This is a genomic window from Rickettsia hoogstraalii (assembly GCF_000825685.1).
Classification (GTDB): domain Bacteria; phylum Pseudomonadota; class Alphaproteobacteria; order Rickettsiales; family Rickettsiaceae; genus Rickettsia; species Rickettsia hoogstraalii.
Window position 1 is genome coordinate 400,761 of the sequence record NZ_CCXM01000001.1, and the last position, 115,343, is coordinate 516,103.

A 115,343-nucleotide genomic window follows, 5' to 3' on the forward strand; every position below is an offset into this window, starting at 1 on the left:
CGGCGGTATAGTTCAGGAAATAGCCAATGCTTTTTATATTAAAAGATTATTTGAGACTACCAACCATATGAAATTTATTTTGGCAATAGAGGAAACTTCGTTGACAAGAAAAGATGAGTTAATAAATATAATTAAGCAATTTGCTAAAACTTTTACTAATATTGAACCTTTAAAGAAAAGCTTATCGCTTTTTATTACCAAAGCATCCGATGACACAACAGAGGGCGATATTAAAGATGCTCTTCAACAGGCTTTAGACGATAATCAGGATAATGAAGATATGCGACCTGCTTTAAATATGCTGAACCTTTTAATAGAACAAAAACAAAAGGATAAACTGGATATACATTTTTTCACAAAACCTAAATCTACTGATACTAATGTATGCGATGATGACCTTTTAAACAGAATAGAAAGTAGGACTGAGTATTTAGATTTATCTATGCACAAGGATTTGGCTAATATGCCTATTTCCGATAGGTCAAAGGAATGTGCACAAAAGTTACTCGAAGCTACTTATACCAATCTTAAGGATTTAATTAATATTTTCACTGATACTATAAAACAAGCCGATAACCCTAATAACATATTTAAAGACTATTATACTAAGGTTATACAGTCGTGGTCACAATATCCATAACATATGAAAATTCAAGTAATCCGCTTGAGTATTTTTTAAATTTTGAACAAATTAAAAAGCTTCAGGAATTATTTAATGAACAAAAATCTGCTCAAGATATTTTTTTAGAGGCACTTGGAATATTTGAAAAACATACTGTAAATGATAATCCACGTAAACAAACAATCCTCAAACAACAAATCCAAGAATATGCCTATGTGTTTAAGCAACAGATAGAATATAATAAATTCTTAAGCCAAGTATGTGACAATCAACCGTTAGATTATACCTTTATGGAGCGAGCTGTACAACAATGTAAAACAATCCTAACTAATAGTTTGGAAGAAGCTATTAAATCTATAAAAATTGAAGATAATCATCCTGATATAGCTTATTATGAGAAAGCTATAGACTATTTAGATCTTTATAAAAATGATCCTAATTGTACTAAGCAGAAAGCTAATGCATATAAAAACTTAGGGAATATATATAATGACCAAAATAATTACAAAGAAGCGATGTTAAATTATAAAAAAGCATTAGACTCAAATAATGAATTGTTTTATATTTATGAAAAATTACCTACCATCTACGAAAATTTAGGAAAACAACTATTTAATGGCAAGCAATATATAGAAGCTATACAGTGTTTTAAGGTAATACGTGATTCAATAAAAGTTAAAGAGTGTTTTGAAGAACTTATTAAGCTTAATCCAAGTGATCCTAATATAAGGTTAGCTAAAGCAGATTATCATACTTCTATTGGTGAATATAATACTGCTATAAAATGTTATAATATCGCTTTTAGCCTTAGTAAGGATACTAATTTTAAATCAAGTATTGATCTGAAAATAAATTCTCTTATAGATCAACAAATTAAGATAATGCAAGAATTTGTTAATTCAAGAAAAGAAGGAAAATTATATGATTACGATAAATGTAATGTACAAGAAATATATCAAGCTGTAGGCAAAATAAAAGAGCTGATACATAATCCACTTGTTGAACCGAATAATCTGGCTCCTATTCCTTGTAACGATAATCACGACAATGAAGTAAATATTAACGGAGATGTTACACACCATCCATAAAGGTTTAAATGGTGAAGTTATTTAATATTCGTTTTGCCCTTTAAATTTTTATGATGCGTGTGATAACAAGAAAAATATTGCTTAGCCGGTACTAATCCATTGAAAGGCTTAACAAAAGCTAGCCTAATAAAGGTTCGCATAACGTACCATGCTTAGTATTATTAAAATATGTTAAACGTGGTGTAAAGTAATTTTAAGGCTTACAGAACTGATTAGCAGTCATTTCACAAGTAAGGACGGAGGCAGCTTGCCTCCAACCTTTAAATCCCCACACTACTTATAAATTTTGTTACATTAAAAGTATTGTTTAGTTATGTTCTATGGCTTGTTGCGGTTAGCAAATCGTACATTAACCTTTCCTATTAGCAGTTCTATAATATTTTCTTTTTAATAATTAGTTTATATAGTATAATTAACATTTTAATAAATTGTAAATGTTAATTATGTATTATAAACTACTGATTAGTTTTCTTATTCTTATTGTTCTAGTTATATGCTTTCGCAATTATTTACCTAAAATATCATTTTTTAATAATAAACCTCAAACTCTTGAGAGTAATATCAATAATTACGAAAAAGAGCTTGCAAAATATGATGAAGCAATAAAATTAAATCCCAACGATGCATTAGCATATTTTGCTTGAGGTGTAATATTATATTATTTAGGAAAATATGAGCTATCACTCATTTCTTATGACAAGGCTATAGAATTAGGTCCAAAAAATTTTGCATTTTATCTTAATCAAGGAGCATCGTTTCAGGCACTTAATAAATATGAATTAGCACTTGAAGCATATAATAAAGCTATAAGACTAAATCCTAACGAAGCTAATAGCTATAATAATCAAGGTGAAGTATTTAGAGTCTTAGGAAAATATGAACAAGCAATTAAATCACTAAATAAAGCTATAGAATTAGACCATAATAATCCTAGTGCCTATTATAATAAAGGTCTTACCTTGCATCAGCTAGGAAAATATGAGCTAGCAGTTGAGACGTATAATAAAGCTATAGATCTGAATCCTAAAAGCTTTAAGGCATATTTTGCTAAAGGTTACGCCTTGACTCTATTAAATAAATATGACGAAGCACTTGAGGCATATAATAAAGCTATAGAAATAAATCCTGATTATTTTACTGCATATTTTTATAAAGGAGTTCTTTTTTATGTACTAGGCTATCAGACATTAGCTATTGAATTATTTAATAAAGTACTTGATGGAAATATCGATAATTCAAAGGATTACAATGATTATGGCGAAAAATTAATACTTTTGGAAGAGTATGAACTTGCTCTTAAAGCATTTAATAAGGAAATCGAATTAAATCCAAATGAATTTGGAGGTTATATTAACCAAGGAGCAATGTTAAAAAAGCTTGGGAAACATCAGTTAGCACTTAAAGCGTATGATAACGCAATAGAATTAAACTCTAATTATTTTGCATCTTTCTATGATAAAGGTAATCTTCTATTTGAATTAGGAGAATATAATTTAGCTTTAGAAGCATTTGCGAAAGCCATAGAATTAAATCCTACATACTCTAATATATATTTTAATTATGCAACTACATTAGAAAAATTAGATAAATTTGATTTAGCATTGAGTTCATACAATAAGGTATTAGAATTAAATCCTGATGACTTAGAAGCAAAAGAAAAAAAGCAAGAAATATTAGATATGCAAAAATCTAAATGATTTAGTCGGTTGTACTGGGGCTTATGAAAAATATTTACAATTTTTATTTGAACTATCTCATACATATTTATTTTTTCTTTATTATCTTTATAATATTTGGTATATCATTCCATGCATAACTTACTTGATTTGGTGGTTTTATATTGGTTTCTTTTAACTTCTCAAGTAGTTGAAGAGTAGATTTGTATGTATCTTCTTTAAAGTTAAACCCTAATTGCCTAGAATATTTAGAGTGCCATGAAGCTAAATATTGCCATGCAATAGCTTGTAGTTTTTCAGAAGGCTGGGTTAAAGCAAATAAAATATCTTTAAGACTATCTAGGGTACCATAATTTATAAGTATCTTCAGTGTAGCTTTTTGTAACTTAAAATTATCGTTTTTCAGTAATTCTTCTAATTCAGGTCTTAAATGACTATACCCGGATTGTAAAATAGAAATACAGGCATTTCTAACCATTGTATTACTATCTTGTAATCCTAATAAATATAAATTATTTATTTCTTCTACTTTTAAACGATTTAAAGCATACAAAACAGCAGCTCTGATTTTTGCAATCGGATGATTTATAAAAGTTTTAATTAAAGTAATATCTTCTTGCGTTGCAGTTTCAACAAACCCAACAATTACGCTTGTCTTAGCTTTATCTCCTTGCTCAAATAAGATTATTATCCCCATGTAAGCTTAAGGTAAATCTTGCATATTCTCTTATATATCTTATATTATCAAAAATTGCTGCTTCATAAAACTCTTTATATTCTAGAAAATCTTTCTTAGGAATGTTCCTTATAACGCACACGAATAGCAGAATCATTTAGTAGAATGCTTATTCTGTTTTTATAATTTTGATTATCAGGTAAATGAGCAGCAGCCCATTGCCTAATTCCAGGGGCAAAATCAGCTATAGCTTTATCAATATAAGAGTGTCATCATTAATAATTTCTTCAGTAAGCACTTTCCAACAAAAAAGGCGTACTTCATAAAATGCTTTTTGCATTATTATCAGTAGTTCTTTTCTGTTTTTAGATTTATTAATGTATTTAAAAATTTTACTTTGTACCTCTTTTAAGTTGATACGTCTGGTTTTTCCTAACCATTCAATTAAAGTATGATATTTAATTAAATCTATAACGGAAATATTAGGTAGAATCTTTGCTAATATTTTATTCGCTTTAACCCGAACTTCAGGAACCCAATCATTTAAACGAAGAAGAATATAGGGTAATATTTCATGAGTAGGAAGTTTTTCAAGGTAATTTAATGCTTCTTCGCGTATATAACCGCTATAATTAAGAGAAGCTACTCCATATAAATGAGCTGGTTCTTCCGGTGCAAAATTTGTAAAACTCTGAAGTTTTTCTTTGCTCCATAAATTATCTGGTTCGTAACCATAATAATAAGAAAAATTAGCATATAGATTAGGCCATATTTTCATTATTTCCGGCTTAATAAGAAGTTTTCTAATCACCGATGCTGCTTTTCGTGAGATTTTATGATTATCAGAAAATATATGATGGATGATATATCTTACATCATAAGGAGTACCGAATTCAGCTATTTGATCCAATGCATTAAGATGATCCTTTACCTTTATTTTTCCAAAAAATCTAATCTTCGTATTTAACGTAACTGCTTATATACTATTTTTGAATTCATAATCTAATTATTTCTTAAATGGTTTGATTGGTTTACAATAAATTTTCGCAGCATCTACAGAGACTAACTCTTTTTCTGGATAACGAAGTGCAGTAAGTTTACCTCCAAATACACATCCTGTATCAATATTTATAGTATTATTAAGCCACTGTGCTTCACAAACAGGGGTATGCCCATAAACAATCAGCGTATTTCCTTGATATTCTTGGTCCCACGGATAACGAAGCGGTAAACCAAACTCATCAATTTCACCGGTGGTTGCACCATACATACAAAATTTACTTATTCGCTCAGAACTACGCCCTAGATCTTTTTCTTTAATGCCGGCATGTGATACTGCTAATTTTTCATTATCTAATATGTAATAGCTACTTAAACTTTCTAAAAATTCAAGAACAGATGCTTTAAATTCTGCCGACTCGTTTTCTAATTGATCAAGTGTTTCCTGAAGTCCATGAGCAATAACAACATTTCGTCCCTGAAGTTTTCGTTTTAGTTTGTCATCATGGTTACCGTTAACGCAAAAGGCAATAGATGAGGAAACACTATCCATTACTAAGCGTAATACCTCCGGTGAGTTTGGACCTCGATCTACTAAGTCCCCTACGAAAATAATTCGTCTTTCTTGAGGATGAGTAATAATATATTTATTATCTTTTTTAATTCTATAACCAAGCTTTTCTAATAAGTTTTTTAACTCATCAAAACAACCATGTACATCACCAATAATATCAAATGGTCTTTTTTCTTGCTGCCTATTTATCTGCATTAATTGATGTTCAACTTCTTTAACTAACTTAATTTTATTTCTCATGATTTTTAACTTCAAAGCTTTTTGCTTTATAAAATGCTTTTTCAGCTTCTTTGGTATAACCAATTATGTTAAGAGCTAAACCTTTGTAATAATAAGCTTGTGCATAATCCGGTTTATACTTTATTGCCTTATCAAATTCTTTAATTGCTTCCTTATATTTGCCTTTATCACCAAGTAATAACCCTCTTTGAAAGTAACTACCGCTATCATAAGGATTATATTTTATAGCTAAGTTAAATTGTTTGAGTGCTTCTTCAGATTTATCTAACTGCATTAACACTAGAGCTTTGTTATAATAAGAATCAGTATTATCCGGTTTATATTTAATAGCCAGATCATACTGTTTTATTGCTTCCGCAAGATTTTCTAGCTTTTGAAAAGCAGCTGCTTTATTATGATAAGCACTTGCATAATCATTTTTATATTTAATCGCTAAATCATAACAAATTATTGCATCTTGTAATTTATCAAGCTCTGTTAATGCTAAACCTTTATAAAAATAAGCATCTGCAAACTCCGGATTGTTTTGAATTGCTAAATTGAAAGATTCTAAAGCTTCTTCTAATTTTTCCATTCTTATTAATGCTTCACCTTTTCCTGCATACCCATTGGCCACATGTTCATTAGCTTTTATTTTTGAATAGAGATTAATAGCCATATCATAGGATTCTATAGCCTCCTGATATTTTCCTAAATTAAATAGGGCATTACCTTTATTATTGTATGCTGCTGGATCTTCAGGATCATATTTAAGAAGGATATTATATGTTTCTACTGCTTCTTGATATCTTCCTATGTAACTAAAGTAAAACCCCTTTATCAAGATAAGCAATAGTATTATTTGGTTCTTTCTTAATGACCGTATTGAATTCTCTAAGTGCTTCTTTATATTTGTGGGTATGAAATAACATTAAACCTTTCTCTAAGTAATTATCTGCTTTTACATCTATACTTAATAAGCTTAAAGTTTTAAATATGATTTTTGTAATTGTTTTCCTTATATTTAACATACTGATTTTTTTGAGTAGGATTATCAATTCATTATTAATTTTCTTATATTTTAATATATTTTTAAGCAAAAATTAATAAGATTTTAGAAATTTATTTTTTAATAACTTTCTTGTCCTAGATATAAAAATTGATTAGTTGAGTTGAAACTTAATTTATACAAATCTCATGTTTTATTAGTGGCACAATAAATATGTGATAAATAAACTAATTGAAAGAAAAAAATAAGTAATATATAGTAATGGTTCATTTTTAGATTGAAAAGCAAAAAATACTATACTATCGTTGGTAGTTGTAATTAAATATATTAAAAATATGCTTTTTCAATCACTAAATTTATACTCTATCTTAGTTGCAGGTCTTACAGCTACTGTTATCGTTTTTATGCGTCAATTATCTTATTACAAACAGCAAATTATTAATAAGGATTTAAAAATGATACCTGCATATTTTGATAAAAAAATGTTATATAAAATTCTTAATAATAACTGCGATAGATATTCTGCTCTTGAAATGATTAAATCATATTTTAAGTTGAAAACTGCAAGATCGTTATCATATGAAGAACTTCAAAATGACGAGCAATTAAGCGAATTATTTGGAGATCCTTTAAACTATTTTATTGATGATTTTATATCAAAGTCTGATAAATCAGTTGCAGTAAATAAAGCGTTTAGTATACAAGATGAACATAACAATACCCATAAATTATATGCGTTTTTAGAGAAAAATAAAATATCGGACAAAACACATCAAATGCTTATATATGTTAAAGTACCTTATATAATGACCAAAGACGACGAAGAAAGCTTAAATACTTTCATACATTTGGCTAAGATAATGTAGATTTACCAAAAAATTAAGAAAGAAGAATAACTAATTTCAAGCCTGTCTATTAGAAAATTATTTTAAAAAGCACCAGTCCTTTATATTAAATCACAACTAATGATTAAAAATTGTTGACTTATTTTAAGTATCTTTATATCGTAATTTACTTAAATGATATTTAAACTCTATCATTAATTTTTAATAAACTTAAGATATTGGTAACGCATGGAAAATAAAGAAGAAGAATCAAATATATTACCTGAGTTTATAATTGATGAAGAGGAAGAAAAGCGATTAAAAGCTAAAAACTCTAAAAAAGAACTTAAGTTAATATTAATAACGTTTGCAATCATTTTAACTAACTTTTTAACATTTTGTTATTTCTTTTTTAACTACATAGAAGAAAAAGCAGCAGAATATAAACTACAGCAAGAAGCAGAAGCAAAAAAGTTAGATAAAACTGAATGATGTGTCATCCCGTGATTTATTCACGGGATCCAGTTAAAAATACTAATAATATTAGTATTTTTAGTTGTTTTACTGGATACCGTGGACAAGCCACGGTATGACACCCTGCAGATTTTCCGAGCCATGCAACAACACTCGTCAAGCGAACTAGGTGACATTGTCTAACATTTCAGCAACTCTCAAATAATCTTGAGGAGTAAGATTTTCAGCACGATAATTATCATTGATTTTCAACTGAGTTAATATTTCATGTATATTAGGTACAAGATTTTTCAGTGATGATTTGATCATTTTCCGTCGTCCTGCAAAAGCAAGTTTTGTTATTTGCTCAACTTTATTTATCAGAGCAATAGACGGCGGATTTTCTAAAGGTATTAGTTTGACTATCGCAGAATATACTTTAGGAGGTGGATAGAAAGCAGTCGGTGCTACGTCAAAGCATTTTTCCACTTTAGTAATTAACTGACATATTACCGATAACCTGCCATATGCTTTAGTTGACGGCATAGCACAAATACGTTCTACTACTTCCTTTTGTAACATTAGCGTCATATTAGTAATTAACCGTGCTTCTTTCAGCCATCTAATTACTAACTCAGTACCTATATGATACGGTAAATTAGAAATTATAGTTACTTTATAGTCAATTGATTTGGACTCGCTGACGATGTCACTCGTCGCTCTCCTATTATTTATAGGCTTCGCTTCTCGCTTCTTGTATGCGAATCCAACTGAATTGACTATATCATAGCTTAAATCAGTTAAATTTATTTTAAGAGCATCTTGTTTAATAATATTTAGATTAGGATAATATTCTTTAATCTCATTAAGAAGCAGGATACATCTCTCATCTGTTTCTATAACAGTTAAGGATTCAGGATTTTTCTGCAATATTGACCTAGTTAACCCTCCGGTGCCGGGTCCTATTTCTAGCACTCTGCTATTTTCTGCAAGGTTACTCGCACGTACAATTTTATCACATAGACTACTGTCAAAAATAAAATTTTGTCCGTGCTTTTTAAGAGGATTAATTTGATAAGATGCTGCATGTTTTGCAATTGAAGGGAGCATGGAGTAATGTTGTTCTAGCTAAAAAAGTTGCATAAATCGATTTTTATCGTCATTACGAGCGGGCATTGTTGCGTGGATCAATTTCACCTTTGTCATCCCGCGAGCTTGTAGCGGGATCCAGTTAAAAATACTAAAATTATTAGTATTTTTATTATTTTTTGGATACCGTAGTCAAGCCACGGTATGACACCAAACGGATTTTCCGATCCACGCAACAAGACCTCCTCGCAATGATGCCTACTCTGATAGCATTATTTTTATAGCTGCTTTCTTACGCATATTTTCAAACATTTTTTGTGCTTTTTGCGAAATCTTTTTATTGGTTAGGAAGTTTACTACATAATTATTTTCATCTTCATTAACATTTAAGATTTTTTTGCTGCACACTAATATTATTTCAAATTTGTTATTTACTTCAAAAACATTGCTTGCTTTATCCGAGCTTAAGTCCTTTACAATAGTTTGTTTTACGCCTTCTATCTTGCTAAGCTTATCGGTAATAATTTGCATAGTAGCAAAATTATCATAAAGCGATTTTTTAACGTCTGCACATTTTTTTAGTCGATTTTTTAAATTATTCATCTGCGTAAACGCTTTGTTGCTACTATCTTTAGATGTAAATACTTGCATTGAAATTTCTACGTCTTTTTGATCGCTAGATAAAATTGCGACATCTATTTCTTTATTACTTACTTGTACCGTTCTTGATAGACTTGATAAAATATTCATTTTAATCAACTCGGATTTAATTTGAGAAATAAAACTATCAGGATTAACCGATCTGCTTTTTAAATACTGAAGAAGAGAACCGTGAGGCATTTTATTACGATCTTCAATAGATTTAATAGCATTATCTATCTCTTCTTGCGGAATTTCTCTATCTCCGGCATATTGAAAAAGCAAAGATTCGTCAATTAAGCTCTTGATTGCTAAGTCACTTAGCTGCTTATCTTGAGCAGGCGTTAGACTTTCAACATTATTTAGTGCCATAATCATTTTTTTTCTAGCACGGAACTCATTAAGAGTAATAGGTTCATCATTTACGGATGCTACTATATTCGGCAGCGAAGCTTGTGCTACATTAAAAGCAAAAAAAACAGTAATGATTAATAATAATTTTCTCATATTTCTAGACTCACATAACGTAATAATTGGAATTAGATGTCATTCCCGCGTAGGCGGGAATCCAGGGTAAAGCAAGATAAATCGAGCTTTATTCGGTATTATGTATATCTTTTAATTACTGGATTCCCGCCTACGCGGGAATGACATATGGCACATTTGAAACTCACATATTCAAAACTTTTAAACCGATAGAAATAGTCGGCGAAGAGGTAGTCTTTTTGATTCCTCTACTTTCGTCGGCTAGATAATCGGAATAAATCTTTGCAGTAATTCTAACACAATCTTTAGCATATGTCACCCTAATAGTTCGAGTAAGTAAATTTGGAGAACGTCTAGAGAGATCAATACGTGCACCAAAGCCTATAGTCCAATTTTCCGCTAGCTGATAATTTGTGTCTCCATAAAATTGTCGTACTCTATTATTTGAAACCTTTATACTTTCTACGGAATAATATTTTTTAAGATTGGTAAGCTGAATAAAACTACCTAGAAAGTTAATCTTATCATAGTTAAAATTTCCTCCCACCTCATCTCTAATAGGTCTGAAATATCTATCTTTCCGAAAGCTATAAAACACTTCTAAATTATTAGAAAGATTACCTAGTATCTGCCCTACATTTTCCGTATCATCAGCCGGCAAATCTATACTATATCTTGTATTACGTGACTGTCCTAAAAATAATTTTAAATAATTTTCTTCTTTAGCAATACTAGTATTTAAGCCGTAACTTAATCTATTACCGAAATCATGGCAATCAATACCGCTATAACGATTTGATAAAAAGATATTTTTTTCGGATAATTCATATTTAGCAGGATCAATTATAACAAATTTTTTATCTTTCTTAGATAGTTTACGTCCCATAGTAAAAGAAACTACCGGCTCAATAAGTAAATTTATCGTTTTTGTTATATTACCTATTAACGGATAACGCCATAAAGTTTGCAATTCCGGTATATTTCTTTGAAATGATTTACTTTCTCTCGTCTTATCTAAATAAGCCCGTTTAGCAAGATAAAAATCGCCTCTATCTTTTGCTACAAAATCAAAAATTTGCCCTAAAGAAGTCAGCACATTATGCATAAAGGATAGTTGCAAAGAGGTTCTAGCGACTTGTTTCCCTATTCTTTCTTTGTACATTAACGTATTATTTTCAACAACGATATGGCTGTTGTCATTATCATTCAAATTTATCACGTTTTTTGTATTGATTTTCGGTAATACTAACGGGTCAGTATACTTACTATCATTACTACCTAAACCTTGAAAACTTAATCCTTCCGCCGAAAAATAATCAGCCTCATGAATTTTATTTAAGAATATTTTAGAAGTTAAATATGAAGCGTAGTTATTATAATAATTTTTTAAATAAGCTTTATCCGATGTACGCTCCACCCTGAAGCCGTAATCATAAACTTTATCGGTACTAATAAAATTACCGCTTGCTATATAATGATAAGAAGAAACCTTTTTATTTTTCACTACATTTCCGTCTTTTTTTAGAAAATACGGTAATTTACCGTAACTACCTTGAAAATTCATATTATCGGTATCATTCGAACGATAGCGTGTTTCTAGCTCATAAGTTTGATATTTACTAAAAATTCTTGGAGTGAGAGTAAAATCCATATTAAGTTTTGCACGTAGATATAGAGGTATACCAAACCCTTTATTTTTGACGTCAGGTACCAATAATCCGGAAGTTGCAGGGGCCGTAGGAGTTGGATGGAAAAAATACGGTAAGTAAAAAATCGGTACGCCGTATACTTCAAAAAATACGTTTTTATAAACTATCCTATGCTCTTCAGAATGAATATAAGTATCCTTAGCAGCAATTTGCCAAATAGGGTTTCTATTACAAGTAACATCGCAAGGGGTAAATTCGGCATGGTGCAGCTTAAGATTATTTTCGTCTATTCTTTCGGCAAGTTTAGCAATTAAAAGATTATTATCACCGGAAAGTAAAATGAATTCCGATATGATCCCTTTCTTAAATTCGTCTTTTAAAACTGCTTTATCACCCTCTATTATTCTGTTTTGTTTATCCTTAATTCGGATATTACCTTCTGCCCATAAAATATCATTTTTTATATCATAAAGTAAATTATCTGCCGTTAATAAATACTCATCCGTGATAATTCTTATATTACCTTTAGCATATATCAAATCCTGACTTTCGTTATACTCCACGAAGTCGGCTATCATATTACTAATTTTAATATTCTGACCATTCTTAGAAAGATCGGCAAAGCTTACCAAAGAAAATATTATGATAATAAGCAAGCATATTATTCGCAATAGCATTTATATTAATAAATATATTTTAATAGTACAAAATAATAGCAAGCTATTGTAATATATCAAATAATAAAAAATTTTGCTTGCTCTTTTGCAGTGCAAGGTTATTCTATGGAGATGATAACCGTCATTGCGAGGAGATGCGTAGCATCGACGTGGCAATCTCATGAAGTAGGATAACTCCTGAGATTGCTTCGTCAAAACTTATAGTTTCTTCTCGCAATGACGAATAGTGTGCTACTCTAAGCTCAAAAAACCAAATACTAATAAAATGCTAGACAATTTCATTGCAAATCAAGCAACCAAAGAGTTTTCAGTTAGTGAGATTTCTAATAAAATCAAAGAATTATTAGAAAATAATTTTGGCTATATTAAGGTAAAAGGAGAAATTTCAGGTTTAAAAATAGCAAGCTCAGGTCATGCTTATTTTAACTTAAAAGAAAATACCGCTATTTTAGCTTGTACTTGCTGGCGTCCTATTCTTGCTAAAATCAAATTTCCTTTAAATGACGGTATGGAAGTGGTGATTAACGGCAAGCTTTCAAGTTATGCAGGTAATTCACGCTATCAATTATCGGTAGATAATTTGCAACCTGCAGGACTTGGTGCTATGTTGCAAATTCTAAATGAACGCAAAGCTCGTTTAGAAAAAGAGGGACTATTTAATAAGAAACGTATTCCTATACCTTTTTTACCTGATAAAATAGGCGTTATCACTTCAATAACCGGTGCTGTTATTAAAGATATTATTCATCGTATTCGCGAACGTTTTCCGACTCGGATAATAATATGGCCGGTTAGCGTACAAGGCGAAAATTCCGGCAATGAAATTGCTGAAGCAATTGAAGGATTTAATAATTTAGAAGAGATAAATAAACCAAGTGTTATAATTGTTGCTAGAGGCGGCGGTTCTATAGAAGATCTTTGGTCATTTAACGATGAGATATTAGTACGTGCCGCTTATAACTCAAAAATTCCTATTATTTCCGCAGTAGGTCATGAAGTGGATTATACTTTAATAGATTTAGCAGCCGATAAAAGAGCTCCAACACCGACTGCTGCCGCAGAATTTGCTGTACCGGTACGATCTATTTTAAATAATACTCTACAATCTTATGAAAAAATATTATTGAATAATACTAGCAGGTTAATTAAATATCACGAACAAAATATAGTAAATTACGATAAAATACACAGATATCTCTCTCACTATATAAATAATAGGCAGCAATTACTGGACGAAACCGGTTTTAATTTACTAGATGCTTTACCGTGCTTTATCGAACTACAAGAAACAAAGATTAAATCTTTTTCTAAAGAAAGAGTTAACCCTGCTAAAATACTCAATTACAAAACATTAGAATTAACACATCAAACAGCTTATCTATCAAAATCGGCAAATAATACTTTGAAAAATTTTGAGTATAAATTAGAATTAAATAGTACGTTACTTGCAAGCCTTGATTATAATAACGTATTAAAACGAGGTTTTGCTATAGTTAAAGGAGAAACGGGTAATTTTTTATCTTCTAAAATTACTGCTGCAAATGAAAAAATTTTTAATATTAAATTTTCTGACGGCGAGATTAAGGTAGTTCGTAATTAAGGAACTTTGGTTTTTAACGTCATTGCGAGCAGCCGTAGGCTGCGTGGCAATCTCATGAAATAATAACAAACTCCTGAGATTGCTTCGTCAATTGCTATGCAATTTCCTCGCAATGACGGATAAACAGGTCCACGCAACAATGCCTTGTGGGAATGACAATAAAAAACATAATTCTAAAAAAATACAAATCATGAAAATTTTAAAGCTTTTTATTTTTATACTTCTCATTTCTAAAAATTTTTATGCTTTAAGCATAGGTGCAAACGAACAACAAGCAACTTTAGAATGCGAAGGGACAGCTGATAAAAAAACTTTGATAAATGCATGGTATGTAAATAAGCCTTACCAATACTTAATTGCTGCTTCAAACGGTCATACTACCGTTTCCGGTATGGATATAGAATTAATTAACGCTATTGCTGCAAAAATAGGTATCAATATTGAGTATAATCAAGATAGCTGGTATCAAGATCAATTAGATATTCAAAGCGGAAATGCCGACATGACAGCATGCGCTACTTATACTACTGAGAGAAGTAACTATGCTTATTTTTCAAAGCCTTATCGTCTTGAAGAATTATCATTATTTATTATTGAACCACTTGCCAAAAAGTTAAATTTCCAAAATGTTAATGAACTAACAGCACAAATACGTCTATTTAATCTCCAGTTAGGAATAGTGAAAGGTACTGTATACGGAGACCCTAAATTTACGGATTTTTTATATAATGAGAAAAATCAAGATATAATTAGAATATATCAAAATAATATGGAATTGATAAATGGACTAATCAAGAAAGAAATTGACGGTTTCATTAGTGATCGAATTGTCGGTGCCGTTAATATTTTAGGAAGAACAATGAACAGGAATATATTAGAAGTTCCCTTAAATATTAAAACTCCCCTACATTTAATGTTTAGCAAAAAAACCGTATCTTTAAATATAGTTGAACAATTTAATTTTGCGATAGATGATTTTCTTGCAAGTAACGAGTATAAAAAAATTATTAAGACATACATATATCATATTCTATTGCCTAAATCTATAGATTCTCGTTGGTGCCATGTTATAGGTTTACTTGGTTGCCTTGCTTTTGCTTTTTCGGGAATTATTTTGAGTAGCAGAAAAAATAGTACTTTATTCGGTACATTTTTATTTGCGGTATTACCATCTGTTAGTAGCTGTATAATGCTAGATTTAATAGTAAACCATGATACCGGACATTTAAACTTCTATTTTACTCCTTCTTATTTCTATTACATATTTGTAGTAGTTTTACTCGGTTTTACAATTATTAAATTATTTAGCTATTATAATAAACAGATTGCTGAAGATAATTATTTAGAACAATCATTAAATAATATAGTAGCAATTTGCGATTCATTCGGACAAGCAACTTTTATAATTATAGGAGTTGCAATGGTTATTATTCACAAAATTGAGCCTCTAAGTTTTTGGGGACCGTTTTTTGCTTTCATTACGGCTAATTGCGGTGCAATATTACGAGATTTTATTATGAAAGAAAGTTCAATTAAGAGGATACCAAGAGGAGTTAGTATTGAAATCATTGTATTATGGGGTATAGCTTTTAGCGTATTATTAGATATGTATGGTAGTAATCCAAATTATCATACAATAAAATATTCAATGATTATAGTAATTTCCGGAGCATTTATTACTAGTCTCTTAGTTTATCATTTTGGTTTTCTTGAGTGGCGATTCCGTAATGAAAAATTAGAAGACATAGAAAAACAAACATGAAGATAGCTACTTGGAATATTAATTCCATAAAAACAAGACTTAATTTATTGCGTAATTTTTTATCTAAAGAAAATCCGGATATTTTATTATTGCAAGAAATAAAATGCGAAACCGAAAAATTTCCTTTTGATGAATTATCCGATTTACCTTATAATTTTTATGTTCACGGGCAAAAATCATATAACGGTGTTGCTATAATTTCAAAATTTCCTGCCGATGAAATAATTAAGGATTTTCCGAATAATTACTGCAGTGATCAAGCAAGATTCTTAGAAATAAAATTATCATTACCTATAGGGTTTTGTAATATAATCTCGCTCTATGCTCCTAACGGTTCATTTGTCGGTAGCGATAAATTTGTAGCAAAGCTAGCATTTTATGATAATTTTATCAATTATCTATCAACTAAAAAATCTTTTGACGAAAAAACTATCATAGGCGGTGATTTCAATATTGCACCGTTCGACATAGACGTATATTCACCTAAGCTACTTGCTGAAACTACTTGTTTTACTGAAATTGAACAAAAAAAACTACGTACTATTCTAAATTCCGGGTTTGAGGATTTATATAGATTGATGCATCCGAGTAAACAAGAATTTTCATGGTGGGATTATAGAGCCGGATGTTTTGAACAAAATAAAGGTATGCGAATTGATATGATTCTTGGTTGTAATAATACTATTGACTATTTAGAAAATTGCTATATGGATTATAATTTAAGGACTCAAGAAAAACCTTCAGATCATATACCGGTAATTGCGAGTTTTAAGGGGTAGCATGGATCGGTTTTTTCGTCATTGCGAGAAGAATTACGCAGTAATTCGACGAAGCAATCCAGTTAAAAATTCTGATTTACAGAATTTTTTTAATTATTTTCTGGATTGCCGCGTCGCTTCGCTCCTCGCAATGACGACTTGGTGTTCATACAGACAAGACTTTTAGCTAGTAAAAAAAACATATGTCTCCAAAATTCATGAAATTTTACGAAAAATATATGACGATTGTCGGTACAATCGGCAATTTTATGTTTTATGTACAGGCTCATAAGATTTTCACCTGCAAATCTTCGGCTTCCGTTTCTATGCCCGCCTTTACTATAAGTGCTATTGCTCTTTGTAGTTGGCTTATATACGGCATATTAATCAAAAATACACCTATTATAATAGCAAATATAGTAGGTTTTATCGGAGCATTATTAGTTCTCTTAACCATAATAATATATTAATAATGACTAAGAAAATCATTACTTTAGTTGGTCGTCCGAATGTAGGCAAATCAACACTTTTCAATAGATTAAGCATACGTAAAAAAGCTATCGTTCACGATTTGCCGGGCGTCACTAGGGATAGAAAATATACAGAAGGCAAAATCGGCTCTTTTGAATTTTTGTTAATTGATACCCCAGGACTTGAAGAGAATCCTGATAGTATGGGAGAAAGGTTAATGGAACAGACTACTAAAGCAATTTTAGAGGCAGATTTAATTTGTTTTATGGTTGACGGTAGAAGCAGAATATTGCCCGATGATAAGCTACTTGGTAGCTTTGTTAGAAAATATAATAAGCCTGCTATATTGGTAGTTAATAAATGCGAGAAAGCTTTTGATTTTGATAAAGAGTACTACAAATTAGGGTTTGATAGTATGGTGGCTATCTCTGCCGAGCATGGCACAGGCTTAATTGATTTATATGACGAAATTATTGCCAAGTTACCTGAAGAAGAATCAATCGAGACAAATATAGCCGATCCAATTAAAGGATATTGTTTGCAGATAGTAGTTAGTGGCAGACCTAACGCCGGAAAATCTACTTTTATAAACGCTCTTATTAATGATGAAAGATTATTAACCGGTCCTGAAGCCGGTATTACTCGTGAATCAATTGAAATTGATTGGCAATATAAAAATAATCATATTAAATTAATCGATACTGCAGGACTCCGTAAAAAATCTACTATTACAGAGTCTTTAGAAAAATTATCGGCTTCAGATGCTATTAACTCTATTAAATTTGCTAATACCGTAATCTTAATGATTGATGCTTTAGCCCCTTTAAAACAGCAAGATTTAAATATTGCAAGCCATGTGGTAAATGAGGGGAGAAGTATAGTTATAGTAGTGAATAAATGGGATTTAGTTAAAGAATTCGAAAAAGAAGCATTTCAGGAAGAATTTTATTATCAGATAAATACTCATCTGCCTCAGGTTAAAGGTGTACCCGTTCTATTTATTTCAGCAATAAATAAACAAAATATAGAGCAGGTTTTAGATGCTTGTCTTAAAATCTATAAAATTTGGAATAAGAAAATAACTACTAGCAAATTAAATGAATGGCTTAATTTTACTACGGAAGCACATCCACTACCTCTACAAAAAGGCGGTAAAAGAGTGCGTGTAAAATATATGACTCAAACAAAAACCCGTCCCCCTACTTTCAAATTATTCTCCAATAATCCGGAAAAAATTACCGATAGCTATACTAGGTATTTAGTAAATAATATGCGTGAGGCTTTTGACATGCCCGGCATTCCTATTAGATTCACTTATGTAAAAACCAAAAATCCTTATGTATAGTTTAAAATTAAATCTTTTTAGAAATGTTCAAAGAACCTAGCACAGCAAGATCTGAATTAGATATCTTTAAGCTGTTTAATATAAGCATGAGCTAAAGTAGTTTTACCACATTGCCTTGGACCGAGAATGGCACAAATAGGAAATATTTCAAAAGAATCTTTGATATGTGTTATAAATAATAATCTCTTTCTATCATCCTTGTAATTTCATAATGACACTTTGAATTTACAATATAATTTTAATCAAATAATAGCAAGATTTTTCTGGGTCTTGTAAACTTTTGATTAATGATTATTCTATTAAAAGTACACAGGATTTAGGCTCCTCTACCGGGTTTTCCTATCTCTCTCTGTCTTTTTTCTAATACCTTACTTGTATGCAGTCCTACCGCTTGTTTATCTTTATTAAATTTACTTTTTCCTAAATTAACTATAGTTTCTGCTACTACTCCTAGAACTTTCGGGTCTGATAATAATTTTAACGCCGGCACTATAATTTTACCGTATTCATGTTTACTAAATTTATCGGCAATTTTAATTAATTCAGGTGCATGCTTACCGGCTATCTTTACTAATTTTTCACCGTCTAGTTTTAATTTTTGACCCTTAGGTGTTTTGTTTAAAAACTCATCTACAACAGGTCCTAAACTACTTGCATGTTTTGTTAATAGTTCAGGAAGGTCTTTTTCAATTATTTTATTTATTTCTGGATTATTATCTTTAATTTGTATCAAAGTACTAATCAATTCCTTGACCTCTTTTGATTTCTCTTCCTTTGGAAGTGACTTAATTAACTGGTTTTTTTGTATTATATCGGCAACTTTATCGTTATCGGAAAGAGCGAGGCTTGCAAGTTTAGTTATTGACGGCAGAACATCTTTTACAAAAGGCATAGAGGCATCTAGTGCTTTATGTATAAACTCAGGATCTATTTCCTTTTGATTCTATTCTTTCCGTTACTTTAGGATGTTTTAAAACATCTAATATACCCTGTTTATTACTATCTAAATATCGCGGTAATTCTTTTTCTAAAATAGGAGATAAATTATCAATAATTTTTTTGGCATTTTCAACTAACTCTGCTATTTGAGGCTTTTTTCCTTTTAATAACTCTTTTTTAATTTCAGTATTTAACCCTTCCATATTTAGGTTAATTTTAGTCCAACGCTGATTTTCTTTAAGCTGACTATAAGCTTTTATAGCTGAAGGAGTACTTTCAATTAATTTTTCGCTAGAATTTGCAAGTAGTGCTACTGTATTTGCAATTAATTCAGGTTTAGCGATTTTTTGTGCTTTATTATTTATTATATTTTCCGTAATCTGAACTAATTCCTTTTGATTATCAGGATTTTTTAAAAATTGTACTAAATCGTGATTTAGAAGGGGCTTTACTTTGTCTGAAGTAATAATGTCATGTATATTTTTTAATATAGCACCTTGAGATGACTCGTTTTTTTGTTTAATATTCTTATATATTTCTTGTACTTTTGGGTTTAAATCGCTTTCTAGTGCTTTAGATATTAAATCTACTCCTAGGGTAGATAATTCTCTGACAAATTTAGGACTTATTTTGTCTAATATATTTATTTTTTCTGTTTCGGAAGTTTGAAAGTTTTTTGTTATTTTGCTAAGCCTCTTATTTAAAATAGGCGTGAGAAGATATGGGATAACTTTAGATTGTAAAATAGTTTCTTTTGAGCTATTAGATATAGTTTCGGAATGTAAAACAGAAGCACATTTTTTTATAAGCGATTCTGCATCTGCTATTATCTTGCAACCGGCTTCAATAGAATCTACATTAGTGGTAGCACTTCTCGCTTTTCTGAGGTTATTAAGCTCCAGTGCAAGATCAGGTAAAACTTGAGAAGCCTCCCAGGTAAATTACAATGCACTAGGGACATTCCCGACTAGCTTGGATAACACTTTGTATTATACCTAAATTATCTTTATTAAGATCTAGATATTGTTTATTTAACTCATCATATTTTTTGTTACCTGTTTCAGCCCCAATAGCTGCCCATCCAGCTTCAACCCAAGAAAGGTTTTTATATTCTTCATCAAGCTGTTGCCTTATATTATCAATGGATTCCTGCTCTTGGCTTTTAGACATTTAAATACCTTTATATAATATAATTTAATATTATTTTACTATAATTATTTAAAGGTTTATAAAATTTTACTTTTTAATTTTTGTTAATTTTTAAAGTCATGGTTATCTTGCAATGGTTTTTTACTGTAATTCTTCATTTACTGGTAAATCAATACTAACCTCTCCACACAATGAAATAATATTCTTCGTTACCTGAAAATCTATATCCGGGTTGTTATACTTTTCATTTTTCTGAATCCGGTAGTAGTAGTAATCAGGGTCAGGACATAATTCCATTATTTTCGGTAAAGGTTTTTGCTCTATAGTACTGACATTATACTCACATTTTAAAACTTCAGCCGGGCACCCCTTCAGTATCACCATTTACCGGTAAATCCATACTAACCTCTCCACAAAATGAAACAATATTCTCCATTACCTGAGGATCTATATCCGGGTTGTTATGCTCTTTATTTTCCTGAATCCAGTCGTAGTAATAAGGGTCAGGCCATAGTTCCGTGACTTTCGGCAAAGATTCTGGCTGTATAGTACCAAACTTATACCCGCGTTTTAAAACTTCAGCCGGCATCCCCCCTGTATCACCGATACAATATATTTGCGAGTAATGCAAAATCGATTTAATATTATTATCGATATCTATATGGATTATATAATATTCACGTTGTATATCATTAAGAAATGTCGTTGCTATAAGCGATATATCAGGGTACATTTCTATATTTACTAAAGCTATATTTTCTAAGTTTTCAGGACATTGAACTATTCTATCTGAAGCCGTTAATCTTTCAAACTCTTCCTCGCCTATTTTTTCTTTTAGTCTATTTTTGTATTCTTGCTCTTTATCTGAAGGAAATACAATTTTATCGTCTTTACAATCAACCAAAAAAGGAGTTTTAATAGCATGTTTAATAAATAAATCTTTTAGTTTCATAATAATAAATTTCTTAATATATAAGGCTATAATATTAATAATTTTTTATATGTCAAACAATATCCTCTAGGCTATCTAGGTAATGCTTTACCAGTCGTAGCAACTTCGCTTCAGGACTTAAGTTTTTCACTGCCCATTTTTTAATCCAAGGTTCGGCGAGTTGCCACATATTAACATTACCGTCTAGCTGTCTGCCTATCCCTTCAACCATTATCAAAGTCTTTTGCAATAACAATAATTCCGGTTGTACTTCCATGCCGAAATCTTCAGTGATTTTAAATAAATGTGCAAGCAGCTTACCTATGGAAATATTTTTTGTGGGTGTCCCTACTATAGGCTCAGTAACTGCTCTACAACTTTGAGCGAATAAATCTAAATCGGTATTTGATGGGATGTAGCCGGCTCTTAAATGTACTTTAGCAACTAATTTATAATCACGGTTTAAAAAACCAAATAGACTTTCGGCAACGGCTAAACGATCTTTTTCTTTAAGTCTGCCCATAATACCGAAATCAAGTAAAATTATCTTACCTTGCTTATTCACTAAAATATTTCCTGCATGTAAATCAGCATGAAAAAACCCGTCTCTATAGGCTTGATTGAAAAACATTACGGCGAAATTCTGAGCTATTTTTGCAGGCTCTAATCCCAATTCTTTTAGCAGCGAAGTATCATATATAGAAGTTCCTTCTAACCACTCGGTAGTTAGTATATTTTCTGATGTTAAGTCCCAATATATTTTAGGGATTATCACATTAATATCATTTCGCATATTATCCATAAGCTCAGAAGAAGCTGCCGCTTCTAGCCTTAAATCAAGCTCAAATCTCATAGTTTCATGAAATTTATCAACTACTTTAATCGGCTTTAGCCTTTTTGCTTTAGAAAATTTTGAGATAATTTTTGCAAGAAAATATAGCAGCTTAATATCTCTGTTATATTTTTTATGAATACCCGGACGCAGAATTTTCACCGCAACATATTCACCGGTTGCGAGTTGTGCCTTATGTACTTGGGAGATTGATGCGGCTGCGACTGGATTGTCGTCGAAATGTAGGAAAGGGAGGGCGTCATTGCGAGCATTCGTAGAATGCGTGGCAATCTTTTGCTTGCTTGCTGAGATTGCTTCGTCGACATAAATGTCTCCTCGCAATGACGCTATCAATCTTCTAGCCACCCCACCATCAAACGGAGGTAGCTTATCCTGCAATAACCTTAAATAACCTGCTATCTCTGCTCCTACTAAATCGGGTCTTGTCGAAAGAGTTTGTCCGAATTTTATATAAATAGGGCCAAGATCGCTTAAACAATCTATTAAGCATTTGCCGTAATCTTCATGCGGTTTTTTAAATAATGATAACGGAGCAGAAAATAAAGCTAATATATAACCGATAAACCTGAAGTATTTAGGGCTTCTTGAATCAATTAAGATTTGTTTTTTACTGATGATACGAAAAATACGTATTAAATTAAAAAAATTACTTATCATATCTTATACGCACTGTGAATAGCAACTATTCCGCCGCTCAAATTTTTATAACCGACTTCCTCAAAACCGGCTTCTTTAATCATTATTCTAAACTTGTCTTGTGAGGGGAATAACTCGATACTTTCAACCAAATATTCATATGCCTCTTTATTACCGGTGATTGCCTGACCGATGGTAGGTATAATACTAAATGAATAAAATTTATAAAAATCTTTAAAATAACTTTCTTTTACCTTTGAAAACTCAAGGCATATAAACTTACCCATCGGTTTTAGAACTCTATAAGCTTCTTTTAAAGCTTTATTAATGTCAGGTACGTTTCTAATACCAAATGCTATAGTATAATAATCAAAACTATTATCTGAAAAAGGCAATTCTTCTGCACTTGCTACAGTAAATTTAAGGTTATGAAATAAATTAAGATCAATTGCTTTTTTCTTAGCATTCTTTAGCATCTCTTCATTTATATCGCTTAAAGTTAAAGCAATATTATTGCCTCTATCTCTTGCTTTTTTAGCAAGCTTTAAAGCGATATCACCGCTACCGCTAGCGACGTCTAATATATGAGAGTTAAGATTTGGAATTTGCCTAATAAATTCATCTTTCCATAAGCGATGTAATCCAAAGCTCATTAAGTCATTCATTAAATCATACTTATCGGCGACATTAGAAAAAACACTATTTACTAACCCTTGTTTTTTAGTGTAGTCTACTTTTTTAAAGCCAAAATTTGTTTGGTTCATAGTTTTTTATTATAAATATTAGTATCAAATGCCGGAACTTCCTGAAGTAGAAACTCTTAAAAACTCCCTGAAAGATAAGCTAATTGGGCTTATTATAGGAAATGTAGAGTTAAAAAGAGATAATTTACGTTATAAACTATCCCCGCTTTTAGCTACAGAAATCTCAAATACTAATATACTGGATGTTAGACGTCGTGCAAAATATTTAATTATAGATTTTAATAATGATTATTCTTTAATCGTTCACCTAGGCATGAGTGGTAGATTTACTCTGCAACCTTCTAACTATGAAGCTAAAAAACACGATCATGTAATTTTTGATTTGAGTAACGGTGAAAAGTTAATTTTTAACGATACTAGACGATTCGGAATGGTTTATAGCTTTAAAACTAATTTCTTAGAAAAAGAATTTTTTAATGATTTAGGAATAGAACCGCTTTCTGATTTATTAACACTGGGATATTTAAAAAGCAAATTAATTACTCGAAAAATACCGATAAAAAACTTGATTATGGATAATAAAATTATAGTTGGAGTCGGCAATATTTACGCTTCAGAAAGTCTTCATTTAGCTAGAATTCATCCGGATAAATTAGGTAACGATTTAAATGACAATGAAATAGAAAGTTTAATTAAATCAATTAGAGAGGTGCTAACTAAAGCTATAACTGCCGGCGGTACTACTCTTAAAGATTTTGTAAACGGCGATAACAAACCTGGTTATTTTACTCAGCAACTTAAGGTTTACGGTAGAGAAGGACAAAATTGTTTAAACTGCTCTAGCACTATTATCAAGACAAAACATTCAGGAAGAGCTACTTTTTATTGTAAAACCTGTCAACATAGTGAATTTACTTGACATATTTTTTAAAACTATTTATAAAGCTCTCTATTGTTTATTCAATTAATAGTTGTAAAATATATGAGAATAAAGCCGGTGATTATAGCGGGGGGTAGCGGTAAAAGACTATGGCCTTTATCATCTAAGGATAAACCGAAACAATTTAAAAAAATATTAAGTGATTTCACTTTACTACAGCAAACATTAACTAGAAATAAATTTCTAGGACAACCTACTATTATTACTTCCAAAAAATATGAATCAATAACTAAAGAACAAGCAGTAGAAATAGAATTAATTACCGAACCTTTACAAAAAAATACTGCCGTTTGTGCCATTATTACAGCATTATCTGCTAAAGCCCAAGGTTTTGATATTGTAGTGTTACTGCCTGCAGACCATTATATAGCCGATGATATAAATTATCTTAATACTATAAATAAAGCTGTGCATTATGTTCATGAATTCGGTATTTGCACTATAGGCATTCCTATAAATTTTATAAGTGCCGAGTATGGCTATATAAACACAGGATTATCAATTGCAGAAAATGTTTATCTAGTTGATCATTTCATTGAAAAACCTATATTAGAGCAAGCAAAAAAACATTTTCAAAGTAATGAATATTTTTGGAATTCAGGAATTTTTGTATACGATATTAACTTCTTCTTAAACTTAGCAATGAACCTTCAACCTGATTTATTTTGTATTGCAGAAAAAGCATTTAATACTACTATAAAAAATGAGAAAAGTTTGGCAATAGACGATGAGGCTTATAATGAAATCGAAGCAATTTCTATAGACAATGCTATAATGGAATATATTTCGGGAATGGTCATGATAAAAGCTGATTTTGTTTGGAACGATCTTGGTACTTGGCATTCCTTATTACAGGTAAAACATCAAAATATAAATGATAATTATTGCGAGGGGAACGTAGTAACAAGCAATACTACAAACTCTTTCATTAGTTCTAATAATAAATTAACTACCGTAGTAGGTCTTGACAATGTCATAATTATCGATACTATGAACGGTCTTTTGGTTGCCGATAAATCAAAAATGAATGAAATCAAAGAATTAGGTAATGAAAATGATCTAGAGAAAGCTAAAATCCTATTTACTGCTCTTTTTAACGGAAAATCTGATTCATCACCGAATTATGAAATATATGAAAAAGCCTTTCTAAATAATATTTTGTCTTCTGAAGAAATAAAATTAGAAATTATGAAAGGAAATAACGAAGCTTGTTATATTCTTGCTAAAACTTACGAAATAATTAATCGTAATCCCCAAGATGAATATAACTCTATGTTATTAATATTGATTGGAAGTAAACTCGGAAATACAGAATGTACACAGCTTGTTTATTCATATCCTACAAAATATACAAGCTTTGAGTCTACTGTTAATAATTTTATTCAGAATTATATAGGACGATCTGATATCACTTTTGATGATGCTATATTATCAGCTGCTTACCCCGATACTTTAAATACTTCAATTTTAGGAGACCCAAATTATAATAATATGTATAACCATGGTTGAACACATATTATTACATAATTTACTACTAATATTCAAGGCTATTGACATAGTATTATTGCTTATATATCCTATTTTTATGAGGCTTAAACCTCATCATTATAGTAATAGATGTTGAATTATATCCAATTTATAGGAAATATTTTATTTTTTTAAGAATATAGCGAATACCGGCAAATAGCTAACCTATTTACGGTATGAGATATGTTTTTAAAAAATTAAAAGATAATGGATAAATTAGAAGAGCTCTTCGGAAACGAGGGTTTAGGGAGGAATTTGAAGGAGACACGGAAGTGCTTGCCACCGCAGCGTACAAAAGCGTACGTGAGGATGCGAGTACCGGCTCGACGTACAAATTACCCCTAGAAGTAGAGTTTTCGAAGAAGTCTATTGAACATAATTTAACTTCTTTTACTATAAATATAGCTAATCTTATAAACTTCAAAAATCTGTAAGTTATAGGAACAACTTAGTAATAAAGAAGTTCATTTTAGTTGAGTTACAACATGAAAAATACTACAGAAAAACAAATAATAATATCTGAATTCAAAAATGATGAAGAGATAGATGAAGAAGAGAAAAGATTAAAAGCAGAAGATTCACGAAAGCAACTTAAAGCAATACTAATAATATTTGGTATTATTTTGACCAGTTTTTTAACTTTTACTTATTTCTTTTTTAATTACATAGAAGAAAAAGCGGAAGAATACAAACAACAGCAACAACAAGAAATTCAAAAAACTAATAAGAGTTGAATATTAGATTACCACACTTCTCCTTTAATTATGGTCTTGTTACATGGCTGTTATATCGTTCCAGTAAGGCATTGTTGCGTGGGATACCACCCCGTCATTACGAGCGACTGCAGACCTTGTTGCATGGATCAATTTCACCTCTGTCATACCGTGGCTTGACCACGGTATCCAGTAAGATAACTAAAAATACTAATATTATTAGTATTTTTAACTAAACCCCGTGGTCAAGCCCATAGTACCGGACAATTTCTATTCTATGTCATTCCCGCAAAAGCGGGAATCCAGTAATTTAAAGCTTTTTTGAAAGCTTTATCTTAAAAAAACAATATAATAAAAAATCTTTAAAATTAAGATTTTTTAGCCTGGATCCCCGCTTTCGGGCGTTGTTGCATGGATCGGTTTTTCTTCTGTCATCCTAGCTAACTTGATCGCGGGATCCAGGAAAAATAGACAAATAATATACGCTACAAGTTGTTTTTCTGGATACCGTGGTCAAGCCAAGGTATGACACCGAGTGTATTTTTTCGATCCATGCAACAAGGCTCCGCTTTCGCGGGGATGACATCGAGGTCTTTTCAAAAACTGTCCGGTACTATGAATAAATCACGGGATGACAGAAGAAAATACTGATCTATGCAACAAGGCTGCGACTGCAAGGAGCGTGGCAATCCAAAAAAAATAATAAAAAAAATTCTGTAAATCAGAATTTTTTTCTTCCTTGCTTTGTCAATTACTTACATAATTTTCTCGTAATGACTATTTTTATACTGTCTTAAGTTTAGATTGCTTGAAATTAGTTTTATCAAAATCATAGATAAAATCTTTGATAATAGGTACTATAAACTGTTTAAATTTACTTCCGCTAAATACACCGTAATGCCCTACCCCTTTTTGTAAATGGTATCTTTTCATTGATTCAGGTATATTTGAACAAAGTTTTAAAGCAGCTTTTGTTTGCCCTACTGCTGCAATATCATCTAATTCCCCTTCAATACCAAGTAAAGCACATTTAGTAACATGTTTTAAATCAATCGGACGCTTCTCAGAAACTAATTTACCTCTTGCTAACGAAAATTGTTGGAATACTTCATCTATAGTTTGTAAGTAAAACTCTGCCGGCATATCCATACCTGCTAAATACTCATCATAAAATTTAATAGTATGATCGGCTTTTTTATAATCAGAATTTAATAAACTTTGCCATAATTCTAAATGTGAATCTATATGACGGAATAAGTTTAAACTCATAAAGCCGGCAAGTTGGAGGAAGCCGGGATATACTTTTCTACCATGTCCGGGATAGTTTGGCGGTACCTGCATTGTAACCATTTTGCAGAACCATTCTAAACTTTTACTTTGAGCAAATTCATTAACTGCAGGTTGGCAAACTGCCATAGTGTGAACATTCGGTCCTATAAAATTGATAAACTCCATTACGTAATCAATATAATCATCCATATCAAAATGCCCTGCTTCAAGCGGCACGAAACTTGCTTCCGTCCAATCTGTAATATAAATATCGGTATACGGTAATAATTCTTGTACTGTTGACCTCAGTAAAGTAGCGTGGTGTCCTGCCATAGGTGCTACTATTAATAATTTAGGTAATTCTTTTTTAAAACCTATTTTCTGAAAATGCCTTAGTTCACAAAAAGGCTTTTTTAGTATAACTTTTTCATTAATGTTATAGGTTTTATCATCAATAATTGTTTCAATAATATTAAATTCGGGTTTTTCATATTTTCTAGTCATGCGTTCACAAAGCGTTAAATAAGCATGCATAATTCTTGCAAAACCGTTATCTTCTAGAGACTCATGTTCATATGCTTCTTTTAGAATTTTTATACCTAAATGCATTGGAGCAATTTGTGCTCTAAGCCCCTCTAACATATAATATGTATAATTAGTACTTAAATCACAGTTCATCATAATTTATCCCTAAATCTAAAAATAATTAATATAATCATTTAGTTTAACATCAAAAATTTCTTTAGTAACATTAATTTTAGGATTCACGGCTTAAATTTTTATAAATGCGTGATAATAATGGTCTATGGGACTGTTAACAAAATAGCTTTAATTGATAATTAAATAGGTTTTTTAGCGAAAATTAATAAGATTTTTGCCGGAATAGTTATTCATATTTCAAAAAAATCTTATAATTTGCAGCAAAAAAGATTTTAATTAGCTTTAAAATTATTTTGTTAACAGTCTCATAATAAATATGTTTATTTTTTCTTCTTGTTTTGCTTAGGAATTCTATTTACGTGGTCATTAATATTAAACCAAATACTATCATTTACTTTCTGTTTTTTATAGAATGTATCAATATTATTTATATAATTTTCAAAATCTTTGTTCTCTTCTGCTAATCTATTAGCCATATTCCAATCTATTTCTGGTCTTTCTCTAGCAGGAATTAATATCTTATATCTTCAGGACTTTCTATATCCACTAAAATAAAACCTATACCGTACCTAGTACACAACATTTCGAGTTCATGCCTAGTATCATTTTGTTTACTTTCAATTAAATCAGCAACAACTAAATAACCATAATGTGCCCATGAGGAATTTGATAAAGCCTGAAAAAAATATTCTCGTAAATTACTACGGTTGATTTTTGTTTTTGCTTCAAAAGACCAAAGTCGTGCTTGTTTTCCTGCATAATATTTAGCACAATCTTTAATTAGTAATCCCCATTTTTCATTAAGAACCTCCATACCTACCCAATCTGGATGTAACCACTTATTACCTTTAGCCCCTTGTTTATTTGAAGAAAAATTATGCTTAATAGGCATATTATGAATCTTCAATTTGTTTTGAAGATATAATGCAAGTGCATCACATACTTGTACTTCGGTTATTTTATCTTCTTTATTTGCATTTATTTTAGGTTCTGTGGCTTGTTCATTATTGACATAGTAATCAGGGTTTTGCGAATAATAAAACTTTAGCTTAGGTTTTAGCTCTATTCTAATATTAGGTTCTTGTCTTCGTTCAGCAGAAAGCTTACTACTGCTAATTTCCCCTGCATAAATTCCTATAATCTCCTTATCTTTTTCTTCTTGAGTCTTTGCTTTTAACAATCTCTTATTTGTACTTGCATTTGCTTTGAGTCTTGCTTCTTCAATGTGATTTTCTACAAGCCATTCAGCTATTCCATAAGAGGTAAATTTTTGATCTTCATTTTCTTTTAAAAACTAATAATAGCATTTTTGCGATCAAATCCCATATTAAATATACTAATAGTTGAAATACTATAAAATATACATGTTATTTTATAAATTTCAACTTTAAATTATCAATCTTTATGATTTTATAAAGTATTATTTATTTATACTATTAGTAAATGAAAAGTAGGTAGACGAAGTTTAATTTGGAAAAGAGCAAGGCGTCTTAAAGCTGATGACCGCAGCGTACAACTAGTACGTGAGGATTATCGGCAAAAGACTTTGTCGCCAATTTTTCAAATTAAACGAGTATGCTTTTCAAATTTGGAAAATAATGTTTTGAAGTTACGAGTAGTAACATTTGCTACTTCTTTTGAGGTGATATTTTTGAGTTCGGCGACTTTCTCGGCAACATATCTAACGAAAGCCGGTTCGTTTTGTTTGCCTCGCATAGGGGTAGGGGCTAGGTAAGGTGAGTCAGTTTCGATTAATAACCTATCAAGCGGTATATATTTAACTATTTCCTGCAAATCGGTTGCATTCTTGAAAGTTATAATCCCTGACATTGAAATATATAAACCGATATCTAGCATTTTTTCTGCTAATTTTTTTGAAGAAGTAAAGCAATGTATTAAACCTGGAAATTTACTGTTACGCATTTCTGAGGTTAAAATGTCAATAGTATCTTCGTCTGCTTCTCGTGTATGAACAATAATAGGTAGATTAGTAGCGGCTGCAGCATGTATATGTGCTACAAACGAATCTTTTTGGAGTTTTTTATCGTAAGGCTGATGATAATAATCAAGCCCCGTTTCACCGATTCCAATAATTTTCGGATGCTTGGTAAGTTCTATTATTTCTGAATCCGTAATTAGCCTGCTGCTTTCATTAACCTCACACGGATGCACACCAACGCTTGCAAAAATATTTTCATATTTTTCGGCTATTTCTAAAACAATCGAGAAATCTTCAAGCTTAGTACAGATAGTTTGCATATACTGCACATTATTTTCTAATGCTCTTTGAATGACAGAATCTAAAAGCACCGTGTCATACCGTGGCTTGACCACGGTATCCAAAAAACAACTAGTATTAATTGTTTTAATATTTTTACTGGATCCCGCTACGAGCTCGCGAGATGACAAGTCAGTAAGTAAATTAAGATGACAATGCGAATCTATTAGCATGCTATAATGCCGATGTCATTCCCGCGAAGGCGGGAATCCAATAAAAATTATATAAAAATTTAGTATATATTTTATTTAAAAAGACTGGATTCCTGCTTTCGCAGGAATGACATAAATGCCTTTTTTTGATCCATGCAACAACATTCAGTGAGAATGACATAACAAGATTCATGTAACAAAACCCTCAAATTTTGGAAATATTATAGTAGGTTCTAGAATATCGCTACCCGCTCTTAAAGCATAGTCACGTACTAAATGCTTAAATAGACGTTCTTCTTTATTTACTCCTAACTGATCAAGCATTTTATTTGCTGAACTCGGTATAAAAGGCAGAAGCATTATCGCAATATAACGCAACACCTCTAGTAAAGTGTATAACACTTCTAGCATTTTATCCGGATCGGTTTTTTTCAAATTCCAAGGTGCTTCACTATCAATATAGATATTTGCCTCTTCGGCTAAATTAATAATATTTTCAAGAATTTTATTAATCTCTGTTTTTTCCATCAATAAAATATTCTGCTCGGCAAATTTACTTGCGGTTTTTAAAATCGGTAGCTCATATATTTTATCTATAACATCTTGGGTAAGTAGCGGCACTTTGCCGTCATTATTTTTATAAACAAAAGCCGTAGTACGCTGTAATAAATTACCTATCTTGTTTGATAGCTCGCTATTAATTCGGGTAACTAAATTACTACGAGCAAAATTACCGTCCGCACCAAAAGTTACTTCACGCATCAAAAAATACCTAACTTGATCAACACCGAATTCATCAATTAACTTAATCGGATCAATGGTATTACCAAGAGATTTAGAGATTTTCTGCCCCTCATTCGTCCACCAACCATGAGCCATAATTGTTTTTGGCAATGGAATTTCGGCAGCCATTAAGAAAGCCGGCCAATAAACCGCATGAAAACGTAAGATATCTTTACCAACTACATGCAAATCAGCCGGCCAAAATTTACCGTAATTACTTTGTGCGTCGGGATAACCGAGTGCCGAAATATAATTAGCCAGTGCATCAAGCCAAACATAAATTACATGTTTTTCGTTATTTGGAACTTTTATTCCCCAGTTAAAAGTAGTACGCGATACTGATAAATCTTTTAAACCTGATTTAACAAAGCTAATTACTTCATTACGCCTTGATATAGGTCTGATAAAATCAGGGTTTGCTTCATAAAACTCAAGCAATTTATCTTGCCATTTTGAAAGATTAAAGAAATAGCTAGGCTCTTTAACCCATTCAACAGGGGCACCCGTCGGTGCTAAACCGTCACTTGTAAGTTCCGACTCATCAAAAAAAGCCTCATCTCGCACTGCATACCAGCCCTCATAAAATCCCTCATAGATTGTACCGTTATCTAGTAATTTCTGCCAAAAAACAGCTACAGCTTCTTTATGCCTTTTCTCCGTTGTTCTGATAAAATCATCATTGGAAATATGCATAGCAGTCATCAGATGACGAAAACTTTCGGATGTCTGATCGGTAAATTTTTGTGGGTCGATATTTTTATTGATAGCTGCTTTTTCTACTTTCTGCCCGTGTTCGTCGGTCCCTGTTAAAAACATTACGTCAAAACCACGAAGTTGCATAAAACGAGCGATTACATCACTTGCAACGCTAGTATAAGCATGACCGATATGGGGAACATCGTTAACGTAATATATAGGGGTCGTAATATAGTAAGTATTCTTCATAGTATAATTCTAATAAATAAAGAGTTGGTAGACGAAGGTCAATTTCAAAAAGAGCTAGGAGTTCTCAAGACGAGGAGCGGAGCGTATAATAATACGTGAGCACCGCAGTGCTTGTAGAGCGACAACGCCAATTTTTGAAATTCACCGAGTATATAAATGCTTTTTTATTAACTCATGTACTTCAAGCGGACTTAAATCTGACGCTTTAATTGTCTTTATTCTCTCAGGAAATCTATTACTTAATTCTTTAAAGCAATCATAGATTTTTTTATAAAAATCTATACCTCTTATGTCAAATTTATTGCTCATATTTCGTGAATTGACTCTCTTAATAGTAGTATCCGGATCTACGTCAATAAAAAACGTAATATCCGGCATAAGAGAAGGCATTAAAGTTTTGTGCAGATTATAAACTAAATCTATGCCGTTTTCTAGCTCTAATCCTTGATAACATACAGTTGAGTCAATAAACCTATCACATATTACGATATGTCCATCTTGCAGAGCCGGTATAATTTTCCGTGCCATATGATCATAACGTGCTGCCATAGCTTGTAATAGCTCGGACATGGGTAATAATTCTTCATGTACTAGAATTTCACGCATTTTTTCGGCAACGGCAGTACCGCCAACTTCTCGAGTTAAAATAACGGGAGTATTTTGAGATTTTAAATATTCATAGAGCATTTGAGATTGAGTAGATTTGCCTATCCCTTCCCCTCCCTCAAATGTAATAAACTTTCCTTGTTTCAAATTATTCATTAATTACAATTACTTTAAGCTATAACTTTATAATCATATCTCTTAAAAAAATATTTACAAGGAAGATTACATACTTATATACTCCTACAAAATGAAGAGCAGTTATACGAAGCTCAATTTGGAAAAGAGGAATCGGTTTTGAAGCTTTTAACCGCAGCGTACATACAAGTAACGTGAGGATTAAAAGCAAAAAACAACGAAGCCAATTTTTCAAATTCAGCGAGTATACATTATAAATTTTAAATTATTAATATATGAGTAATTCATTAAGCAAAAGGGATATTTCAATCCTAATCGGTAATGCGATGGATCATTTCGATACTGCACTTTACGGGTTTCTTGCACCGTTACTTGCCGGTATTTTCTTTCCGAATCATGATAAAATTGTTGCCTTAATACTTACCTATAGTGTTCTTGCTACATCCTTATTTACTCGCCCGATCGGTTCTTATTTTTTTGGTGTTATTGCTAAAAAATACGGCGGGGTTTTTGCTTTATCTCATTCTCTAATCGGGGTTGCTTTAACAACTAGCCTAATCGGTCTGATACCCTCTCATACCCAAATAGGCTGGCTTGCACCGCTATTATTAGTTGTACTTAGGACGTTGCAAGGAGTATATTCCGAGGGGGAATGTGCTATTGCTAAATTATATATTCTAGAGAATAAAAACGAAAAAAAAGCGTTTAAAGCTTCTTACCTTTATCAAACCTCTACAATGCTTGGTATTATTCTTACTTCATTTATCAGCACTATAGTTTTAAATGTAGAGTATAATGAATATTGGCGGTTATGTTTCATATTTGGCGGGTTTACGGCTCTTATAGGTTATTTTTTAAGGAAGAGCGAGGATATTGTAGTAAAGTCCTCATTGTCATCCCACGGCTTGACCGCGGGATCCAATAAAAAATATAAAATTACTTTACGTAATTTTTGGATACCACGGTCAAGCCACGGTATGACACAGTCCTCTCCTCGCAATGACGTAGTATCATCGCTATTACACGATCTAACCACAATTTGGAACAGTAAACTAAGTATCTTACGTATTAGCTTTGCCGTAGGTTTCTCATATATGACCTATATAGTGCCTTTCGTCTTTATGAATAGTTTTATTCCGGTTATTACCGATATATCGCTTGAAACAATGATGAAGTTTAATACCGAGTTTCTGATTTTTGATGTGATTATGATTCCGATAATAGGTCATCTAACAAAAAAATTCCATTACCTTAAAATATTAAGCGGTACTCTTATTATAATGAGTTTAAGCATAATTCCTTTATGGCTGTTCTTAAATAATTCCTCTATATGGTATGTTAATTTCGTACGTGTTTGGATTATAATACTTGGTATCGGTTTCTTAGCACCTTTGAATTGCTGGCTAAATGATTTATTTAAAACTGCCGATAAATATATGCTAGTAGGTATCGGCAGTAGTATAGGTACTTCATTAATCGGACGCCTTACCCCGTCAATCTGTCTAATGCTTTGGCATGTAACCGGCAGCTCTTTATCAATTGCGGTTTATATAACTGTAATCTCGATGGTAACTTTATGGGCTGTGAGAGAAGTTGTTGTACAGGTCAATGTCATTCCTGCATAGGCGGAGCTTTGCTTATAGTACCGGACAGTTTTTACTTTATGTCATTCCCGCGGAAGCGGGAATCCAGAAAAAAGCATAACTACAGCAAGCTTTTGGAATTAAAAGCTCGATTTATCTCGCTTTATGCTGGATCCCCGCTTCTGCGGGTATGACATTCGGTAAGGTTGCTCTTAAGTTGAGACTCGTGTGCTTATGACATCAAGAACATTATCTAATCCCTAATAAGACTGTTGTTAGGAAAAGAATTTAACAAAACGCCAAACTTAAAAGTACCCCGACATAATTATTAGCTCTGAACCTTGTCCTACAATCATCAGGATTCTCAATATCAAGAGTTGCTACTTGCAATGTCAATAAAATTAAAGCAGCTAAAATAGGTAAATAGTCGATATTACGGTTAGCTATCTTTGTTGCTAGGGTAAATAATAATATAAAACCTATATAACATACATAAAGCCCAAATTTAGGATGCTTGTTCTCTAAATATATGCTTAAAGATTTCACTCCTATTTTCTTATCGTCTTTTATATCCATATATCCGTAAATCGTATCATAACCGGTTGCCCAAAAACAGCATGCTAAATACATAATAATTGCTGCTAAATCAAGTTTATCCTGAACTGCCGCATACGCTATTAATGCCCCTAGCTTAAAGGTAAATCCCATAAATATTTGCGGGAAGTAGGTAATACGTTTCGTTAGCGGATATAGGCTAATCATTATTACCGCAAAAAAACCTGTATATATGGCTGTTTTGTTTAAAAGTAGCAAGATACAAAGCGAGATAATACTAAGAATAAAAAGTATAAAAATAGCATAAGAAACAGATAAAGCACCGCTTGCTAAAGGTCGGTCTTTAGTCCTTGTAACATGTTTATCAAATTTTCTATCAAATATATCGTTAATAATACACCCGCTACTCCTTGTCGTTATACTACCTAAAATAAATAACGGTAATAAATAAGCTAATTCCGTGTTAGAAGGGTTTGCAAGCAGCAATCCAAATAAAGCAGGGAAAAAAACTAATATATAAGGTACCGGCTTATCTACCCGCATTAATTTTAAAGTAAGTAAAAGTTTGTTTGGCATTTCTATTTTCTTATTAATTCTTTAGCAAGTTCTGCTTCTAACTCTTCAATAGTTGGGAGTTCACTTTTTATCTCTTCAGGTAGATTTTCAGTTATTTTATACTCTGCAAGTCCGATAGGTTTACTCATATCACGCAATGCATATTCTGCAAGTATATTATTTTTTGATTTGCATAAAATTAACCCAATAGAAGGGTTATCGTTTGGATGCTTTAAAATATCATCTACAACCGATAAATAAAAATTCATTTTACCGGCATATTCTGGTTTAAAATCCTTATCTTTAAGCTCAATTACTACAAAACAACGAAGTTTTAAATGATAGAATAATACATCAATATAGAAATCTTGTTCTCCTATTTCTAAATGATATTGTCTGCCAACAAAAGCAAAACCAACTCCAAGCTCAATTAAAAATTTTTCTATATGTTTAGTTAATTCTTTTTCTACTTCCCTTTCCTGCACTTCATTCCCTACACTTAAAAAATCAAAAACATATGGGTCTTTGAGCGTATAATGTGCTAGATCAGATTGAGGAGAGGCTAATTTACTTTGAAAATTTGTTACTGCTTGTCCTTGCCTTTTATGTAACTCAATTTCAATTTGCATAGTAAGTACACTACGCGACCAACAATGTTCAACAATTTTTTCATATAAAAGATTTGGTGTTTTCTATCTTTTACTTTATCTAGTAAAAGAACTATATGAAACCACGGCAATTGTGCAGCAACCTGCTGCACAAATTCTAAATCCCTATACTCTTCAGCAAAACGCCTCATATATTAAAGGTTTCTGCTGCTAAATCCTTTCATTTCAGGAAATGCAGAATGTAGATCACGGCTTAAATTATCTATTTTTAGCACCCCAGCCATATTTTTCCTGTCGTTTAAGAATTTCATTACCTATATGATGATATAGTTTTATTAACTCACTATTTACTGACCTTGCAGCTTGATAACGACTTTCAGATACTCGAATTTTTAATTGCTCTACAAATTCTAAATACTCTAAATTAATGTATATTTTTATCCATAAAATTTTTAGTTTAATAATAATTGGCATTATATACATGAATTTTTATATTTTCAATTATAGGTTTATTATTTACTAAAAATTATTAGCAATAGTTCTATTGTCATAATCACATATAACCTTTATAATAAGATTCTTGAATCAACTATAAAATCTATGAAAGAATTTCCAAAAAATTATAATTTTACAGAAAATGAAAAAAAATGGCAGCAAATTTGGCAAGAGCAGCAAATTTATGCTTATGATCCAAATATTTCAAAAGAAGAAACTTATGTAGTTGATACGCCGCCTCCTACAGTTTCAGGGCAGTTACATATCGGGCATGTTTACAGCTATACACAAACCGACTTTATTGTACGTTTTCAGCGTATGATCGGTAAAAATATCTTTTATCCTATGGGTTTTGACGATAATGGTCTACCAACCGAGAGACTTGTTGAAAAGCAGAAGAAGATCAAAGCTTATAATATGTCTCGATCTGAGTTTATAAAAATTTGTGAAGAGGTAGTAGCAAGTGAAGAAGAGAAGTTTAGAAGCCTATTTAACCAAATAGCTTTATCGGTTGATTGGAGTTTAGAGTACCAAACTATCAGTCCGTTATCACGAAAAATATCACAAATGTCTTTTCTTGATTTAGTCAAGAAAGGTGAAATTTATCGTAATGATCAGCCAATTTTATGGGATCCGGTAGATGGTACAGCTCTTGCCCAAGCTGATATTGAGGATAAGGAAAAAACCTCGTTCATGAATTATATTATTTTAAAAACCGAGCAAGGAGAGCCGCTTACTATAGCAACTACAAGACCTGAATTATTGCCGGCTTGTGTTGCCGTATTTTATCACCCTGATGACAAGCGTTATAATCATCTAGCAGGTAAATTTGCCATAACTCCGCTTTTTAATGAGAAAGTTCCGTTGCTTGCCGATCCTTTAGTGCAACAAGATAAAGGCACAGGACTTGTTATGTGCTGTACATTTGGTGATCAAACGGATATTACTTGGTGGAAGACGCATAATTTACCTTTAAAAACTATTATCACTAAAAAAGGTACGATAGATTTCCCTCATGATATTGCTATAGACGGATTAAAAATTAAAGAAGCTAGGACAAAAATAATAGATATTTTAAAAGAGCAGAATTTACTTACTAAACAAGAAGAGATAACTCATACCGTTAAATGTGCTGAGAGGTCAGGGGCTCCTCTTGAGATATTAACCGTACCGCAATGGTTCGTTAAAACTATATCACATAAAGAAGCGTTACTTAAACGAGCAAATGAGCTAAACTGGCGTCCTAACAATATGAAAATTCGTTTAGAGAATTGGATTAATGCCATTAGCTGGGATTGGTGTATTAGTAGACAACGTTATTTCGGTGTGCCTTTCCCTGTTTGGTACTCTAAAAGAGTGAGTGAAGAAGGTAAAATTTTATATGCCGATATTTCGCAGCTACCTGTCGATCCATTAAAAGATTTACCTATTGGTTATAGTAAGGAGGAAGTAGAACCTGATTTTGACATAATGGATACTTGGGCAACAAGTTCCGTTTCGCCTCAACTTTCTACTCATGGCATTTCTGACGATTTCGCCGTTAATAAAGATAGACACGATAAATTATTTCCGATGGATTTAAGACCTCAAGCACATGAAATTATCAGAACTTGGGCATTTTATACTATCTTAAAAGCTCATTTACACCAAAATACTTTGCCGTGGAAAAACATCATGGTAAGCGGTTGGTGTTTAGCTGAAGATCGAAGCAAAATGTCTAAATCTAAAGGCAATGTTTTAGTTCCTGAAAAGCTGCTAGAACAATACGGTTCCGATTTAATACGTTATTGGTCGGCAAATTCAAAACTAGGTGCTGATACCGCCTATTCTGAAGACGTTATGAAAAACGGCAAACGGCTTGTTAATAAGCTGTGGAATGCCGCTAAATTTGTTTCTATACATTTTGAGAAATTAAAAGATGAAGATAAACAAGAAAATCTTTTAGATATTAAAGAAAAAATCACTAACGAGTTTGATCAGTGGATGATTAATAAGTTAGTAGAATTAGTTAAGCTAGCCACAAATGAGTTACAAAACTACGAATATGCGAATGCTATGCATCTGACGGAAAAATTCTTTTGGGCGATATTTTGTGATAATTATTTAGAAATAAGCAAAACAAGAAGCTATGACAAGGAAAACAAAAACCCACAAGGACAATATAGTAGCATATTAACTTTATATCATGTTATGCAAATTTTACTAAAACTATTTGCACCTTTCATGCCCCATATTACCGAAGAATTATACCAAATATTATATAGTGAAAATTCTATTCACGTTAAAGGTAACTGGGTTAATTACGGTGACTTAAATTATGAAATCGATGCAAAAGGAGCAGAAGGACTGCTTGAAATCCTAGATATCGTCAGAAAATTCAAAGCTGAGAAGAATCTATCTATAAAAGCTCCGATAAAATTGCTTAAAGTTAGCGGCATAGTATTATCTGCAGAATTAACGGAAGATTTAAAAAACGTCACATCAGCGGAAGAAATACAATTTGAGGCTCAAGGTGAAAAGATTAAAGTCGATGTTATCCTTTAAAAATATTATAGGCTTAATATTACTTATCTTTGCCGGTATATTTTTTTATGCTTATATATTAGAACATGACTGGCGATATGTAACTTTAAGAGATGAAGAAGTAAAAAAATACAGGATTAGCGAGGAAAAAGCTATTGCCCTTTATCAGTTAATGAAAGACACTCATGAGCTACTTGGTAAGAATAATATTAATTATTGGATAGAAGGCGGCACTCTGCTTGGAGCTGTTAGACATCAAGGTATAATTCCTTTTGACGATGATCTAGATATCGGTATTATGCATGAAGACGAAATACATTTGCAACAAATATTACCGCAATTTGAGCAACTCGGTTATACTGTTTCTTTTAAGAGATCTTACAATATATGCAAAAAAGTATGTTTAGATATTTTCGTATTTCATAAAGAAAATAATAAATTTGTTCATTTTAATCAAAGCATGCGTAATAAATATCCAAATGATTTTTTTTATGATTATGAATTATATCCTTTAAAAAAATATAAATTTGGTAGTATAGAAGTATATGGCCCATCTGAATATAAAGAGTATTTAAATAGACAATATCTAGAATGGGATAAATATGCAATAATATACAGCCCTCATAGCTTACATTTACCTTTTTTATCGAATATCGAGAAAAAAACCAAATTTATATTAACGCCGGAATTGTTAAAACCGGCTCAGCCACTCGGACCTCTAGAAGATAAAGTGAATATAGTCAATTCAGCTACATTTATTGGTATGTGCGAGGATATGGCTTATAATTAAATGTCGAAATGGTCAAGGCTATTCCGATATTTATAACGAAATGGTCATAATATTATGACTGCTCTCCCATTAGAGGAATTTCAGTTACAGGATCATTAATATCAATCTGTATTAAACTACTCTCTTGATGATATTCAATACTAACATCAAGCGGCGATTGTAAATGCTTAAATATTATTTCAATAACCTCAGGCTTACCTGTGCTATTTGCTATTTCCATATACTAACCTTTTTGAGGCATATATGGAGTAAGCTTTTCAATATATTTTAAATAACCTTTTTCAAGAGCCCGACTAAAGAGATTTTCCTTTACTTCCTTAATAGAAGAACGCTTAAGTACATTATCAATGGTCTCTGAATTCCCATTGTCAAGCACCGTTCTTAAATAATATTCATCTACTACATTTTCAGAAGACTTAAGTACTTTATTGAGAATATCCTTATTCCATTTTTTCCATGATTGATCAAATCCACTCCACATATCTATCTTTTCTACTCGCTCAAGGAACATATCAACAATCTCCAAGTCTCCTATATTACAAATAGAATCTACCAAACCACCACTAATCTTCAATGTTGAATTATTAAGTATTATCTTGATCAATTCCTTATCGTTAGCTTTTAGAGCATGAGAGAGAGCGTTATTACCTAACATAATTGAAGGATATTTAAAAATCATTTCATTAAGTTTAGGGCTTTGGATAGAAGATAATTTCTTTTCTCCATTTGCAAAATTACTAATACTTATTTCTGCTATATGTTCATTTAATAATTCATCAAGAATAGTTAATTTATTATCATCCATAGCTATAGCTGTTTTAAACAGAATATCCGTTTTTAATAAATCTTTCATAAAAGGTTGCTTAAAAAGCTTTCTTAGAGTTTCTAACTTCATACCTTCATACATTTCAGGGGAGTAGTAACCGTCTTTTAATTTAGAAAGAAATTTTTCAGACTCAATTTTGTTCCACTTAACCCAACCTTCGAAGTAACTATTTCTATGTTCTTCATATCCTTTTCCAGCCTTAATTTGGTAATCTTCAAAACTCCAATTTTTCATCTCTTCGCTTTCTTCTAGGATATCTTGATAATTTTCTGAAGGGCTTATTTGTTTCAATATTTCCTTTATAGCTTCCGGCTTGGATTGCATAAATTCTACAATTAGTTTTTCTGTATTATTAGTAGTAAGATGTTCAGCTTTTTCCATATTATCGGCATATTCATCTGCATTATTATAATTTGCCATCTTAATCTTCTGTAATTCAGTATTTACAGCATTCCCTAACTCAAATAAAATGCTCTTAAAAACTTCGGAGGCATCACTCATGTCTGCATCAATAATTATTTTTTTTGCTGATAATATACAGCAAGCACCAAATTGTTTAACACCAAGGTATTCCCGCTCATCGCCTGCAAACTCTATAGTATTAATTCCTGCTTCTGCCGCATTCGTAATAAGCTGAAGTATAGGAGTAAAATCTCCGCATAGATCATCCATTAAATCTATAAGTTCTTTTAATTCTTCTGTTCTTTCTTCAGTAACTTTAGTAAAAACAAGATTGTAATTTTTAAATAACATATTATCCCCTTTATTTATGCTTTTGAAATTGCGATAATACAGTTATTATTAACAAAATGTCAATCAAATTATTAATTTTTTAATATTTAATTAATATATTTAAAATAATTAATGCAAATTATGAGGTACTTTAGTATTATTTAGTATTAAAATTAAACATTGCTAACCGAAGTCGAGCCGGTTAATAACTTAACATTATTGCAAGAAGACACTGCCCGCATGGATACCACCTCGTCATTGCGAGCGACTGAAGGCGTTGTTGCATGGATCGGTTTTCCGCTATTAGCGAGAAGAATTACGCAGTAATTCGACGAAGCAATCCAGTTAAAAAATTCTGATTTACAGAATTTTTTTAATTATTTTTCTGGATTGCCACGTCGCTTCGCTCCTCGCAATGATGATATCCGACTTTGGTTAGTAATCCCAAAACTCAAACTTATTCTATGCCTTATTTATTACCTATTACCGCAGCTACGCTACTTATTTTATTAGCTTTAATAATTTGGTTTTATATAAAAACTAAAACCTTAAAAACGCAGCTACAATTCTTATCGGAGCAGAATCTAGAAATTAGTAATAATAACCAACTACTGAATCAAGAGAAAATAGGGTGTTTACAGAAAATTGAGCAATTGAAGTGCAAAGTAGAATATCAAGAGCAGACTATTAAAGATTCGGAAAAAATAAGAGAAGAGTCATTTTCATCGGCTAAAGCTGCGTTATTTGATCTTGGAAAAGATTTATCCAAGCAATTAATCGAAATTCATAAAATGGAAAACACGGCTGCAAGAGAGCTAGCCGAGAAAAATATCGCTACCGCTTCAGGGAAGTTTAATAGCGAATTTGAGCGGTTGATTACTATGGTAGGAGCATTAAATAAAGATATAGAGCAATCAAAAGGTACGGTTGATTTGATAAAACAGTCGCTACTTTCTCCTATCGGTGCGGGGTTACTTGCTGAAATTACGCTTGAGAATATCCTGAAATCGTCAGGCTTACGTCCTAATTTAGATTTCATTATGCAATACGGCTTAACTACAACAGATAGCGGAAAGCTAAGACCTGATGCTCTTATTTTTCTTCCTTCCGGTAATTTAATGGTCATTGATTCCAAAGCTTCAAAGTTTCTAGTTGATGAGCAGGATAATAGCGGGAATCTTAGCAAAACTATGAATTATCATTTAAAATCTCTAGCTAATAAAGACTATGCCGAAAATATTTTAACTAATCTAAACAAAAAGGATCAGAGCTTTAACAATGTTATTACTTTAATGTTTTTGCCAACTGAACAAGCGGTCGAGAAAGTCATTGCAGCCGACCCTGAATTTTTACAAAAAGCTTGGAGCTGTAATATCTTTCCCGTAGGACCTGCCGGGCTTATGAATATGCTATCATTTGCAAAATTTCAAATTACCGATCATCGTCGTTCGGAAAATTATAAGGTAATCATTGAAGAAGTGAGAAAGCTATTAAGCTCCATCGGTACTATGGCAGATTATTCTCAAAAAATCGGTAATAACCTGCATAATATGGTTACTAATTATGATAAATTTGCTGCCTCGTTTAATCGTAATTTTATGTCGAGAGTTAAGAATATTCAAAAACTCGGCATTGATTCAGGAAATCAAGCCATGCCAGCAGCATTAGAGCGTTATCAAATCGTTTCCTCTAAATCTGAGATTATCGAAGTAGAAGCAGAAAATCCACCACAAATAGAAGAAAAATTATAAATAAATTTTTCTCGTAATAGGTAATTTAAATAGACTTCTTGCGTAATTAAACTTATAGTGAGGAATTTGTAGGAGACACGAAGCACAGGACCGCAGCGTAGTAAATCTACGTGAGGATCCGAGCATCGGATCGACGTACAAATTACCGCTAGAAGTTAATTACGCAAGAAGTCTAATGTTAAAAAAACTTTCCATAATTTGTATAACCATATTGTTACTATGTGTAAGCCTATATAAGATTAAAGCTCCTGAAAAAGAAAACAAACTTGTTATAAGAGTGAGCTTTATTAATATGTGGCCGGGCTTTACAATAGACGAGCTACCGTTGATAAAAGAAATCATTGAAGAAAACGGACGAACAATTGTTATAGATCATGACAATTATGACCTTATTATTGATAGTGTTTTTGGTCAAAGAAATATTAGTAATAAAGATAGTATAAAGATATTTTTTACCGGTGAATCCCTTAGACCAAAGCTAGAAAATTATGATATATCTATAGGTTTTGATTATATAGATCATCCAAATTATATAAGAATACCTTTATATTATATGTATTTTACTAATGAAGTCAGTACTGAATATAAACGCTCACAATGCAATCCAAACAAACCGTATTTTGCTTGTTTCTTAGTCTCTAACGGTATAGAAAATCCTGAAAACGACGGTTGCATAGCAAGAAATCGATTTTTTCATAAATTGTCGCTATATAAAAAAGTAGTAAGCGGCGGTAAATATTTAAATACTGAATCTACAATTATACCAAAAGAAAAAACTCGTGAATGGTTATCTAAATGTAAATTTGTTATTGCTTTTGAAAATAAAACATATGAGAAGGGTATGTTACCGAAAAACCTTTTCAAGCTTATTTAGCAGGAGCAGTACCTATATATTATGCAGATAAAAGTTATATTAAAGATATAAATCCTAATGCAGTAATATTTGCTAAAGATTACTCAGAAGAAGATTTATATAATTATATTATTTCTGTTGATAAAGATGATGAAAAATATTGTAAGATATATAACAATAAGATTGTACCGACTTCAGAAAATAATTACATCGCAGTAAAAGAAAAATTAAGAAAAAAATTATTACCTTTATTAAATAATCTATAATGCGACAAATTAAAAAATATTTTTTTATAATATCAATTATAATTATTTGTTTATTATTGATTTTCATATTTTTAAAAACTTATCAAATAGGCTCTGCTCCACTTGAAGAAAAAGATATTAAAATTTTTATAGTAAATCTAGATCGCAGCACTGATAGATATAACAATATTAGTAAACAATTCGACAATAATAATTTATCCTATGAAAGGTTTAGTGCAGTAGACGGTTATAATTTATCTATAACAGATACAGCGGGAAAAAGATTTACCGGCTTAGATGTAAAAAATAACCCTGCTCTTTTATCCCTTGATAATGGTTATACTGTACTTTGTCCTTCAGAAAATATAAATTATTTTTCCGATAGCAAAATATTAAATCATAATTTAACGGCAGGTGAACTAGGTTGTTATTGTAGCCATAGAGAAATTTGGCTTAAAATGGTTAGAGAAAATATACCTTATGCCCTAATAATAGAAGATGATGCTATACTAAATGACGATTTCCGTAATAAATTTTTAACAATGCTTAAGCATTTACCTACCGACTGGGATTTAATTTATTTGTTCTTGTCACATTCTAAAAACAAAATATTTTATAATATTTACAATAATCCGTATTTAAAGAAGATAGGTCATGGTGGTTACTTTAATACAACTACAGGTTATTTAATACACTTAAAAGCTGCTCAAAAACTTCTTGAATATAGCAAAAACTTTACTTTAGAGATTGATAATGTAATGTACCAAGCTTTTATACATAGCGAAGTGCAATCCTATGTCACCTCGCATTTTTTAATACATGCAACACTTAATTCTGAAGATTCTATTATATTTGAAATGGGAAGAACACATTAAATAACGTAAACTTTACAATCTTAACCTAGGTTCGGACATTTAATAGAATAATCATAATTAATCAAATATCCCCAGAACCTAAGCATGGTACTTCTTCTGTAGCATCAATACCAATAACTGTATCATGTTTGTGCCTGAGGCAATTTTATTAAGCCAAGTAAGGGTAGTAGCGGTTTTCTCAGCAATATTTTTACCTGCACTACTAATTGCCTTACCAACATTTAAATCCGATATAGCAGTTGTTAAAACATCTATTAAAGTTGCAAGACTTAAGAATTTTAAATCTTTAATAGACTCAAACATTATTAAAGGTACTATCGCTACAGTCAATCTTGCCGCATCATTATAGTAAAACTTTTGAAAAAACACATCATTAGTTAATTTTTCGCCGGTGATATTTTCTATAACTTTATTACCACAATATGTTGATACCAATAAAGAAGCAAGACGCATTAATTTAACAGAAGTTGATGCATAAAACATTGGATCTTCATAAAATTCTAATTCTGGATTACGAAAATAAAAACAGATATAATCTAAAATCAGTGTGGCTATTGCCGAACACATAGCAGTACTCTTCCATCCATGATAGGTACTAATGTCTGATTCAATATTGTTAAAATCTATATCTTGATTGGTAAGTTTATTATATATTGCCTGAAGTTTTATTTGCGTATTCTTATCTTTTTCAGAATGTTTATATAGTAACTGAAAATATGGTTTAATTTCTTCAGCTGTAAATTTCTTATTCTCAATTAAAGCCGGTACAATTTTATCATGCAAAAATTTAATTAATTTATTTTGCATAAAATTTGTAACTTTACTTTGTTCTTCTACTACTCCTGCAGCTGCAGACCATCGCAAAGCCGCATATACAATTATACGATTAATAATATCATTATTTAATAAATCGATAGGCTGTAACCCTAAATTAGCAGCATATCTAAAACAAATCGCAGTTGTATTTACGGCATCATTAGCAAAGCTTGGAGTGTAATCAAATAAAAATTTAATATCTTCAGCATTTTCATTGTTATTTTCTAATACTTGAAACACATTATTATTAATCTCTTTAGTTTGTCTATTTGATAAGACCGTACCTGGAAAAGATAATAAAATTTGTAGCATCGCAAGGCTAGTGGTCGGTAAAGCACATAATTCATACCAAGGATCCTCTTCATCAATTACATACGAACGTAAAGCAATTACACCAGCTATAAGAGCAGCATAAGTAGCTGCTATTTTACCTGAATGGTTGCTAACTAAATCTGATTTTTCAGTTAACCAAGAAGCAATTTTATGATCTTCATTATATTTATCAGTAGCTTTTTCTATTCTAATAAGACTTTGCTCTAATGAATTAAGATAATTTGCAAAATTTAAATGAGCTTTTTTTACTATATTAAACTCGGTTTCATAAGAGGAAGATACATTTAAAGTATTTGTAAGTAATATTGCTTTAGCTATAAGCGATATAAAAAATACTCTCTCGTTAGAGGATATGCCATAGCATCGATTTCTTTGGCTGCTTTAATCAAGCTTTCAGATTGATCTAAATTATTTTTTAAAAATCCTTGGGCTTTAGTAACAAGGGTACTAAACTCTAGTGAATTTATATCCCCTATATTATCTAGCATAGAATCAATGATATTCTTGTTTTCTACTCCTATTAGCTCCTGTAGCTTCATACATAAAAAATGATCTCTGTTATTTATTTCTTTGAAACAATTTTCCCACTGAGAATCACCAATATTCTGATCTTGATACTTTCCGGTAGTAGCTGTTTTACTTAACATTGTTTCTAAATATTGAGTATAAATAAAACTTTGATCTAGTATCGTTAAATCTTTAAAATTTTTATCACAGAACCATATTTTCAATACCTCACCTAAATTAAAACTAGCAAGTGCTGTAGTAGTTTTCCATAATCTTACGCCTAAATTTGATATATCATTATAATATTTTATTATTACTTCTAGTTTATTACTCATAATTTCAATTAAATAAATATTAAAGTTAAAATAAAAAATATAAAAATCTCTTAATATTTATTCAAATCTTTTATATGTAATCATTTATAATTTTTAATTATTTTATTATGAGATAACATTAAAATCACACACGGGCAATGCCGGTTTATGATAAGAGAGAAGAGTATTGGGGTATAAAAGTTTTTAACCAAAAAACAATAGTTGTGGACATAACATATCCTTTTTTATCTTCTATTTACAACAGGATCTAATTAATGATATAAAAAATATCAAATCGTTTATATTATAATGAGAATACTAGTAACAGGAGCTAACGGCTTTATTGGATCATATATTACAGCTGAATTATTAAAGAATAATTATGAAGTAATATGCTGTGTTAGAGATGTTGAATCTACCAGGAAAAAATTCCCTACTGCAGAAGTGATATATTGTGATTTTAATATAGACCTAACCCCACAAAGCTGGATAAATAGATTAAATAATATAGATATAGTTATTAATGTATCAGGTGTATTAACGTCTAGTCATGCTAATGATATTGAAAATGTTCATGTCAATGGTCCAAAAGCTCTATTTAAGGCTTGTACCCTTACTAACGTAAAAAGAATTATTCATATTTCAGCTCTTGAAATAGATGATGAAGAAAACACTGCTTATGCTTTAACTAAAAAAGCAGCTGAAGCATATTTACAAAAATTAGAAAATCTAGATTGGGTGATTTTACAGCCATCTCTTGTTTACGCAAGCGGTTGTTACGGTGGTACCTCACTATTTAGGGCTCTTGCAACATTACCGTATTTTATTCCTTTAATAGGCGATGGTTTACAACAATTTCAACCTATTCATATTGATGATTTAACGAAAGTAATTATTCACTGTATAGAAAGAGAAGGAAAAATCCACAAATTATTAAAAATAGTTGGACCAGACATAGTTACCATGAAGGATATCTTGCTTGGATTTAGAAGATGGCTTGGAGTTAATCCTGGAAGACTAATTAAAATTCCTCTAATATTCATTAAAATAGCAGCTAAATTAGGAGATTTTCTAAAAATAGGACCTATTAACTCTACTGCGTATAATATGTTACTTCAACCTAATATTGCTGATAAAAAAGATTTTATCGATTTTACTTCTATAATCCCTAGAAACTTGCAACAAGGTTTTGCAACCGAACCTTTAACCGTACAATCCATATGGCACGCTAGGCTTTATTTTCTAAAACCTGTGATAAAAATTGTCTTAGGGCTATTTTGGATAATGACAGGAATTATTTCAAGCATTTTTGCTTATGATGCTAGTATGCAAATTATAATATCACTAGGATTTGACAAACAAATAGCACCTTACATATTATATGGAAGCTGCTTTACAGATATTATTCTTGGAATTCTACTAATTATCAAAAATAAAATAAGTAGAATATGTAGTTTACAAATTTTATTAATACTAGCTTATACTATACTATTAACATATCTTAAGCCAATATTGTTGCTAGATCCGCTTGGTCCGATATTTAAAAATATTCCAATAATATTACTTACTTTAGTATTAATGGCGATAGAACGAGATAAATAATGGATTATCTTTTTATAAAAACTATTCATATTATTAGCTCTACCATTTTATTTGGTACTGGAATCGGTACTGCTTTTTTTATGTGGTGGGCAAATATAACCGGCGATTTGAATGCAAAGGCATATGCAGCTCGCACTACAAGTTATAGCTGATCTTCTTTTTACTACTCCAACTGTGATAATTCAACCGATTAGCGGCATAATATTAGTAAATATGCTTGGCTATAATTATTCTGATTTATGGCTTATCTTAACTTATATCGGATACATAATCGCCGGTAGTTGTTGGCTTCCGGTGGTATGGATTCAAATTCAACTACGAAATATGGCATTTGAAGCATTAAAACAGAGAACTCCCCTACCGGAAAAATATTATAAATTATTTAAATTATGGTTCTACCTAGGCTGGCCAGCATTTATCAGTTTGATTATTATTTTTCTCTTAATGGTATTTAAACCGTTATAATATTAGTTTAGGATAAATATTCGGTGTCATCCCGTGGCTTGACCTATAGTACCGGACAATTTTCAAAAAGCTCTCGATGTCATCCCTGCGAAAGCAGGGATCTATGCTAAAAAAATCTTGATTTCAAAGATTTTTTTATTAGATAATTTTTTTCAAATAAAGCTTTAAAAAGCTTTATTTGACTGGATTCTTGCTTTCGCGGGAATGACATAAAGTAAAAATTGTCCGGTACTATAGGCTTGACCACGGCATCCAGTTAAAAATACTAAAATTATTAGTATTTTTTATTGTTTTTATGGACCTAGTTAGCAAGCGAACTAGGTGACACAGTGGGTTTTACCGGTCCACGCAACAATGCCTCCTCGCAATGACGGAAAAAACGATCCACACATATTTACGCCGGTATATCTTCAATAATCGGTTGTTTTTTGTTTGATTTTGTAGAAATAAGAGAGGTCATTATCGGTTCTACTAAGCCGTTAACTACCTCTTTTGTAATAGTAACACGCTGTTTTTTTAGCTCAGCAACTTTATACATACTATCAAGCAAAAGATGCTCAAGTATTGAACGAAGTCCTCTTGCTCCCGTCTTTTTAGCTAGAGCTTTTTCAGCAATAGCTTCTAGTGCAGAATTCTCAATTACAAGCTCAGCATCATCAAGCTCAAATTGTTTCTGATATTGCTTTACTATGGCGTTCTTAGGCTTAGTTAGAATTGTAATTAAAACTTCTTTGTCTAACTCATCTAAAGTAGTAACGATGGGTAACCTACCGATAAATTCAGGGATTAAACCGAATTTAGTTAAATCCTCAATCTCTAGGGATTTAAGAATCTCACTATTATTTTTCTCTTTATCTATATTTACGTTAGCTGCAAAGCCTATAGAACTATGATTAGTTCTTGCGGTTATAATGCTATCAATCCCCATAAAAGCACCACCGCAAATAAATAAGATATTTGAAGTATCTAACTGTACGAAATCTTGTTGCGGGTGTTTCCTACCGCCTTGAGGAGGCACGGAAGCAACTGTTCCTTCCATAATTTTAAGTAATGCCTGCTGTACTCCTTCACCCGATACATCCCGTGTAATAGAAGGATTCTCCGATTTACGGGCAATTTTATCAACCTCGTCAATATAAATTATACCTTTTTGTGCTTTTGCTATATTAAACTCAGCTGCTATCAATAAGCGTAGTAATATATTCTCAACATCTTCACCGACATAACCGGCTTCCGTTAAGGAAGTAGCATCTGCCATAGTAAAAGGTACATCTAGAATTTTAGCGAGCGTTTGCGCAAGTAAAGTTTTTCCTGAGCCGGTAGGACCGATCAATAAAATATTCGACTTATTAAGCTCAACGTCATTATTGCCGGATTGTACATATTCAAGTCTCTTATAATGGTTATAAACCGCTACTGCTAAAATCTTTTTAGCTTGGTCTTGCCCAACTACATAATCGTTTAGAATTGCACATATTTTTTGCGGCGGTGGAATTGAAGAAGTAATTTGCTTTAACGCAACTTTACTTTCTTCTTTCATAATATCCGTGCATAAATCTATACATTCATCACAAATAAATACCGCAGGACCTGCTATTAGTTTTTTTACTTCATGTTGTTTTTTACTACAAAACGAACAAATCAATTCTTTTTTATCAGCTTCTACTACCATTAACTTTCTTTTTTATGTTTATTTTAACAATTCTTATTATCGTCATAAGCTACGGAAATTACAAAGTAATTGTACGTCCGCAATCTCAAGATATTTGACGAGATTGCCACGCAGCCTACGGCTGCTCGCAAGGCATTGTTGCGTACATATAATAATCTTTATGCTCATTTGCAACTATTTCGTATTTTTTAAGGATTCCCTCCCTAGCAAAACCGCATCTCTCAAGAAGATTAATCGAACGAAAATTATCAGTAATTACTGTTGCCTGTACTCTTATAATACCAATATAATCAGCAAATTTTAAAATATTCTTTATAGATTTTAACATCATACCTTGACCCCAAAAATTAGGATCTAGATCATAACTTATTTCTGCTCTATGATGCTCTAGATTTATTATATTAAACCCTGCTGTACCTATCAATTTATTATCGTCTTTAAGGGCAATTCCCCAATAAAAGCTTCTATGATTTTTATATAAACTAGACCAATAACGTATTTCTTCCTTAGCTTCTTCTAAGTCTTTAGGTCTATTACTATCAGTTATATAAATATCCATTTCCGACTTACTCATATAATTAAAATAATCTTGTGCATCATCTTCGACTAACGCACGTAAAACTATATCGTTTAAATCAAGTACAGGAAAAGGAGCATATAAATATTCTCTATTTATCATACATATTTAATCGGGTCTTGTATATTATTCTTTTTAAAAGCATCAAGCCTTATCATACAAGCAAGGCAATTACCGCAAGATGAATCATCTTCAGTAGATTCATAACATGATATAGTATTTTTGTAATCTACACCAAGTTCGAGGCCGGTTCTAATTATTTTCTCTTTAGTCATATCAATTAAAGGCGTATGAATAGTAATTTTTTTACCCTGTATTCCCATATTGGTTGCTAAATTTGCCATTTTTTCAAAAGATTTAATATATTCAGGACGACAATCAGGATAATTTGCCGAATCGCTTGTATGCACACCTATAAAAATGTCTTTTGCTCCTATTACTTCTGCATACCCTAGTGCATAACTTAAAAATATCGTATTACGAGCAGGCACGTAAGTAACCGGCACATCTTCAGGTAGTTCGTTTACATCGTGATAATGCGGAACATCTATATTATCATCGGTTAAAGCAGAACCACCGAAAGCTCGTAAATCTATATCAACAATCTTATGCTGCTTGACGTTATATTCTTTTATAAGCTCCTTAACTTTCCGAAGCTCTGCATTATTACGTTGTCCGTAATTAAAACTCATAGCATAGATTTCATAACCCATTTCTCTTGCTATTGCAAGAACCGTAGCAGAATCTGCTCCGCCGCTAACTAAAATAACTGCTTTTTTCATTGTTTACCGATAAAGTTAATTTTTGAGATACTAGAGCATTTAAACTAATTTTTGCTCTAAGTGCTTCAAGTACTAAAGCTCGATGCACACGTTTATCTACTCTAACATTAAACTGCCCGCTATACTCTTTCCTAAACGGAGCGAAGGGAATAGATTGATTATGACTTATATAACTTTCTTTCATTAAAGTCCAAGCTTGTTGTAATTCTTGCAGTGCTTTTTCAGGCGAATTGCCAAAAGCCGATACGTTCGGTAGCTCTTCAAATCTTGCTAGCCAATCTCCATCCGTATCTTTAAAAAGCTCTATAGTAAACCCGTCAAATGCGTCATTTGTTTTCATCTTGTATATTCAGTTTGTCTATATATAAACTATATTGTAATTAAATAAAATTATGAACTAAAAAATTATTCAAGAATTAAAAAACGTAGGGTAAGAATCTTACTTGTAAATTTCTTACTTTTAGTATACTATAATTCTAATGATAAAATTATTTTATAATTATGAAAATATCTACTAAGGGACAAATTACCATACCTATTAATATCAGAAGTAAATTAGGAATGCTGCCTAATACTGAAATTTCTTTCGTTTTACATAAAGATGGAGTTTTTATTAAAAAAGAAAAAAAATTCCAATCAAAGAGGTATAAAATTAATACAACAATTATCAGGTAAGAGTACATCAAATATGTCTACCGATGAAATAATGAAATTAACTAGATCATGATTTTAGTCGATAGCAATATAAATACTAGATATTATAACTTTTGATAATAATTGGTATGAGTGGTCTTCAGATCAAATAAAATTATTTTCGCAATTTCATGAACTTATAATTAATGATATTATTTATACTGAAATATCAATTGGGTTCAAAAGAATAGAAGAGTTAGAAGCTACAATAACTGAAAATTTTTTTAAACTTACCCCCATGTCTACAGAAGCATTGTTTTTAGCAGGCAAAGCCTTTCAAAAATATAAATTGAACGGTGGTATTAAAAATTCAATATTACCGGATTTTTTATTGGTGCTCATGCAAGTATATTAAAGATAGACTTATTAACACGAGATGTAAGTCGATATAAAACGTATTTTCCAAAAATAAATCTTATTACTCCTAAATATTCTTGACTAAATCCTTCTGATAATCTAAATTTACGTTGTTAATTTATGGCGGGTGTAGCTCAGTTGGTTAGAGCATCAGGTTGTGGTTCTGAGGGTCGCGGGTTCGAAACCCGTCACTCGCCCCATATTTTGGGGTTGTTGCCGTCATTGCGAAGAGCAAAGCGACGCGGCAATCTAGTACAAACGTCCTGAGATTGCCACGCTCCTTTTAGTCACTCGCAATGACATTTTTTTCTTATGGATATCAAACTTTTATATAGACTGATTAAGTATCTAAAGTTCTATAAAAAAGACTTGATCATCGTTATGATTTCTTTACTTAGCGTGTCAGCTTCATTATTACTAATCGGTAGTGTTTTTAGAAATTTAGTTGATAACGGCTTAAGCCAAGACCATATTTTATCGGTTGATAAATCTATATTATATATTTGTTTATTAATTATCATCTTAAGTATTGCTAGTTTTTTCCGTTCATATTTTATCAATAATGTTGCTGAAAAGACAGTTAATCAAATAAGAAAAGAAGCTTATAGTAATTTAATTAATTATGAAATTGAAGAGTTTGAAGAACTAAAAATCGGCGATATAACTTCACGCCTAACAAATGATATAGATCAAATATCTACTCTCATAGTTAATTTCTTATCTTTTTTTATTCGCAATTCAGTGATGCTAATTGGCGGCGTTACTTTAATGTTTTTTGAAAGCTTTAAACTCGCTTCTATAGTAATTATTACCATTCCTATCTTATTAATTCCTTTAATTAAATTCGGCAAGCATGTTAAGGCTTTATCTAAAAAAGCTCTAGAATCTAAGTCACTTTTAGCATCGGATATTGATGAAACTTTTAATAATATTAGAGCTATTTATGCTTTTAACAATCAAACAAATAAAATTGCCGATTTTGATACTAAACTACAAAATTATTTAACATACTGCAAAACCCGTTTAAAAATTCGTGCTTTATTCTTTGCGATTTCAATAGCAATTATATTTCTTGCAATTACTTTAGTTGTTTGGATTGGAGCTTCGGATATAGTTAAAGGGAATTTATCTGCCGGTCAAATTATCTCGTTTATTTATTATGCTATTATTGCCGGCTTTAGTAGCGGCGGTATTTTTGAGCTACTAAGCGAAGTGCATTTACCTGTTACAGCCCTTGAGAGAATAATTACAATTATAGATAAGACACCTATAGCACATAATAATTATTTAGAATTAAATAATTCCGATCCAATCTCGATAGAATTTAAAAATGTCGATTTTACCTATCATTCAAGACCTAATTTAAGGATTATTAATAATATGTCTTTGAAGATAAATGCCGATAAATTTATCGGTATTATAGGCAGATCAGGCGGAGGCAAAAGTACCTTGATGCAGTTACTGCTGCGTTTTTACCGGCAAGAAAGCGGCACTATCCTTATTAACAATCAAGATATAACTCTTTCAAATCCTGCTGAAATTCGTAAATTAATTGCCTATGTTCCCCAAGAAGCTAACATTTTTTCCGGCACTGTAAGGTCCAATATTATATTCGGTAATACGCAAGCAAGCGACGACGAAATAAATGAGATAATAAAAATTACGGGAATAGAAGAATTTGCTGCTAAACTTCATGACGGTATCAATGCTAAAATCGGTGAGAGAGGAGTTAGATTATCAGGAGGACAAAAACAAAGGATAGCTATTGCTAGAGCATTATTACGTAAACCACAAATTTTACTTCTTGATGAAGCAATGAGTGCTTTAGATACGATGAGCGAGCAGAAATTACTAGAATCTATAAAAGAAATAATGAAAGGGAAAATTATTATATCAATTGCCCACCGGATTAGTAGTATAGAATCAGCTGATTATATTTTAGTGATAGATAAAGGAGGAGTAGTCGCTGAAGGATCACATAATGATTTATCTAAAAACTCAGAAATCTATCGTAATATTTGCAGAGAACAACTAACAATATAAAGGGATATGTCATTGTTGCGTGGATACCACCCCGTCATTGCGAGCAGTCGTAGACTGCGTGGCAATCTAGGAAAAGATTAAAAAAATTCTGTAAATCAGAATTTTTTACTAGATTGCTTCGTCAATTGCTATGCAATTTCCTCGCAATGACGGATAAGCCGGTCCACTCAACAATACCTCACGGGCATGACAATACAGTATATAATTGATATATTTGTTACAATAAAAGTTCTATAGTATAAAAAAATTTAAATGTTTAATATAATTTAGCTTGAAAGCTGCTGTGGCTTTGTTATAATCATAATTACAAAACAAAAAAGGTTTACAAAATGAAAAATTTATTAAAGATTTTATTAATTCTAGCTTTCGCAAGCCCAGTATTTGCTTCATCAATGCAAATGCCTGACCCAGCTTCAGTTACAACAACCCAAATACAAGCTATGAGTACTGACGATCAACAAGCTTGGGTTGCTAGTTTAACAGCAGATCAGTATAATATGTTAAGTCCTGATGTCCAAAAGTGGGTAATGGAAAATACTACCGATGCTCAAAAACAAGCTTTAGGAATTAATCAGTAATATTTTAATTGATTTTTAAAATTGATAGGGGACTGTTAACAAAATAATTCTAATTGATAATTAAAAAGAATTTTTAGCGAAAATTAATAAGATTTTTGAAGGAATAGTTAATCCTATTTCAAAAAAGTTTTATAATTTACAGCAAAAGTAAATTTAATTAGCTTTAAAATTTATTTTGTTAATAGTTCCATATGTTAGAAATAATTATTCTTAACATATATCACTAAAAGTTTCTGCTTTCACTTCTTTTCAGTCTTCCTGTTATCGTGTCATGTATATACTCATTGATAAATAAAAATTGCTAGACGAGTATAAATATTCATTTATTCTTTCTTTAGTAAAATAATAGATTGTCATTCCTGCGGAAGCACATGAGTGTCAACTTAAGACTCTATGTCATTCCCGCAAAAGCGGGAATCCAGCATAAAGCGAGATAATCGAGCTTTTTAAAAAATATAATAAAAAATCTTTAAAATTAAAGATTTTAACATGGATCCCTGCTTTCGCAGGGATGACACCTAGTGAGATTCGCCTTAAGTTGACACCTATACGCTTTTGCGGGAATGACATCGTCAACGCAACCTAAAACTAACAATTACTTATGAAATTACTTATTACCGTAATCGTCATGGAAATACTCGCTGGAGCGGAAATAGATTTATTCGTTCCAAGCTTCCCTGAAATACAAGATACATTCAACCTTTCAACTTTTATGACGGAACTACTACTCGGTGTAAATCTAACCGCTTATTGTATTACTTCGCTTATAGTTGGTAATTTAGGAGATAGGTACGGACGCAGACCGATTATTATACTCGGTTTACTGATTTTTAATCTTGGTAGTTTATTTTGTGTATTTGCAAATAATTATGAAGCTATATTATTTGGAAGATTTTTGCAAGGATGCGGGATATCATCGGTTGCAGTGCTAGTATATGTTGTTCTTGCCGATATTTATTCGGTACAAGAGCAGCAGAGATTAATGGGTATTTTAAACGGCACTATTGCCCTTTCTATGGCAATAGCACCGGTTATAGGTAGCTACGTCAATTTATTTTGGGGCTGGCGTGGTAATTTTGTTTTATTGCTTATAGTAGGTTTGATTAGTCTAATTCTTGGCATATTATTTATTCCAAAAAGAGAAGTTAATAAAAAAATACGTATTTCTTTAAAAGAATATATACCTATATTCAAATCGCCAAAAGCTATATATTATATACTTACAATGATATTTCTTGCACAAGGATATTGGATATTTATTGGGATTGCTCCTATTTTATATATGCAAGATTTAGGTGTAACTTTAGAATATTTCGGACTTTATCAAGGAGCAATGGCGGCTCTATTCTCAATTATGAGCTTTTCAAGCGGTTATTGTTTTAAAAAATTCGGTATTAAAAATTGCTTCTATTTTGGAGTTATATTTATAATACTATTCCTACTAGGAAATAGCATATTAGTTGTATATAATATTAATAATCCTTTAACCATAACAATAGTTACTTTATTATTATCTCTTGGCGTGATATATCCGATTAACATATTATGGCCGCTGCTTTTAGAAGCTATTCCGGACGGCAAAGCTCGAATGACAGCTATGTTTACTGTGGCTAGATTGATTTTAACGGCATTTGGGTTGCAATTAGTAGGATTTTTATATAACGGTACTTTTACCCCTCTTGGCATTACTATATCCATTGTTACACTATTTGGGTTAGTAACATTACCTAAATTATTTAAGTACGATAAAGTCTTTGAGATTTCTGATAGAGTGTAGAGGCCTTTGTTTCGTCATTGCGAGCGACTACAAGGAGCGTGGCAATCTCAGGAAATAAAAACTAGATTGCCGCGTCGCTTCGCTCCTCGCAATGACAGTTTGGATGTAAAAAAATGATCAATAACAATTTTATTTTCAAGATAGCTTTCAGATATTTTAGAGCTAAGAAAAACGAAAAATTTGTTTCTATTATTTCTGCTTTTTCTTTAGTAGGCGTAATGATTGGCGTTGCAGCATTGATAGTAGTCATGTCCGTTATGAACGGTTTTCATATAGAGCTTACTAAAAATATTATTGGGTTAAATGGGGATATAGTAATAAATCGGCAAGGCGGTAGTATTGATAACTATGAAGAGATTAAAGCCAAACTCCTAAAGCAAGATTATGTAAAGCATGTAACATTCATCGCTCACGGTCAAGCTTTGGCTCTCGGTAAAAGTAATAACAGCGGTGTGCTTGTTAAAGGTATGAAATTAAAGGATCTAAGTTTAAGAAATGAAATTTTTAAAAATATAAATTTCGGTAGTTTTGATGATTTTCACGGCAAAAACGTAATAGCACTCGGAGAACAATTAGCAAGTAATTTAGGCGTAACAATTGGGGATAAGATTAGATTAATTTCACCAAATTCAGTTTCTACCGCCTTTGGCAGTATGCCAAGATCAAAAGAATTTAAAATTATCGCAATTTTCAATAGCGGTATGTATGATTATGATTTGACAACGGTATTAATGCCGCTTACCGCAGCACAAAATTTCTTATCTCTCGGCGACGATATTAATTTAATTGAAATTAATAGTCTAGACCCCGATAAAGCTCTTGCATATTCATATAAAATACAATCATTATTAGGTCCAAACCTATATGTATTTAATTGGCAAACCTTAAATTCACAATTTTTAAGTGCCCTTGCTGTTGAGCGTACTGCTATGTTTACTATTCTATCTTTAATTATTACGGTTGCCGCATTTAATATTATTTCAAGCTTATTTATGCTTGTTAAAGATAAAACTTCAGATATTGCAATTCTTAGAACTATGGGAGCAAGCACTAAGCAAATAATGCTTATTTTTATCTATAACGGAATGTTTATAGGATTACTTGGCACAACACTAGGTGTAATCCTTGGTGTTACTTTCTCTTATAATATTCAAACTATCAAGAATTATTTGGAGCGTATAACAGGTACTAAAATTTTTGAGGCAGCTATTTATTTTCTTTATAGTTTACCTTCAAAAGTAAGAGCTGAGGATATTATTTTAATTACCTCTTTATCTATAATATTGTGTTTTCTTGCGACAATTTATCCTTCTTATAGAGCTTCAAAATTAAATCCCGTGGATGCCTTAAGATATGAATAATACAGTCCTCATTTTAAAAAATATCTCAAAACATTACAGCCAAGGCAAAACTATTGTTAGAGTACTCGATGATCTTAATTTAACGGTTAATGAGGGTGAATTAATCGCTATAATAGGTTCTTCAGGTAGCGGCAAATCAACTTTACTGCATATTGCCGGCTTGCTTGATAAACCTACAAACGGTCAAGTCATCATACCAAATAGCAAGTATCAAAAATATCATCTCATTCGTCTTCATTATTTAGGTTTTATCTATCAACAACATCACTTACTTAAAGATTTTACCGCTCTTGAAAATGTTATTATGCCAAGGCTTATTAGCGGTCTTGATCAAAAAGAAGCAATAGAAGATGCAACAAAGATATTAGATGATTTAGGGCTTGGGAAAAAACTCTATAATATGCCCGGAGAATTATCGGGAGGAGAACAACAACGGGTCGCTATAGCTCGGAGCTTAATTAATAAGCCAAAAATTATTTTAGCAGATGAACCGACAGGTAATTTAGATCCCAAAACTACAAATGAAGTATTTAATTTATTTTTAAAAGTAGCAAAAGAACAAAACACCACAGTTATTATGGTAACACATAACCATGAGTTAGCACATAAAATGGATAAATTATATAAGCTAAAGCACGGATTATTAAATATAGCTTGATTTAAAGCTCAAAAATTCTAATAATTATATATAGATTCTGTGAAAATTTCTAAAAAGATTTAATTTTGGCTCTTTTTTGCTGCAAATTATAAGATTTTTTTGAAATATGAATAACATCTTATCAAAAATCTTATTAATTTTCGCTAAAAATATCCCAAAATAGTAAATCAATTAGAAATTTTCACAGAACCTAATATTCTTTTAATAAAGGTTAGTAATAATGGCTGAGCCTATTATATTTACTCTTTTACTTGGCAATAAAGATCAGATATTAGAAAGAATAAACAATCAGGAAGCTCAAAATAAACTACCTATTATCCCGCTTCAAGTTAATAAAGAATCACATATATCCGATAAAGAACGTATTTTTTCGGAAATCTTAGAAAAATCCCGCAAAGAGGGCAAAACACCGATTTTTAACATTCAACTTAACAATAATAATGTAAAACCAATTTTTCGGGTACAAGATTTAATTAATTCGCAAAATTTAAATATAAAAACTACTATTACTTTTGATCAATATAATTCATTAACCCAAAATCCTGAGCTAGAAGCTTATTGGAAGCAAATTATGGAAAAAGTTGATCATGTTTTTTTCACAAATGAAGCAGATCAAAATTTAGCTATAGCCGATGGTATAGTACCAAAAGATAAAACCACTACAATTACGGATATAAGTTTAGTAACATCTGTTTTTAACAATCTTGTATATGATCGTGAAATTGACCAGTTGCTATCCGGTACGATACCTGACAAAGCAAAATTAGACAAACTCATAAAAACAGCTAAAAATCAAGGTGGTAGAGTAATTATAGAAACTTGGCCTCTTTCTGCAGACGAAGCAACAAATCTTATCACTGCTAAATTCGGTATTACCTCTGAAGATCAAATTTACGGATTGAAACTTGAAATTAATGAAATCTTAAAAGATCCAAATAATGCTGCTGAAAACTTTAAAAAATATGTATCACAAATATCTAGACAATTTCAAAAAGATTTAGATAAAGCTGAGGTAAATCCTATTGACTTTAATTTTAATACAAAGAAAGTTATGAAAGATAGAGCTGAGGATATACAAAAAGAACAAACAACATCATATGAACCTCTACAAGAAAACCAACCACAACAGCAAGATTTTTTTAGAAGAGTTTTTAACTATTTTAAAGATATAGTAACTAGTTTTAAAGAAACAATATTTGGCAATAAAGAAGAACCTAAAACTCAAGAATCAACAACTCTAACTACGGAAGCAATGACGCAAGAACAGCAAGTAGTTGCTGTCCCTTCTATAACTCAACCGGAACAACAAGCTTCTGTGAGTAATACAAAACCATGGGAAGAACTAGGAATTACACAAAAAATGTATGAAGAATCTCTGCAAGCAGAAAAACAATTAATTAAATCGCTAATAGAACCAAAAATACCTGAAAAAAAATCATCACCGGTTATAAATACTGAAGATACTGAAGCTCAAGCCGGTATTTATAATACAGAAAATATAAAACAACCTAAGTATTTATACACTGAAGATGATATAAAAAATATACTGGAAGCAAATATAGATAAGAATAAATTCTCTATATTTCATCACGCCTCTTTAGAAGAGCCGGAAATACTAAAAGATACTCTTCATGCTACAGGAGAGGGTTTACTATTAGATAACAAATCTGCAATTATACCACTAAATACAGGACATAAACATTGGTTACTCTTGGCAGCTAGTAAAGATGATAAAGGTAATATAAACTTTATTTATAATGACCCCTATGGTGAGCCATTAGAAACTCGTCCAAAAGTAACAGAATATATTAACGAAGTTTATCCCGGTGCAAAAATAATAGATCTAAACACCAAACAACAAGAAAACGCTTATGATTGCGGAGTTTTCGTATGCGATAGTGCAATAAAATTTTCTAAAGGTCAAAAAATTCTAACTACTGAAGAATCTAAAGGACAGGGTATAAATTTAAGAAAGGCTCAAGCTAATACACTATTAATGCAACAGCAAACACAAGAAATCGTGAGACCGTTAAAAACAAATTCTGTACAGCAATCAAGTAATAAATTTCAAGAATTAGTGAAGAATCAAAAAACAAATGATCACTCTAGACGACTCTAATATACTCTTATAAGAATAAGTAGTATACTTGATACAACTTTAAAAAGAGCAAGAAATCCACAAGACGAGGATCGTAGACTTAATACGTGAGTACCGCAGCTCTACGACATAGCCAATTTTTGAAGTTCTATCTTAGTATAATAAAAAAACATTAGGCAAAATTTCTAATTCCTAATATAATTATTTATAGTTAATTTATATTTAACAAAAATGACTACCATACTTGTGATCGTTATTATAATAATAATTGCCTTATCTGCTTTATTTGCTGCTACCGAAACTGCTATTACCGCCTCCTCGCCGGGGAAGATTCATAAGCTTAAAATCGCCGGTAATAAGCGTGCTAAAACAGTTTTAGAGGTTCTTAAGAAAAAAGAAAAGGTCATAGGAACTTTATTAATAGGTAATAGTTTAATCAATACAGTTTGTACCACTATTGCTACTACTCTCTTTATTAGCTTTCTTGGAGATAATGGACCTATTGTTGCTTCCGGCGTTATGGCTTTTATAATTATTGTTTTTGCCGAAGTAGTACCGAAAGCAATAGCCGTTGCTAAACCTGAACAATTAGCATTAAAAATGGCTTCAACTATCGTAATATTTTTAAAGCTTTTCAAACCTATTAATATTGCTCTTGATTACATTACAAAAATATTTTGCTTCATATTTCGTATTAATTTAAATCCTCAAATATCAGGAACGGAAGAAGTAAGAGGCGTGATTGAGCATTACCACCAAGAAGGCGGAGTTTATAAATCCGATCGTAATATGCTCGGCGGGATATTAGATATACGTAATATGACGGTATCGGAAATTATGACTCACAGAAGTAGTATTATAGCCCTTAATATCGACCTACCTCATGAAGTGATAATCAAAACTTTATTATCGGGCGCTCATACACGTATACCTTTATGGCAAGATAATAGAGATAATATAACAGGGATTCTCAATCTAAAAGATTTGCTTAAGGCATTATACGAAAATAATAATGATGCAAAAAAAGTTGATATTAATAAACTTCTAACTCCACCTTGGTTTATCCCTGAGAACGCACTTGTAGTAGACCAGCTACATGCATTTAGAGAACGTAATAATCATTTTGCTTGTGTTGTAGATGAATATGGTGATTTACAGGGAATTATTACTCTTGAAGATGTTATAGAAGAAATCGTAGGACCTATTACCGATGAACATGATAGACTTAATAATGAAATTATCAAGAAGTCTAATACCGAGTTCATTATAAAAGGAACTACAACTATTAGAGATATTAACCGAGAACTTGATTGGAATTTATCGGATGAGGATGCAAACACTATAGCAGGATTAATAATCCATAAAATTGCTAGAATTCCAAATCAAGGAGAAGTAATTGAAATATTTAACTTTAAAATAATAATTTTAAAGAAAATTGCCAATAAGATTGATAGCGTAAAAATTACCGTATTACTTACTACCGAGAAAACAATAAGCAGTGAGTGAAATCGGTAATTTTTTACTGCTAACAACGATGTGCTTAAGCGGGATGTCGATTGTTGTTGGTTTATCAAGGCGTCATTGCGAGCGACTAAAAGGAGCATGGCAATCTAGAAAAAATAACTTTACTGGATTGCTTCGTCAAAACTTACAGTTTTTCCTCGCAATGACGAATATCTGCTACCCCTTCTACATAGCTGCCTCATGTGCTATACTTGCCTTTTTTACCCTAGTCTATGCTTTTATTATTTCTGACTTTTCACTACAAAATGTCTTTTTAAACTCTAGTACTTTAAAACCTTTAATATATAAAATAGCCGGTAGTTGGTCGAGCCACGAAGGCTCAATATTATTATGGTTTTGTTTATTACAAATCGTTAGTTGCTGTTATATATTTTTACTTAAAGATAACCGACTTAAATTTTTATCTATTATTATTCTATCAGCTATACAATTATTTTTTAGCAGTTTTATTTATTTTACCTCCAATCCTTTTAACGTGTTTTCTTTCGCTCCTAAAGAGGGGCTTGGACTAAACCCGATGCTACAAGATATTGCTTTGAGCATCCATCCTCCGCTGCTTTATTTAGGCTATGTTAGCTACGCCGTACCGTTTACTATTGTTTGTGCCTCTATGTCATTCCCGCGTAGGCGGGAATCCATTGCTTCTTTTATAAAATTTTTACTGGATTCCCGCCTACGCGGGAATGACATAAAACTTCTCAAAACATTTTCCAATATCGGTATCTTATTTACTACCATAGGAATTAGCCTTGGTTCTTGGTGGGCATATAGAGAACTCGGCTGGGGCGGATTTTGGTTTTTCGATCCGGTAGAAAATATTTCGCTATTTCCTTGGTTATCCGGAATTATGCTACATCATTCTATAATAGTTACTACCAAAACAAACCGAATGCAAAACTGGGTGATAATTTTATCAATCGTTACTTTTTTATTAGTAATATTTAGTACTTTTTTAGTACGTTCCGGTTTTATTACTTCAATTCACTCTTTTGCATTCTCACCTGAGAGAGGAATATACCTGCTTGGAATATTTTTGGTTATGGGGATTGGTAGTATTGGGTTGTATACTTCCACGTCATTGCGAGGAGGTGCATCAGCATCGACGAAGCAATCTCAGGAAACTAACCGAGATTGCCACAGCCACTATCGTGGCTTCGCAATGACAGGTATAACCCTCGGCAATATATTCTTCCTACTTAGCCTTATTGTGCTAATAGCTGCCACACTTTACCCGCCAATTTACTCTTTATTTGACGATAAACCTATTATTATTAGTGAAACATTTTTTGTTAATAATTTTATTATATTCGTTATCCCTATTCTTTGTACTATAGGATTATTTACTACCAGAAGCTCTATTAAAAAACATATTATAATTCTAATATTATCTCTAATAATTACTTATTTAATATCATTAAAAGTAACATTTAGTGTTATATCGATTTTAACTATAATCGCATCTATATTTTTGATGCTTCATAATGTTCATTGTCTTTTGATTAAAACTAATTATTTTAAAAATAGACTTAAAGCAAGTGCTGCTAGTATGATCCTTGGGCATTTTGGTTTTGCACTAATTAGCTTTAGTATTACAACGAATGCATTATTACAAAGTGAAATGGATTTTACCGGCAGAGTAGGAACAAGTAAAACATTTAACGAATTTAAAATAACATTGCAAAATATTAAGTTTGCTCAAGGTAAAAATTATTATAGACAAATCGCTGAATTTTGGCTTGAGGATAATAGCCGTAATATAACTATATTAAAGCCAGAAAATAGGCTTTATATAGTTGAGAAGAGCTTATCGCAAGAAAGTGATATATACTCTTACTTATCATATGATCTTTACGCAGTTTTAAGTAATATAGACGGCGATATAATTCATGCTAAAATATATTATAAGCCAATGATGAGCTTTATTTGGCTTGGAATTATTCTTACCGCTTTCGGCTTTTTTATTGCACTAATCAGAAAAAATTCTAGCTAATTTGAACCATCACATTTAAGGTTTAAAATTTTAATACTATTCGGATGATCAGCTCCGAATTTTTCTATCTGATTATTACGGAATTTTTCATACCAAAATTTCTTAGGTAAAGTGCAACTAGCTTTAGCGGCTGCAAAATACATATTACTTATTTCATACACATTTTTCATATTTTTTTTATAGTTATTCCAATATATATTTTCAGCAGTAGCATAAGCATCTACCGCCTCCTCATTTTGATTAAGTAACACTAGTGCATCCCCTTCAGCAAAGAATGTTTTTGCCAAATCTATATCCGGTGATATAATAATTATTAGGTCTAGTTGGATCATTAAAGAAAATTGCTTTAGCTTTTTTGGCATATTCTAGAGCTTCGGTAACATCACCGAGTCCTAGCTTTGCTCTTGATTTTTTGGTAAAAATTCGTCCAAATACTTGATTTTCCTCTTTTTTACTCGATTTATTCATATCATATACTTGTTCTAATAAAGAAAGAGCTTCCTGATGTTTCTTAAGATTATTTAATACATCTACTTTTAATGAGATATGAACCGGTAAGAAATAAATCTTGAGGTTTCATGCCGTTTTCGATACAAGCATTTATAGTATCGTCAATTCTTCTTAATGCTTCATAATTTTTACCTTGAATATTAAACAATTTAGAAAGCTGATAAATATCATCGTCTAGACTATGCTTATCTTCAGTAATAGAATTTAATAATTCTTTTGAAAAACTTTGATTATTAAGCAATGCTATCCCATATAGTAATCTTTTAGCACTAGGGTTTAATTCATTGCTAACAAGTTTTATATTTAGCTCAATTTTATCCTTAGAGGCTTTTATCGTTTTCTTATATTCCTCTAAGCTCAAACCTTGTACTTGATTTAATATTTGTACTCCTTGAACTACGAGAATCGGATAGCCTCCAAATTCTTGAGTCAAAAAATTTATTAATTCCGGATTTTTATTTTCCAATATATTTTTTGCAAGTAATGCAGTTTCCGACTTAGTGAAAGCATTTGCTTTGATTATATTAGATAATAATTCATCATCTTGAGAACAAACTATATATTACCGTTATATTCCCAATTAATAAAATCCTCTATTTTCTTATTCTCGCCTATTTTTAAATTATCAAATACCAATAACCATTTATCCTTGTTTGCTAGATAACCCATTAAATCTTTCCTCATCACTGCCATATCTTCTGAAATCACCGGTGATTTTACCTCGGTATTAATAGCTTTAGATAATTTGAGTAATTGCTGCTCTATATTTAGATTACAATCAATAAACCAAATTATGTTATAATTATCTTTATTTTCATAAGCGTACATTCTAGCAAGCTGCGTTTTACCCATACCGCTTACCCCTACTACACTAGATTGCTTGTATTTATTAAGATTTTCTTTTAGTTTTTCCAATTGCGATACATGATTTATAAAATAGCTAACCGGTACAACTAAATTAGATATTTGACTTTGAGCAAATATACTTCCGCTTATTAGAAGCATAATAATCCCTAATATATATTTTTTCATAATATTTATTAATTTTAAATTTCTAGCTGTAAAGCTTTATATCTTTTCGACTAAAAGTCAATAAAAATTTGAGGTTAATGAAGATATTGCACTGGGTAAAAAATTAGGTGATATCATTCTCGCATAGCATTGCCCGCGTGGATAACTATAGTACCGAACAATTTTTATTCTATGTCATTCCCGCGTAGGCGGGAATCCAGAAAAAAAGTATAAGTACAGAAAATTTTTGAAATTAAAAGCTTGATTTATCTCGCTTTATGCTGGATTCTTGCTTTCGCAGGAATAACATCGGTATCCATACAACAAGACCTACTCGCAAGGCATTGTTGCGTGGACCTGCTTTTCCGTCATTGCGAGAAGAATTACGTAGTAATTCGACGAAGCAATCCAGTAAAAAATTCTGATTTACAGAATTTTTTTATTATTTTTTCTGGATTGCCGCGTCGCTTCGCTCCTCGCAATGACGATTAGATATCCACGCAACAAGACCTCCTCTCAATGACGACTTTCAGTATCCACGCGGGCAATGCCACGCGTGGATAAGTATAGTATCGAACAATTTTTATTCTATGTCATTCCCACGTAGGCGGGAATCCAGAAAAAAAGTATAAATACAGAAAATTTTTGAAATTAAAAGCTCGATTTATCTCGCTTTATGCTGGATTCCTGCTTTCGCAGGAATGACATCGGTATCTACGCAACAAGACCTGTAGGCACGAAGAAAGAATAAAAAAAAGCCCCCTTTTTTCAAAGAAGACTTTTTTCTTTAGAAAGTTATAAACTTGCTAATCGGGAGAGCGATTAGAAGTTTACACGTACTTTTAAAGTACCTTGATGTGCAGTATACTTACTTGCAGCATTGAAATCATAACCGATTCCGTATTCCATCTTAGCATCAGGTCTTATGCTTGCACTTAAACCTACATTGTAAGATGTTTTAGCAGTTCTGTCAGGCTGGCTGATGAACGGAGTAACTTGTCCATCTAACTGAGACTGAGTTTTAGATAATCTACCATTTACTTTGTGAACTACAAAAGCGTGAGCTTCCGGATATACCGCAAGATCAGTTATATTCATAGTACCACCAGCTACTTTAGCACCTACTATTAAATCGGTTCTATCGCTAAACTTGCTGTTAACTTGCTTGTTTGCAACTGTTGTACCGGTTTCTTTGTAGTTTTCGTCAGAAGATTTTAAGTAGCTAAGTCCTGCCATTGGAGTTACTAATACACCTTGCATTGCATTGTAATCATAACCGACCATTAAGTTACCACCGAATGTCATGTTATCGTAATTACCGGCAGCAATTTGCTTATTCATCTTACCGTTAGCATCGAAGAAGTAACGCTGACTTTTGTTTTTCACTTGGTTTAAGCTAAATATTGCACTACCTTGAGCAAAGAAGTTCTCAACAAGCTGCTGGGCACCATATAGAGAGAATGAGAGACCGTTAACGTCGGTTTTATCACCTTTCTTATAATCTTGGTGTTTTATATCGGTTTTAGTAATACCGATAGCAGCACCGATCATTAAGTTATCGTTAGCTAGCGTATCTAAACCGATTACGACACCGGTGGTTTTAGCTTTATAACCAGCTAAACCGCCTTTCTTACTTTGATGTGCATCAGTATAGAAAGGTTTTGCCCATATACCGTAAGCTACATTGTCAACAGCTTCGTCACCTGCAGCAACCGCAGCCGGTATTGCTCCAGCTTCAGGTCCAGCCATTTCAGCAGTTTCAGGAGTACCTAAATATCTAAGAGCACCTAATCTGTTACCAAGTTGAGCTTGGATATCTTTAGCTACATCTAATTGTGCATTAGTTACGGCTGCACTTGTATCGGTAGTAATAGCTCCAACAAAGTTAGCAGAATTAGCACTATTTTTAGCATTATTAACAAGATTACTATATGCTGCAGTATTGGTTTCGGCTAAGAATGTTGCAACGTTCTGACCTACACCCGATGCACCTGCAAATGGGCTATTTGTGATATCATTAGTAACTACGTTTGCTGCATTGTTAGTACGTGTTATTACATAATCTTGGTTAGCAGCACGTATTAAATCGTAATTTACGAAACGATTACTTCCGGTTACAGCAAAGTTAGGACCTCCTAAAGTACCGTTAAATCTAGCACCACCTTGGATTAAAATATAAGTTTTTGTACCGCTGAAATTTGCATTGGCATTATCTTGTACATTAATAGTTGTTGTTCTTGTAGTTGTTGCATTAACTTTAGCATTTTCCGCAATAACGATATGACCTATTACACCTGAACTATCGGAGGCTATGTTTAACGTTGTGCTAAGAGAAGTATTGCTTCCCCATGTTGAAGTACCGCTTGCAAATGTTAAGGTATTTGTTACAAGGTCAATATTACCGTTAATAGCAGTAGTACCGCCGCCTAAAGTTACATTCGAACCAGCAACATTTAAGTTAACATTACCAAAATTAGTTGCGGTAGAATATATATTTCCTAGTAATTTTTCTAATGAACCGGCAGGACCCGTAAATTTCACAGAAGCTACAGGAGTATCAGAGCTACCTATATTACCGACAGACGCTCTACCTAAGTAAGTTACAGTACCGTTATTAGCTTTAACAGTAGAAACCATACTTGTAGCAGTAGAGTTTGTACCGTCAACAAAAATTACATTAGAGTTACCGTTAACACTTCCAAGGGTAATTTTACCATCAAAATCTTTTCCAGCTGTACCACCTGTAGTAACAGTTACACCATCCTCGATTATTGCGTTAGTTGCAATAATGCTACCTAAGTTGTTATAGTTTGTAGTAAAATTCACTTCCTCCAACTTTGGATTACCATTCTTGAAACCTAAACCGTAAATCGTACCTGGAGTATTAGGAACGCCGCCGTTAAGCTCTATAGTACCTTCATCATTATTTACGGCAAATAAAGTTGCATATACTGTAGCATCATTAACAGTAATCGTATTATCACTTGCAAGTCCAAGACCTATGATGTTATTTTGATCACCGATTACTTGACCTGGAACAATTGTGCTATCAACATTTGTAACAATCAATCTAGGAGCATTAAATCCACCGCCTGCTACCTTATTACCGACAGTACTTTTAATTGTTAAACCGTCTAATAGGATACCGCTAGCTAAGAATAAACTTGCTCCTAAACTTGCATTTGCAAAAACAACTGTATCAGTCACCGCACCAGGATTAGCTGCATTACCGATTTGATTAATCACTACGTTACCAGGACCGGAAACTGTTACTTGCTTTAATTCATTAACAACTCTAGCTTGTTTGTTTACTGTTACGGTAATAGGATCAGCGTTAACGAATTCTACTATACCGGTATTATCGACAGATGTGAAAAGATCTGTAGTATAATTACCGCCGATTTGTAAGGTAGAATTACCTTCAATTGTAGTTTCACCGTTAAATGTTGCATTACCTAAGAAGGAAGCCGTACTACCATTATTTAATTCTACAGTATTAAACCTATTACCTTGTTGTCCACCGACTGTACCGCTTACTATATTTGTTCCACCCGCAGTAAAGCTGAACGTACCAACGTTAGGAGTAGCAGTAGTAATATTAGTAGCATATAAATTAACACCTTTACCGACATTTAATGTTGTGGCACCACCAGCTGGAGCTTCAAAATTAATCTCTGCAAGTGGGTTTGTAGCACTACCTAAATTTGTACCGGCTGCAAGAGTCATATTATTATTAATAGGATTAAATATTATTTTACCTTGACCGGCAGCATTCGTAGTTTTTGTTATTAAGTAAGTATCGTGAGCGAATTGTACTGAACCGTTATTTCCAATAACTAACTCGTTAATAGCAACATCACCGGCATTTAAAACTGTTTTACTTGAGCCGATATTAAATTGTCCAAGAGTTTTATTATTAGCTGCAATAGTACCAATATTACCTTTAATAGTTAAAGTTTGAGCATTTGTTAGGCTACTCGCATCAACAACACCTGTTTTATCAGTAGTTATAGCTAAATCAAAATCAACTAAAATATTATTTTGAGTGCTTGTTAATTTAATAGTACCACCGTTAGCTTGGAAATCAATCATTCTACCGGCATTAGCACCGATAATATTTGCTCCACCAAGAGTTAATGTTTTTGAAGCATCGTTAGCTAAAGTAATACCTTGTAACGCAGCATTACCACCACCGTTACCTATATCACCGGTAATTGTAGCACTTCCATCTAACTGAATAGCACCACCTGCAAGAGCACCGCCAATAAGAGCAGTTTGGTTAACTTTACCGTTTATAACTGTACCGTCAGCAAGTTTAAAGACAGAACCGGCATTTCCTAAACGTAACTCGGCAGTATGTGTTCCTGATAATTGAACAACTCCGACACCTGCTGCTTCGATTGCTTTAATATTATTTGTCACTGCAACATTTGCATCAGCATTACCGCTTGCTAAAGTACCGTTAGCAGCAAAAGTTATCACACCTGCAGTATTACCGTTATTACTAGCATCACCTGTGAAATTACCTGTAAGAGTCTTAGTATTAGGAACCGTAATTTGTACTGCAAGATTACCGAAATCAGTAGCACCAAAATTTGAATTTTGAGTTATTGCAACTTTAGAAGCTGCTGTTTTAAAGGCAGTAGTACCGTCTGTACCAACATCAACTATGTGGTCAAAGTTTACTTGTCCGCCTGCATTAGTACTTTGTATAACCATGTCTTTAGCATAAACTTGTCCAGCGACTGTTGCTGCATTTCCATTAGCTACGCTAACAACAAACCCTGCAGCTCTACCAGCTCCATTATTGGTACCTATTACTGCACTAGCAGGACCTGCATTAGCTATAAGTTGACCGGCTACTGCAGTAGTGTTAAATTCGATAATACCTTTTAGATTACCGCCTAAACTTCCCGTAACGTTAAAGTCGGTAGCAGCACCATTCTTACTTAATAATACTAATCTACCTGTGCCGTCTGTTCCATTAAAATTAATAGTAACATTAGCTGCTTGTAAATTTAAAACATTACCGTTAGTAGGATCAGTATTGAAAATGAAACCTTGACCGTCACCGATATTAATTGTCTTAACAGTAGCAAAAGTTTTATCTGAAACTTGAATAAATCCATTAGTAACATTTAATGTACCGTTAGCACCATTAGCTATTACAGCATTATCTCCAAGTATAAGAGGAGCTTTTTGAGTTGTAGGGTTTGTTAAATTAAATACTAATGTAGAAGCCGCAGCACCAAAATCTATTGTTCCTACGCCGCTAAGATCATTATTGGCAATAGCATTACCACCATTTAATTGGACAACAATATTTTGAGCATTTTTTGTAACAGCAGCTTGTCCAGCATTAATACCTTGACCTGTTATGGTAAGAGTTTTACCGGCACCAAGAGTAAAATTAAAGAAGTTAGCTTTATTAGCATCATTAGTGATAAATCCTAAAGTAGTATCTTCACTAATTGTCACTGCTAAATTGTTTGCAGTATCTAAAAACAAACCGTTAAAACTACCGGCTGGAGTATTAAAATTAATACCATTATTAGCATTAGCCGTAATAACTGCATTTGGAGCAACTGCAAGATTTGCAAGAGCGGCAGTTTGGTCAAATCCCGCACCATCAACAGTTGTAGCAGCTCCAGCCGTCGTTCTATTCTGCTGTGTAGCAGCACCCATAGCTGAGCCTGCGAAGCCGGCTACTATGGTAGCTGTAGAAGCAGTTACCAATCCTGCGGAAATTAATTTTTTTAGAAAATTTGGTTTTTGAGCCATAATTTTTTCCTATATTTAAGTTAAAATTTAGTACCTAGTATTAAAACAAACTTATCAAACGTGAGTCAATATATCCCGCATTTGATAAGGAAATAACCTAATATTTTGTTTCAATAGTTTCTAAACTACGGGCTGAGCATACTATATATTGTATATAATTACAAGCATCGCTGTAGTTTTTTTATAAAGTTTTAATAAATGTTATATTTTTATCACATTGGGGTTATGACACACGGGTCGTCATTGCGAAGAGGCATTGCCCGCGTGGATCAATTTCACCTCTGTCATCCCGTGGCTTGACCACGGGATCCAACCTTTTATGTCATTTCCGCGTGGCATTGTTGCGTGGATACCGATGTCATTCCTGCGAAAGCAGGAATCCAGCATAAAGCGAGATAAATCGAGCTTTTAATTTCAAAAATTTTCTGTATTTATACTTTTTTTCTGGATTCCCGCTTTCGCAGGAATGACATAAAGAGCATTTACCGGTCCATGCAACAATGCCTCCTCGCAATGACGAAAAAACTACTCTTCATTAAATATTAGCACTTCAGCAGTATTTTCCCATTTTAGCATTTCGTCGTATTTAGTATCCCAAATACGCATAATTTCTTTTTCATATTCTACAATTTGCTCTTCTAATCCTTCAAATTGTTTCACCATTTGACGTGCTTTAGAAAGTATCGTGTCATTACTAACGTCAAAAACTTTTTTCAAATGACGGTCTTGTTCTTCTTTGTAATTTAAATGAGCCGCTCTACCAAGCTCAGCATCTTTATGCATATCTTCACTTCTTATCTGTATTTCAAAATTACGTTTAGAGTATAAAAGCTGCATTATATTATGAAGAGACTGATAGTCGTTGCTTTTTGGTCTATTGATATAATCTTTGGTGTATAACCAATCTAAATGCGGAGAACTCTTAACTACGTCCAAAGCATTATAGCATAGAGCTTTAGATTTAACTATAACCCTACATGCAATTAAGTCTTTCAACGCATCAATCGGCACTTTTTTCCTTTTCATCTTTTTTAAAACAGAATAAGGTTCTTTAAGACGCATATATATCTCATTTTCTATATCTGCTTTATTTAAATCTTCTTTAAGCAGATTAATAATATCACAAATCAAATCCCCCTCCTGCTACCTAAAATTCTATATATCTCTATTCTTAGTAAATATTACCTATAGCTTTTAGAACTTAAATCCACAAGATTGTTCATAATACTATTCAAGTAATTTATAAAATTAATTCTTTAACTAAAAATTAAAAAACAGATTAATAGTAAAAATAAATTTTTCAATAAAATTGTTTAATTAATTTTAACTTAGATTAATTGGATAGATCTGTTTCATCGTCATTGCGAGAAGAATTACGTAGTAATCAGGGCGAAGCAAGGAAGAAAAAAAATTCTGATTTACAGAATTTTTTTAATCTTTTTCTGGATTGCCACGTCGCTACGCTCCTCGCAATGACGGCTCAGGTATCTACGCAATGACGAATAGCATTAAGCAATTAACAGGTCAGAAAATTTATCTATAGAACTTTCCGAAACACTACCTAGAACTTCAGACATTTTGTTAAATTCTCCGGTACATTCAAGCACTATATCTACACCTGCATCTAAAACTCCTTTGGTAATATCTACCATACTACCGCTTAAAGCTTTCATATCTATTGCATCGGAAATAATAAGCCCTTTAAAGCCGATATTATTTTTAATATAGTCTATAACTTTTTTTGATAGGGTGGCAGAATTCTCAGAATCAAGAGCTTTGTAAATTATATGTGCCGTCATAGCAAGTTTAATATTATCGTGCTTCGCTAGCTCCTTAAATACTTTAAAATCTGTATCCTCTAGTTCTTTTAAGCTAGTATCAACAATAGGTAACCCTATATGGCTATCTACTTTAGCTCTACCATGCCCTGGAATGTGCTTGATGCAAGCCACGACTTTCTCTTCTTGTAATCCGTCTATAGCAGCTAAACATAAAGGTACGACTACTTCCGGCTCTGAACCAAAACTTCTATCTCCGACTATCTTGTCTGCTCCTTCGTGAATCAAATCCGCTACCGGAGCAAAATCTAGATTAATACCTACTTCTCTTAGCTCTTTGCCTATATTGCTATAGTTTTGTTTGCACTTTTGCACATCAACGAAAGTTTGAGCAGCCGGAGCGTCATAAAAAGTCGGTGCTATGAGCCTTTTTACCCTACCGCCCTCTTGATCTATAGAGATGATAGTATTTTCTCCTAACACTTCTTTTATATCTGCAATAAGCTTAATAAGAGTTTCTTTATCCTGCTCACCGTTATCATTCTTTCTAATATTACGACGGAATAAAATTACACTTAAAGGATTATGCTCTTCAAATAATTCTCTTTCAGCATCGGTTAATTCAGGACCGGATATGCCTATAATTACCGGCTTTACCATTTGTCTTATTGTCATAATATTCTCCTTTCTTGTCTTTAAAACGTAATATGACAAGTACTATACGCAAGTCATCAAGGAATCGGCAAGAATTTTTTTTATTTGAAGAGATAAATTATGGAAGTTGGTAAGTAATATATCAACTTTATCGGTAGACAGAGATGTAATATCTTTCTTTAAAGATTTTTGAAGTAGATCGATATCATTAACGGTATAATATTTCCTATTATTTATTTTATAATTAGATAAATCAGGGATTTTTGTCTCTAGATATCTTAATTGATGTAAAGCAATATTTAAATGCTTAATTACCTCACCAGCAGAATAATATTTTTTTGTTAGCTTATTGTTTGTCATGTTCGTTAACTAGGGCTTTTAATTTGGAAGACGGGACAAAACGCAAATTCTTTTTTGATTCTATAATTATTGGTGATTTAGTATGAAAATTTATTCCGGGACGTGGATTTTTTTGTTTAACCTCAAAACTGCCGAAATTCTTTAAAGTTAACTTTTGCTCTTTTGCTATTTCTAAAATATTAGAAAAAACCGTATTAACTATTTCCTCGCATAAATTATTTGAAAAACCTAATTTGGAGCTTAACATGGTTGCAATTTTTTCTTTGGTAATAGTCATAAATAATACCGATTTTTAAGGGTACAACGTCATTACGAGGAGAAACTATAAGTTTCGACGAAGCAATCTCAGGAGTTTATCCTATTTCATGAGATTGCCGCGTCGCTTCGCTCCTCGCAATGACGTTAAAAAATTACGAATTTGCTTTTTCTTTATTATATTCGTTAATATTTTTATTTAGCTCTTCTAATTTATCCACTAGGTGCTGACGTATTTCTTCTTGCTTCCTACTTTTTTATAATCTTCCATTTTTGCTTTTACATCATCTATAGATTTTTGCAGTTCTTCACCTTTTTTATCTTTCTGATCTTTCACATTCTTTTTTATCTCTGCAACGCTTTGTGCTATCTGATCATAAGTATTGCTTAAGGTCTGATTAAATTTATCGGCTCCCGTTTGAGCTAAGTTTGTTAAATTGTCTTTATAATTCCTGTAAATTTTCGGTAATTGTTTTTGTACTGCTTGTAGCTACTTCTTCAGTTTGCACTTCATTTGCTTTTGTTTCATCCTTGGTAGGCGAATCTGCAAAAATGCTAGGTGTTAATAATAATGTAGCGGTAGCCCCTAGTGTTTATTAATATTCTTTTCATTATATTCTCCGATTATTTATATTTATTGTTATATTGTTCAATTTTCTTACTTAAATCATCAAGTTTTTTCACAAGAGTTTTTCTATATTCTTCCACTTTATCATCTTTAATTTTCTGATAATCCAGTAACTCTTTCGTTAAATTTTTATATTGCTCTTTTATAGTTTCTAAAGAATGGTCTTTAGCATATTCCTCTAAATCATTAATTTTGACGGATAATTTATCCGCTACTTCATGACATTTTTTATTAAAATCGGCAGTAATAATTTTAGCAGAATCCTTAAGGTTTTTATGTAATTCTTCAAGTGCTTCACCTATAGTTCTCATAACACCTCTTTTTGAAAATAGTTAATAAAAGTTAAACTTAAATATTATATATTCAGAATCATAAATAATATAATCTTAAAAAGCAATTTTAAAAAATACCTATTTAATATATAGTTATTGTATAAAATAAATTTGAGGATATTATGACATTAGAACTAGGAAAAAAAGCTCCTGATTTTTCGCTGCACATAGGTAACGATAAAATAATTAAACTATCGGATTTAAAAGAAAAATTCGTAGTATTATATTTTTATCCGAAAGATGATACACCAGGATGTACTATTGAAGCACAAGATTTTAATAGGCTAAAACCGGAATTCGATAAACTTAATACGGTAATTATTGGAGTATCTAAAGATAAGCTTGACTCTCACGATAAATTTAAAGAAAAATATAGTTTGGGATTTGATTTGGCCTCTGATGCAAATTCAAATTTGTGTGAACAATTAGGGGTATGGATAGAAAAATCAATGTTCGGTAAAAAATATATGGGCATTGATAGAGCTACGTTTTTACTTGATAAGGAAGGAATAGTTAAGCATATTTGGCGTTCGGTAAATGCTAAAAATCACGCCCAAGAAGTACTTGAAAAATTAAAGACTCTACTCTGAGTAAATGAAGAATAGTAGACGAAGTTTAATTTGGAAAAGAGCAAGGCGTTCCATATTTTTTGACCGCAGCGTACATACTAGTACGTGAGGATTAAAAAATATGGAGCAACGACGCCAATTTTTCAAATTAAACGAGTATACATTATTTCTTCCATCTATTGTGAAACCAGAACCATTGAGAAGGATTTTGCTTAACCCATGCTCCTAGCATTTGATTAATATTAAGCATAATATTATAGCAATCAACTTTATTATCACCGGTTTGCTCAAACTTTAATTGCGGGTGAACTATTACTTTAAAATAACTGCCTTTAGTTCTAATGATTTGGCAAGGTATAATTGGATATTTATACTGCAAAGCAATTTTAGCTATGGCGTTTGCAGTCATAGCAGGATATCCTAAAAAAGGCACTTCAATTCCATCGTTCATTTTTTGATCAACAAGCATAACAATAGATTCACTCTCCTTGATAGCCCTAACTAAAGCTCTGCTACCGTCAGGACCTTTCGGTATAAGCCTCAATTTATCACTAGCCCGACTTTCATTAATTAGCTTATTAACATACGGGTTATTTGCCTTACGATAAATTACGGCAAATTTCGGATAAGATTTATGCAGAAGATTAAGACCGATATCCCAATTGGCAAAGTGACCGCTAAATAATAAAAAGGGTTGCTCTCCTAGCTTTTTAATATTCTCAATACCTATTATCTCGGCTCTATTTTCTAACTCGGTTTCGCTCATTTTATTAACATAAGCACTCTCGCCTATAAATCTGCCGAAATTATCCCAAGTTTGATCTATGATTTTTTCAACATCACACATATCGCCGAATACTGCTTTAATATTTCGTCTAGCAATTTTATTAACGGCGAATAATATACCGACTTTTCTTGCTATAAAACTACAAATATCTGCTGCTTTATCTACACCGAATATTCCTATTACTTTAAGGAATATAACGACGATAAAATACTCAATTAAATATCTGAGCTTTTTTAAAAATTTTTTCATTTAATAAATCAGGATTATTGATAGATAATTCTACATCTAAACAAGTAATATCATTATAGCTAAATTCATTAAACTTAACATAATCTTTTCGTGTAGTAATTAAGGTAGCATTATGCTCTTTAGCTAATGAATATAAATTTTCTAAATCTGCTTGTAAATAATTATAATGATCAGGAAAAATTTTGTAATCGGTTATATTCAGTCCATAATTTTTTAAAGTCGAAAAGAAACGCTCAGGATTACCGATACCGCTAAAAGCAAAATAATTTTTAGTTTTATCTATATTATTTGAAGGAACTATTTGAGCATTTATTAATTTATTGACATAAGGAGTTAAAATATTCGGTATTTTATCATTGGTACTACTGACTAAAAAAATTAAATCAGCTGCATCAAGGGCTTTATTTGGATATTGTCTTAAAGGACCAGCAGGAATTAGAAAGCCATTGCCGAAAAGCCTTTGGCTATCTACTGAAACTATAGTAAAATCTTTATGAAAATAAGGATTTTGTAGGAAATCATCAATTATTATTATATCAGGTTTAAGCTCGTTAATTAATGGTAAAATCTCTTTAATATTTTTAGTAGCAATAACTGTTCCATACTTTGCAAGTATTACTCCCTCATCTCCTACCTCTAATGCTGTATGTCCTTGATGTATGGTAGTTGCACTTTTAAGGTTACTACCATAAGCCTTAGTTACTATTACAAAACTTACATTTTTAGCTCTCAGTAATTTGGCTAGATACATTACTATCTGTGTCTTACCCGTACCTCCTACGCTACAATTACCGACACAAATAACTTTAGCAGGCAACATAATAGGACGTGCTAAACTAGCTCGTAAATAGCCTAAAAATTGATATATCAAGCTTATAGGCAAAAGCAAATAAGCTATAATATTTCGCTTCTGCCAAAATTCAGGATATAAAAGTTTGATCATAGTTTAACATTTACGGCAGTTAAAAATAAAGTCAAACGGATTGATTGCTTTGTTGTCTAGTAGAATTTCAAAATGCAAATGCTCACCCGTAGCATTACCGGTTTTTCCTTGTATACCGATAAATTGACCCCGCTTAATTTTATTTCCTTCCTTAACTGACATTTCCTTTAAATGAGCATATTTCGTAACAAATTTGCGTCCATGTTTAATCTCAACAAAATTCCCGTAATCAGGTGCTCTAGCGGCTTTTATAACAATTCCGCTTGCTGCTGCATATATCGGTGCTGCTTTTTTAGCTTGTAAATCAATACCGCTATGGAAACATTTCTTTTTTCTTTTCTTTTTATGAGGACTTTTCCTAGTTCCGTAATGGCTAGTAATTTTCGGCTCATATTCCGGCATCATAAGCGGTATTGTACTAATTATTTTATCAAGCTTGGTTAATTCCGAGATATTATTCCTATGAGTTTGTTTTTTTGCAAAATAGCTAGCTTCCGGTTTAGAAAGAAACTTATATTTTGAATTTAGTTTTGTTACAACTGCCTTTATATCAGCTATTTTTATTTCGGCTGCTTTATTAAATTCTGCCGGATTTTTATTATGGAATTTTTGTAGAAAAATCTTATTTTGTTTAGGGTTATTAATTATTAGACCTAAGTTTTTTGCATATATACATTTGCTATTTTTATTTGTTAAATCATACTGTACTACTAAATCCGCATGACTGATTTTATATTTTTGCTTTAATTGAGATGAAGTTACAGAAAGTAAAGTAGTATCGCTAGACTCTTTAATACTGCTACAACCTTGAACAAGAAAAACTATAAGCAGTAAAAATATATATTTTTTAAAAGACATTAAAAGTAAATATACGTAAATTTTAAATTAAGAGATGCACTTAAATATTTCGTTAATTTTTCTAATTCCTCTTTATATATTTGGAGGATTAATTAACATTAACCCACACTTTACCATATTTTTATCATTATTTAAAAGCTCATATTCAATAATTATAGTTTCTTTAAATCCGATATTCTTGTAGTTGTGGTAAAAATCACGGACTAAAGATAAATCTTTTATAGGATACCAAATTAAGACTGTATTATTAAGAACTCGTAGCTTAATTTTTTTAAGTGCTTCGAGCAATTTTTGAAACTCATTTTTGACCTCAAAAGGTGGATCAAGAAAAATTAATCCTCTATTTTCTTTAAACGGTAGAAAAGCTTCAATCGCATTATAAGCATCTAATTATAAGCATCTATATTATGCGTATTATTCGGTAGTAGTTTTTTTTAAAACTCAAGTAATCACTTGGATGAAGCTCACAGGCAATTAAACGATCATTCGGTCGTAATAATTGTTTAATTATAAAAGGTGAACCGGGATAATAATTAAGACCTGCTAGATTTACTATATTTAAGAAAGCCGTTAGAAACTCAGGAATAGGATTCGTAAGTTTTAATAATTTGTCAATGCCGTTATTACTCTCTAAAGTCTTAGAAGCCGCCTCTGAGTTTAAATCGTAAAGACCAAGACCCGCAAAAGCATCTAAACCGCAAAAGGTTTTTCTTAAGCTGTTCTAAAATGCTACTTAGCACTAAATGCTTGACTATATCAGCAAAATTGCCTGCATGATAAATATGACGATAGTTCAAAATTATAAACCGTATTTCTTTTTTAACAATTCTGTTACTTCTTCTGAAGTAAGAAGTTTATCACTATTATTATTTCTTCTTGCTAAAGCAATTTCTGCATCTTCTCTATTTTCTTTTAATTCACGTAAGTAATTCTTAATTTCCACCCATATTAATTGAGCTTTACTAGCCATAAAACTAATCATTTATTAAATTCATAATTAAGTTAATCATTAATTCTTTCTGTATAGGATCGCTTTCTGCAATAAGTAATGCTAGTGATGTCATAGCACTTACTCCAATATTTTTAATCCAATTTTTGCTTTGGTAAGATAAAGTAAAAAAGTAAACAACCTATTCTTTTATTACCATCACTAAATGGATGATCTTTTATTATGAAATATAACAAATGAGCTGCTTTTTCTTCTGCCGAATTATATAAAGATTTACTGTCAAAAGTTTGATCAATATTACCTAAGATTCCTTTAAAACTATTGTCTCTTTCAGCTCCAAATAAATTACTTATTTCTGCATCCTCATGGTTGCCTAATTCTTGCTTTAACTTTTTAATTACTTCTAAAGACTCTTTATAATCTAATAATGCATTAGTTTCTGCCTGTAATTTTGTCGGTGGATTTAATTTGTCTTCATCATATTTAACTAATATCTCCCATGTTTTAGAGTAATTCTTTATAAGATTAATTAATTCTTGTCCTGTACTATTTACCAAATTTTGATTTATCAAAGTATTAGTTAATAGTTCTACTGTTTGTTGTAGATTATTTAATTTCTTTTTAGTGATTTTATCTTGTTAATACTATATCCTTTAATGAGATATTCTTTAAGTAAGTTTGTAGCCCATTTTCTAAAAGCGTTCCCTCTCTTAGAATTTACCCTATATCCTACTGATATTATAGCATCTAAATTATAATATTCTATTTGCTTTCTACACTCTTTTCTCCTTCTATTTGAACTGTTGCAAAAAATGCAACAGCTGCTTTTCCTAAGCATTTTTTATAAGAGCAAGCCATTCTTCTTCATCAATAATTTTAATATTAAGCTCTTTAGCTTTTTTAAGCTTACTGCCTGCATCAAGGCCTGCTATTACTAAATCCGTATTAGATGATACGCTAGCTGCAACTTTAGCTCCAAGCTTCTCAGCCGTCACTTTAGCTTCCGCTCTAGATATCGTCGGTAAACTACCGGTAAATACCACTATCTTACCTGTTAAACTGCTTTGTTCCCTGGTCTCTTTATAATCTTCAATATTTAATATTTCACCAAGTTTTTTGATAAGCTGGGTATTTTCTTTAACGTCAAAAAAGTCAATAATATCTACTAAAATCTTATCACCGATTCCTTCTAAATTGTTTAGTTTTTGATAGATATCCGAATCGTTTTTGCTAAGCAATTCCATTTGAGCTATAAAATTAGCATAGCTGCCAAATTCTCTAGCAAGTAATTTAGCATTTTGTTCGCCGATATGCCTAATACCTAGAGCATATATAAATCTTGGTAAGCTAATTTTTTGTGATTTTTCTATATTTTTAAAAAGATTTTCTACTGATTTTTTACCCCACCCATTCATATTTTCAAGTTTTGCTAAGCTAGAATCATTTTTTTCTTTTAAGAAGAATATATCGAGTGGATTGCTAATTAACCCCTTATCTATTAAAAACTCAACTTGCTTACATCCTAGCCCTTCAATATCCATAGCATTTTTCGATACAAAATGACGGATACGCTCATAATTCTGAGCAGGACAGTTAAGACCGTTATCACAGCGTATAATAATATCTTCAGGCACATAATACAACTTAGAATTACATGACGGGCAAAATAAAGGAGTATCAAACATTGCTGTATCATTAGGACGCTTCCGAGTATCAACTCCCGTAATTTTAGGAATAACGTCACCGGCACGCTGCAAGAATACATAATCGCCGATACGTACGTCTTTTCGCATGATTTCCTGAAAATTATACAGCGTTGCTCTGCTAACGGTTACCCCGCCTATTTCTATAGGTTCAAGCTCGGCTACCGGCGTTAACGTACCGGTTCTACCGACTTGCACCGTAATAGAAAGCAGTTTTGTTCGTCCTATTATAGCAGGAAATTTATGAGCGGTAGCAAATCTTGGAGATCTAGCAATAAAACCCATTCTATTTTGCAGTGTAAAATCATTTAGCTTATATACTACTCCATCAATTTCATAAGGTAAATTTTCTCTATTTGTTTTGAGATATTTATAAAAGGCAAAAATTTCTTCTTCGGAATCTGCAAGCTTAGATATTTCATTAACGCAAAAGCCGAATTCTTTTAATTTTTTAAGTAATTGATCTTGAGAAGAAGCGAGATTCTGCTCAGTTACTCCTCCTGAATATACAAAATATTTGAGCGGTCGTTTAGCCGTAATAGAAGAATCAAGCTGACGAAGCGAACCGGCAGCAGCATTACGGGGGTTAGCAAATTTATCTCTGCCCTGCTCTTCTTGTTCTTCATTTAGGTTTAAAAAATCTTGTTTTTCAATATAAATTTCCCCGCGTACTTCTAAAAATTCCGGAGCATTATCTATTTTATGAGGAAAATTTTTGATCGTTTTAATATTTGCCGTTATATCTTCACCGACATATCCGTCACCTCTTGTAGCTCCCGTTATAAGTAACCCGTTTTTATAAATAGCAGAAAAAGACAAACCGTCTATTTTAGGCTCGCAAAAGATAGGAGCAAACTCATCAAGACGTAAGAAGCTTTTTATACGATCTACAAAATCTCTTACATCTTGCTCATCAAAAACATTACTAAGAGATAGCATAGGTGCTTGATGCGTAACTTTAGCAAATTTATTTGCTATTTTTGCTCCTACTTTTTTGCTAGGACTATTTTCTAAAACTAAGTGAGGAAATTTTTGTTCTAACTTGAGATTGGTATTAAATAGCTGATCATATTCGGCATCTGAAACTAAAGGATTATCTTCTATATAATAAGCATGATTATACACTGCTATTTTACAGCTGAGTTCTTCTAGTAATTTTTTTGCTTCTTCTTCAGATATTAAATCAATATTTTGCATTAGTAATTCATGTTTTTTTAAGTGACTTTGTTTCATGGATAGAAAAACCTACTCGATGTCATTCCCACGTGGCGTTGTTGCGTGGATCAATTTCGCCTCTGTCATCCCGTGGCTTGACCACGGGATCCAGTTAAAAATACTAAAATTATTAGTATTTTTTATTGTTTTTATGGACCCCGTGGTCAAACGAACTAGGTGACACAGTGGATTTTACCGATCTACGCAACAATGCCACGCGGGAATGACATCGAACAGGTTTTTCTAGGTCATATGATAAAACAAACCCTCTTAAGAATCAAAATCAAAATCTTTACCTAGTTTAATATATTCTCTAATGCGGCTCATGAGGTTTTGAAAATATGTTAGATTATGCCACGTCATTAACATTGCTCCAAGTATTTCACCGATTCTAACTAAATGATGCAGATAAGCTTTACTATAGTTTTTACAAGCAGGGCATAGGCAATCATGTTCAAGCGGCTCGTTATTATCGGCATATTTGCTATTGCGGATATTTACCGTGCCGTATTTGGTAAAAGCCTGACCGTTACGACCTGAACGTGTTGGGATTACACAGTCAAACATATCTATACCTCGGCGTACAGCACCGATAATATCAGCAGGCTTACCGACTCCCATTAAATAGCGCGGCTTATTTTGCGGTAGAAAATCGGGAGCATAATCAAGTACTTTAAACATAAGCTCCTGCCCTTCGCCTACTGCAAGCCCGCCTATAGCATAACCCTCAAAATCGAGTCCTACTAAATCTTTAGCTGACTCCTCACGTAATTCTTCGTAAACACTACCTTGAATAATACCGAATTGTGCATATCCATCTCGTTTAACAAAAGCATTGCGCGATCTATTCGCCCATCTAGTCGTAAGCTGCATAGAAGTTTTAGCTTCTTCAAAGGTTGCAGGGTAAGGCGTACATTCATCAAAAGCCATAGTGATAGTACTACCGAGTAAATGTTGTATTTCGGTAGAACGCTCAGGCGTTAACATATATTTATCACCGTTAATATGAGAGCTGAAACTTACTCCCTCTGCAGTTATTTTGCGTAACTTCGATAACGACATTACCTGAAAACCGCCGGAATCGGTTAATATCGGCTTATCCCAATTCATGAATTTATGCAAACCGCCAAGGTGTGCTATACACTCGGCACTTGGCTGAAGCATTAAATGATAAGTATTGCCAAGGAGTATATCTGCTCCCGTTTCAACTACTGATTCAGGTAGCATTGCCTTAACAGTGCCTCTAGTCCCGACCGGCATAAAAGCAGGAGTGCGAATCTCTCCATGTGCAGTTGTTATAACACCGCTTCTAGCTTTTTTATTCTGATGATGAATATTAAAAGAAAATTTTGACACTAATAATCACTTATTTTTAAAAGCAATATCTTAGCATACTATAGGACTGTTAACAAAATAATTTTAAAGCTAATTAAAGCTATTTTGCTAACGGCTCTATAATTTATCCTGGAATATAAAAATTAAGATTAAAGGTCGCAATACTTAAAAAATCATCAAGCATTGAACCACAAAGTTTTAACTCAGTATAAGATTTATTATATATTTCCGTTTTAATCAGTCCAAGTAAATATAAAGTCCCAATTACTGAAAAGAGAACTATACTGTTTGGAGTGTTTAATAATTTATCTTCAATAAAAGCAGCAATGGTTCCTTTAGGCTCGTGTACGATTTGAGCAACTAGCTCTCTTAAAATAGCATGATCAAATGAGCTTTGCTCTAAGATTTTTAATATAGTGAAATTATTTTGCCGACAATATGAATTAAGGAGTTCTCTACGACGCTTACGATCTTCAGAATTTGAAAGTGGTGTTAGAAAGATTATTTTTTTTAGTGGAAGTCATTTTGATTTGCCCCGTTTAGTTAAACTTAGATTTTTAAGTTCTAACCACCACAAAATATTTTATGGTGGTTGGGGAGTTCAAAGAAACCGCGACTAACAGTTTACAATAGATTTTAAGCTTAAAGTAACCCTTAAGCTCTGGACATGTCTATCGTCATCCCCAACCATAAGTGATGAGGATTGCACCATTTTATGGCTGATGCATATACCATAATCGCAAAAGGCTTTGAAACCCCGAAATAGCATTTTTCTATTTCGAGTATAATTCTATATATAACTTCCCAAAAAAGTCAATTAATACTTAAGTTTTATTATTTTTTTCCTTTTCTAATCTAGTTTGTACCTCTATAAGCTTTTGGCAAAATGCGATAAAATTCCTCGCTGCTTGTCGTGCTTGTCCTTCTGTGATTTCACCGTTATAAGCATTGTAAATAGCTTTAACTACATTATTAAATTGGCATTGCTAACTAAAGAGAAATGTCATACCGTGGCTTGTCCACGGTATCCAGGAAAACAACTTAAAATACTAGATGTTTAGGTATTTTTTTTGGATCCCGTGAATAAATCACGGGATGACATTGAGTTTTTTTATTATTATCTCTCTTTAGTTAGCAATGCCTTTAAATTTTTCTTTTATTGTTTTTTTATTCATAATGTTATTCTTTTCTGTTAATGATAATTTTTTCAACTCTAAATAATTATATTTATAGGTGAATTAAATTTATATAACTATAATTATTGCAATCAATAATTATAGTTATTGACTTATTTTAATTACTTCTATAGATTACTTCTCTTAAATGATAATTAAACTCTGTCATTCATAATATAATCTAATTTTTAAGAGTTAAAATATGAAAAATAAAGAAGAAGAAACTTTAACCTCTGAGTTAATAATAGATGAAGAGGAGGAAAAGCGTTTAAAAGCTCAAAATGCAAGGAAAGAGCTTAAGTTAATATTAATAACATTTGCTATTATTTTCACTAGTTTTTTAACTTTTTGTTATCTTTTTTAACTATATAGAAGAAAAAGCAGCAGAGTATAAATTACAGCAAGAACAAGAAGCAAAAGTAAATAATAAAACAGAATGAAGTTGTTTAAATACAATGTAATCAAAAGTTATTAATCTATTTAGAGTTAAAAAATTATTTGTTATTGCAATTTTTTAACTTTTGCTTTAATTGCAATCAACTATTATTAATATAAATAAAATAACTTTTATGGAAGATATAAGCTCTTGGAAAGAAAAGTTTGAAATTTGCATTTACGCTGAAAAGCTGATTGATAAACTCGAATATTTAAACGATAAAGTAAAAAATCCCGTTGATATAGAAGAAGTCAAAAAAGGTATCTACTACGCCCGTAAACATCACGGCTTGCAAATGCGTCAATCGGGCGATCCTTACTACTCTCACCCAATTGAGGTAGCGATTATGCTTGCGGAGTTTGTAGCAGACGAAGCCCCTAAGCTTTTTACTTCTAATATGATAAATACTGCTCTACTTCACGATACTATTGAGGATACAGAGCTTACTGAAAAGATGATCATCAAAATTTTTGGTAAAGAAATAGCAAAACATGTAGAAGGTTTAACTAGAATCAAACCTTATGGAAAAATCAGTGCCGAGGAAAGCTTAAACCTGTTAATCAAACAAAAAAGATATGATACCGCACTTATAAAATTATTTGATCGTATTCATAATGTACAAACATTAGCAGCTAAATCACCTGAAAAAGCAAAGAAGATCATTTTGGAAACATTTAAGAAATTTCTAGTTGTTGCTATACATTTAGAGTGTTATGAAATTGAAGAAAAGTTTAATGAAATTTGCTATAGGTTTTTATACAAAGACAAATTTTCTCAACAAAAACAAATATCATTATTCACCATGAATAACCTGCTTCTTTTTCCAACTTTTGAAAATGATTTAGACCAAACATACAAATTATAAGTAATGGAACCATCACAACAAACAAACCATATTGACCCAAATATTTTGTTAAATATATAATTCCAAACGAAGTAATTATATACATTAAGGCTCTAGAAACAGCATATATCATACTACTATAAGTAAAGCGTTTAAAAACCGGAAAATGCCTAAAAAAGATTGAAACAGCAGGAACAGTATCAAATGAACATATTATCAAACCTATTTGAATTAAAAGAAGTTGGAAAGGTGTAGTTGTACTTTTTAAAAGGTATGGTGAAAATAGAATAAATATAAAAAGCAACGCTAATTTTACTCTAAGAATTTTTAAAGGATATATTTTATAACTTAGAAAACATATTAAAGACATACTAGCTAGGTGGAACATTGAAATAATAAAATTATGATGAATAACCTGAGCTGCACTATATCCAAATGAATTCTTTAAAACTTCACCACAAGTAATATAAGTATAGTAGAAACATATGGGCCAAGCACAGCTCATTATGAAAAAATATATAGTTGTTTTCTTATTAGGTTTTTGGTTAAAAATCTCATCGTTTTTTAATTCTTTTTTGTCGATATTTGCTTTTTCATATTTTCGTAAAAGTCTAGCACTTGCATCTACAAAATCAGGTGTTTCTCTAAGATGAGTTCTAGCGTAACCTCCCACAACTGCAATAATTGCACCTATCCAAAAGGCAAGACGCCAATTAAATCCTTGAGTAGTAACCAAAGATGCTATAGCTAAAGCCGCAGTTGTCCCAATTACTGATGCTACGGCGATAAAAGAAACTACAGGATATTGTATAGGTGGTTTTGTAATTTCAGTTAAATAAAGTTCTGCTCCTACTATTTCACCTACAGAAGCCATACCTTGAATTGCTCGGCAAATTGTGATTAATACAGCAGCAAAATAACCTACACTTGTTCATAAGTAGGAGCATTCGCCATAATTATACAGGATAAAGCCATTAAGGTAGTTGTCATAATAACAGTAGATTTTCGTCCTAATTTATCACCTATTCGACCGAAAACATATGCTCCTAGTGGTCTAAATATAAAGGTAGAACAAAAGGGTAAAGGCAGAGAGAAGAGAAGCTGCACTAGAATCATATTTAGGAAAGAACAATTCATTTAACAATACTGCTAAATGGACATACAACATTAAATCAAAATACTCAAGAAAAGTAGCTGTAGATAAAATTCCTGTGGCTTCTTTTTGTTCTCTTGTTAAGCTTCTCTGTTCTTTTTCATAGCCTAGCATAAATTTTTTACAAAAAATTAAATTGTAAAGAAACTTATACTGTTTTATATAAAAGTCAATAGGAAATTTCACTTTACACGATAAATAAGAAAATGAAGTGCAACTTAATATACTTCGTGGATTGAATAAGATTTTTTAAAGAATAGTTAATCCTATTTCAAAAAAATCTTATAATTTGCAGCAAAAAAGAATTTAATTATTTATTAGCACAATAAATATGTGATAAATAAACTAATTGAAAGAAAAAAATGAGTAATATATAGTAATGGTTCATTTTTAGATTGAAAAGCAAAAAATACTATACTATCGTTGGTAGTTATAATTAAATATATTAAAAATATGCTTTTTCAATCACTAAAATGATTAAATCATATTTTAAGTTGAAAACTGCAAGATCGTTATCATATGAAGAACTTCAAAATGATCAGCAATTAAGCGAATTATTTGGAGATTCTTTAAACTATTTTATTGATAATTTTATAACAAAATCTGATAAATCAGTTGTAGCAAATAAAGCGTTTAGTATACAAGATGAATATAACAATACTCATAAATTATATGCGTTTTTAGAGAAAAATAAAATATCGGACAAAACACATCAAATGCTTATATATGTTAAAGTACCTTATATAATGACCAAAGACGACGAAGAAAGCTTAAACACTTTCAATAAACTTGGCTAAGATAATGTAGATTTTCCAAAATCAAAATCAGAACTCAAATAACAAGTTTAAAAGTGAGCTTGACGAAGCGAATAAGACAGAGTTATTTAAAGCTCGGTTTAGAATACCTAAACCGAGAAATAAATTACTACTTACCTAAAAGTGGATGTGGATGATGTGGATATGTAACATTTTTTAAGAATTTTCTTTTAATATAAGTACATACTAAAAATGTCAGTATGGTACTTGGAACATAGCGAATTATCGTAGGTAAATATCTTATTAAGGTCTTAGTTGAGACTAAGTCAGTAAACGGCGTACTTATGCTCTCTACTAACTCTCTACTTTTTGATCTTAAACAATCTAAAGTACGATATCTATTTTTGTATTTTAAATAACATCTAACAGCTTCAATAACCATAGAAGATATAATAGAAATTATTCCGCTTTGCATAAGAAAATAAAATTCCATACTATCCGAACAATAACAATAATTAGCAATAATTATTAAAACTAAACCTAGAATATTAAAAAAAATAGACAAATGGTTTGCCAAGAGATTTTAACATTGAATTACCTATTTCATAAGAATAGCGAGCAACACGCCTGCACCAAAAGCGTAGGCGAGATTCCGCAAAGGGTGGTCACGTGTCGACTCACATAAATCCGCTAACATTAGCCTTACCTTTATCTATTCCTTTATCTTTATAATGTTGTTCCATAACGGATGATAAATTACCTAACTGCTCATCTAGAATATCTCCGGATTTACCTTTTAAATTACGTAATCTTGAAACTAAGCTTTCAATATCTTTTTTGATACCTTCGACATCTTCTTTAGCAGAGTTTGAATTTGATTCTTTCATAATTTACTCCTTTATTAGTTTACATTTTGTTAAGCAAATTACTTTGCTTACAATTATAAGATACTCCTCTTGTAAACACTTTACAATAGCTTAAACAATAAAAAAACCGAATCTAGTTTAGATTCGGCTGAATTTAATGATTTTTTATTTCGTATTACTTCTACTTTCATAATACCAGACATTTTTTATTCTATGCCATTCCCGCGAAAGCGGGAATCCAAAAAAAAGTATAAATACAGCAAATTTTTTAAATTAAAAGCTCGATTTATCTCGCTTTATGATGGATTCCCGCTTTCGCGGGAATGACAGCGAGTAGGTTTTTCGATCCATGCAACAAAACCCTACTTTTAGCTAGGATGACATCGAGATCTTTTTAAAGAATGTCCGGTACTATACTATTTACTACCAAATGAAGAAACAATTTTATTAATTAATGATTCAATATTAATTGCTGATTGAGTATATCTTATCTCTTCATTAGCCGCTAAATTTTCATCATCATTACCAGGCACAATTGAAATATATTTACCTCCAAGTAACCCGCTGGTGACTACTTGGGCTTTAGAATCTTTAGGTATTTTAACATCATCATTAATATTTAGATATACACTTGCATAAAAGCTATTCGGATCTAAAGTAATTTTCTTTACACTACCTATTTTTATACCTGAGATCATTACGTCGCTTCCGACTGCTATACCCTCTGCACTCTGAAAATTAGCAGTTACCTGATAACCTTTTGAGCTAGTTATAGAACTACCTGTTTTGTAGGCAAAAATCAAAAATAGCAAAGCAATAATTAATACTATAAAGCCGATAATTGTTTCAATAATGTTCTGTTTCATTGTTTTTTATATTTTATTAATTAATTACGGTTGCCATCTACTATATTTAAGATTTGATACTTTAGGCTTAGCTATTCTATCGTTCTTTTGCCAGGGAAAAAGCTGAATATTTTTCGGTATCTCATTTACTAAATGATGTAACCAAGCGTGCCAACTCGGCGGAATTTTTGTAGGTTCATTTACATTCTTATAAATAACAAACCTCCTTGGACGCCCTAAATAATCAATATTACGGCTTTCATAATATTGATTCAAAAATTCATCTTCTCCTACTTTTTTGTGAAAAAAAGTAATAAAAAACTTATCTATCCACGACATTTTAAAATTTCTATAGCAGTTTCTCTTCCTTGCACTGCAAGTTTATCGGCAGCAATATTACCGCTATTATTTGCATGACCTTTTACCCATTTCCAAATAATAGTATGTTTACTCAATTCTGCGTATAATTTTTGCCATAAATCGGCATTTTTAACGGGTTCATTGTTGCTTTTACACCAATTATTTTTTATCCAATTATGAATCCAAGCGGTAATTCCCTGTTGCAAATATTTACTATCGGTATAAATCTCAATATTACAAGATTTTTTTAAAATCCTTAATGCTTCAAGGGCTGCCGTAATTTCCATACGATTATTAGTCGTATCCAACTCATACCCAAATATTTCTTTGCTAGTATCATTAAATTGAAGTAAAGCTCCCCATCCTCCAGGACCGGGATTACCTGCACATGCACCATCAGTATATATAACTACTTTTGAATCCATATATGGGCATTAACTAGGTTTAGAAGAGTTACGAAACTTATCTAACATTATAACATTTGGATTTGGAGATAATGAAGTTTTATAACTTTTATTATTACTTATTTCCTCTTCATGTTGGTGATTTTCTTGTATATTTAACGACTGATTAAAAGTTAGGCTGTAATTATTATTGGAATCAACAAAGCTAATAAGTGCATCAAAAGGTACGTAAATTATTTCTTTAACACCGTCAAAACTTACCGTTAAGGAAAAACCGGTATCATTTACTATTAAATTTTCAAACTGATATTGAAGTACTATTGTTATCTGTTTTGGATATGCCTGTTTAACTTTTGAAGGTAAAATTACCGCAGGGTTATCGGTTCTGTACGATATATATATTAACTGATCCCAATATAAATTTTCATGCTGAATTTTTGCTAGAATTTTTTTCACAAATTCTAGCATATATTCATTCACAAATTTTTTATATTCAATATTCATACAAGAAAAATAAATAAAAATAGGTCGACAAAGTTTAATTTGAGCAGTTCACGTCATTGCGAGCAAAAACTGTAAGTTTTAATGACGATATCAGCCGTTTTTAGGCAATGCCAATTTTTCAAATTAAACGAGTATACGCGTGGGGTTTTTCTGTTGCCCGGCAAACCCCCAGCCGCGTAGGGTTAAGCTGCTAAAGCTGCACCTACATAACGATTATTATCGTTTGCGTTTCTTTGTTTTGACCCATACGGCAAAAGCCGTCGGCGGAATCATCCCGAGTAAAAGCAATCTTTTTATTAGGTACGTCGATCCTATTTCGCCCCCATAAAATACTCGATGAACTTCAAAAATTGGCTCCGTCGTTCTACAAGAGCTGCGGTGCTCACGTATTAAGTATACGCTCCGCTCCTCGCCTTGTGAACTCCTTGCTCTTTTTGAAGTTGATCTTCGTATTGCTTACTTATTTAGAGTAATACATATTTAAACTTCTTTAAATAACGAAGCTAATAAAGAGGAATTTGAAGGAGACACTTCACCTCGAACCGCAGCGTACAAGCAAGTAACGTGAGGATGAGGGGTAAGAATCGACGTATAAATTACCTTTAGAAGCAAGTTATTTAGAAAGTTTTGGTGGAGGCGTCGGGTACTGCCCCCGAGTCCGCAACCTCTATTCTAAATTACGTTTATTACTATAGCTATATTAGCACCAAATATTATGCCTTAATTTGATTAAAATGTAAAGGTCAAATAAGAATTCTAGATTTATATTAAAAATGGACTTATATTATTTGTATACTTCATAATAAATATTACTTTTTGAAAAATATTTTATGCTACCAAATCTTGGAATTATCGCAGGCAGAGGTTCATTACCTTACTTAATAGCAAGTAACTATAGAAAGCAAGGCGGCAATTGTTATATAGCAGCAATTAAAGACGAAGCTGATATAGATCAAATTAAAGATTTTGAATATAAGATTTTAAAAATCGGTATGATTGGTGAAGCTATAAAATATTTTAAGGATAATGAGGTACAAAATATTATTTTTATAGGCGGAGTTAATAGACCGAATTTTAAAAATTTATCCGTAGATAAAACAGGCGGTTTATTGCTTTTCAAAATAGTTGGGCAAAAAATTCGAGGAGATGATAATTTGCTAAAAATAGTAGCGGATTTTTTTGAAAGCTATGGTTTTAAAGTAATTTCAAGTAACGAAATATATAAAAATCAACAAGGTAACTCCAATATTATAACTGATACCACCCTTACGAATTCAGATAAAAATGATATTGAGCTTGGAGTAAAATTGTTGAATCATTTAAGTTCATTCGATATTGCACAATCGGTTATAGTTGAAAATGGTTACATACTTGGTATAGAGGCTGCTGAAGGGACGGATAATTTAATAGCGAGATGTGCAAATTTACGTAAAAATCCTTATGGAGGAGTGCTAGTAAAAATACCGAAATTAGGTCAAGATAATAGACTAGATATGCCAACAATTGGTCCTGATACTATAAAGAATCTTGCTAAATATAATTACAAAGGAGTAGCGATTCAGAAAAATAACGTAATTATAGTCGAAGAAGAATTAACTATAAAACTCGCTAATGAACATAAAATTTTTATAACAAAATGTTAGCAATAGGTATTACCGGTAGCTATGCATCGGGGAAAACTTTTATTTTGGATTATTTAGCAGAAAAAGGATATAAAACTTTTTGTGCCGATCGATGCATAAAAGAATTATATCAAGATTTGAGCGTACAAACTCAAATCTTGAAATCACTCCCTGAACTTGAGTCTTTCAATATCGGAAAAATTAGTAATTTAATCTACAATAACGACCTAGCTAGAGAAAAACTACAAAATTTTATTTACCCATTACTAATAGATAAACTCATTTTATTTAAAAAAGAAAATGCTAATGCCAAATTTGGCTTTGCCGAAATACCGTTGCTTTATGAAGCTAAATTTGATAAATATTTTGATTTTGTCGTAACAATATACTGCTCTGAAGAAATAAGAATGCAAAGAGCAATAACGAGAACTTCATTTGATATAGAGATTTATAATAAAATCAAAGAAATTCAACTATCACAAGAGAGCAAAATAGCAAAAGCAGATTTTGCTATAAATAGCGGCGTTGATATGTTAGACTTGGAAAAACAAATAGAGAAGCTAATAAAGGATTTGAAAGCAAGGTAATTCTCGCTATTAGCGAGGAAATGTTGTCTTGTTGCATGGCACTTATGTCATTCCCGCGTAGGCATTGTTGCGTAGACCCCCAGTCGTCATTGCGAGAAGAATTACGTAGTAATTCGACGAAGCAATCCAGTTAAAAATTCTGATTTATAGAATTTTTTTAATCTTTTTCTGGATTGCCGCGTCGCTTCGCTCCTCGCAATGACGGTTTTGGTATCCACGCAATAACACCCGCTCGCAATGACGATTTTAAAAGACTAATAAAGGATTGGGAATGTCGAGTTTAAGAGAAATAATTTTAGATACCGAAACTACGGGACTTGACCCACGACAAGGTCACCGAATCGTCGAAATCGGTGCAATTGAGATGGTGAATAAGGTATTAACAGGCAGGAATTTTCATTTTTATATTAATCCTGAGCGAGACATGCCGTTTGAGGCTTATAGAATTCATGGCATATCCGGCGAATTTTTAAAAGACAAGCCTCTATTTCATACAATAGCCGATGATTTTTTAGAATTTATCTCAGATAGCAAACTTATTATTCATAATGCTCCTTTCGACATTAAGTTTTTAAATCATGAATTATCATTATTAAAGAGAGCGGAAATCAAACTTTTAGAACTGTCCAATGCTATAGACACTCTAGTTATGGCTAGAAGTATGTTTCCAGGCTCAAAATATAATCTTGACGCATTATGTAAAAGATTTAAAGTTGATAATTCAGGTAGGCAGCTTCACGGGGCTTTGAAAGATGCGGCATTACTTGCAGAAGTATATGTGGAACTAACGGGTGGTAGACAATCCGCTTTTAAAATGGTTGATAAATCTGCCGGAATAAGTAATTTAGCAACTAATCAAGTAAATAACAAAACAGAGCAAGCTACTATTGTTATTAAACCTACAAAAGAAGAGCTGCAAAAACATAAAGAGTTTCTTAGTAGTATTTTAAAAACTGCTTAGTAAAACGTCATTGCGAGGAGCCGTAGGCGACGCGGCAATCCAGAAAATAATTAAAAAAATTCTGTAAATCAGAATTTTTTACTGGATTGCTTCGTCAAAACTTACAGTTTTTCCTCGCAATGACGATTATCAACCTTCCTTAAACTTACCTATGAAAACAAACTTCCTTGTACTTATAACTTTTATAATACTCATCTCTTTAGGCTTTTGGCAGCTTAGTCGTTTAAAAGAAAAGAAATTATTTTTAGCCTCAATGCAAGCTAATCTTACCTCACCAGCAATTAATTTAGCAGAAATTCAAGACAATTTACCTTATCACAAAGTAAAAATTACCGGTCAATTTTTGCCTAATAAAGACATATATTTATACGGTAGAAGGTCAATGTCGAGTGAAAAAGACGGCTATTATTTAGTTACTCCTTTTAAAACCATAGAAGATAAAGTTATTTTAGTAGCACGAGGTTGGTTCAGTAATCGCAATAAAAATATTATCACTCAAGCTACAAACGACCAACAACATGAGATTATTGGTGTTACTATGCCGTCTGAAAAAACTCGTAGCTACTTACCTGCTAACGATATAAAAAATAATGTGTGGCTAACTTTAGATTTAAAAGAAGCATCCCAAACCTTAGAATTAAATCTAGAGGATTTTTATATTATTGCGGAAGGAAAAGATATTAGCAATCTAGATATTTTATTACCTCTTTCAATAAATCATTTAGCAGCAATCAGAAATGACCATTTAGAATATGCCCTAACTTGGTTTGGTCTTGCTATTTCCTTAATCGTAATATATGTGATTTATCGGCGTCGTTATATGGCTGTGGAGATCATCCCGCGACTTGATCGCGGGATCCAGAAAAATAACTAAAAAGACTGGACCCCGTGGTTCAAGCCACGGGGTGACAGTAATCGATACATAAATGAGCAATCTACAACAGCAAGCATCCGATCCTAATTATTCCGTTTGGGTATCGGCATCTGCCGGTACAGGTAAAACCAAAATCCTAACCGATCGATTTTTACGTTTGTTAATAACAGGCGTAGAACCTTCAAATATTTTATGCCTTACTTTTACTAATGCTGCTTCTATAGAGATGCAAGCAAGAATTAATAGTAAACTTAAACATCTTTCTCTTTGTGATGCAGAAAAATTAGAAAATGAACTCTTCTTAATGAGCGGCAATAAGCCGCTACCGCAAGAAATAGAAAACGCAAAAACTTTATACGATAAAATACTAAATAGCAATGAGCCTTTAAATATTTATACAATTCACGCGTTTTGTCAAAAAATCCTTAACACTTTTCCTTTAGAAGCAGGTATCACACCGGAATTTAAGATTCTTGAAGAAACTAAATTACAAGATATCTTCCTAAACATCAGAAATGAAATTTACTTAAGCGATGAGCATAATGACTTAATTAAAATTTTGCTTAACCGCTTTCATGAAATAACTCTGCAAGATATTTTTACTGAAATAATCGAGCAGAAAATTAAATTCAAAAAATTATTTACACATAAAACTATTCCGGAAGAAATAAATAATAAAAGATTCGCCTTAGGGGAATTAAATAATATATATGATAAGGTAAAAAACTTATTTGCAGAATATGATTTGGAAATAGAGCCGAAAGAAGTTTTTTTTACTAAAGACGGGAAAAAGCGTAAAAGCTTTTTATCGAAAGAATTAATAAGAAAATATCCTAAATTATTGCTAGAACTAGAAAAAATCACTTCTGAAATTTATCGCTTGGATGAACTGCGTCGCATAGAGGAGCTAGAATATCATACGAATTTACTTACTAAACTTGCTTATATTATTTTAAAAAAATACGATTCATATAAAGAAGAAAATAATTTACTCGATTATGATGATCTAATTTACTACACCGAGAAATTACTGAATAATAAAACTACGCACGAATGGTTGTTGCATAAGCTTGAAAACGAGATAAACCATATTCTTGTTGATGAAGCACAGGACACAAGTCCTGTGCAGTGGAATATTATCACTATTTTAATAACGGAATTTAATGCGGCAGATAAGCCAAGCAATAGTACCTTTATCGTTGGTGATGATAAACAATCTATCTTCAGTTTTCAAGGGGCTGATCTTCATAATTTCAGCTTAGTAAACGAGCAACTAAAAGCAAACCTTACAAATGCTAATAAAAAATTCAAAAATATCACACTTGAATGTTCTTATAGATCATGTGTGGAGATTTTACAATTTACTCATAATGTTTTGAAAAATATAAAATCCAATTACCCGAGTTTATTCCTTTCGGATAATCCATTAATATCCTCATTTCCTACACATCAAGGTTCTGTAACAGTTTGGCCGTTAGTAACAAGTGAAAAACAAGAAGAACTTTTTTGGGCATTGCCTGAAGATTATGAAAATTCTAAATCTGCTGCCGATTTACTTATAGAAAAAATTGTAAATTTTATACAAGAACAAATAAAAAATGAAGAAATTTTACCATCTACCGTAAGCAGAATATCTGAAAAAGATTTCATGATATTAGTAAGAAAGAGGGATGAATTTAGCAATAATCTTATAAAAGAACTTAGTAAAGCTAAACTTAAAGTTGAGGCAAGCGATAGAGTTAATCTTAAGGAAAATCTAACGATAATGGATTTAATGTCCGTAGCTAAATTTGTGTTATTACCTGATGATGATTTAAACCTTGCAGGGTTGCTAAAATCACCGATTATCGGAATAAGTGAGCGGCAATTATACGAACTTCTTGTAAATAAAAACGATAATAGCTTATGGGATATACTATCTTCACATGAGGATATATATAATAAATTAACTTCTCTAATTGAAATTTATAAAATATCGACTATTGAGAATTTCTTTGATTTAGTGGTGAATAATCTAAATTTACGAGAGATTTACGATGATGATAGTGATGATATGATAAATGAGCTATTAACGTTAAGCAAAAACTATGCAAATGATATAGATAATTCACTGCAAGGATTCGTTGCTTGGTTTGAGAATAACGATATCTATATCAAACGTGATATGGAACATTCAGATAAAATAAGAGTAATGACCGTCCACGGCTCTAAAGGACTTGAAGCTCCTATTGTTATATTATGCGATTCTACTACTTTGCCGATAAGTAGCAATAAATTTATTTGGGATGATAAAGGTGAAGTAGACCTCTTGCATAACGAAGCTAATAAAGAGGAATTTGAAGGAAACACGGCACGCAGCACCGCAGCGTACACTTTAGTTCGCGCAGATGCGAGTACCGGATTGACGTACAAATTACCTTTAGAAGCGAGTTATGAAAGAGGTCGAATGTTCTTCTCTGCTAATGCTGCGGACACACCCGCATTTTTACAAGATCTGAAAGAAGCTGAAAAATTAAAAGACTTACAGGAATATATAAGACTACTCTATGTTGCAATGACAAGAGCTAAAGACCGGCTAATTATATGCGGTTTTAGTAATAAAGCAACCGCTCCTGAAAATTGTTGGTATGAAATAGTCAAGCAAACTTTTGATTAACAGCTGCTTTATTAAGTCATTATTCGGCTTTCCAACTCTCCTAAACGTTGCTCGATTCTCTCTATATCTTCTTTTGTGACAGGATTTTTTAATAAAAATGCAATTTCATCTTTTAGCATGTTTATCTCTTTTTCAGTAGAATCTAATACTATATCGTAAATGCTTTTTTTGCCTTGATTTGACACTCAAATGCTCCCAAACTTAAATTGCTCAAGTTTCAACCACCGAAGATTTTAACTTCGGGTGGTCTATGTATTTAATTATAATTAATGAACCGTGTCGCGGTGTGTTACTCCTTACTTCATTTGGTTCCGAACAATCAATAGAGTAAGGGGTTATTCACGATCAACCATTAATATCAAGTGAATAACCCCTTAGCTCGTACATAGGACAGGAGAGAAAAACATGACAAAGCATATTTTTATAGGTATCGATGTATCTGAAGATACTTTAGACGTTTGGTTACACCCATTGAATAAATATAAAGTTTTTGATAATGATCAAAAAGGAATTAAGGAGCTAGTTGAATATATAGCGGATTATAATATAGCTAAAATTGTAATTGAAGTACTGGTGGACTTGAATATAAAGCAGCAAAAACCTTACAAAAAACAGGCTATTTGGTGTCAGTAGTTAATCCTTATTTTACATCAGCATTTAGAACTATGAGAGGTAAGTTTACAAAAACTGATACTATTGATGCACAAATGTTAGCATTATTTGTAGAAAAAATTAACCCTGAGTCTAGAAAAGTAGCGAATGAGATAGAAAAAGAATTAAAAGAACTTACATCTAGACGTAACCAATTAATTACTATGATAGTATCTGAACGCAATCGCTTACGTAGAGTTACTAATCAAAAAATAATTAATAGTATAAATAATGTTATTGATTTACTTAATAGCCAAAAGGAAGAAGTAGAAAAGCTTATATTACATCTTATTTTAAATCTAGAAAGTTACAAAGAAATATATAATTTACTTATTACTATCCCAGGTATTGGCTCTATTATAGCAATAACCTTAATTACAGAATTACCAGAGCTTGGTAATTTAAATTGTAAACAAATTGCTTCTTTAGTAGGGGTAGCACCTCACTGTAAGGAAAGTGGGAAAACACGATTTAAAGCAAAAACTAAAAGTGGTAGAAAAACAGTACGGGCAGCATTATATATGGCAGCTGTTACGTCTGTAAGATGTAATTCCGCCGTTAAACCTTTTTATAAAAGACTTGTGGAAAAAGGAAAAGCCAAAAAATTAGCTCTTACTGCTGTAATGCGAAAGATAATAATTATTATCAATAATATTGTTAAAAACAAACGGCCTTGGCAGGAACAATATAAACAAATTATCTTGACTTCTTAAACACAATCACCGGGGAAGTAAGAAAACCATCAACGATAGCCATAATAGCCTTTAAGCTCTGTACATAGCTATTATCTCCCCGACCGTGATGAAGTCGAATTTATACGGCTGATAATACCGCTTAGGAGTGAGGCTTTGAAATCCCAGAATAACGTTACCGCTATTCTTGCAAGAGATTCTACTCAATTTTTTTTAAATGTCAATTAGACCTTGTGTTTAAGAGCAGATAACGTAAGCTTAATTACTCCGAACTAGTATTAAAAACTGCACTAAATGTATATAAATATCCAGTGTTTCAATTTCTTCTTTAGTAAATTTATAAGGAGATTTTACATAAATAAGTTTTTTGGCGTCTTGCTTCTTTATTTGATCAGGCGGTAAATATTATAATCTATGTTCTTCTTGATCCTGAGACTCTTTATTAGCATGCAGCACCTCATACAAAGCTGTTATATCTTTTTTTGTTTCATCTAAAAAAGATGCAGCTACTTCTTCTAACTTTTCTTTAAATAAACTACTGAGCTCCTGATCACTTTCTAGCTCTTTCTGCGAAATTACTCTTATATCATCTAATTTAAAATAAGATTTTATATTTTCTAAAAAAGAATTAGCATAATTCTCAGTTCTAGGGCTTTTAAGATTTTTATTTAAATGATTATGAAGAAATTTTTTATCTAGATAAAATTGAATAATACTTAAATTTTTTTCTTTTAAGGTTTTTTTATACCTTGTTATTTTAGAAATAACGACTACAACAAGAAAAATAAAAATACTTATTAACAGAGGATATAAGATATTTAACTGATCAAACATTATAAATTTCATAGAATTTAGTTTACACTACATAATAGTAGTAACATTTATTTAAATTTCAACTTAAATATTTTTTATTTCAATTTAACTCCTATATCTTAAATTTAAATCATTTATATTTAAATATTGTCATAAGACAATTAATAAAATTTTTATTGAAACCGCTACTTCAGATAGCATAATAATTTATGCATTATAGTAATAATCATGCCCTAATAAATCAGATTTAGGAATATTGCACTTATATTCATATGAACCTAAATAAGCTTGTAATTCATGAACATTTTGTTCTATTTCTTCATAATTATATTTATCTGAGTTTTGAAATTTTTCAACTAATTTACCTTTATTAACAACTTTTTTATAAGCATCTTCTTTAAAAAACCCGTCTTTTTGTTCTTCACTATGAAAATAATTCTTAAATTCACTATGTTTTTTCGGTAAATTAGAGATAAATTCTGCAAATTTTTCTATTAGAGTAAATACCAAACGTATATTTTCTTTATATTGGTTAACTCTTGAAATTTCATGCTCTATTGTATCTTTTTGTTCAATTTCAATAACATTATTAGATAAAATAACTAAATCTTTTTTATTAACCTCTTGCTTTTCAGATTCCTTTAGTTTTATATTCACTATTTCCTCTTCTAATTCCTTTTCTGTAAATAATCTTTTAAATGCAGCAAGCCATGGACCAAAAGCTGTACTTTCTAACTTTTTAAAATATTCTTTTAACTTCATAACTAATTTCCTTGTTTATATTTTCTTAGTTTAATTTATAGTACTAGTTGGAAGTAATCAAGTTATAGAGCTAAGAAAAATTAATACTTTTGTAAAAATTACATATAGCGTAGCAATTGAAAAACAGTTTTAAAATGCTTAAAATAATTTGACTATTTTAGAAAATTTTAATAAAATCTATTAATAAACTCAATCGATAATACCAAATATGAAAACAGCTTTTATCTTCCCCGGTCAAGGGTCGCAATTGATCGGCATGGGAAAAGATTTTTATGATAATTTTAAAACCGCCAAAGAAACTTTTCAAATCGTTGATGAAGCACTAAATCGAAAACTTACCGACATAATTTTTAACGGCACTTCCGAGGAACTAACTCTAACTACCAACGCACAGCCGGCATTAATGGCAGTATCTATGGCAATAATAAATATTATTAAAGCTGAAACCGGTAAAAATTTGGATAGTCTTTGCGATTATGCTGCCGGTCATTCGCTAGGTGAATATAGTGCTTTATGTAGCACTGAAAGTATTAGTCTTGAGACAGCAGCAAAACTACTTCATATACGTAGTACATCTATGCAAGAAGCATGTCCCGAAGGCGAGGGAAGCATGGCAGCTTGTATCAATATTCCACTTCAAAAACTTGAAGAAATATTGGAAGATATCAACAAAATAAATTTATGCCAAATTGCCAATGATAACATCGAAGGGCAAATAGTTATTAGCGGCAAGACCACAGCTATAGATCATGTTATTAGCATAATTAAAGATTTGGGCTATAAAGCGATAAAACTGAAAGTCAGCGCTCCATTTCATTGTAGCTTAATGAAGCCGGCAAAAGAAAAAATGCGAGTAGCTCTTGATAAAGCTGTAATTAATAAACCTCTGATACCGATAATCCAAAATTATACCGCAAAACCTACTCTAAATCCTACAGAAATCAAACAAAATTTAATTCTTCAGATATGCGGACGAGTTAGATGGCGTGAAACTCTAGAACTATTTAATACCTTAGATATAACTCATATAGTAGAAATAGGTGCCGGAAGCGTATTAACAAATATGCTCCGAAAAATTAATTATCCATATAAATTAAGTAATATTAGTAATTTAGAAGAACTACAGAATTTTTTAGATAACGTTAACAAATAACGCCTCTAATAACTTCTGACTTATAAAGTTTTTAAATTAACTTAATATTATTATATGAAAATTAGTTTTAGTTTTTTTTAAGCAATTGCTAGAATTGTTAACTAGTGATTGGCGAAGCTATTTAGATAAGGTAATAGAAGATTTTAAAAATTTAGCTTTAACAAATACTAATGATACATTTTTAAAAGAAGAATGTTATAGAAAAATTGCTCTTATTAAAGGATACATTAAAGAAGGTGAGTATTCATGGTATGTTGTTCCTTTTGATAAAAAAGATAATGCAAGTTTACTACTTACCAATATTCATATGCTAGAGCTTGATTATCTAAATCAAAATACGGTAAAAGCAGTAAAAAATATGCTGCGAAATAATTTCAAAGATATATATAATCCGGAAATTTATATTATCGCTAATTATGAAGAACCTATAATTAAAAACTATACAATAATAGATAAAATAGCCAAAGGGAAAGTTATTACCTTTGAAGATTTAAATATTAATTATGAAGAACACACAAATGAAGAGTTAAAATATATAGATGATATAGTAAATGATATTAGAAAACTAGACAGCGAGTTAGTAGCAGATATATCAAATATCATCAAATTTATTTATCAATTTTATTTTGTAGATTCTGCTATTACTCAGTATACGATCATTTTTATGGCTGCACATTTTGAAGAACTACAAAATTTTCATCAAAATTTAGATCACCTCAATTTTATAGTACCATTGGAGCATTATAATTTAGATTACCGGCCTAAAAATTATAATAATTTTGTCGATATTGAAGCAATAACTTGGAATAGATTTTTAGTTAAATATCAGAAATTATTTAATAATCTTAGCGAAGAACATTCAGAAATACTATTTAGCATTTGTAGCGATAATGATGATTTTGTAAAATTGTTAATTTCAGACTCTTGTCATCTGAGTTTAAACAAACGAAGCAAAATTATAGAGTACTTAATAGATAAATATAAAGAGGATGCTGAATCTATTTATCCCACAGCTGTACAACTTTTTAATATTTGTGACGATAAAGATGGTTTGGTAAAGTTTCTAACTGCAAGCTCTTACAATCTTAGCCTACAAAAACGAGTCGAAATTATAGAGTACCTAATAGGTAAATATAAAAATGATACCAAATCTATTTATTATATAACCGAGCAACTTTTTAATATTTGTGAGGATAACACAACTATTGAAACTACAAAAATAGAGGCTAAGCATTTTTATAAATATATTAAACATTTCCGTAGTTGGGATGGTTTACCTAGTTATTGGGATATTAAGTTTAAGGGACTGCCCGGTTATGATACGGAAGCTTTAATTATTGGCAATTCCGTAAAGCCGGAAAATGATTATATTTAGTTAGAAAAATTATAAAATAACTCTAGAAATTTTGCTTATTAGATGATATAAAGTAAAGCCATAACCGGAGAGATGGCCGAGTGGCCGAAGGCGGCGGTTTGCTAAACCGTTATATGGGTCATACCGTATCGAGGGTTCGAATCCCTCTCTCTCCGCCAGCTCTATGCTCTTTTATTTTCTTTATAATGCTTAGTATATTTATCTAGTAACATCCTAATCATTTTTTGATAAGGAACATGTGCAGTTGCTGCTTCTGATTTAAAGAACTCTACGCTCTCTTTACTTAAAGAAATGGTTACTTTTACAGAATCATCTTTTAATAACAGTTCTCTAGGATGTGGTAAGAAATCTTTTACTATTTTTACTTCCCCTATTTCCCCATCAGTGTATTTTATTCTCTTGCTCATAAATTCTCTTACCTTTACGCCAGTATCCTGCTCCAAAAATTTTTATATGATTACCTCGAAACATAAAACGGACTGTTAAAATATTACCGTCAACTTGACCTAAACAAAAATATCTTTTTTCTGTAATACTATGGTCTATATCCTCAAGAATTATCCTTTTTATATCTAGAAAAGCTTTTTGAGCTTCATAAAAGCTTACGTTATGCTTCCCAATATTAATGTTATTTTTTTCTTCGTCCCATTCAAAAGAAGAATGCATTTTTAGCCTTTAATCGATTAATTTAATAATACTTAGTTCTATAATAAATGTCCATATATTTATATGGGTAATAAACCATATTTTAAAATTAATAGTTTTCAAAGTAGACATAACAAAACTTAAGCGTAGCCTAAACTAAGGCTAATCTAAACTCGTTAAAGGTTCGCATAACGTACCATGCTCCCGCCAGCGTCTGGACAATTAGCCAATTCTTGTAGTTTACCTTCCGGGAAAGCCAAGGAGTAATCAAGGTTTCCGCCTTTCAAATTTAGGTTCGCAAATACAAATTATCGCCTTATTTCCTTTATTTAACAAGGAAATTAGATTTACATGCAAAATGTCTTTTCATACCTTACCTTTTTAAATTTTATTAAAAACTTTAACTATTTAAGATTATATAATATCATCTTCTTCACCCATTAATCTAATTAAATCTGGATAGGCTTGCTCATATTGAGCTATAAGCTCAAGTGTTTCTGTTTTATCATGAGATGATAATTTAACTTTGTCATTTTCTACTAACTCTCTTAATTCTTTTATTTCTTGTATGGTAGCATAATGAACACTAACCCCTTCGCCATCTTTTGCTGCATACCATTGATTTTGTGCATCCCACAAAAGGGCATTTCTTATATTGGACAGCCTGACTAAGATTTGTTGGTTCTAAATCTAGTTTCACAAAGAAATCTCTTGAGTACGAAAATTCTTGAGTTTCTACATTAGGTGCGTATGTTAATCCAAAAAATTTATCGTTGATGATGAGAATTACGTACCCAATGAAGTATTAGCCTCTCATAAACTCATAAATAACTTTTCTAATTTATTGAAGCATTTTAAACTAACTCCTCTTATAGATCCTACTGATTTTAATCCTAACTATTTTATGGTATGGAGTTGGGCAAAAAATTTAGGGAATATTACTAAATATTTTGGTCAAAAGCTAAAGCGTGTTTGTAATAATATAGAAGAATATAGAAGAAGCAGAAAATTATTGGGAGAGTTATGAACCGGAGGCATTCTTCTAATTTTTCTACATTTCATGAGTTTATAAGTACAATAACACACTGTAACGATGCATTATTAGGCTGTAGAGATATTAGATCGGATATATATTACAATGAACTATAGTCAATTCAGATGAATATAGCCTTCCTCTTTAACGTGCATAGTAAAATATACGAATAGCGAATTATTAAATAATTCGCTGGCGATTAAATGCACATTTAAACTGCTTCAACGCACATAGCCATACCCATACCGCCTCCGATACATAAGGTAACTAAGCCTTTTTTGGCTTTAGCTCTTCGCAAGCTGTGTATTAAAGTAATAAGAACACGTCCGCCGCTTGCCCCGATCGGATGCCCGATTGCTATTGCACCGCCATTTATGTTAACCTTATCCATATCCCATTTCATTTCACGGTTTACATAAATACTTTGAGCAGCAAACGCCTCATTAACCTCGATAACTTCCAAATCATTAACGCTCCAACCTGCTTTACTTAAAGCCTTTTGGGAGGCAGGAACGGGGGCAGTACCCATAATACTTGGATCAACACCGGCTGAAGCATAAGAAACAATACGAGCTAGCGGCATCAAATTATGCTTTTTCAAAGCTTCTTCGGAAACTACCATAAGACATGCCGCACCGTCATTAATTGAGGAAGCATTACCGGCAGTAACTACACCATTTTTATCAAAAGCAGGACGTAATTTACTTAAGATTTCAAGGCTGGTATCAGGTCTTACCGTTTCATCATGTTCAAACAAACTAGTAGTTTTTTTAATCGTTACTTCAATAGGTAAGATTTCATCTTTAAAAATTCCTGCTAGTTGTGCTTTAGCTGCTTTTTTATGAGAGCTTAAGGCAAATTCGTCCTGCTCTTGTCTGCTAATATTAAACTGTTTCGAGATATTTTCGGCAGTAATTCCCATAAATACTCCTGAAAATACATCAGTTAGTCCGTCATACTGCATTAGATCAACCATTTTAATATCGCCGAATTTAGCTCCTGCTCTGATATAGCTACCGTGCATACCGAGCGACATATTCTCCTGCCCACCTGCTATAATTATTTCATTATCACCAGTCATAATCGAATTTGCTGCAAGTGCTACGCTTTTAAGACCTGAGCCACATACTTTATTAATCGTATAACCCGGCACTTCTTTAGGTATCCCCGCATGAATCAGAGTTTGCCTCGCCGGATTCTGTCCGCTACCGCCTGTTATTACTTGTCCAAGTATTACCTCATTTACCAAAGCAGGATCGATTTTGCTATTTTGCAATATATCCTTTATTAAATGAGCAGCAAGCATAGGTGCAGCTGTTGTACTAAGGCTACCCATAAACGAGCCGAAAGCCGTCCTTTTCGCATGAGTTATATAAACCGGTTTTGTCATAATGTGTACTCCTTAAATAATTTATCTAATTTATCATTTATCAAATAGCTAATATGTCCGCCTTTTACTTCTATAAGTTTAGAGTTTTTTAATAATTTTTGCAAAGATAAAATGGAAGATTTAGGCACTATTTGATCATCTTCCGCTGCTACTATATATACAGGGCAATCAATTAAACTCGGATCAATAATAAAATTATCGATTTTCCATTTAAAATTTATAAATATATTTTCATCTAATATATTTTGCATAATTTGATTATAAACCCCTTTAGACATATTATTACCCGACATAAGCCAATGTTCTATTCTAAACGCTAATTCTTGCTCCTTATAGGAAGTTATAGAGAAAAATTTTTTTAATTTAGCATTAAAATAATCAGGGAATAAAAGAAAAAATAAAATCTGTATATGAATTTTAGGAATTATCGGTAAATTTTCTATGCCACTATCTAGTTTTAAATATCGATGCAACATTCTTATATAGAAAAAATGAGAAAAATCCCACGGGCAGGTAAGTAAAGTCAGAGTTTTTATAAATTTAGGTATAAGTATTTTTGCAGCTATCGCAAGGTTACCGCCGATACAATGACCTATTAAATTAATGTCCTTAATTTTCAAACTATCTATTACTTCAATTATTTTATGCACATAGTCATCTAGTAAATATTTAGGTTCCTCAATCTCTAGCCAATCTATTAAATAAACTTCACCATAGCTTCTCAAATTTTCAATAAAATTTTTGTCACGAGCTAAAAAAATATTTCCGGTGAGTTGAAGATAGAAGGAATGATTAGGAAGGTATGCGTGTCATCCCGATTTCTTTCTACGTCATTCCCTCCTCTCTCCTTGTCATTCCCGCGAAAGCGGGAATGACAAGGAGGACTCCGAGTAATACAAAACCCTATAATGCTCAGTTTGCATTACTATTTTACCAGATTCTAAATATTTATTACCTAAATTATGCGTCCTTATATAATTATTATAGAGATCAAAATATTCTTGATATTTATCGTTACTTTGCATTGTAAATATATTATTTTATGTTAATAATCCTTGACAAAAGACTAAATACATTATATAAGCTTCAGCACCTTCAGAGTGTAATAAACAGTATACCATCTCTAAGATGTTATCTGTAAATATATTTTCGTAAAATCTTGAAGTGCTTAAGTTTTTTTTTTGTCCTTAGGGATTTATAATGCTAAGTACCTCATCACGATCGTTTAAAAGCAAATTCAGAGCGGCATTTTGGCCTGTACATAATTACGAACTCGGAAAGTTTATTCCGATAAGTGCCTTAATGTTTTGTATCTTATTTAATCAAAATATTTTACGAATCTTAAAAGATAGTATTCTAATCTCTGAAATCAGTGCAGAGATAGCAGGTTTTGCTAAAGTTTATTGTGTTACGCCTGCTGCAGCTTTATTCGTGATTATTTATGCTAAAATGATTAATCATCTTACTTTTGAGAAGATCTTTTATTATTTAAGTGCATTTTTCATCAGCTTTTTTGTTTTATTTGCTTTTGTAATCTATCCTAATATTCATATTTTTCACGTACATCCCGATAATCTAGCTGACTGGATGGAACGCTATACTCATTTTAAGTGGTATATCTCATTAGTAGGTAATTGGGGTTATATAGTATATTATGGCCTTGCCGAGCTTTGGCCTAATATTTTTTACGTATTATTATTTTGGCAGTTTGCTAATGAACTTACTACTACCGAAGAAGCAAAAAGATTTTATACTCTCTTTTCACTATTTGGCAACTCTTCTTTAATATTAGTCGGCTTTTTAATGATGAATCTATCATCAGAAGATACTATTATTAAGAAGTTTATGAGTATTTCGGATAGTAAAATCACTTTAGTTCAAGTATCCACGACAATTGTAGCAATTGTTGCTATTGTTTGTTGTGTGTTAGTTAGGTTTATTAGCAAGAACGTTTTTACTAACCCGTTATTTTATGCTAAAGCAAAAAGCGGTAGATCAACTTCAGAACGGATGGGACTGATTAAAAGCTTTAAATATATTGCGAAATCAAAATATTTATGGCTACTTTTAATTTGTTCGGCAGCTTTCGGATTTGCTATTAACTTAGTCGAAGCCGTATGGAAAGCAAAAATTAAGGAATTATATCCGACTGTAAATACCTATGCTGAATTTAACAGTCTGTATATACTGTGGACGGGCGTTGCAATAATGGTTATGACCATCATCGGTAATAACGTTATGCGTATGCACAACTGGTTTGTAGCAGCAGTTATTTCACCGGTTATAATAATGGTGACCGGCCTTTTGTTCTTTGTACTTATCGTATTTGATCAACAAATTTTATCATTATTTGATGGAGCAATTTTAATGTCACCGCTTGCTCTTGCCGTTTCGATCGGCGGTATTCAAAATATTTTAGCTAAAGGTACTAAATATTCTATATGGGATACTTCTAGAGAAATGTTATATATACCGCTTGATGATGAACTTAAAACCAAAGGCAAAGCAGCGGTTGACGTAATAAGTGCGAAAGTCGGCAAATCCTCTAGCGGTCTTGTACAATCTATTATCTTTACCTTAGTTCCGACTGCTACTTTTACCTCAATCTCACCGATTCTAATGGTGGTATTTACTTTTGTATGCTTAGCGTGGATTTATGCAGTAAGGAAAATATATTTTGAATATCAAAAAATAGCATAATGATATCGACATTGCTCACGTGGTTCAGTTTTCTTGTCATTGCGAACGACTGTAGGCGTTGTTTCATGGATCGGTTTTTCTTCTGTCATCCCGCGACTTGATCGCGGGATCCAGGAAAAATAGACAAATAATATACGCTACAAGTTGTTTTTCTGGATACCGTGGTCAAGCCACGGTATGGCACCGAGCGTATTTTTTCGATCCATGCAACAAGGCTGCGACTATAAGGAGCGTGGCAATCTCAGGAATCTTATATTACTTACTTTATGAGATTGCCGCGTCGCTTCGCTCCTCGCAATGACGTCCCCAATATCTACACAACAATGTTTTTTTAGCTAGAGACCTTGTAACTTATCTCTCCTTAAAGCTTTAATATCCATTTTAATGTTATCTAGCAAAACGTCAAGTTCATTCAAGCTATTTTGAATATCACTTTCAGGAGAAGCGGACTTAAATGAAGTTAGAACAACTTTTTCACTCTTTATAAAATTATGAGACTGATCATTAAGTTTAATAGTAACAACTTCGCCGGCTAGAGAGTTTGCATATCCACTCTCATTAATTGGCTTTGGATGCGTAATTTTGAGGTTTTTTGAAGTGTTAGTTTCCTTATTCTTACTACGGAATGAAAAAATTCCCTATAATGGCATTTGATTTATATTTTATTTAAAAAATGCCATTATAGGGAAATAACTTATATTTAACAAGCAGGATGGTTAATTTTTATAAACTTTTCTATCATTCTAGTAACGGAACGTTCTAGCTCAATATCTAATTTTGAATAATCAGAAAAGCTAAACCATTTAAGTTCATTCGATTCGTTATTTTTTATAAAATTATCATTATTTACTGTTTTTAGTAAAAATCGTACATCATAGTGATAATGAGCAGGCTCCTTATGAGTTTGCGGAATATAATGGGTATCTATATCAAAAATCTCCTTATTTATCGTTTTAATCTCATTAATTCCGGATTCTTCTATAGCTTCTTTAACCGCTACATTTAATATATTACTATCTCCGTCACAATGACCTCCTGGTTGAAGCCATTTATCAAGCTTTTTATGGTGCATCAATAAAAATTTAGTTTTATCATTATTAAGTAAAAAAGCTGAAGCAGTGAAATGCCCTATTTGTAAATCTCGGCTAAAAGGGTTGTCATATTCATTTAAAAATTCAAGCATTTTTGTTTTTGTAACAATTTCTTCAGGATATGTGCTACTGTAATTTTGTAGTTTAATATGTAATTCATTCATAACGATAATTTTTTATGTATAGAGCTTCGATATTTAACTCAAATTTCTCTGCTAAGTCAAATAAAAATAATGTTATAAAATTACATTTTACCATGTTTCGTGGTAATTATCATTGACAATCAATTAATACTTAGTTATTATTATGCTTCTAAAATTTAATATTAATTAATAGATTTATATTTATGCTTAAAGAAATAATCAATGAAATAGTAAACGATAATACAAACCCTTGGTACGGTAAGCTTGCAGTAGTAGGAGCATGTGCTGTTGGAATTTATGTAGTAGTAATTGATCCACCTTTAAAAATTGCTATGGCATGTGCTGCCGGCATAATGGGAACATTAGCTACAATTAAAGTAGGAGAAGCCTGTTATAATTATTATATGGAAACAAAATACCTAAGAAGAAGGATTAATTGGAGAAGTAGAATATAATATTGAAATATATTAACAAAATATTTTTAACGAATTTAGAGGACAAACCGACTCTAAATTCATGTTCATTTACTATTCAAGCCGTTTTTTAGTCTAATTTTGACTTGTTTTAAAGAACGAGGAGTTGCGTCCGTAACTTCAATTTCAATATTTTCTGAAATATCTATTCTAGTACCGATAGCCGGAACACTACCTACTCTAGTCAATACTAAACCACCTATCGTATCAAACTCATCATCATCATTTTTTAGCTTTTCTCCTATTATTTCTTCAAGCACTTCTACTTCAACACGTGCATTTGAAATAATTGTTGAGTTATTAATAACCTTGAAATTATCGCTATCTAATTGCTGATCATGCTCATCATCAATTCGTCCTACTATTTCTTCTATAAGATCTTCAATGGTAACTAAACCGTCAGTACCGCCATACTCATCAACAACTATTGCAATATGTGTTCTCTCACGACGCATTTTTGCTAGCAAATCTAATAATTTCATAGAAGGAGCTGCAATTATATGCTTACGTATAAGCTTTTTTAGACGACCATTTTGCTTTGTAGCCAATGCTTTAAATAAATCCTTGATATGAATGAACCCTACTACATTGTCTAAAGTACCGTCATATATAAGAGTTCGTGTATGTGGGACTTCTAACTTAATAGACTCACTTAATTCTTCTAGATTCGTAGTTAATTTTATTGCCGCAATATCGGAACGCGGTACCATTATATCTTCAATAGTTTTATCTTCTAGCTCCAATAAATTAGCTAAAATATTACGCTCGTCTAAAGTCATTTTTTGGCTATTAATTTTAAGGCGTTTTATGACACCAAAAAAATTATCAGGCGTTTTTGTTTTTCTAAAAAAATTTTTTATCAGAGATAATAATTTTCGTACAGTAAAAATTAACTTATTATTTTGATTTTTTTTACTAGAATCTTCTTTTTTTGAAGATTTTAACATAAATTTTTTTATTTAGTTAATAAGGGGAAGAAATACCGAAATATGATAATATTTCAATTTCTAGATTTTCCATAATATTTGCTTCTGTGTCATTTTGATGATCAAACCCAATTAAGTGTAAAATACTATGTATTAAAATATGAATAAAATGATTCTCAAAATTTTTTTGCTGCTCGCACGATTCATTATATATTACCTCATAACAAAATGCTATATCACCTAAATGCATATAATCAGAGTCGCCTAAAAATTCAAGTTTAGAATATAAATCCTGCCAATTTAATTCGTTGCTTGGAAAAGAAAGAACGTTAGTAGCTTTTTCTATATTACGAAATTGTTTGTTTAAGGTCAATATTTCTGCAGTATTTGTTAGTAAAATTGATAATTCAAATTGTTTTATTTTACTAAAATTATCAAACCGCAATAAAATATTTTGAGTTATTTTTTTGATTAAACTCTTATTTATCTGCTTATGCTCACGCCATTTGTTGTAATTTTTTATGATTTCTACGTTTATCATTTCTTAATCCTATCACATCAATGTCATTCCCACGTAGGCGGGAAGGTATTGTTGCGTGGATAGGTTTTTCGTCATTGCGAGAAGAATTACGCAGTAATTCGACGAAGCAATCCAGTAAAAAATTCTGTAAATCAGAATTTTTTTAATTATTTTGCTGGATTGCAGCAAAGCTTCGCTCCTCGCAATGACGGTTCTAGTATCCATACAACAACACCAAAGAAAGACTGATTAATCTATCCACCATACTTCACCTCTTTTCATAAAAATCACTTTCTATTAATCCTTCTACCCACTCATTGGCTTTTTCTTCAGCTTTTGTATCTTTAGCCATAGTTTTGTAAGCAACTTCAAGCTCTTCATTAATCACAGGATTTACAAGCTGTTTAATAAATTTACTAATTTTTATACTCCATTATTACAAGTTTTTTCAGCGTTAAGCCACTGTATGACGCTGTTGGTAATTCTCTTTTAATTTTTGAAAATCCTCATCGGCATAGTATGAAGAACGGGTTAACGGACTTGCCGAAACCATCAAGAATCCTTTTGTTTTTGCTACTCGCTCTAGATATTTAAACTCTTCGGGAGTAACATATTTTGCGACCTCAGCATGATTTTTGGTAGG

Annotated in this window: 116 protein-coding genes, 2 tRNA genes, 1 other RNA gene and 14 pseudogenes (2 of these 133 cut by a window edge); 58 read left to right on the forward strand and 75 right to left on the reverse strand. The window is 31.7% G+C overall.

Translation table 11 applies throughout. The features are described from left to right. The 4 genes from BN1174_RS02190 to BN1174_RS11470 form a co-directional block, all read left to right on the forward strand. Positions 1 to 640 carry the 3' portion of a GTPase domain-containing protein gene (locus BN1174_RS02190; protein WP_040256167.1) on the forward strand. Its footprint begins 302 nt before the window's first position, so only the last 640 of its 942 coding nucleotides appear in the window; its start codon lies beyond the left edge, outside the window; it ends in the stop codon at positions 638 to 640. After that, positions 622 to 1,710 (forward strand): tetratricopeptide repeat protein, encoded by a 1,089-nt coding sequence (locus BN1174_RS02195; RefSeq protein ID WP_040256169.1) that lies wholly within the window; start codon positions 622 to 624, stop codon positions 1,708 to 1,710. The genes BN1174_RS02190 and BN1174_RS02195 overlap by 19 nt, the downstream gene beginning before the upstream one ends. A gap of 443 nt (positions 1,711 to 2,153) precedes the next feature. Continuing rightward, a complete protein-coding gene (locus tag BN1174_RS09685) occupies positions 2,154 to 2,354 on the forward strand; it encodes a tetratricopeptide repeat protein (protein WP_052454719.1) in 201 nt (66 codons plus the stop codon). A gap of 6 nt (positions 2,355 to 2,360) precedes the next feature. Continuing rightward, on the forward strand, positions 2,361 to 3,407 hold the full coding sequence (locus BN1174_RS11470; RefSeq protein ID WP_269379102.1) for a tetratricopeptide repeat protein: 1,047 nt from the start codon (positions 2,361 to 2,363) through the stop codon (positions 3,405 to 3,407). 67 nt (positions 3,408 to 3,474) lie between these two features. On the opposite strand, the gene BN1174_RS02210 is transcribed toward BN1174_RS11470, so the two are convergent. From BN1174_RS02210 to BN1174_RS07755, 5 genes are all read right to left on the reverse strand, one after another. Continuing rightward, positions 3,475 to 4,083: a HEAT repeat domain-containing protein gene (locus BN1174_RS02210; RefSeq protein ID WP_040256171.1), complete on the reverse strand. Its 609-nt coding sequence runs from the start codon at positions 4,081 to 4,083 to the stop codon at positions 3,475 to 3,477. Positions 4,084 to 4,306: 223 nt separating this feature from the next. Next, positions 4,307 to 4,972 (reverse strand): hypothetical protein, encoded by a 666-nt coding sequence (locus BN1174_RS02215; RefSeq protein WP_040256172.1) that lies wholly within the window; start codon positions 4,970 to 4,972, stop codon positions 4,307 to 4,309. A gap of 96 nt (positions 4,973 to 5,068) precedes the next feature. Further along, positions 5,069 to 5,875 carry a bis(5'-nucleosyl)-tetraphosphatase PrpE gene (locus BN1174_RS02220; RefSeq protein WP_231555746.1) on the reverse strand — a complete coding sequence of 269 codons (807 nt, stop codon included), beginning with the start codon at positions 5,873 to 5,875 and terminating at the stop codon, positions 5,069 to 5,071. Next, positions 5,865 to 6,707 (reverse strand): tetratricopeptide repeat protein, encoded by an 843-nt coding sequence (locus BN1174_RS02225; RefSeq protein ID WP_082022262.1) that lies wholly within the window; start codon positions 6,705 to 6,707, stop codon positions 5,865 to 5,867. The genes BN1174_RS02220 and BN1174_RS02225 overlap by 11 nt, the downstream gene beginning before the upstream one ends. After that, positions 6,676 to 6,885: a tetratricopeptide repeat protein gene (locus BN1174_RS07755; RefSeq protein WP_052454722.1), complete on the reverse strand. Its 210-nt coding sequence runs from the start codon at positions 6,883 to 6,885 to the stop codon at positions 6,676 to 6,678. Before BN1174_RS07755 ends, BN1174_RS02225 begins: the two co-directional genes overlap by 32 nt. 283 nt (positions 6,886 to 7,168) lie before the next feature. On the opposite strand from BN1174_RS07755, the gene BN1174_RS02230 reads away from it, so the two are divergent. Then, entirely contained in the window at positions 7,169 to 7,729 is a 561-nt protein-coding gene (locus tag BN1174_RS02230; protein ID WP_040256173.1) for a hypothetical protein, read from the forward strand. A gap of 207 nt (positions 7,730 to 7,936) precedes the next feature. Further along, the gene (locus tag BN1174_RS02235; RefSeq protein ID WP_040256176.1) at positions 7,937 to 8,179 is read left to right on the forward strand and encodes an RP671a family tick cell line-upregulated protein; all 243 of its coding nucleotides are present in this window, start codon (positions 7,937 to 7,939) and stop codon (positions 8,177 to 8,179) included. 147 nt (positions 8,180 to 8,326) lie between these two features. Here the strand turns inward: BN1174_RS02235 and rsmA are convergent, their stop codons facing one another. The 4 genes and pseudogenes from rsmA to BN1174_RS02250 all read right to left on the reverse strand — a co-directional run bounded on the left by rsmA (position 8,327) and on the right by BN1174_RS02250 (position 12,680). Beyond that, a complete protein-coding gene (gene rsmA / locus BN1174_RS02240; protein WP_040256178.1) occupies positions 8,327 to 9,250 on the reverse strand; it encodes a 16S rRNA (adenine(1518)-N(6)/adenine(1519)-N(6))-dimethyltransferase RsmA in 924 nt (307 codons plus the stop codon). Between the two features lie 60 nt (positions 9,251 to 9,310). Further along, positions 9,311 to 9,465 (reverse strand): annotated as a pseudogene (locus BN1174_RS13280) (MFS transporter); the annotation flags it as partial. A gap of 22 nt (positions 9,466 to 9,487) precedes the next feature. Next, positions 9,488 to 10,375 carry a SurA N-terminal domain-containing protein gene (locus BN1174_RS02245; RefSeq protein ID WP_040256179.1) on the reverse strand — a complete coding sequence of 296 codons (888 nt, stop codon included), beginning with the start codon at positions 10,373 to 10,375 and terminating at the stop codon, positions 9,488 to 9,490. Positions 10,376 to 10,538: 163 nt separating this feature from the next. Beyond that, positions 10,539 to 12,680, reverse strand: a complete 2,142-nt coding sequence (locus BN1174_RS02250; protein WP_040256180.1) for an LPS-assembly protein LptD — start codon at positions 12,678 to 12,680, stop codon at positions 10,539 to 10,541. On the opposite strand from BN1174_RS02250, the pseudogene BN1174_RS12610 reads away from it, so the two are divergent. Beyond that, positions 12,646 to 12,854: pseudogene (locus BN1174_RS12610) on the forward strand (hypothetical protein). The gene BN1174_RS02250 and the pseudogene BN1174_RS12610 sit on opposite strands and share 35 nt — an antisense overlap. Before the next feature lie 91 nt (positions 12,855 to 12,945). Further along, entirely contained in the window at positions 12,946 to 14,280 is a 1,335-nt protein-coding gene (gene xseA / locus BN1174_RS02255) for an exodeoxyribonuclease VII large subunit (RefSeq protein ID WP_040257902.1), read from the forward strand. Here the strand turns inward: xseA and BN1174_RS08425 are convergent. Then, a complete protein-coding gene (locus BN1174_RS08425; protein ID WP_082022349.1) occupies positions 14,277 to 14,393 on the reverse strand; it encodes an RND transporter in 117 nt (38 codons plus the stop codon). The genes xseA and BN1174_RS08425 overlap by 4 nt on opposite strands. On the opposite strand from BN1174_RS08425, the gene BN1174_RS02260 reads away from it, so the two are divergent. The 4 genes from BN1174_RS02260 (at position 14,393) to der (ending at position 18,616) form a co-directional block, all read left to right on the forward strand. Next, a complete protein-coding gene (locus tag BN1174_RS02260) occupies positions 14,393 to 16,042 on the forward strand; it encodes a transporter substrate-binding domain-containing protein (RefSeq protein ID WP_231555748.1) in 1,650 nt (549 codons plus the stop codon). The two genes, BN1174_RS08425 and BN1174_RS02260, sit on opposite strands and share 1 nt — an antisense overlap. After that, a complete protein-coding gene (xth, locus tag BN1174_RS02265; RefSeq protein ID WP_040256186.1) occupies positions 16,039 to 16,821 on the forward strand; it encodes an exodeoxyribonuclease III in 783 nt (260 codons plus the stop codon). The genes BN1174_RS02260 and xth overlap by 4 nt, the downstream gene beginning before the upstream one ends. Positions 16,822 to 17,003: 182 nt before the next feature. Then, on the forward strand, positions 17,004 to 17,270 hold the full coding sequence (locus tag BN1174_RS08430; protein WP_039594854.1) for a SemiSWEET family sugar transporter: 267 nt from the start codon (positions 17,004 to 17,006) through the stop codon (positions 17,268 to 17,270). Between the two features lie 2 nt (positions 17,271 to 17,272). Continuing rightward, positions 17,273 to 18,616 (forward strand): ribosome biogenesis GTPase Der, encoded by a 1,344-nt coding sequence (gene der / locus BN1174_RS02275; protein ID WP_040256192.1) that lies wholly within the window; start codon positions 17,273 to 17,275, stop codon positions 18,614 to 18,616. Positions 18,617 to 18,678: 62 nt separating this feature from the next. Here the strand turns inward: der and BN1174_RS12615 are convergent. The 3 genes and pseudogenes from BN1174_RS12615 to BN1174_RS11480 form a co-directional block, all read right to left on the reverse strand. Next, positions 18,679 to 18,812: pseudogene (locus tag BN1174_RS12615) on the reverse strand (AAA family ATPase); the annotation flags it as partial. A 120-nt stretch (positions 18,813 to 18,932) separates the two neighbouring features. Further along, positions 18,933 to 19,508: a hypothetical protein gene (locus BN1174_RS08435; RefSeq protein ID WP_040256193.1), complete on the reverse strand. Its 576-nt coding sequence runs from the start codon at positions 19,506 to 19,508 to the stop codon at positions 18,933 to 18,935. 28 nt (positions 19,509 to 19,536) lie between these two features. Then, on the reverse strand, positions 19,537 to 19,758 hold the full coding sequence (locus tag BN1174_RS11480) for a hypothetical protein (protein ID WP_231555749.1): 222 nt from the start codon (positions 19,756 to 19,758) through the stop codon (positions 19,537 to 19,539). A gap of 481 nt (positions 19,759 to 20,239) precedes the next feature. Between BN1174_RS11480 and BN1174_RS11485 the strand changes: the two genes are divergently transcribed. Continuing rightward, positions 20,240 to 20,479 (forward strand): hypothetical protein, encoded by a 240-nt coding sequence (locus BN1174_RS11485; RefSeq protein ID WP_231555750.1) that lies wholly within the window; start codon positions 20,240 to 20,242, stop codon positions 20,477 to 20,479. Positions 20,480 to 20,506: 27 nt separating this feature from the next. On the opposite strand, the gene BN1174_RS11490 is transcribed toward BN1174_RS11485, so the two are convergent. The 5 genes from BN1174_RS11490 to ubiE form a co-directional block, all read right to left on the reverse strand. Then, on the reverse strand, positions 20,507 to 20,725 hold the full coding sequence (locus BN1174_RS11490) for a hypothetical protein (protein ID WP_231555751.1): 219 nt from the start codon (positions 20,723 to 20,725) through the stop codon (positions 20,507 to 20,509). A gap of 120 nt (positions 20,726 to 20,845) precedes the next feature. Next, the gene (locus BN1174_RS08450) at positions 20,846 to 21,088 is read right to left on the reverse strand and encodes a hypothetical protein (RefSeq protein WP_082022263.1); all 243 of its coding nucleotides are present in this window, start codon (positions 21,086 to 21,088) and stop codon (positions 20,846 to 20,848) included. Continuing rightward, positions 21,060 to 21,293, reverse strand: coding sequence for a hypothetical protein (locus tag BN1174_RS02295; RefSeq protein ID WP_040257906.1), 234 nt, complete (start codon positions 21,291 to 21,293; stop codon positions 21,060 to 21,062). The genes BN1174_RS08450 and BN1174_RS02295 overlap by 29 nt, the downstream gene beginning before the upstream one ends. Before the next feature lie 415 nt (positions 21,294 to 21,708). Next, positions 21,709 to 23,145, reverse strand: a complete 1,437-nt coding sequence (ubiB, locus tag BN1174_RS02305; protein ID WP_040256195.1) for a 2-polyprenylphenol 6-hydroxylase — start codon at positions 23,143 to 23,145, stop codon at positions 21,709 to 21,711. Then, on the reverse strand, positions 23,142 to 23,888 hold the full coding sequence (gene ubiE, locus BN1174_RS02310; protein ID WP_040256197.1) for a bifunctional demethylmenaquinone methyltransferase/2-methoxy-6-polyprenyl-1,4-benzoquinol methylase UbiE: 747 nt from the start codon (positions 23,886 to 23,888) through the stop codon (positions 23,142 to 23,144). Before ubiE ends, ubiB begins: the two co-directional genes overlap by 4 nt. A 28-nt stretch (positions 23,889 to 23,916) precedes the next feature. Between ubiE and mutM the strand changes: the two genes are divergently transcribed. The 5 genes and pseudogenes from mutM to BN1174_RS02335 all read left to right on the forward strand — a co-directional run bounded on the left by mutM (position 23,917) and on the right by BN1174_RS02335 (position 27,029). Then, the gene (mutM, locus tag BN1174_RS02315; RefSeq protein ID WP_040256199.1) at positions 23,917 to 24,747 is read left to right on the forward strand and encodes a bifunctional DNA-formamidopyrimidine glycosylase/DNA-(apurinic or apyrimidinic site) lyase; all 831 of its coding nucleotides are present in this window, start codon (positions 23,917 to 23,919) and stop codon (positions 24,745 to 24,747) included. A 69-nt stretch (positions 24,748 to 24,816) separates the two neighbouring features. Next, positions 24,817 to 25,575 (forward strand): annotated as a pseudogene (locus tag BN1174_RS12960) (mannose-1-phosphate guanylyltransferase); the annotation flags it as partial. Then, positions 25,567 to 26,277: a hypothetical protein gene (locus tag BN1174_RS12965; protein WP_408005887.1), complete on the forward strand. Its 711-nt coding sequence runs from the start codon at positions 25,567 to 25,569 to the stop codon at positions 26,275 to 26,277. The pseudogene BN1174_RS12960 and the gene BN1174_RS12965, both read left to right, overlap by 9 nt. Before the next feature lie 239 nt (positions 26,278 to 26,516). Beyond that, positions 26,517 to 26,609 (forward strand): annotated as a pseudogene (locus BN1174_RS13285) (palindromic element RPE1 domain-containing protein); the annotation flags it as partial. A 171-nt stretch (positions 26,610 to 26,780) separates the two neighbouring features. Next, positions 26,781 to 27,029 carry an RP671a family tick cell line-upregulated protein gene (locus tag BN1174_RS02335; protein ID WP_040256200.1) on the forward strand — a complete coding sequence of 83 codons (249 nt, stop codon included), beginning with the start codon at positions 26,781 to 26,783 and terminating at the stop codon, positions 27,027 to 27,029. A gap of 762 nt (positions 27,030 to 27,791) precedes the next feature. Here the strand turns inward: BN1174_RS02335 and phaZ are convergent. From phaZ to tmk, 6 genes are all read right to left on the reverse strand, one after another. Continuing rightward, positions 27,792 to 28,958: a polyhydroxyalkanoate depolymerase gene (phaZ, locus tag BN1174_RS02340; RefSeq protein WP_040256203.1), complete on the reverse strand. Its 1,167-nt coding sequence runs from the start codon at positions 28,956 to 28,958 to the stop codon at positions 27,792 to 27,794. A 299-nt stretch (positions 28,959 to 29,257) separates the two neighbouring features. Continuing rightward, a complete protein-coding gene (locus BN1174_RS10660; RefSeq protein WP_197062030.1) occupies positions 29,258 to 29,413 on the reverse strand; it encodes a hypothetical protein in 156 nt (51 codons plus the stop codon). A gap of 35 nt (positions 29,414 to 29,448) precedes the next feature. Next, positions 29,449 to 30,117, reverse strand: coding sequence for a hypothetical protein (locus BN1174_RS10665; protein WP_197062089.1), 669 nt, complete (start codon positions 30,115 to 30,117; stop codon positions 29,449 to 29,451). 380 nt (positions 30,118 to 30,497) lie between these two features. Beyond that, positions 30,498 to 31,388, reverse strand: coding sequence for a TatD family hydrolase (locus BN1174_RS02350; RefSeq protein ID WP_040256205.1), 891 nt, complete (start codon positions 31,386 to 31,388; stop codon positions 30,498 to 30,500). A 168-nt stretch (positions 31,389 to 31,556) separates the two neighbouring features. Next, the gene (gene metG, locus BN1174_RS02355; RefSeq protein ID WP_040256207.1) at positions 31,557 to 33,095 is read right to left on the reverse strand and encodes a methionine--tRNA ligase; all 1,539 of its coding nucleotides are present in this window, start codon (positions 33,093 to 33,095) and stop codon (positions 31,557 to 31,559) included. Positions 33,096 to 33,236: 141 nt separating this feature from the next. After that, positions 33,237 to 33,857, reverse strand: a complete 621-nt coding sequence (gene tmk / locus BN1174_RS02360; protein WP_040256209.1) for a dTMP kinase — start codon at positions 33,855 to 33,857, stop codon at positions 33,237 to 33,239. 254 nt (positions 33,858 to 34,111) lie between these two features. On the opposite strand from tmk, the gene BN1174_RS02365 reads away from it, so the two are divergent. Continuing rightward, the gene (locus tag BN1174_RS02365) at positions 34,112 to 35,461 is read left to right on the forward strand and encodes an MFS transporter (RefSeq protein WP_040256211.1); all 1,350 of its coding nucleotides are present in this window, start codon (positions 34,112 to 34,114) and stop codon (positions 35,459 to 35,461) included. 246 nt (positions 35,462 to 35,707) lie between these two features. On the opposite strand, the gene ubiA is transcribed toward BN1174_RS02365, so the two are convergent. Both ubiA and BN1174_RS12620 read right to left on the reverse strand, forming a co-directional pair. Further along, entirely contained in the window at positions 35,708 to 36,550 is an 843-nt protein-coding gene (gene ubiA / locus BN1174_RS02370) for a 4-hydroxybenzoate octaprenyltransferase (RefSeq protein ID WP_040256212.1), read from the reverse strand. A gap of 2 nt (positions 36,551 to 36,552) precedes the next feature. After that, positions 36,553 to 37,611: pseudogene (locus BN1174_RS12620) on the reverse strand (PDDEXK nuclease domain-containing protein). 126 nt (positions 37,612 to 37,737) lie between these two features. On the opposite strand from BN1174_RS12620, the gene BN1174_RS02380 reads away from it, so the two are divergent. Beyond that, complete coding sequence (locus tag BN1174_RS02380; RefSeq protein ID WP_040256214.1) at positions 37,738 to 40,176, forward strand: valine--tRNA ligase; 2,439 nt, start codon at positions 37,738 to 37,740, stop codon at positions 40,174 to 40,176. Further along, complete coding sequence (locus BN1174_RS02385; protein WP_040256216.1) at positions 40,145 to 40,945, forward strand: LicD family protein; 801 nt, start codon at positions 40,145 to 40,147, stop codon at positions 40,943 to 40,945. Before BN1174_RS02380 ends, BN1174_RS02385 begins: the two co-directional genes overlap by 32 nt. Before the next feature lie 52 nt (positions 40,946 to 40,997). Here the strand turns inward: BN1174_RS02385 and BN1174_RS09725 are convergent, their stop codons facing one another. Both BN1174_RS09725 and BN1174_RS02390 read right to left on the reverse strand, forming a co-directional pair. Continuing rightward, complete coding sequence (locus BN1174_RS09725; RefSeq protein ID WP_156138448.1) at positions 40,998 to 41,165, reverse strand: hypothetical protein; 168 nt, start codon at positions 41,163 to 41,165, stop codon at positions 40,998 to 41,000. A 3-nt stretch (positions 41,166 to 41,168) separates the two neighbouring features. Then, positions 41,169 to 42,524, reverse strand: coding sequence for a hypothetical protein (locus BN1174_RS02390; RefSeq protein ID WP_040256218.1), 1,356 nt, complete (start codon positions 42,522 to 42,524; stop codon positions 41,169 to 41,171). A 443-nt stretch (positions 42,525 to 42,967) separates the two neighbouring features. Here BN1174_RS02390 and BN1174_RS02395 point away from each other — a divergent pair, with 443 nt between their 5' ends. The 4 genes from BN1174_RS02395 to BN1174_RS02405 all read left to right on the forward strand — a co-directional run bounded on the left by BN1174_RS02395 (position 42,968) and on the right by BN1174_RS02405 (position 46,227). Beyond that, positions 42,968 to 44,254, forward strand: a complete 1,287-nt coding sequence (locus BN1174_RS02395; protein WP_040257913.1) for a DNA recombination protein RmuC — start codon at positions 42,968 to 42,970, stop codon at positions 44,252 to 44,254. Positions 44,255 to 44,429: 175 nt separating this feature from the next. Further along, positions 44,430 to 45,128 carry an alpha-1,3-fucosyltransferase gene (locus BN1174_RS11505; RefSeq protein WP_231555755.1) on the forward strand — a complete coding sequence of 233 codons (699 nt, stop codon included), beginning with the start codon at positions 44,430 to 44,432 and terminating at the stop codon, positions 45,126 to 45,128. Positions 45,129 to 45,142: 14 nt separating this feature from the next. Continuing rightward, positions 45,143 to 45,373: a hypothetical protein gene (locus BN1174_RS11510; protein ID WP_231555872.1), complete on the forward strand. Its 231-nt coding sequence runs from the start codon at positions 45,143 to 45,145 to the stop codon at positions 45,371 to 45,373. Then, complete coding sequence (locus tag BN1174_RS02405; RefSeq protein ID WP_040256220.1) at positions 45,373 to 46,227, forward strand: glycosyltransferase family 25 protein; 855 nt, start codon at positions 45,373 to 45,375, stop codon at positions 46,225 to 46,227. Before BN1174_RS11510 ends, BN1174_RS02405 begins: the two co-directional genes overlap by 1 nt. A gap of 78 nt (positions 46,228 to 46,305) precedes the next feature. On the opposite strand, the gene BN1174_RS12985 is transcribed toward BN1174_RS02405, so the two are convergent. Beyond that, the gene (locus BN1174_RS12985) at positions 46,306 to 47,355 is read right to left on the reverse strand and encodes a hypothetical protein (RefSeq protein WP_231555756.1); all 1,050 of its coding nucleotides are present in this window, start codon (positions 47,353 to 47,355) and stop codon (positions 46,306 to 46,308) included. A gap of 335 nt (positions 47,356 to 47,690) precedes the next feature. After that, a complete protein-coding gene (locus BN1174_RS12990; protein ID WP_231555757.1) occupies positions 47,691 to 48,218 on the reverse strand; it encodes a hypothetical protein in 528 nt (175 codons plus the stop codon). A gap of 288 nt (positions 48,219 to 48,506) precedes the next feature. On the opposite strand from BN1174_RS12990, the gene BN1174_RS08490 reads away from it, so the two are divergent. The 3 genes from BN1174_RS08490 to BN1174_RS02430 are packed head-to-tail and all read left to right on the forward strand — an operon-like array spanning position 48,507 to position 50,264. Continuing rightward, on the forward strand, positions 48,507 to 49,799 hold the full coding sequence (locus tag BN1174_RS08490) for an NAD(P)H-binding protein (protein WP_082022264.1): 1,293 nt from the start codon (positions 48,507 to 48,509) through the stop codon (positions 49,797 to 49,799). Continuing rightward, positions 49,799 to 49,951 carry a DUF2269 family protein gene (locus tag BN1174_RS12215; RefSeq protein ID WP_269378796.1) on the forward strand — a complete coding sequence of 51 codons (153 nt, stop codon included), beginning with the start codon at positions 49,799 to 49,801 and terminating at the stop codon, positions 49,949 to 49,951. The genes BN1174_RS08490 and BN1174_RS12215 overlap by 1 nt, the downstream gene beginning before the upstream one ends. Next, positions 49,923 to 50,264, forward strand: a complete 342-nt coding sequence (locus tag BN1174_RS02430) for a DUF2269 family protein (RefSeq protein ID WP_269378798.1) — start codon at positions 49,923 to 49,925, stop codon at positions 50,262 to 50,264. Before BN1174_RS12215 ends, BN1174_RS02430 begins: the two co-directional genes overlap by 29 nt. Before the next feature lie 394 nt (positions 50,265 to 50,658). On the opposite strand, the gene clpX is transcribed toward BN1174_RS02430, so the two are convergent. The 4 genes from clpX to BN1174_RS02450 all read right to left on the reverse strand — a co-directional run bounded on the left by clpX (position 50,659) and on the right by BN1174_RS02450 (position 53,635). Further along, positions 50,659 to 51,936 carry an ATP-dependent Clp protease ATP-binding subunit ClpX gene (gene clpX / locus BN1174_RS02435; protein WP_040256222.1) on the reverse strand — a complete coding sequence of 426 codons (1,278 nt, stop codon included), beginning with the start codon at positions 51,934 to 51,936 and terminating at the stop codon, positions 50,659 to 50,661. A gap of 115 nt (positions 51,937 to 52,051) precedes the next feature. Further along, complete coding sequence (locus BN1174_RS02440) at positions 52,052 to 52,615, reverse strand: GNAT family N-acetyltransferase (protein ID WP_040256223.1); 564 nt, start codon at positions 52,613 to 52,615, stop codon at positions 52,052 to 52,054. Continuing rightward, positions 52,612 to 53,295 carry a 7-cyano-7-deazaguanine synthase QueC gene (gene queC / locus BN1174_RS02445; protein ID WP_040256224.1) on the reverse strand — a complete coding sequence of 228 codons (684 nt, stop codon included), beginning with the start codon at positions 53,293 to 53,295 and terminating at the stop codon, positions 52,612 to 52,614. Before queC ends, BN1174_RS02440 begins: the two co-directional genes overlap by 4 nt. Further along, the gene (locus tag BN1174_RS02450) at positions 53,270 to 53,635 is read right to left on the reverse strand and encodes a toxin-antitoxin system HicB family antitoxin (protein ID WP_040256225.1); all 366 of its coding nucleotides are present in this window, start codon (positions 53,633 to 53,635) and stop codon (positions 53,270 to 53,272) included. Before BN1174_RS02450 ends, queC begins: the two co-directional genes overlap by 26 nt. Before the next feature lie 161 nt (positions 53,636 to 53,796). Between BN1174_RS02450 and BN1174_RS02455 the strand changes: the two genes are divergently transcribed. From BN1174_RS02455 to BN1174_RS02505, 10 genes are all read left to right on the forward strand, one after another. After that, positions 53,797 to 53,970: an AbrB/MazE/SpoVT family DNA-binding domain-containing protein gene (locus BN1174_RS02455; RefSeq protein WP_231555758.1), complete on the forward strand. Its 174-nt coding sequence runs from the start codon at positions 53,797 to 53,799 to the stop codon at positions 53,968 to 53,970. Positions 53,971 to 54,468: 498 nt separating this feature from the next. Further along, positions 54,469 to 54,545: transfer RNA gene (locus BN1174_RS02465), tRNA-His, on the forward strand. 112 nt (positions 54,546 to 54,657) lie between these two features. Next, the gene (locus tag BN1174_RS02470; RefSeq protein WP_040256233.1) at positions 54,658 to 56,388 is read left to right on the forward strand and encodes an ABC transporter ATP-binding protein; all 1,731 of its coding nucleotides are present in this window, start codon (positions 54,658 to 54,660) and stop codon (positions 56,386 to 56,388) included. A 329-nt stretch (positions 56,389 to 56,717) separates the two neighbouring features. Continuing rightward, on the forward strand, positions 56,718 to 56,966 hold the full coding sequence (locus tag BN1174_RS02475; protein ID WP_011270565.1) for a DUF2673 domain-containing protein: 249 nt from the start codon (positions 56,718 to 56,720) through the stop codon (positions 56,964 to 56,966). 601 nt (positions 56,967 to 57,567) lie between these two features. Next, positions 57,568 to 58,743, forward strand: coding sequence for a multidrug effflux MFS transporter (locus BN1174_RS02480; RefSeq protein ID WP_040256237.1), 1,176 nt, complete (start codon positions 57,568 to 57,570; stop codon positions 58,741 to 58,743). 113 nt (positions 58,744 to 58,856) lie between these two features. Beyond that, positions 58,857 to 60,104: a lipoprotein-releasing ABC transporter permease subunit gene (locus BN1174_RS02485; RefSeq protein ID WP_040256239.1), complete on the forward strand. Its 1,248-nt coding sequence runs from the start codon at positions 58,857 to 58,859 to the stop codon at positions 60,102 to 60,104. Further along, the gene (locus tag BN1174_RS02490) at positions 60,097 to 60,762 is read left to right on the forward strand and encodes an ABC transporter ATP-binding protein (RefSeq protein WP_040256241.1); all 666 of its coding nucleotides are present in this window, start codon (positions 60,097 to 60,099) and stop codon (positions 60,760 to 60,762) included. Before BN1174_RS02485 ends, BN1174_RS02490 begins: the two co-directional genes overlap by 8 nt. A gap of 220 nt (positions 60,763 to 60,982) precedes the next feature. Then, positions 60,983 to 62,881, forward strand: coding sequence for a Ulp1 family isopeptidase (locus BN1174_RS02495; RefSeq protein ID WP_040256243.1), 1,899 nt, complete (start codon positions 60,983 to 60,985; stop codon positions 62,879 to 62,881). Between the two features lie 210 nt (positions 62,882 to 63,091). Further along, positions 63,092 to 64,366, forward strand: coding sequence for an HlyC/CorC family transporter (locus tag BN1174_RS02500; protein WP_040256245.1), 1,275 nt, complete (start codon positions 63,092 to 63,094; stop codon positions 64,364 to 64,366). A gap of 160 nt (positions 64,367 to 64,526) precedes the next feature. After that, entirely contained in the window at positions 64,527 to 66,374 is a 1,848-nt protein-coding gene (locus BN1174_RS02505) for a heme lyase CcmF/NrfE family subunit (RefSeq protein ID WP_408005889.1), read from the forward strand. Here the strand turns inward: BN1174_RS02505 and BN1174_RS02510 are convergent. The 4 genes from BN1174_RS02510 to BN1174_RS11530 all read right to left on the reverse strand — a co-directional run bounded on the left by BN1174_RS02510 (position 66,371) and on the right by BN1174_RS11530 (position 67,889). After that, the gene (locus BN1174_RS02510) at positions 66,371 to 66,661 is read right to left on the reverse strand and encodes a hypothetical protein (protein ID WP_040256247.1); all 291 of its coding nucleotides are present in this window, start codon (positions 66,659 to 66,661) and stop codon (positions 66,371 to 66,373) included. The genes BN1174_RS02505 and BN1174_RS02510 overlap by 4 nt on opposite strands. After that, complete coding sequence (locus tag BN1174_RS10675; RefSeq protein ID WP_040256249.1) at positions 66,639 to 66,842, reverse strand: hypothetical protein; 204 nt, start codon at positions 66,840 to 66,842, stop codon at positions 66,639 to 66,641. The genes BN1174_RS02510 and BN1174_RS10675 overlap by 23 nt, the downstream gene beginning before the upstream one ends. Positions 66,843 to 66,891: 49 nt before the next feature. After that, positions 66,892 to 67,350: a hypothetical protein gene (locus tag BN1174_RS11525; protein WP_231555759.1), complete on the reverse strand. Its 459-nt coding sequence runs from the start codon at positions 67,348 to 67,350 to the stop codon at positions 66,892 to 66,894. A gap of 89 nt (positions 67,351 to 67,439) precedes the next feature. Continuing rightward, positions 67,440 to 67,889 (reverse strand): ATP-binding protein, encoded by a 450-nt coding sequence (locus BN1174_RS11530; protein WP_231555760.1) that lies wholly within the window; start codon positions 67,887 to 67,889, stop codon positions 67,440 to 67,442. A 357-nt stretch (positions 67,890 to 68,246) separates the two neighbouring features. Here BN1174_RS11530 and BN1174_RS09745 point away from each other — a divergent pair, with 357 nt between their 5' ends. Next, entirely contained in the window at positions 68,247 to 68,387 is a 141-nt protein-coding gene (locus tag BN1174_RS09745; RefSeq protein WP_156138451.1) for a hypothetical protein, read from the forward strand. A gap of 330 nt (positions 68,388 to 68,717) precedes the next feature. Here the strand turns inward: BN1174_RS09745 and ompB are convergent, their stop codons facing one another. Further along, entirely contained in the window at positions 68,718 to 73,676 is a 4,959-nt protein-coding gene (ompB, locus tag BN1174_RS02525) for an outer membrane protein OmpB (protein ID WP_040256251.1), read from the reverse strand. 525 nt (positions 73,677 to 74,201) lie between these two features. Then, on the reverse strand, positions 74,202 to 74,807 hold the full coding sequence (locus BN1174_RS02530; RefSeq protein WP_040256253.1) for a guanosine polyphosphate pyrophosphohydrolase: 606 nt from the start codon (positions 74,805 to 74,807) through the stop codon (positions 74,202 to 74,204). 230 nt (positions 74,808 to 75,037) lie between these two features. Between BN1174_RS02530 and BN1174_RS09755 the strand changes: the two genes are divergently transcribed. After that, complete coding sequence (locus tag BN1174_RS09755) at positions 75,038 to 75,175, forward strand: hypothetical protein (protein WP_197062031.1); 138 nt, start codon at positions 75,038 to 75,040, stop codon at positions 75,173 to 75,175. 9 nt (positions 75,176 to 75,184) lie between these two features. Here the strand turns inward: BN1174_RS09755 and BN1174_RS02535 are convergent, their stop codons facing one another. From BN1174_RS02535 to BN1174_RS02555, 5 genes and pseudogenes are all read right to left on the reverse strand, one after another. Beyond that, positions 75,185 to 76,129 (reverse strand): glycoside hydrolase family 3 N-terminal domain-containing protein, encoded by a 945-nt coding sequence (locus BN1174_RS02535; protein WP_040256255.1) that lies wholly within the window; start codon positions 76,127 to 76,129, stop codon positions 75,185 to 75,187. 42 nt (positions 76,130 to 76,171) lie between these two features. After that, positions 76,172 to 76,468, reverse strand: a complete 297-nt coding sequence (locus BN1174_RS02540) for a MerR family transcriptional regulator (protein ID WP_040256257.1) — start codon at positions 76,466 to 76,468, stop codon at positions 76,172 to 76,174. Beyond that, positions 76,455 to 76,745 (reverse strand): HU family DNA-binding protein, encoded by a 291-nt coding sequence (locus BN1174_RS02545; protein WP_040256259.1) that lies wholly within the window; start codon positions 76,743 to 76,745, stop codon positions 76,455 to 76,457. The genes BN1174_RS02540 and BN1174_RS02545 overlap by 14 nt, the downstream gene beginning before the upstream one ends. 133 nt (positions 76,746 to 76,878) lie before the next feature. Then, positions 76,879 to 77,335: pseudogene (locus BN1174_RS02550) on the reverse strand (hypothetical protein). A 12-nt stretch (positions 77,336 to 77,347) separates the two neighbouring features. Beyond that, the gene (locus BN1174_RS02555) at positions 77,348 to 77,662 is read right to left on the reverse strand and encodes a hypothetical protein (protein WP_040256261.1); all 315 of its coding nucleotides are present in this window, start codon (positions 77,660 to 77,662) and stop codon (positions 77,348 to 77,350) included. A gap of 143 nt (positions 77,663 to 77,805) precedes the next feature. Here BN1174_RS02555 and bcp point away from each other — a divergent pair, with 143 nt between their 5' ends. Beyond that, the gene (gene bcp / locus BN1174_RS02560) at positions 77,806 to 78,273 is read left to right on the forward strand and encodes a thioredoxin-dependent thiol peroxidase (RefSeq protein ID WP_040256262.1); all 468 of its coding nucleotides are present in this window, start codon (positions 77,806 to 77,808) and stop codon (positions 78,271 to 78,273) included. Between the two features lie 142 nt (positions 78,274 to 78,415). Here bcp and BN1174_RS02565 read toward each other — a convergent pair whose 3' ends face one another. The 10 genes and pseudogenes from BN1174_RS02565 to tgt all read right to left on the reverse strand — a co-directional run bounded on the left by BN1174_RS02565 (position 78,416) and on the right by tgt (position 86,312). Continuing rightward, positions 78,416 to 79,288 (reverse strand): lipid A biosynthesis lauroyl acyltransferase, encoded by an 873-nt coding sequence (locus BN1174_RS02565; protein WP_040256264.1) that lies wholly within the window; start codon positions 79,286 to 79,288, stop codon positions 78,416 to 78,418. Then, complete coding sequence (gene lpxK / locus BN1174_RS02570; protein ID WP_040256266.1) at positions 79,251 to 80,231, reverse strand: tetraacyldisaccharide 4'-kinase; 981 nt, start codon at positions 80,229 to 80,231, stop codon at positions 79,251 to 79,253. The genes BN1174_RS02565 and lpxK overlap by 38 nt, the downstream gene beginning before the upstream one ends. A gap of 3 nt (positions 80,232 to 80,234) precedes the next feature. Further along, positions 80,235 to 81,089: a M23 family metallopeptidase gene (locus tag BN1174_RS02575; protein ID WP_040256268.1), complete on the reverse strand. Its 855-nt coding sequence runs from the start codon at positions 81,087 to 81,089 to the stop codon at positions 80,235 to 80,237. Then, positions 81,089 to 81,886: pseudogene (rlmJ, locus tag BN1174_RS02580) on the reverse strand (23S rRNA (adenine(2030)-N(6))-methyltransferase RlmJ). The gene BN1174_RS02575 and the pseudogene rlmJ overlap by 1 nt, the downstream one beginning before the upstream one ends. A gap of 2 nt (positions 81,887 to 81,888) precedes the next feature. Continuing rightward, positions 81,889 to 82,059, reverse strand: a complete 171-nt coding sequence (locus BN1174_RS09760) for a hypothetical protein (RefSeq protein WP_156138453.1) — start codon at positions 82,057 to 82,059, stop codon at positions 81,889 to 81,891. Between the two features lie 113 nt (positions 82,060 to 82,172). Next, complete coding sequence (locus BN1174_RS02590; protein WP_052454723.1) at positions 82,173 to 82,610, reverse strand: Fic family protein; 438 nt, start codon at positions 82,608 to 82,610, stop codon at positions 82,173 to 82,175. A gap of 38 nt (positions 82,611 to 82,648) precedes the next feature. Next, a complete protein-coding gene (gene rhuM / locus BN1174_RS11535; protein WP_231555761.1) occupies positions 82,649 to 82,876 on the reverse strand; it encodes a RhuM family protein in 228 nt (75 codons plus the stop codon). Beyond that, positions 82,869 to 84,938: an NAD-dependent DNA ligase LigA gene (gene ligA, locus BN1174_RS02600; protein WP_040257925.1), complete on the reverse strand. Its 2,070-nt coding sequence runs from the start codon at positions 84,936 to 84,938 to the stop codon at positions 82,869 to 82,871. The genes rhuM and ligA overlap by 8 nt, the downstream gene beginning before the upstream one ends. Before the next feature lie 66 nt (positions 84,939 to 85,004). Beyond that, positions 85,005 to 85,170: pseudogene (locus BN1174_RS12995) on the reverse strand (tRNA lysidine(34) synthetase TilS); the annotation flags it as partial. A gap of 56 nt (positions 85,171 to 85,226) precedes the next feature. After that, positions 85,227 to 86,312 (reverse strand): tRNA guanosine(34) transglycosylase Tgt, encoded by a 1,086-nt coding sequence (gene tgt, locus BN1174_RS02605; protein WP_040256270.1) that lies wholly within the window; start codon positions 86,310 to 86,312, stop codon positions 85,227 to 85,229. A 1,356-nt stretch (positions 86,313 to 87,668) separates the two neighbouring features. Here tgt and BN1174_RS02610 point away from each other — a divergent pair. After that, positions 87,669 to 87,906: pseudogene (locus tag BN1174_RS02610) on the forward strand (RP671a family tick cell line-upregulated protein). A 129-nt stretch (positions 87,907 to 88,035) separates the two neighbouring features. Beyond that, complete coding sequence (locus tag BN1174_RS02615) at positions 88,036 to 88,767, forward strand: HD domain-containing protein (RefSeq protein ID WP_052454767.1); 732 nt, start codon at positions 88,036 to 88,038, stop codon at positions 88,765 to 88,767. On the opposite strand, the pseudogene BN1174_RS02620 reads toward BN1174_RS02615, so the two are convergent. Beyond that, positions 88,700 to 90,013 (reverse strand): annotated as a pseudogene (locus BN1174_RS02620) (MFS transporter). The gene BN1174_RS02615 and the pseudogene BN1174_RS02620 overlap by 68 nt on opposite strands. Before the next feature lie 344 nt (positions 90,014 to 90,357). Here BN1174_RS02620 and BN1174_RS02625 point away from each other — a divergent pair. Then, a pseudogene (locus BN1174_RS02625) lies at positions 90,358 to 90,706 on the forward strand (hypothetical protein); the annotation flags it as partial. Between the two features lie 117 nt (positions 90,707 to 90,823). On the opposite strand, the gene BN1174_RS02630 reads toward BN1174_RS02625, so the two are convergent. The 7 genes and pseudogenes from BN1174_RS02630 to ssrA form a co-directional block, all read right to left on the reverse strand. Beyond that, positions 90,824 to 91,231: a hypothetical protein gene (locus BN1174_RS02630; protein ID WP_052454724.1), complete on the reverse strand. Its 408-nt coding sequence runs from the start codon at positions 91,229 to 91,231 to the stop codon at positions 90,824 to 90,826. A gap of 21 nt (positions 91,232 to 91,252) precedes the next feature. Then, a pseudogene (locus BN1174_RS02635) lies at positions 91,253 to 91,541 on the reverse strand (hypothetical protein). A 395-nt stretch (positions 91,542 to 91,936) separates the two neighbouring features. Then, positions 91,937 to 92,386, reverse strand: a complete 450-nt coding sequence (mlaD, locus tag BN1174_RS02640; protein ID WP_040256272.1) for an outer membrane lipid asymmetry maintenance protein MlaD — start codon at positions 92,384 to 92,386, stop codon at positions 91,937 to 91,939. A 24-nt stretch (positions 92,387 to 92,410) separates the two neighbouring features. Next, positions 92,411 to 92,704 (reverse strand): NADH-ubiquinone oxidoreductase subunit NDUFA12 family protein, encoded by a 294-nt coding sequence (locus BN1174_RS02645; protein WP_040256274.1) that lies wholly within the window; start codon positions 92,702 to 92,704, stop codon positions 92,411 to 92,413. Beyond that, on the reverse strand, positions 92,692 to 93,150 hold the full coding sequence (gene rnhA, locus BN1174_RS02650) for a ribonuclease HI (RefSeq protein WP_040256276.1): 459 nt from the start codon (positions 93,148 to 93,150) through the stop codon (positions 92,692 to 92,694). The genes BN1174_RS02645 and rnhA overlap by 13 nt, the downstream gene beginning before the upstream one ends. 9 nt (positions 93,151 to 93,159) lie before the next feature. Next, positions 93,160 to 93,633 (reverse strand): SspB family protein, encoded by a 474-nt coding sequence (locus BN1174_RS02655; RefSeq protein WP_040256278.1) that lies wholly within the window; start codon positions 93,631 to 93,633, stop codon positions 93,160 to 93,162. A 138-nt stretch (positions 93,634 to 93,771) separates the two neighbouring features. Beyond that, positions 93,772 to 94,378, reverse strand: a transfer-messenger RNA (tmRNA) gene (ssrA, locus tag BN1174_RS08515). An 85-nt stretch (positions 94,379 to 94,463) separates the two neighbouring features. Here ssrA and BN1174_RS02660 point away from each other — a divergent pair. The 5 genes from BN1174_RS02660 to BN1174_RS02680 all read left to right on the forward strand — a co-directional run bounded on the left by BN1174_RS02660 (position 94,464) and on the right by BN1174_RS02680 (position 100,333). Then, entirely contained in the window at positions 94,464 to 95,276 is an 813-nt protein-coding gene (locus BN1174_RS02660) for an LpxI family protein (protein ID WP_040256280.1), read from the forward strand. Next, a complete protein-coding gene (gene coaE, locus BN1174_RS02665) occupies positions 95,270 to 95,842 on the forward strand; it encodes a dephospho-CoA kinase (RefSeq protein WP_040256282.1) in 573 nt (190 codons plus the stop codon). Before BN1174_RS02660 ends, coaE begins: the two co-directional genes overlap by 7 nt. A gap of 271 nt (positions 95,843 to 96,113) precedes the next feature. Continuing rightward, positions 96,114 to 96,803 (forward strand): DNA polymerase III subunit epsilon, encoded by a 690-nt coding sequence (gene dnaQ, locus BN1174_RS02670; RefSeq protein WP_040256284.1) that lies wholly within the window; start codon positions 96,114 to 96,116, stop codon positions 96,801 to 96,803. A 151-nt stretch (positions 96,804 to 96,954) separates the two neighbouring features. Beyond that, positions 96,955 to 97,677, forward strand: coding sequence for an SURF1 family protein (locus tag BN1174_RS02675; RefSeq protein ID WP_040256286.1), 723 nt, complete (start codon positions 96,955 to 96,957; stop codon positions 97,675 to 97,677). Positions 97,678 to 97,729: 52 nt separating this feature from the next. Next, a complete protein-coding gene (locus BN1174_RS02680) occupies positions 97,730 to 100,333 on the forward strand; it encodes a UvrD-helicase domain-containing protein (protein ID WP_040256288.1) in 2,604 nt (867 codons plus the stop codon). Between the two features lie 11 nt (positions 100,334 to 100,344). On the opposite strand, the gene BN1174_RS10685 is transcribed toward BN1174_RS02680, so the two are convergent. After that, on the reverse strand, positions 100,345 to 100,518 hold the full coding sequence (locus BN1174_RS10685; protein WP_162180257.1) for a DUF5320 domain-containing protein: 174 nt from the start codon (positions 100,516 to 100,518) through the stop codon (positions 100,345 to 100,347). Positions 100,519 to 100,738: 220 nt separating this feature from the next. Between BN1174_RS10685 and BN1174_RS07790 the strand changes: the two genes are divergently transcribed. Together BN1174_RS07790 and BN1174_RS02685 are read left to right on the forward strand one after the other, a co-directional pair. Further along, positions 100,739 to 100,966, forward strand: coding sequence for a hypothetical protein (locus BN1174_RS07790; RefSeq protein ID WP_052454725.1), 228 nt, complete (start codon positions 100,739 to 100,741; stop codon positions 100,964 to 100,966). Beyond that, positions 100,957 to 101,697, forward strand: a complete 741-nt coding sequence (locus BN1174_RS02685) for an IS110 family RNA-guided transposase (protein WP_052454726.1) — start codon at positions 100,957 to 100,959, stop codon at positions 101,695 to 101,697. Before BN1174_RS07790 ends, BN1174_RS02685 begins: the two co-directional genes overlap by 10 nt. A gap of 384 nt (positions 101,698 to 102,081) precedes the next feature. Here BN1174_RS02685 and BN1174_RS08520 read toward each other — a convergent pair whose 3' ends face one another. Both BN1174_RS08520 and BN1174_RS02695 read right to left on the reverse strand, forming a co-directional pair. Further along, the gene (locus BN1174_RS08520; RefSeq protein WP_231555764.1) at positions 102,082 to 102,510 is read right to left on the reverse strand and encodes a hypothetical protein; all 429 of its coding nucleotides are present in this window, start codon (positions 102,508 to 102,510) and stop codon (positions 102,082 to 102,084) included. Between the two features lie 186 nt (positions 102,511 to 102,696). Further along, positions 102,697 to 103,251, reverse strand: coding sequence for a hypothetical protein (locus BN1174_RS02695; RefSeq protein ID WP_040256290.1), 555 nt, complete (start codon positions 103,249 to 103,251; stop codon positions 102,697 to 102,699). A gap of 208 nt (positions 103,252 to 103,459) precedes the next feature. On the opposite strand from BN1174_RS02695, the gene fabD reads away from it, so the two are divergent. The 3 genes from fabD to BN1174_RS02725 all read left to right on the forward strand — a co-directional run bounded on the left by fabD (position 103,460) and on the right by BN1174_RS02725 (position 105,937). Next, positions 103,460 to 104,404, forward strand: coding sequence for an ACP S-malonyltransferase (gene fabD / locus BN1174_RS02700; RefSeq protein ID WP_040256292.1), 945 nt, complete (start codon positions 103,460 to 103,462; stop codon positions 104,402 to 104,404). 1,051 nt (positions 104,405 to 105,455) lie between these two features. After that, positions 105,456 to 105,779, forward strand: coding sequence for a hypothetical protein (locus BN1174_RS12630; RefSeq protein WP_040257938.1), 324 nt, complete (start codon positions 105,456 to 105,458; stop codon positions 105,777 to 105,779). A 66-nt stretch (positions 105,780 to 105,845) separates the two neighbouring features. Further along, positions 105,846 to 105,937 (forward strand) — tRNA-Ser (locus BN1174_RS02725). Positions 105,938 to 105,940: 3 nt separating this feature from the next. On the opposite strand, the gene BN1174_RS09765 is transcribed toward BN1174_RS02725, so the two are convergent. The 3 genes from BN1174_RS09765 to BN1174_RS10690 all read right to left on the reverse strand — a co-directional run bounded on the left by BN1174_RS09765 (position 105,941) and on the right by BN1174_RS10690 (position 107,063). Continuing rightward, positions 105,941 to 106,186: a CopG family transcriptional regulator gene (locus tag BN1174_RS09765; RefSeq protein WP_045812941.1), complete on the reverse strand. Its 246-nt coding sequence runs from the start codon at positions 106,184 to 106,186 to the stop codon at positions 105,941 to 105,943. Continuing rightward, a complete protein-coding gene (locus tag BN1174_RS09770) occupies positions 106,161 to 106,445 on the reverse strand; it encodes a BrnT family toxin (RefSeq protein ID WP_040256296.1) in 285 nt (94 codons plus the stop codon). The genes BN1174_RS09765 and BN1174_RS09770 overlap by 26 nt, the downstream gene beginning before the upstream one ends. 393 nt (positions 106,446 to 106,838) lie before the next feature. Continuing rightward, a complete protein-coding gene (locus BN1174_RS10690; RefSeq protein ID WP_040256298.1) occupies positions 106,839 to 107,063 on the reverse strand; it encodes a hypothetical protein in 225 nt (74 codons plus the stop codon). Between the two features lie 205 nt (positions 107,064 to 107,268). Between BN1174_RS10690 and BN1174_RS11545 the strand changes: the two genes are divergently transcribed. After that, positions 107,269 to 107,451, forward strand: coding sequence for a hypothetical protein (locus BN1174_RS11545; RefSeq protein ID WP_040256299.1), 183 nt, complete (start codon positions 107,269 to 107,271; stop codon positions 107,449 to 107,451). A gap of 217 nt (positions 107,452 to 107,668) precedes the next feature. Here BN1174_RS11545 and BN1174_RS02750 read toward each other — a convergent pair whose 3' ends face one another. After that, positions 107,669 to 108,847, reverse strand: coding sequence for an acetyl-CoA C-acetyltransferase (locus BN1174_RS02750; RefSeq protein WP_040256301.1), 1,179 nt, complete (start codon positions 108,845 to 108,847; stop codon positions 107,669 to 107,671). Next, positions 108,844 to 109,872: pseudogene (locus tag BN1174_RS02755) on the reverse strand (alpha/beta fold hydrolase). Before BN1174_RS02755 ends, BN1174_RS02750 begins: the two are co-directional and overlap by 4 nt. Positions 109,873 to 110,047: 175 nt before the next feature. Between BN1174_RS02755 and tlc5 the strand changes: the two are divergent. Continuing rightward, the gene (gene tlc5, locus BN1174_RS02760; protein ID WP_040256305.1) at positions 110,048 to 111,547 is read left to right on the forward strand and encodes a GTP/GDP exchange transporter Tlc5; all 1,500 of its coding nucleotides are present in this window, start codon (positions 110,048 to 110,050) and stop codon (positions 111,545 to 111,547) included. A gap of 700 nt (positions 111,548 to 112,247) precedes the next feature. Here the strand turns inward: tlc5 and BN1174_RS02765 are convergent. Next, a complete protein-coding gene (locus BN1174_RS02765) occupies positions 112,248 to 112,679 on the reverse strand; it encodes an NUDIX hydrolase (protein ID WP_266264860.1) in 432 nt (143 codons plus the stop codon). 305 nt (positions 112,680 to 112,984) lie between these two features. On the opposite strand from BN1174_RS02765, the gene BN1174_RS02770 reads away from it, so the two are divergent. Further along, positions 112,985 to 113,236: a hypothetical protein gene (locus BN1174_RS02770; protein WP_040256309.1), complete on the forward strand. Its 252-nt coding sequence runs from the start codon at positions 112,985 to 112,987 to the stop codon at positions 113,234 to 113,236. Between the two features lie 65 nt (positions 113,237 to 113,301). On the opposite strand, the gene tlyC is transcribed toward BN1174_RS02770, so the two are convergent. Further along, a complete protein-coding gene (gene tlyC / locus BN1174_RS02775) occupies positions 113,302 to 114,201 on the reverse strand; it encodes a hemolysin C (protein WP_040256311.1) in 900 nt (299 codons plus the stop codon). Positions 114,202 to 114,217: 16 nt separating this feature from the next. Beyond that, complete coding sequence (gene ybeY / locus BN1174_RS02780) at positions 114,218 to 114,721, reverse strand: rRNA maturation RNase YbeY (RefSeq protein ID WP_040256314.1); 504 nt, start codon at positions 114,719 to 114,721, stop codon at positions 114,218 to 114,220. A 20-nt stretch (positions 114,722 to 114,741) separates the two neighbouring features. Between ybeY and BN1174_RS12220 the strand changes: the two genes are divergently transcribed. Then, the gene (locus tag BN1174_RS12220) at positions 114,742 to 114,867 is read left to right on the forward strand and encodes a hypothetical protein (protein ID WP_269378812.1); all 126 of its coding nucleotides are present in this window, start codon (positions 114,742 to 114,744) and stop codon (positions 114,865 to 114,867) included. Positions 114,868 to 115,154: 287 nt separating this feature from the next. Here the strand turns inward: BN1174_RS12220 and lipA are convergent, their stop codons facing one another. After that, positions 115,155 to 115,343 carry the final stretch of a lipoyl synthase gene (gene lipA / locus BN1174_RS02785; protein ID WP_040256316.1) on the reverse strand. The gene runs 705 nt beyond the window's last position, so the window shows 189 of its 894 coding nt (coding positions 706–894); the start codon falls outside the window, past its right edge; the stop codon is at positions 115,155 to 115,157.

What these genes read in the sequence shown, in the direction of transcription:
- BN1174_RS08435 (WP_040256193.1), bottom strand. Translation starts at nt 19,508, where the DNA reads ATGCCTTTTGTAAAAGATGTTCTGCCGTCAATAACTAAACTTGCAAGC.
- BN1174_RS02645 (WP_040256274.1), bottom strand. Translation starts at nt 92,704, where the DNA reads ATGTCGTGGATAGATAAGTTTTTTATTACTTTTTTTCACAAAAAAGTA.
- BN1174_RS02555 (WP_040256261.1), bottom strand. Translation starts at nt 77,662, where the DNA reads ATGAGAACTATAGGTGAAGCACTTGAAGAATTACATAAAAACCTTAAG.
- BN1174_RS09725 (WP_156138448.1), bottom strand. Translation starts at nt 41,165, where the DNA reads ATGGAAATAGCAAATAGCACAGGTAAGCCTGAGGTTATTGAAATAATA.
- BN1174_RS02475 (WP_011270565.1), top strand. Translation starts at nt 56,718, where the DNA reads ATGAAAAATTTATTAAAGATTTTATTAATTCTAGCTTTCGCAAGCCCA.
- phaZ (WP_040256203.1), bottom strand. Translation starts at nt 28,958, where the DNA reads ATGATGAACTGTGATTTAAGTACTAATTATACATATTATATGTTAGAG.
- BN1174_RS02660 (WP_040256280.1), top strand. Translation starts at nt 94,464, where the DNA reads ATGCTACCAAATCTTGGAATTATCGCAGGCAGAGGTTCATTACCTTAC.
- BN1174_RS02220 (WP_231555746.1), bottom strand. Translation starts at nt 5,875, where the DNA reads ATGAGAAATAAAATTAAGTTAGTTAAAGAAGTTGAACATCAATTAATG.
- ligA (WP_040257925.1), bottom strand. Translation starts at nt 84,938, where the DNA reads ATGCAAAATATTGATTTAATATCTGAAGAAGAAGCAAAAAAATTACTA.
- BN1174_RS02365 (WP_040256211.1), top strand. Translation starts at nt 34,112, where the DNA reads ATGAGTAATTCATTAAGCAAAAGGGATATTTCAATCCTAATCGGTAAT.
- BN1174_RS08490 (WP_082022264.1), top strand. Translation starts at nt 48,507, where the DNA reads ATGAGAATACTAGTAACAGGAGCTAACGGCTTTATTGGATCATATATT.
- tlyC (WP_040256311.1), bottom strand. Translation starts at nt 114,201, where the DNA reads ATGTTAAAATCTTCAAAAAAAGAAGATTCTAGTAAAAAAAATCAAAAT.
- BN1174_RS02390 (WP_040256218.1), bottom strand. Translation starts at nt 42,524, where the DNA reads ATGTTATTTAAAAATTACAATCTTGTTTTTACTAAAGTTACTGAAGAA.
- BN1174_RS02440 (WP_040256223.1), bottom strand. Translation starts at nt 52,615, where the DNA reads ATGATAAATAGAGAATATTTATATGCTCCTTTTCCTGTACTTGATTTA.
- BN1174_RS02295 (WP_040257906.1), bottom strand. Translation starts at nt 21,293, where the DNA reads ATGCCGGCTGAAGTTTTAAAACGCGGGTATAAGTTTGGTACTATACAG.
- BN1174_RS07755 (WP_052454722.1), bottom strand. Translation starts at nt 6,885, where the DNA reads ATGTTAAATATAAGGAAAACAATTACAAAAATCATATTTAAAACTTTA.
- BN1174_RS02235 (WP_040256176.1), top strand. Translation starts at nt 7,937, where the DNA reads ATGGAAAATAAAGAAGAAGAATCAAATATATTACCTGAGTTTATAATT.
- der (WP_040256192.1), top strand. Translation starts at nt 17,273, where the DNA reads ATGACTAAGAAAATCATTACTTTAGTTGGTCGTCCGAATGTAGGCAAA.
- clpX (WP_040256222.1), bottom strand. Translation starts at nt 51,936, where the DNA reads ATGGTAGTAGAAGCTGATAAAAAAGAATTGATTTGTTCGTTTTGTAGT.
- BN1174_RS02565 (WP_040256264.1), bottom strand. Translation starts at nt 79,288, where the DNA reads ATGAAAAAATTTTTAAAAAAGCTCAGATATTTAATTGAGTATTTTATC.
- BN1174_RS11490 (WP_231555751.1), bottom strand. Translation starts at nt 20,725, where the DNA reads ATGTCTAAAAGCCAAGAGCAGGAATCCATTGATAATATAAGGCAACAG.
- bcp (WP_040256262.1), top strand. Translation starts at nt 77,806, where the DNA reads ATGACATTAGAACTAGGAAAAAAAGCTCCTGATTTTTCGCTGCACATA.
- rnhA (WP_040256276.1), bottom strand. Translation starts at nt 93,150, where the DNA reads ATGGATTCAAAAGTAGTTATATATACTGATGGTGCATGTGCAGGTAAT.
- BN1174_RS02615 (WP_052454767.1), top strand. Translation starts at nt 88,036, where the DNA reads ATGGAAGATATAAGCTCTTGGAAAGAAAAGTTTGAAATTTGCATTTAC.
- BN1174_RS02480 (WP_040256237.1), top strand. Translation starts at nt 57,568, where the DNA reads ATGAAATTACTTATTACCGTAATCGTCATGGAAATACTCGCTGGAGCG.
- BN1174_RS02245 (WP_040256179.1), bottom strand. Translation starts at nt 10,375, where the DNA reads ATGAGAAAATTATTATTAATCATTACTGTTTTTTTTGCTTTTAATGTA.
- tmk (WP_040256209.1), bottom strand. Translation starts at nt 33,857, where the DNA reads ATGAATAATTTGAAACAAGGAAAGTTTATTACATTTGAGGGAGGGGAA.
- ubiB (WP_040256195.1), bottom strand. Translation starts at nt 23,145, where the DNA reads ATGATAAGTAATTTTTTTAATTTAATACGTATTTTTCGTATCATCAGT.
- BN1174_RS09760 (WP_156138453.1), bottom strand. Translation starts at nt 82,059, where the DNA reads ATGGCTAGTAAAGCTCAATTAATATGGGTGGAAATTAAGAATTACTTA.
- BN1174_RS02335 (WP_040256200.1), top strand. Translation starts at nt 26,781, where the DNA reads ATGAAAAATACTACAGAAAAACAAATAATAATATCTGAATTCAAAAAT.
- ybeY (WP_040256314.1), bottom strand. Translation starts at nt 114,721, where the DNA reads ATGATAAACGTAGAAATCATAAAAAATTACAACAAATGGCGTGAGCAT.
- BN1174_RS02680 (WP_040256288.1), top strand. Translation starts at nt 97,730, where the DNA reads ATGAGCAATCTACAACAGCAAGCATCCGATCCTAATTATTCCGTTTGG.
- rhuM (WP_231555761.1), bottom strand. Translation starts at nt 82,876, where the DNA reads ATGCTTAGGAAAAGCAGCTGTTGCATTTTTTGCAACAGTTCAAATAGA.
- BN1174_RS02430 (WP_269378798.1), top strand. Translation starts at nt 49,923, where the DNA reads ATGCAGCTCGCACTACAAGTTATAGCTGATCTTCTTTTTACTACTCCA.
- BN1174_RS02750 (WP_040256301.1), bottom strand. Translation starts at nt 108,847, where the DNA reads ATGACAAAACCGGTTTATATAACTCATGCGAAAAGGACGGCTTTCGGC.
- ompB (WP_040256251.1), bottom strand. Translation starts at nt 73,676, where the DNA reads ATGGCTCAAAAACCAAATTTTCTAAAAAAATTAATTTCCGCAGGATTG.
- BN1174_RS02505 (WP_408005889.1), top strand. Translation starts at nt 64,527, where the DNA reads ATGACGAATATCTGCTACCCCTTCTACATAGCTGCCTCATGTGCTATA.
- BN1174_RS02395 (WP_040257913.1), top strand. Translation starts at nt 42,968, where the DNA reads ATGCCTTATTTATTACCTATTACCGCAGCTACGCTACTTATTTTATTA.
- BN1174_RS02575 (WP_040256268.1), bottom strand. Translation starts at nt 81,089, where the DNA reads ATGTCTTTTAAAAAATATATATTTTTACTGCTTATAGTTTTTCTTGTT.
- BN1174_RS02695 (WP_040256290.1), bottom strand. Translation starts at nt 103,251, where the DNA reads ATGAAGTTAAAAGAATATTTTAAAAAGTTAGAAAGTACAGCTTTTGGT.
- BN1174_RS02470 (WP_040256233.1), top strand. Translation starts at nt 54,658, where the DNA reads ATGGATATCAAACTTTTATATAGACTGATTAAGTATCTAAAGTTCTAT.
- BN1174_RS02540 (WP_040256257.1), bottom strand. Translation starts at nt 76,468, where the DNA reads ATGACAAACAATAAGCTAACAAAAAAATATTATTCTGCTGGTGAGGTA.
- BN1174_RS12965 (WP_408005887.1), top strand. Translation starts at nt 25,567, where the DNA reads ATGATAAAAGCTGATTTTGTTTGGAACGATCTTGGTACTTGGCATTCC.
- BN1174_RS02450 (WP_040256225.1), bottom strand. Translation starts at nt 53,635, where the DNA reads ATGAAAACAAATGACGCATTTGACGGGTTTACTATAGAGCTTTTTAAA.
- coaE (WP_040256282.1), top strand. Translation starts at nt 95,270, where the DNA reads ATGTTAGCAATAGGTATTACCGGTAGCTATGCATCGGGGAAAACTTTT.
- BN1174_RS02535 (WP_040256255.1), bottom strand. Translation starts at nt 76,129, where the DNA reads ATGACAATAAGACAAATGGTAAAGCCGGTAATTATAGGCATATCCGGT.
- BN1174_RS02495 (WP_040256243.1), top strand. Translation starts at nt 60,983, where the DNA reads ATGGCTGAGCCTATTATATTTACTCTTTTACTTGGCAATAAAGATCAG.
- BN1174_RS12985 (WP_231555756.1), bottom strand. Translation starts at nt 47,355, where the DNA reads ATGCTACAAATTTTATTATCTTTTCCAGGTACGGTCTTATCAAATAGA.
- BN1174_RS08430 (WP_039594854.1), top strand. Translation starts at nt 17,004, where the DNA reads ATGTCTCCAAAATTCATGAAATTTTACGAAAAATATATGACGATTGTC.
- BN1174_RS09765 (WP_045812941.1), bottom strand. Translation starts at nt 106,186, where the DNA reads ATGAGCAAGAGAATAAAATACACTGATGGGGAAATAGGGGAAGTAAAA.
- xth (WP_040256186.1), top strand. Translation starts at nt 16,039, where the DNA reads ATGAAGATAGCTACTTGGAATATTAATTCCATAAAAACAAGACTTAAT.
- BN1174_RS02350 (WP_040256205.1), bottom strand. Translation starts at nt 31,388, where the DNA reads ATGCTAATAGATTCGCATTGTCATCTTAATTTACTTACTGACTTGTCA.
- BN1174_RS02655 (WP_040256278.1), bottom strand. Translation starts at nt 93,633, where the DNA reads ATGAATATTGAATATAAAAAATTTGTGAATGAATATATGCTAGAATTT.
- BN1174_RS08520 (WP_231555764.1), bottom strand. Translation starts at nt 102,510, where the DNA reads ATGTTTGATCAGTTAAATATCTTATATCCTCTGTTAATAAGTATTTTT.
- BN1174_RS02490 (WP_040256241.1), top strand. Translation starts at nt 60,097, where the DNA reads ATGAATAATACAGTCCTCATTTTAAAAAATATCTCAAAACATTACAGC.
- metG (WP_040256207.1), bottom strand. Translation starts at nt 33,095, where the DNA reads ATGAAGAATACTTACTATATTACGACCCCTATATATTACGTTAACGAT.
- lpxK (WP_040256266.1), bottom strand. Translation starts at nt 80,231, where the DNA reads ATGATCAAACTTTTATATCCTGAATTTTGGCAGAAGCGAAATATTATA.
- BN1174_RS12215 (WP_269378796.1), top strand. Translation starts at nt 49,799, where the DNA reads ATGGATTATCTTTTTATAAAAACTATTCATATTATTAGCTCTACCATT.
- mlaD (WP_040256272.1), bottom strand. Translation starts at nt 92,386, where the DNA reads ATGAAACAGAACATTATTGAAACAATTATCGGCTTTATAGTATTAATT.
- BN1174_RS02500 (WP_040256245.1), top strand. Translation starts at nt 63,092, where the DNA reads ATGACTACCATACTTGTGATCGTTATTATAATAATAATTGCCTTATCT.
- BN1174_RS02405 (WP_040256220.1), top strand. Translation starts at nt 45,373, where the DNA reads ATGCGACAAATTAAAAAATATTTTTTTATAATATCAATTATAATTATT.
- BN1174_RS11505 (WP_231555755.1), top strand. Translation starts at nt 44,430, where the DNA reads ATGTTAAAAAAACTTTCCATAATTTGTATAACCATATTGTTACTATGT.
- ubiA (WP_040256212.1), bottom strand. Translation starts at nt 36,550, where the DNA reads ATGCCAAACAAACTTTTACTTACTTTAAAATTAATGCGGGTAGATAAG.
- BN1174_RS02260 (WP_231555748.1), top strand. Translation starts at nt 14,393, where the DNA reads ATGACGGATAAACAGGTCCACGCAACAATGCCTTGTGGGAATGACAAT.
- BN1174_RS02675 (WP_040256286.1), top strand. Translation starts at nt 96,955, where the DNA reads ATGAAAACAAACTTCCTTGTACTTATAACTTTTATAATACTCATCTCT.
- BN1174_RS11480 (WP_231555749.1), bottom strand. Translation starts at nt 19,758, where the DNA reads ATGGAAGGGTTAAATACTGAAATTAAAAAAGAGTTATTAAAAGGAAAA.
- fabD (WP_040256292.1), top strand. Translation starts at nt 103,460, where the DNA reads ATGAAAACAGCTTTTATCTTCCCCGGTCAAGGGTCGCAATTGATCGGC.
- BN1174_RS07790 (WP_052454725.1), top strand. Translation starts at nt 100,739, where the DNA reads ATGACAAAGCATATTTTTATAGGTATCGATGTATCTGAAGATACTTTA.
- BN1174_RS11530 (WP_231555760.1), bottom strand. Translation starts at nt 67,889, where the DNA reads ATGCTTCTAATAAGCGGAAGTATATTTGCTCAAAGTCAAATATCTAAT.
- BN1174_RS02455 (WP_231555758.1), top strand. Translation starts at nt 53,797, where the DNA reads ATGAAAATATCTACTAAGGGACAAATTACCATACCTATTAATATCAGA.
- BN1174_RS09685 (WP_052454719.1), top strand. Translation starts at nt 2,154, where the DNA reads ATGTATTATAAACTACTGATTAGTTTTCTTATTCTTATTGTTCTAGTT.
- BN1174_RS02485 (WP_040256239.1), top strand. Translation starts at nt 58,857, where the DNA reads ATGATCAATAACAATTTTATTTTCAAGATAGCTTTCAGATATTTTAGA.
- BN1174_RS02250 (WP_040256180.1), bottom strand. Translation starts at nt 12,680, where the DNA reads ATGCTATTGCGAATAATATGCTTGCTTATTATCATAATATTTTCTTTG.
- BN1174_RS10675 (WP_040256249.1), bottom strand. Translation starts at nt 66,842, where the DNA reads ATGAATAAATCGAGTAAAAAAGAGGAAAATCAAGTATTTGGACGAATT.
- ubiE (WP_040256197.1), bottom strand. Translation starts at nt 23,888, where the DNA reads ATGAACCAAACAAATTTTGGCTTTAAAAAAGTAGACTACACTAAAAAA.
- BN1174_RS12990 (WP_231555757.1), bottom strand. Translation starts at nt 48,218, where the DNA reads ATGAGTAATAAACTAGAAGTAATAATAAAATATTATAATGATATATCA.
- BN1174_RS02380 (WP_040256214.1), top strand. Translation starts at nt 37,738, where the DNA reads ATGAAAGAATTTCCAAAAAATTATAATTTTACAGAAAATGAAAAAAAA.
- BN1174_RS02545 (WP_040256259.1), bottom strand. Translation starts at nt 76,745, where the DNA reads ATGACTATTACCAAAGAAAAAATTGCAACCATGTTAAGCTCCAAATTA.
- xseA (WP_040257902.1), top strand. Translation starts at nt 12,946, where the DNA reads ATGCTAGACAATTTCATTGCAAATCAAGCAACCAAAGAGTTTTCAGTT.
- BN1174_RS08450 (WP_082022263.1), bottom strand. Translation starts at nt 21,088, where the DNA reads ATGGTGATACTGAAGGGGTGCCCGGCTGAAGTTTTAAAATGTGAGTAT.
- BN1174_RS09770 (WP_040256296.1), bottom strand. Translation starts at nt 106,445, where the DNA reads ATGCATTCTTCTTTTGAATGGGACGAAGAAAAAAATAACATTAATATT.
- tlc5 (WP_040256305.1), top strand. Translation starts at nt 110,048, where the DNA reads ATGCTAAGTACCTCATCACGATCGTTTAAAAGCAAATTCAGAGCGGCA.
- queC (WP_040256224.1), bottom strand. Translation starts at nt 53,295, where the DNA reads ATGAAAAAAGCAGTTATTTTAGTTAGCGGCGGAGCAGATTCTGCTACG.
- BN1174_RS10660 (WP_197062030.1), bottom strand. Translation starts at nt 29,413, where the DNA reads ATGGCTAATAGATTAGCAGAAGAGAACAAAGATTTTGAAAATTATATA.
- BN1174_RS12220 (WP_269378812.1), top strand. Translation starts at nt 114,742, where the DNA reads ATGTCATTCCCACGTAGGCGGGAAGGTATTGTTGCGTGGATAGGTTTT.
- BN1174_RS02770 (WP_040256309.1), top strand. Translation starts at nt 112,985, where the DNA reads ATGCTTAAAGAAATAATCAATGAAATAGTAAACGATAATACAAACCCT.
- mutM (WP_040256199.1), top strand. Translation starts at nt 23,917, where the DNA reads ATGCCGGAACTTCCTGAAGTAGAAACTCTTAAAAACTCCCTGAAAGAT.
- BN1174_RS02210 (WP_040256171.1), bottom strand. Translation starts at nt 4,083, where the DNA reads ATGGGGATAATAATCTTATTTGAGCAAGGAGATAAAGCTAAGACAAGC.
- rsmA (WP_040256178.1), bottom strand. Translation starts at nt 9,250, where the DNA reads ATGCTCCCTTCAATTGCAAAACATGCAGCATCTTATCAAATTAATCCT.
- dnaQ (WP_040256284.1), top strand. Translation starts at nt 96,114, where the DNA reads ATGTCGAGTTTAAGAGAAATAATTTTAGATACCGAAACTACGGGACTT.